The organism is Streptomyces sp. NPDC012794 (assembly GCF_042901085.1).
Classification (GTDB): Bacteria; Actinomycetota; Actinomycetes; order Streptomycetales; family Streptomycetaceae; genus Streptomyces.
The window spans coordinates 1-112,724 of the sequence record NZ_JBIBCI010000006.1; the positions used below are offsets into that span (position 1 = coordinate 1).

The following is a 112,724-nucleotide window of genomic DNA, read 5'->3' on the forward strand; positions in this document are numbered from 1 at the left end:
GGGTCTCGGTCGTGCCCGTGGGGGGGGCGGGGGGGGGGGGCGGGGGGGGGGGGGGGGGCCGCCCCCCCCCCCCCCCCGCTCCGGGGGCGCCGGGTCAGCTGCCGGCCGAGAGGTTGCCGGACAGGACCGGGATGTTCTCCGCGATGTGCGAGAGGGAATCGTCGCCCTTGCCCTGGGTGGAGTTCTCGGCGCACTGCTGGTTCTGCGGGTTGGCCAGGACGTTGATGTCCTGGACGCCGACGTTGACCAGGGCGAGGACCGACTGGACGTTGACCTTCGCCGGCAGGCCGATGCAGAGCTTGTTCAGCGAGCCCTGGACCGCGGAGAGCTGCGGGCTCAGACGGCCGGAGGTCTCCTGGTTGCCGTAGATCTGCGCGGCGTTGTTCCCGTTGACCGTGTTGACCCCGTTGTCGTTGCCGATCGCCATCGCCGGGGAGGCTGCGAGGGCGCCCGCCCCGAGGACGGAGGCGGTGACCGCGGCGGTGGCCATGAACTTCTTGAGCATCGTGTGGATCCTTCTGTCGCATGTGCTGTCCCCGGCGGAACGACCTGATCAACTCCCGCCGGGCCGACGGGTTATCACCCGTCACCCGTGCGGCCCAAAGGATCCACGGGGCCGCCTGGTCAGCCGGTCTTGCGGCGGACCTTCTTGTTCTTGCCGCCAGGCCCACTGCTGGAGCCCTGCACCTTCGCCCGGCTCTGGTGGGACTGCTGGGACTGGGCGTTCGCGGCGTTGCGGTCGAGGGCCTCGCGGAACTTGCGCTTGGCCTCCTCGGCGGGGGACTCCTCCCGCGGGGCGTCGTTGCCGGGGGTGTCCGTTGTGTCGGCCATCTGCCTGCCTCCTGAAGTGATCGGGTCGCCAGTGTGTCAGCCGGACGGCCGGCGGGCCATCGAGGGGGTGTCAGGCCGGTGCGGGCGGTGCCACGGCGCCGCCACCGGCCCGGATCGCGCGCAGCGCGGCCGTGTGGAGGGCGTGGGGGTCGCCGTGGGCCACCGGGCTGCCGGTGAGCGTGTACCACTCGTCCGCGTCCGTGTACTGGACCTCCAGGCGGACCCGCCCGTCCGGCCCGCCGGTGGTGCGCAGCGTGAGCGGGCCCGTGATGACGCCGACCTCATCGGTCATCGCGCCACCGGGGCCCGCGAGGACGTCGTCCTGCCACTGCCGGGGCGCGGTCATGCGGCGCAGGTGTCGATCATGGTGGTGAGCATGGTCCTCTCGGCGTCGGTGACGGTCAGACCGTAATGGGACTTCACGGTGGTCCAGGCCCGCCCGTACTGGCACCAGCTCGACTTGTCCGGCGGCTGCCACAGGTCGGGACTCTGGTCGCCCTTGGAGCGGTTGGACGAGGCCGAGACCGCCAGCAGCTGCGGGCGCGTCAGGTCGTTGGCGAAGGCCTTGCGCTTCGCGGCGTCCCAGCCGGAGGCGCCGGACCGCCAGGCCTCCGCCAGCGGCACCATGTGGTCGATGTCCAGCTTCGCGGCCTCGTTCACGGCGACGCCGTCGTAGAGGCTCTTCCAGCGGCCCGACACGGCCCGGCACTGCGCGTCCTGGGTGACCTCGGTCCCGTCCCGCTTGAGCACGGTCTCGCGGGTGTCGCACGAGCCTCCCTGCTCGGCCCAGTGCGTGAACCTGTCCCGGCTGTACCCGGCCATCGTGCCGGGCCTGCCGGTGGTCAGGGCGGCGAGCCGGGTCCGTGCGACGGCCGCGCTGACCATGCCCGGCAGTACGTCCCCGGAAGCCGGCTTGGCGTCACCGTCGCCGCCGGAGGCGGAGGGCGCGGGGGCCGGGACGGACGGGGAAGCGGAGGCCGGGGCCGGCGCCGCCGCCGAGGGGCTGATGCTCGCCGCCGGTTTCCCGTCTCCGGAACCCCCCGGCCCGCCGCACCCGCTCGCGCCGAGCAGCAAGGCCACGGCCACCGCCGCGCCGCCGGCACCCCTCTGACGACCCATGAGCCCACCCCTACCCCGACGACACCGCGCGCAACCGACCTGGGGAGACTACCCAAAAGCGGACAAGCGTCCACGCACCGGCTCCCCGTCGCCCCGTGGCGCACGGTGGTGACGGTACGTCGGCAGGCGGAGCGACGGCGGTGCCGGCGCCCGGCACGGGACCGCCGCCGCCGGGCCGCCGGGAGCCCGGGTCAGGTCCAGGAGGCGGTCACCAGGGAACGCCGCGCCGCCTCGAGGTGGGTGGCCGCCGCCAGCCAGGCCCGGGCGTAGCCCTCGGACGAGGCTTCGGTGAGCCGGCCGAACACGTCCCGGGGGCGGCGGTCGGCCTCGGCCACCAGGGCCGCCGCCAGGTCGGCCGCCGTCCCGAAGCCGGCCCGGCGCAACGGTGCGCACGCCGCCAGCGGCTCCGGACCCCGGGCGGTCTCCGCGACCGACCGGCGCCCGCCGGCCACCCCCGTCTCCAGCAGCCGGCGTACCCGCCAGAGCGGCGAGGCGGCCAGCGCGTCCGGCCCCGGCTCGCCGGGGAGCACCGGCTCCGGGGCCTCGCCGTCCGGGAAGTGGCCGCCCTGGAGCCGGTCGTAGCCCAGGTCGGCCCGGTCGCGCCACTCCGGCGGCAGCCGCAGCGTGTACGCCTCCCCGGGCACCGGCCCCACCGCGAGCGGGCTGAGCGTCGCGGCCCGGTCCGGGTCGGGCCGGCCCAGGACGCGTACCGCCAGCCCCGGACACCCCGCCAGGCGGCGCAGGTTGGCGGTGTGCGCCAGCTCCGGGTGCGGATGGGCCGGGCGCAGCCGCAGCAGCGGCGCGTCCGCGCGCGGCTCCCGCACCAGCAGGTGCTCCCCGGCCGCGCCGACCACCCGGACGTCGCAGCCCAGCAGGCCCGGTTCGGCGTCCTGCGACAGCAGCTCCCGTACCGCCTCGGCCGCCGGGCGGGCGAAGAGCGACGCCAGCGGCTCCTCGTCCCAGGCCGCGCCGGGCGCCGGCACCGCCCGGACCCCCTTCCCGGCGCCGAGGCGCCCGTCGGCGGAGACCGACGCCCCGGCGATGCGCAGACCCGCGCGCGCCAGCCCCGCGTGGTCGAGGGCGGCTCCGCCCAGGGCCACGGAGGCGGCCCCCGCTCCCCGGGCGCGGGCGAGCCCGCCGGGGCGGACGTCCGACAGCGTGTAGCGGGCGCCGTCCGCGCCCAGCAGGTGGGTGACCACACCGCCGTAGCCGGTGGCGGTCAGCACGGGCTCCCGGCACAGGCCGTGGACGCGCAGACTGCCTCCGGCCCCGTAGGCCCGCCGGCCGCCCCCGGTCAGCCCGGGGCCGCCCGTCCCGGACGCCAGCAGCGCGGCGGTGCGCAGCAGTTCCGAGAAGGCGGCGGCCAGGTCGGTCAGCCGCTGGGCGGCGTGGCGCTCCCGCGCGGCGCGCAGTCCCCGTACCACCCGCAGCGCGGCGGCCTCCGCGCGCGGCAGGCCGGCGAGCCGGGCGGTGTGCGCGGCCCGCAGCAGTTCGGCCTGGACCACCGCGCCCGCCGCGCCGGCCCCGGCGGCGAGCGCCTCCGCCGACACGGCCCACAGCGCGGCGCCGGCCCGTACCTGGGCCTCCGTGGGCCGTTCGCCCGCGCCTCCCGCACCGGGGCCGGCCGGGGATCCGTCCGCCGGGCGCACCTCGCGGGCCGCGGGGCCCGGGGCGGCGGCCTCCTCGTCGCGGCGCCCGTCCGCGGACCCGGCCTCCTCCCCGGCCGGTTCCCCAGCCGGTTCGTCAGCGGGCGGACCGGCCAGCGGGGCGGCCCCCAGGACCGCCGCCCGGTGCAGGCAGCGCGGGGCCAGCAGGCAGCCGCACACGGCCTGGCCGGGCTCCGTGACCGCCCCCGACGGCCCCGGCCGCAGGGTGACCACCGCGTCCTCACCGAAGCGGACGGTGACACTCCCATCGGTCGCGGTGTCCGCGCCCGCCGCGCAGCCCTCGATCGCGGCGTCCAGCTTCTTGCGCAGCCGGGCGCTCAGGTTCTCCACCGCGTCCGCGACCACCTCGGCGGCGACGGGCGGCAACAGCGGGCTGGTCATCGGGGCTCCCCACGGAGTCGGTCGCCCACCCAGCGGGCGAGGGCGAGAGGGCTGAGCGCGGCCACCGGCATCCCGGCCGCGACGAGCTGCCGTGCGACCGGCACCGAATACCGGGACGCGCCCGAGTCGTCGAGCGCGGCGCAGCCCAGCAGATGGGCACCGGAGTCGGCCAGCGCGCGCACCTCGGCGAGCAGACCCCCGAGCGGGGCGCCCTCCTCGAAGTCGCTGACCACGACGACCAGGGTGCGGCTCGGCACCGTGATCAGGCTCCGGGCGTGCGCGAGGCCCGCGGCGATGTGCGTACCGCCGCCGACCCGGACCTCCAGCAGCAGCGAGAGGGGGTCCTCGACGCGGCCGCTGAGGTCGACTACCTGGGTGGAGAAGGCCAGGAAGTGGGTGGACAGGGTCGGGACGCCGCCCAGCACCGCGGCCGTCAGCGCCGACCACACCACGGACGCCTCCATCGACCCGGAGACGTCCACCACCAGGACCAGCCGCCAGTCCGCCTCCTTCGACGCCCGCGTGCTGAACACGGGCCGCTCCGGGACCACCACCACCCGGCCGTCGTCCAGGCGCCGGGTGTGCGCCAGGTTGGCCCGCAGGGTGCGCGCCAGGTCGAGCGGGCCGCCGGGACGGCGGGTCGGACGCGGCGAGGCCAGGCCCGTGAGGGCCGGGCGCAGCCGCGTGGCCAGCTCCTTGGACAACTCGTCGACGAGCCGCCGCACCAGCGGCCGCAGCCGGGCCAGGTGCGCCTCGGACATGCCGCCCGCCAGGGACAGCACCGAGGTCAGCAGCTCCACGGACGGGCGCACCGACGCCGGGTCGAGCTGGGCCAGCACATCGGTGCGGCCCGCCCCTGCCGCGTCGGCCAGCACCTCCTCGCGCACGTCGGCTCCGAAGAGGGACTCCAGCTCCGCCGACCACTCCCGGGCGGTCGGGAAGGAGGCCCCGTCCCCGCCGCCGGAGCCTGGGCGGCCCACGTCCGCGGAACCCTCCCCGCGCCCGGCGCCGTACAGCTCGTCCAGCGCGCGGGCAAAGGGCCGCGCGTCGGCCGGGAGCCGGTCGCGCTGGCGGCCGAGCAGCAGGCGCCACCGGTCTGCGGGCGCCAGCCGCCGCCCGTCCGGCGGCGGGCCGCCGGGCGCGGGCGCGGCCGCGGCGGCCGGCTCCGCGAGGGTCACGGAGGCCGTGCCGGGCCGAACCCCGGGCAGCGCCAGCTCTTTGACCGCGGCCAGCCCGGCGGCGTCGGCGGCCGCCCACAGGGCCAGCAGCGCGGGCGGCGCGTCCAGCGACAGGTCGACCCGGTCACCGAGCCGCTCGGTGACCGTGTCCAGCAGCCGCTCCCGGGCGGCCGGGGTCATCACGTCGAACCCGGCCCGCAGCGCCGGCAGCCGCTCCAGGAACGCACCGTCGGCCAGCGCGTCCACCCGGTCCAGCAGCGGGGTGAGGGCGGCCGGGGAGGCGCCGAGCAGCGGCCCGGCGTCGGTCAGTAGTCCGGCGAGCCGGCGGGCCAGCGCGCGCCGCCCGTCGGCGGTGGCCGCGCCGTCCACCCAGGCGGCGGCGCGGGAGCCGAGCCCGGCGGCCGGATCCAGATCGAGCAGGACCCGTACGGCCAGGGCCGCACCCCGCATCAAGGGACCGGCCCCGGAGGCGAGTTCGGCGAGGGCGGCGTCCATGCGCAGCCCCAGCCGGCGGGCGGCGGCCCGGTCGGCGAGGGCCACCAGGGCGCCCGCGTCGGCGGGGTCGTCGCTGCCGGCGAGGCCGGGCAGGGACCGCAGCGCGGCGTCCAGCAGGTCGCCGACCAGCTCCTCGGCCGTGGCCCGCGCCCCCTCCGGGGCACCGGGCAGGTGGCCGCGGCGCAGCCCCTCCAGCAGGTCGACCGCCTCCAGGAGCTCGGGCACGGTGGCGGTGTCCGGCAGTACGGCCGCCATCTCCTCCAGCCGTACGCCGACCAGTTCGGGCAGGTCGCAGCGCGCGGCGGCGTCGAGCCCGGCCAGCACCTGGGCGGCCGTCGGGCCGCCTTCGACCGCCTGGCGGCGCGCGGTGTCCCGCAGCGTCCCGGCGGCCGCCTGGGCGGCGCTCACGCCGCGGACCCCCGCCAGGTCGAGGCGGGCCGGGACCGACGGGGTCCAGGACAGCCGCCACTTGCTCCCCAGGGCGGTGCCGTCGCCGGTGGCGGCGACCTCCACGGGCTCCCCGTAGGAGGCGCCGCAGACCAGCAGCCGCCGCAGCAGCACTTCGCGGCGGCCGTCGAGCTCGGAGCGCAGCGGGTCCAGGCGGACCTCGCGCGGCTCCGGGTCCTCGGGACACGGCAGCCGCAGCGCGGCCAGTTCCGCCTCCACGGAGGGTCCGAGCCCGGAGCGGGGGGCGTGCGGGGTGGTCCGGCCGCGGCCCGTGCCGACGAACACGGCCTCCAGGGCGCGGGCCAGCACCCGTCCCCGCCCCAGGGGTTCGCCCTGCCCGAGCACCGTGGTGACGGCCTCCAGCAGCTCACCCCGGCCGGGGGCGGGCAGCCCGCGCAGCACCGCCAGGTCGCAGGCCAGGCGCAGCGTCTCGGCGGCCTCCCCGGTGCCCGCGGTGTGCCCGGCGCGGCGCAGCTCCCGGCACAGCCCGGTGACGGCGGCGGCCGCGGCCTCCCGCAGCCGCACGGGGTCCCCGCCCGCTTCGAACACGGCCTGCTGCCACAGCGGGTCCCGGATCCCGGCGGGGTAGCCGGAGCGGGAGTCGAGCAGGTCGTGGGAGTACGCCACGAACGAGGTGACGACGCCGCCGTCGGCGGCGCCGGCGGTGTCCGGACCGGGGACCGCCACCGCCTCCCCGCCCGCACCCGGGACCAGGGCGGGGGCGTGGAAGGCACCGATCACCGCGGCGACCCGGCGGCCGGGGAACCCGGCGAGCACGCCCCGCATGTGGGCCTCCCGCGCCAGGTCCACCGCGGGGACGTCGCCCGCGTCCGTACGCAGCGCCCAGCCGACGCCGAGCGCGGCGCGGCGTACGGCCTCCGCGGAACAGCCCGGAGCCAGGACCTCCACGGCCCGGTCCCACAGGTCGTCGCCCTCGCGTCCGGTGCCCGACGCGGCGAGCGCCCCGGCGTAGGACCGGAGCCCGGACGGGCCGGGGGCCGACGGCAGGGCCTGCGCGGTCCACCCCCGGTCGGACAGCGGCAGGTCGCAGCAGACGACCTCCACGCCCCGGCCGCGCGCCCAGCGGATCGCCGCCAGCTCGGGGGAGAAGTCCGCGAACGGGTAGAAGGCCAGGCGCCCTTCGGCTCCCAGGCCCGCCAGCGCGACCGGCGCGAGGGTCTCCGGGTCGGCCAGGTGCGCCAGCCACGGCTGGAAGTCGGCGGGCAGCTCCACGCAGACCACCTCGGGGTCCGCCGCCTCCAGCAGCGCGGGGACCACCGCGGCCAGCGCGGGACTGTGGTGGCGTACCCCGAGCAGGTACGGCGCGCGGCACGCGGCCAGCTCCTCGACCGCCGCCCGCGGTTCGGCGGTGAGCGTCAACGCAGGCTCCCGCGCAGGTCCCACAGGCGGCGCCACATCGCGGAGCCGTCCTCGGCCCGGCGGCGCACCGGGCCGTCCCAGTAGCCCAGCAGCCGCCCGTGGTCGGCGGGGTCGTCCTTGCGCACCACGCCCAGCAGGTGTCCCGGCAGCAGGTCCAGCACGTCACCGCCCGGCAGGTACGCGGCCGCGACCCCCAGCGAGGCGGCCACCTGCACGGCCTCGGCGGTGGACATGACGGTACCGGGCCGCTCCACGTCCCAGCCCTCGGCGCTGCGCCCCGAGCGCAGGTCCCGGAAGACGGTGACGAGGGCGTCGAGGACGGAGTCGTCCACCCCGAAGGCCGCGCCGGAGCGTTCCACGGCGGCGACGGCCTGCCGCCGGACGAGGGCGGCCTCGGCGTCGGGGTCGGCGATCGGGCCGACGGTCTCGAAGTTGAAGCGCCGCTTGAGGGCGGCGGACATCTCCGAGACGCCGCGGTCGCGCAGGTTGGCGGTGGCGATGACCGTGAAGCCGGGGGCGGCGGAAACCACCGCGTCCTCGGTGGCGGTCAGTTCCGGCACGCTGACCCGGCGGTCGGACAGGATCGACACGAGCGCGTCCTGCACCTCGGGCAGGCAGCGGGTGATCTCCTCGACCCGCGCCACCCGGCCCGTCCGCATCGCGGAGAGCACGGGGGAGTCCACGAGGGCCTGCGGGGTGGGGCCCTGGGCGAGGAGCAGCGCGTAGTTCCACCCGTAGCGGAAGGCGTCCTCGGTGGTGCCGGCGGTGCCCTGCACGGTGAGCTCGCTGGTGCCGCACACGGCGGCCGACAGCAGCTCGGACAGCATCGACTTGGCGGTGCCCGGCTCACCGGTGAGCAGCAGCCCCCGTTCCCCGGCCAGGGTCACCACGCACCGCTCCACGAGGGCGCGTTCCCCGACGAACTTGGGGGCGATCACCCGCTTCGACGGCAGTCCGGCGCGCCGCTTGGGCAGGGCCAGTTCCTCGCCGTCGCTGCCGCACACGAAGGTGACCACCGCGCGGGGGGTGAGGAGCCAGCCGGGCGGGCGGGGGCCGGTGTCCTGGGCGGCGAGGAAGGCGAGTTCGGCGGCGTGGCGCTCCTCGGCGGGCATGGCCTGCCGGGCGGGCGCGGACGGTTCGGTGACGGTCATCGGTGCGGGTCCTCTGGTTCGTGGAAGCGGTCGGGAAGGAAGGGAAGGCAGGAGGAAGGACGAAGGAAGGCAGCGGGAACGAAGGAAGGAAGGGCGAGGGAGGGAAGGGCGAAGGGGTGGTGCGGCCCGGTGGGGGTGCGGCGGCCGTTGCCGCGCACCCCCACCGGATCCGGCCGGACGGGCCCGGTCAGCGCCGGCGGCCGGCGGCGCGCTTCACCTTCAGCTCCTCGAAGCGCGGTACGTCGCCCTCGCGGACCCGCCCCCACGCCCGGCGGTACAGCTCCGCGGCCGGCTCGGCGGGCACCAGCACGCCCAGCACCGGACGACCGCCCGCCGCCACCGCGTACAGGGGCAGCTTCCAGGTCTCCACCGGCAGCACCGGTGCCCCCGGCTCGGTCCAGCCGCCGGGCAGGAACAGGGAGCGCCCGGCGCGGGTGCGGGTGGCCTGCACCACCAGCTCCGTGGCGGCCAGTTCGGCGCGGGCCGCCTTCATCCGGGCCGGCTTCCAGCCAGTCCAGCGAGCCGTGTTGCGGTCCGTGGGGTCGGGCATCGCCAGCAGCGCCAGGTACAGCGCGGCCGCGTCCGCGCCCAGGCCGTACGCCCTGGACACCTCCGCCACCAGCTCCGGCACGCTGCGCGAGGGGTCCTGCGGCCACCAGGTGCCGTCCTTGTCGACGGCGCCCGCGACCGGCGTCCCCGGATCGGCGAGCAGCGCGGCGAACGCCGGGTCCTGGACCAGGCGCAGCGCCGTCTCGGCCGCGGAGGGCTGCTGGTCGGCGTCGCGCAGCAGCGGCAGGTACGGGTCGGACCCGGTCGAGTCCAGCAGGGCGGGCCGCAGCGCGGGCCGGGGCTGCGTGTCGTGCGTGGCGAGCACCACCGCGCCGTACCGCTCGTACCCCTCGCCGGTCTCGGTGGGGGTGCCCGCCGCCTTGCGGAAGTCGGGCAGCCGGATGTAGTGCCCGACGCTGAGCAGCAGTTCGGGGGAGGCGAGGCGCTGGCGCAGCGCGGTCAGCGCCGGCGGCAGGCAGGCGCGTACCGGATGCCCGGCGGGCAGCCGGTGCGCGAGCCAGGCCGTCAGGGCCGCGGCCCCCGTCAGCACGCCCGAGTCGAAGGGCTGGGCCACCGGGGTGCAGGGCTCCACGTGGTCCCCCTTGACCGTCCAGGCGACGTCCTTGCTCAGCACCTCGCAGGCCGCCGCGTCGAGCAGCGCGGGCAGCGCCCGGTGCGGGGCCCAGCCGCCGCCGCGCACCTCCTTGACGGCCTCGGCGAGCAGCCACTCGGGCACGGGGGTACGACGGCCCACGCGCTCGTTCCACACCCGCGCGGCGGCCGCCGCGTCCGGGCCCCGCGTCCACAGCGCCGCCGGGTCGGCGGGCAGCAGCGCCGCGACCAGCTCGCGCCGGACGTCCACGTCCAGCTCCTTGAGCTCGTCACGGGCGTTCACGGCGTCGGTGGCCTTCACCTTGAGGGTCTCGCGCAGCCCGGCGGGCAGGAACCCGCGCTCGTACGAGTCCAGGTGCGGCAGGCCCGCGAGGACCAGCCCGGCCACGGCGGCGCGTACCCCGGTGAGCCTCGCGAACTCCTCGGCGGCCTCCGGGAACCAGGGTGCCGGGCCGCGCTCGGCCGCCTCCTTCAGGAAGGCGGCGGCCCAGTCGGCGCCGCGCCCGCGGTCGCCGACCGGCCCGCCCGCTCCGGCCCCGGTGTAGGGGGCGGGCACGGCGAAGGCGCCGGCCGGGTCGTGCAGCAGCGCGTCGAACTCGCGGCCCCTGGTGTACTCCTGGGTCTGCGCGTCGAGGGCGAGCACGGCGCCGCCGCCGAGCGGCACCACGGCGCGGTGCCGGCTGCCCCGGCCGCGCTCGCGGTCGTCGGCACCCAGCAGGTGTGCGGTGTCGATGCGCACCCGCAGGCGCCGCCAGCGCCCGGCGGACACCTCGGCCGAGGTGAGGCCCAGGGCGTCCGCTTCGCCGAGGACCCGCAGCAGCGCCGCCCGCTCCTCCTCGGTGGTGTCACCGGTGACGACCGCGCGGTAGGCGACCGCCGCCGGCGCGTCCAGGAACAGTCCGGTCCAGGGCAAGGAGGAATGGGCCAGCCTCGGCATGTCCACGTGCAGCCGGCCCGGTACCGCCTCGGCTGCGGTGTCGGGGACGGCCTCGGCCAGCGCGCGCAGGAAGCGGTAGGTCCCGTCGGAGTCCGCGCCGTGGTAGCGGTTATGCGGGTAACCCGTCAGCCCGTGCAGCGCACGGTCGAGCAGCCCGTCGGCCGGGCCCCGGTCCACCAGCGCCTTCGGGCGCGCGTCGGGGGCCGGCCTCAGCGCGGCCGCGATCCTGTCCAGGGCCTGGCGCTGGGTCAGCGCCGAGCGGACGGTGTCGACCACCCCGCCGAGCAGCGCGGGCGCGGTGACGGCGGGCAGGGCCGCGCTGACCAGCGCGGGCAGCTCCGTACGCTTCTCCGCCCGCGCGGCCGCCGCCAGCAGCTCCCCGGCACGACGCCCGTCCAGCGCGCGCAGCGCGGCGGAGCCCTCCGGGTCGCGGGGCCGCAGGCAGTACCAGTAGGCGAGCCGGGGGAGTTCGGCGTGGCCGGTCCAGAAGAGGCCGCCGTTGTGGTCGGAGGTGACCCGGCAGGTGACGGCGCCCTCGGGGTCGGTGAGCGCCAGGGTCCGCCAGTCCTGGGAGACGGCGCGCGGCCGGTCGTCGCCGGGGAAGGCGACGGCCGCGCGCGGAAGGAGGCCGCCCTCGCGGACGGTGACGGAGCGCCCGGTGTTGTCGGAGCCGTGCCAGCCCTCGCCCGGGACGTGCACGACGCGCCAGCCGAGCAGCCCGTCGACGGGCGCACCCATGACGGAGCCCTCGACGGCGGGCGTCGGCCGCAGCCAGTTCTGGCCGACGTGGTCGTTCAGGACGCTGCCGCTCGGGTGGCCCTCCAGGGCGTCGGCGAGGAAGCCCGGCAGGGAGCGCCGCCCCAGCCCGCCCGTGGACGGGTCGTACTCGGCCCAGCCCCAGTCGCCTGCGCGGCCTCCCTGGTCCCACACCCAGTACGAGGTCCCGTCCGTGATGACGGCCCGTTCGGCGGGGAGCCTGCTGTCGCCCGCGTGCAGCGGTGCGGCGCCGCCGGTGGTGCGGCCGCCGCCGGGCAGCGGCAGGCTGACGTGCTCCGACCGCACCGACCAGAAGGAGGCGGAGGAGTCCAGGGTGAGCACGTCGTCGGGCGCGCTCAGCCAGTAGCCCTGGACCGGGCCGTCGTAAGAGGCCCAGAAGACGAGAAGGTCGCCGTCGGTGTAGTGGAAGCCCTGGTTGTACCGGTTGCCCGGCGGGATCCGCAGGTCGTGGGTGAGCACGGTGGAGTCCGCGTCGATGACCCGGACCTGAGTGGAGTTCGCGACGATGACGTACGGCCAGGCGTCCATCACGGTCAGCCGCGTGCGTCCCTGGCCGGGCGCCAGCTCGCTGAGGGCGGTCTCCCAGGCCGGCCAGACCAGTTCCTCGAACAGGCCGCCCCGCAGGGTGCGGGACAGGATCTCGCCCAGGTCGACGGACGCGGCCCGGGACACCTCCTCGGGGGCGAGGGCCAGTGCCTCGGACGGCAGCCAGGTGAGCCGGCGCAGCGCCTCGGGCAGCTCCGGCAGGGCCGCCGCCGAGGACTGGGCGGCGACCCCGCGGACCCACTCGGCGACCAGCGGGGCGCTGCCGGGAGCCCCGGCGAGGTGCCGCAGCGTCTCCCGCCCTGCCGAGACGTGGGTGTTGAAGCGCTCCAGGGTGCGGTGGAACGCCGGACGCATCCGCTCGTCGGCGCAGAGCGCCCGCAGGTCGCGCTGCTCGGCCGAACGGGCCCAGGCGTCCAGGCCCAGCACCTCGTCCGGGCCGGGGCCGGCGAGGGTCAGGCCGAGCGAGAGCAGCAGGTCGAGCAGGTTCACGTCCTGGAGGCCCAGGCGCAGGCCCTGCTCCCGTCCCGGCAGGGCCAGTTCGGCGCGCAGCCGGCCGGCGCAGCGGGTGATCAGGGGCAGCAGGGCGGGGAGCGGTGGCGGGGTGCCCCAGCCGGTGTGGCGGGCGGTGTGGAAGCGCTCCAGCCAGCCGGCCGTGCCGTCGGCGCAGCGTTCCTCGGCGGGTACGTCCGCCCCCGCGAGGCCGGCGGTGGCGCCGGACTCCTCCAGCACCTCCAGCCACAGGGCGGCCAGTTCCCCGGCTTCGCCCCCGCCGGAGGGCATGATGCCGAGCAGGGTTCCCCGTACCGCGGGCACGCGCTGGGCGAGCGCGACGAGCGCCGTGCGGTGGGCCTTCCACCAGCCGGTCGCGGCCCGGAGGGTGGCGGGCAGCGGCAGCAGCTCGGCGAGGTAGTCCTGCTCGGGCTCGTTGCCGGTCAGTCCGGCGGCGCGGGCCAGCCTGCGCAGCTCGACGGAGGCCTGAGCGGACGGCGCGAGCCCGCCCGCGGTGCGGCGTACGCACAGACGGCGGAAGCGCTCGAAGGCCTCGGCGGGGGAGACCCGCTGGGCCAGCTCCTTGCCGTAGCCGGTGAGCACCTTCACGGGCAGGGCTCCGGCCAGGGCGAATTCCAGGAAGACGGCGTCGAGCCGGTCCTCGTCGACGGCCAGGCCGTAGCGGGCCTCGCTCGTGCGGGCCCGCCCGAACAGCTGCGCCGCGTAGGTGGTGTTGTCCACGGCGAGGAAGAGGCGCGCGGCCTGCTCGTAGAAGACGGGCAGGAAGTGCGGGACGGCGGCGGCGAGCCGGTCGGCCAGCTCGGTGCAGGCGTCGAGGGCGGCCTTGGGCTTGGTCTTGGCCTGCCGGGCCAGCCGGTCCAGTTCGGGGACCACGGCCAGCGCGTGGTGCCCGTCCTCGGGGTGGTGCACCAGTACCCACTCGGGGAAGCCGAGTGCCTGGCGCCGGCCGAGGCCGACCACCTGCGGCTCGCCGTCCGGTACGAGGCCCAGGAAGCCCGCGGCGAGGTCCTCGGCGGCACCGAGCTCGGCCGCGGCCAGGCGCACCACGACCCGCTCGTCCCCCAGGGCCGGGTGACGGTACGTCCGCGCGGTGAGGGGGACTGCCGAGGGGCCCGCCCCGGTGGTCCCGGCGGGCAGGACGGCTCCCGCCGCCAGCAGTCCGGCGCTGTCGCGGGGGCCGTTCCCGGCCGTGCCCGTGGTGTCGGTGGTGCTCACGCTACGTCCCCGCCCTCTTCGATCCTGCGCCCGGCGTACAGTGCCGCGGCCATCCGCATGCCCTCGGACCAGGCCACCGGTCCGACCTCGGCCAGGCGCACCGCCCGGCCCTCCTCGTCGTGCCAGTTCAGCGCCCCGGTGGCCGACTCGTCGTCCCAGTAGGGCTCGCCGATCCACACGGCCGCCTCCATCGCCCGGCCGGAGTCGCGCACCTTGCAGGTGGCGTAGCCGCCGGAGACCCGGTAGCCGAGGTTCGTGGCGCGGGCGGCGAGGCTGAACCGGCTGGGGAAGACCCCGCCCGCGTAGTCGTGCACCTCGGTCGCGGCCGGTTCCGGGTCCGCGGGCTTCTCCCAGGTCGCCCGGTGGATCTGCTCGACCCGCTGGGTGATGTCCAGCTCGGCCGCGAACTCCCGTACGTCGTCCAGGTCGGGCAGCAGCACCGGGTGCGGCAGGGTCACCGTGCGCGGGGAGAGGCGTACGGTCTCGCCGTCGAGGTTGACCACCTTCAGCTCACCGGCGGGGGTGGCGTCGCGCAGGAAGCCCACCTCGTCGGGGTCGTTGTCGGGGACGACCGCCAGGTCGCGCAGCGCGGCCTGCCAGGCCTCGTCGGGCCAGACCCGGGCGAGGAGCTCGGTCGGCACCGGCAGGGAGGACACCATCCAGGTGTCCACCTGGGCCGCGCAGGCCGCCTCGTGCCGGCCCAGCCACTCGGCGAGCCGGCGCAGCCGGTCCACCTCGGGGTGGTCGCGCAGCGCCTTCGGCAGCGCCTTCAACTGCCGTCCCCCGGGCCGCCGTACCGCGACCCGCCCCTCCACGAGGGAGATCTCGTACCCCTCGTCCAACGCCAGCCAGCCCATCAGCGCGCGCCCCTCCACCTGTCCGAAAATGGTCTTGCGCAGCCCGGATCGCGGCGCGAGCGCCTGTTGAGCTGCGGTATGCGGGGAGAGTAGCGAGCGCCACTGACAACGCGCGGGGGAGGGGTTCCCCAGCGGTGCTCCCGGACGTGCCGCTGCCCCCGGTCCGCGCGGACCGGGGGCAGCGGAGGGGAGTGTGACGCGGGTCAGGCCGCGTCGGCGGTGTCCGGGACCTTCGCCGGGGCGGGGCTCGGGGCGGCCGTCCGCACCACGCGCGGGCCGTGGCCGGAGCGCAGGCCGAGCCGGCTGATCAGCGCGACCAGGGCGAAGGCGGCGGCCCCGATCCAGAAGGTGAGGGTGAATCCGGACTCGGCCGGAAGCGGCGGGACGCCCTCGGGCAGGTGCTCGACGGTCTGCGACGCCAGGATGGTGGTGACGATGGCGCTGCCGATCGCGCTGCCCGTGGAGCGGGAGATGGAGTTGATGCCGTTGGCGATGCCGCTCTGGTGGTGCGGGACGCTGGACATGATCACGGCGGGCATGGCGGCGTAGCCGAAGCTGACGGCCGCGCCGACGACGAGGCCGGCGCCGATCACCGAGAGGGTGTGGCCGTGGTCGAGCGCCAGCCAGCCGAAGCCGACGGCGCCGAGCGCGGCGGCCACGGTGAGCGCGAGGCGGGGGCCGCGGTGGCGCACCAGCCGGCCGCCGACGGGGGAGGCGAGCAGCGAGACGATCGCGCCGGGCAGCAGGAACTGGACGGAGGCGCGCAGGATGGACGCGTCGAAGCCGTAGCCGGTGAGCCGCTCCGGCATCTGGACGAGGTAGGAGACGCCCAGGAAGTTCGCGAACATGCCGAAGCCGACGAGGATGCCGGCCAGGTTGGCCATCAGTACCGGGCGGTGGACGAACATCTTCATGTCGACGAGCGGCTCGGCGACCTTGCGCTCGACCAGGACCCAGACGGCGGTCATCACGGCCGCCCCGGCGAAGCCGCCCAGGGTGCGGGCGGAGGACCAGCCCCACTCGTGGCCCTGGGAGATGGCCAGCAGGAGCAGCAGCAGGGCGACGCCGAGGGTCAGCGCGCCGAGGAAGTCGGTGCGGCCGCCGGTCTTGTGCCGGGTGGCGGGGACCAGGAACACCACGGCCAGCAGGGCCAGGGCGGCGAACCCGGTGGCCATCCAGAAGGCGTTGCGGTAGTCGGCGTCGTCACCGGAGGTCAGCAGGCCGGTGGCGACCAGGGCCAGGCCGCTGCCGAACGCGAGGGTGCCGCTGACCAGCGCCATGGCGCCCGGCAGCTTCTGCGGCCGGACCTCCTCGCGCAGGACGGACAGGGCCAGCGGGAAGATCGCCGTGGCGGCGCCTTGGAGCACTCGGCCGAGGATCAGCAGGGGCAGGGAGGTCGCCAGGGCGGCCATGACGGAGCCGGCCACCATCACGCCGAGGACGGCCACCAGGGTGGGCTTCTTGCCGTGCTGGTCGCCGAAGCGGCCCAGCAGCGGGGTGAAGACGGCGGCGGAGAGCAGGGTGGCGGTGGTCACCCAGCTGACGCCGGCGGTGGACGTGCCGAGGTCGTCGCGGATCAGGCCCAGGATCGGTACGGGCAGGGTCTGCATCATCGACACGACCATGGCGGCGAGGCTCAGGGCGAAGACGATGACCGTCTCGTTCCTGTTCCCCGCTTCGGCGGGGGCGGATGTGGCGGAGCTCATGAGGGGAGGGACCTTCTTGAAGTGCTTCAGGACGCAGATGTTTTATGTCATCAAGTACTTCGACGAAGGTAGCCAGCGATAGTTAAGGTGGTCAAGTAAAAGGTTGATAATGTCAACTATCTTGGTCGCCGGGTGGGCGCGGGCGGTGGGGCGGCCGGGCCCGGAGGCCGGGCCGGCGGGCCGTCAGTCCCGGGGGGCCGCGCCGGCGGCGTCGACGGATTCCACGGCGGCGTCCAGGGCGGCCGTGAGGCGGCCCAGGCGTTGCTGGAGGTCGCGGATCTCGCCGAGCTCGAACCCGGTCGCCCGCGCGATCCGGCGCGGGACCTCCACGGCCCGCTCGCGCAGGGCGGAGCCCTCCTCGGTCAGTACCGCGTGCACGGAGCGCTCGTCCTCCGCGCTGCGTTCGCGCCGGATCAGACCCGCCGCCTCCAGGCGCTTGAGCAGGGGCGAGAGCGTGCCCGAGTCGAGCCGCAGGTGCTGTCCGAGCTGCTTGACCGGCATCGTGCCGTGCTCCCAGAGCACCAGCATTACCAGGTACTGGGGGTAGGTCAGGCCCAGGTCCTTCAGGACGACCCGGTACAGCCCCCCGAAGGCGCGGTTCGCGGCGCCCAGCGCGAAGCAGATCTGTCCGTCGAGGCGGAGGAAGTCCTGGTCGCGGAGGGGTTCGCGGTGGGTGTCGGCGGGCTGCTCGGTCATGGTCCCCAGTGTACCGGAGGCTGCTTGCGGGCCATTGAGTTGTGCACAACTGAATTGTGTGCTCTAGTTGTGGCCGAGGGTCGCCACCGGCCGCCCCGCCCCTGCGAAAGGACCTCCCGATGGACGCGCTGTACACCGCCGTCGCCACCGCCAACGGCCGCGAGGGCCGCGCCGTCAGCTCCGATGGCCAGATCGACCTTCCGCTCGCCATGCCCCCGGCGCTCGGCGGCAACGGTCAGGGCACCAACCCCGAGCAGCTCTTCGCCGCCGGGTACGCCGCCTGCTTCGCGAGCGCCCTCGGCCTGGTCGGCCGGCAGGCGAAGGTCGACACCGGCGACGTGTCCGTCACCGCGGAGGCCTCCATCGGCCAGGACGCCGGCGGCTTCGGTCTCGCCGTCACCCTGCGCATCGAGCTCCCCGCCCACCTGGAGGGCGAGACCGGCACCCTGCTGGTCAAGCAGGCCCACGAGGTCTGCCCCTACTCCAAGGCCACCCGGGGCAACATCCCCGTCGAGCTCGTCATCGAGTAAAACGAGTAGCCCCGGCAGCCCCGGCGGGCCGTACGGCCCGGCTCCCCGTCAGGCGGTGCGCCGCGCGGCCACCACCGCGCAGGCCACCGCCAGCGGCAGCTCAGCGGCGAGCGCCAGCAGGACCGCCGCGCCCTGCCCGGACGTACCCGCCGAGGTGGCGACGTCCAGCCAGGCGTCCGCCACCAGCAGCGCGGCCGTCGCGGCCGCCACCGGGGACACCCGGGGATCCCCCCTGCGCAGCAGCGTCCCCGTCCCGGTCAGCCCGGCGGCCAGCAGCGCGTCGAAGCCGATCCACGCGGTGGACCAGTTGGACACCTCCGCCGTCCGCGGCAGCGTCCACGCCAGCACCGCCATCCACGGGAGCAGCGCCACCCCGGCCCCGGTGAACACCACCGGGAGGAGCGGGGCGCGCCCGTGCGTTCCTCCCGGGCGGCGGGGTACCCGGAACTGCGGTGCGGCGAGGGCCATGGCTGCGGGTCTCCTTCCGGCCCGGCGGTCCGTCCGCCGGGCACACCACGACCCTGTCGGCCCGCGCGCGGAAGATCAGTAGCCCCACCGTCCCGGTCGGGGGTGGTGCCTGCTACACCCCCGGCCGGATGCCCGGGTGATGGAACCGCCTCGATCGATGCGATTAGCGTATGGACATGGCAACTCGCGGCGCGCTGAGGCGTACCTACACCTGGATCGCGTCGCACACCCCCTGGTCGGCGTGGGCCTGGCGCAACACGGCCTTCAGCACCGCCGCGATCCCGCCCGCCCTGCCCCTCGGCACCGGCCTCGCCCTCCTCGTGGCGGGCCCCGGCCACAGCGCGCTCCCGCTGCTCCTCATCCTTTCCCCGCTCCCGCTGCTGACGCCGCTCCAGCGCAGCCGCTTCCGGTCCCTGCTCGGCCTGGACGTGCCGGCCGTCGTCCACGCCCACCGCTGGACGACCGGACGCGGACTGGCCGAACGGCTGCGTTCCGAGGCGACCTGGCGCCAGTACGGCTACCACCTCGTGGTCAGCCCGCTCGCCGCGGCCGGAGCCGTCGTACTCGTCCTCACCTGGGCCGGCGGCGCCGCCTCGGCCTCCGTCTACGCCTGGTCCTGGCTGCTCCCCACCGACGGCGAACTCCCCGCCCCCGGCTGGACGAACGAGTACGACCTGATCACCGTCCTCGGGGTGCTGGCCCTGCTCGCCGCCCCCTGGATGGCGGCGGCCCTGACCCGGCTCGACGCCACCGCGGCGGCCGCCCTCCTCGGCCCCAACCGGGCCCGCGAACTCCAGCGCCGCGTCGAGGACCTCGCCGAGAGCCGGGCCGGCGTGCTCGACGCCGCCGACCTCGAACGCCGCCGCATCGAAAGGGACCTGCACGACGGCGCCCAGCAGCGGCTGGTCTCCCTCGCCATGAACCTCGGGATCGCCCGCGCCACCCTCACCGACCTGCCGCCCGAGGCCAGGGCCGTCATCGACGAGGCCCACCGCGAGGCGAAGGAGGCCATCGAGGAACTGAGCAGCCTCGTACGGGGCCTGCACCCGGCCGTACTCGAGGACCGGGGCCTGGACGCCGCGCTCTCCGGCATCGCCGCCCGCGCCCCGCTGCCCGTCGAGCTCACCGTGGACCTCGCCGAACGGCCGGGGCCCACCGTCGAGGCCGTCGCCTACTTCGTCGTCTCCGAGGCCCTCGCCAACGTGGCCAAGCACGCCCGCGCCGGACGGTGTTCCGTCCACGTCACCCGTGTCGCGGGCGGACCCCGGGGCGACCTGCTGCGCGTGGTCGTCACCGACGACGGCGCCGGCGGCGCCGATCCGGCCGGGGGCACCGGACTGACCGGCCTGCGCAAGCGCGTGGGGTCGGTCGACGGAACGATACTGATCAACAGCCCCGCCGGGGGCCCGACCGTCGTCACCGTGGAGCTGCCGTGCGGGCTGTGATCGCCGAGGACTCCGTCCTGCTGCGCATAGGTCTTGTCAAAGTACTGGAAATGGCCGGATTCGAAGTGGCCGCCGAAGCCGGCGACGCCGAAGCGCTGCTGGCGGCCGTCGAGGAACACCGGCCCGACCTCGCGCTCGTGGACGTCCGCATGCCGCCCGGATTCTCCGACGAGGGAGTCCGGGCCGCCCTCATGATCCGGGGTCAGTACCCGGGGACGGCGGTGCTGCTGCTCTCCCAGTACGTGGAGGAGCGCTACGCCGCCGATCTGCTGGCCGCCCGGAACGGCGAGGGCATCGGCTACCTGCTCAAGCAGCGGGTCGCCGACGTCGAGGAGTTCATCGACGCGCTGCGCCGCGTCGCGGCCGGCGGCACCGCCCTCGACCCGCAGGTCGTCGCCCAGCTCCTGCTGCGCCGGCGCGGCCCGGACCCGCTCGGGCGGCTCACCCCGCGCGAGCGCGACGTACTGGCCCTCATGGCCGAAGGCCGCTCCAACGCCGCCATCGCCGCCGGACTCGTCGTGAGCGAAAGCGCGGTCGCCAAGCACATCAACAACATCTTCGCCAAGCTCGACCTCCCTCCGGCGGCCGAGGCCCACCGCCGCGTCCTCGCCGTACTGCGCTTCCTGGACGGCACGCCGTGACCCGCCCCGGCGGCGGCCGCGGTCAGCGGCTCGCCTGGTACACCGCCTCCGGCCTCAGCGCCGTCCTGGTGCTGACCGGGGCCGCCTGGCAGGTCCGCGCGGACGCCGGAGCGCACGGCCGCACCCTGGCCGGGGACAGCGGCGGCCGGGCGGTCACCGCCCTGGAGGTCGTGGCGGGCGCGTCCGAGGTGGCCGTGACCCCGCGCGGGGACCGGACCGTCGGCTACCGCGCCGAGCTCACCTGGTCGTCGCGGGAGCCCGTCATCGAGGAGAGCTGGCTCGGCGACACCCTGCGCCTGACCCCGCGCTGCCCCAGCGGTTCCCCCACCGCCGCCACCGGCCCCGGCTGCTCCGTGCGGCTCGCGGTGACCGTGCCCGCCGGGATGCCCGTGAAGCTGTCCGCGGGCTCGGGCCGGATCAGCGTCAGCGGCCTGGCCGGGACGGTCGACGCCGAGACCGGCTCCGGCACGCTGCTCCTGGCCGACCTCCGCGGGCCCCTGCGGGCGGAGGTCGGCTCCGGCACCCTGCGGGCCACCGGCCTCACCGTCCCCCGGGCCGACATCCGCGCGGGATCCGGCCGGGCCGACGTCCGGTTCGCGGCCCCGCCGGAACAGGTCACCGCACGCGCCGGAGCCGGCCGCCTGGAACTCGTCCTGCCCACCGACACCCGCTACCGCGTCACCAGCCGGGCGGGCGCGGGCCGCTGCGAGGTGGAGGACGCCCTCAACGACCCCACCGCCGACCGCACCCTGGACATCGCCGCCGACGCGGGGCACGCCCGCGCGGCCCGGCGGCAGGCCGCGCCCTGACACGGCCGGACGGTGACTTCCGCTATGCCGAGCGCCGCTGGAGCACGCCCCGGACGTAGGCCGCCTGGCCCGCGTGCTGGAGGTCGTCCGCCAGGACGCTCACCAGACGCACGCCCAGGCTGACCGGGGGGTCCCAGCGTTCGTCGACGATCCGCTCGAGATCGGCGGCGGCCAGCCCGCGCACGAACCGCAGGCTCTGCTCGTGCACCTCGTCGTAGTAGCCCAGCAGCAGGCCGGGGGAGTCGACGCGCACCGTGCCGGCCTGGGCGGGGGTGTGTCCGTAGCCGATGCCGTCATCGGGCAGCGGCAGGTTGAAGCGGCCGGCCCAGCCCCCGGCCCGCCACACCTGCTCCAGCCCGGAGGCGTCGGCCACGTGGTCGTCCTGGACCCGGGTCAGGTGCCAGACGAGCCAGGCGATGGAGTTCGCCGCCGGGTCGAGCCGGGCGTTCAGCTCCTCGGCCGAGAGCCCCTCGACCGTCTCGTGGACCACCTCCCGGATGCGTCCGAAGCCGTCCGCCAGTACCTCCGTGGCCTTCATGAGCAGTCCCCAGCCGTGTCTCTCGTCGTGTACGTCGTCGAGCGCTTCGGGGAACACCATGCTCGCCCGCCGCCCGGTCCGGCCGGACGACACTCCGTCAGCGGCGGGAGCGGCGCAGCAGGATCCCGGCGGCCGCGCCGGCGAGGGCGATCCCGGCCACCCCGGCGGTGGTCCACCAGCCGCCGGAGCCACCGGACGGCGCGGGCACCGGTGCCGGGGAGGGGGAAGGGGCGGAGGGGGCGGAAGAGGCGGTCGCCGTGGAGGGGGCCGAAGGGGCCGCGGGGGCCGGAGCGGGGACGACCGGCGGCGACGGGGCCGGGTCCACCACGGGCACCGCGACCTCCTGCCGCGCGTGCCCGAGCGCGGGGAAGCCCGCGTCGACGGTCACCGTCCACGTGCCGGGCGGCAGCGCCTCGGCCGTGATCCAGCCCGCGGCCCGGCCCGTGTCGCGGACCAGCCGCCAAGGGCCCGCCGTACGGCTCCCGTCGGCGCTGACGGCGTTCACGGTGGCGGCCACGGCCTCCTCGACGGCGTCCCCGTCGTTCTCCCAGGTGACGTCGGAGGTGACACGGCCGTCCCGCTGACCGGTGATGACCACCTTCATGGTGTCGCCGTGCGCGCGGGCGGGTCCGGCCGTGCCCACGGCCAGCGCGAGGTACAGCAGGGGGAGGGCCAGTACGGCGAAGGCCAGGGCGGCGGCGGGATTCGGGAGGCGTCGGCGCATCGGCGGGGTGCTCCAGGTGAGGGGATTGACGGGCGAGGGGACGAGGGCCCCGCGGGAGGCGGGGCGAGGTTTCCGCGGCGGCGAGGGTGAGGGGCGGGCGGCCGTAGGGGAGTACGGCCGCCCGCCGGCCCGGGGCCGGTCAGCCGGCCTTGCGGGCCGCCCAGACCTGCGCCGGACGGCCGTCCGCGCGCTGGAGGTCGAGCAGCCAGGTCCCGTAGTAGGGCCGGTCGCTGACCGTGAGGGCGAAGCCGCCGCTCGGGTCGGTGATGGTCACCGCGCCGTCGCGGGAGGTCAGCCGCCACTGCTGGGCGGCGGAGTTCCCGCAGGCCTGCTGCGCGACCCACATGCCCGCGGCGGGAGCGCCGCCCGGCTGGAGGCACTTGCCGGAGGCCGCGGACCGGATGCGCACCGTCCCGCCGCCCGCGTCGTCGAAGTACCACTGCTGCTGGGCGTAGCCGTTGGTCCGGTTCGCGACGAGGACGGTTCCGTCGGCGGTCCGGCCGCCCCACAGCTCGGCGGCCATGCCGCTGCTGCCGTTGCCGAGCACGTAGCGGGTGCCCGGGGTGGTGGCGCCGCCGCCCGCGCCGGCCGTACGGAACGACGCGGCCTTGCCGGGGCCGCTGTCACGGCCGGAGCCGTCGCGGACCGACACCGCGGCCGTGTACGCGGTACCGGGCTTGAGGTTGTAGACGCGCAGCGAGGTGGACTGGACCCAGGTCAGGTGCTTGTCGTTGAGCAGCACCTGGTACCAGACCGCGCCCTCGGTCTTCGGCCAGCTCAGCACCACCGAGTCGGACTGGATCTGACCCGCCGTCACCGCCGGGGCCCCGGAGGGCTTCTTGGTGGGTGAGGGGCTCGGCTTCGCGGTGGGCGAAGGGTTCGGGTCCGGGGTGGTGCCGCCGCCACCGCCCGCGGAGCGCATCAGGAACTGGTTGTCCGCGATGTTCCAGTGGGTGGCCAGGTAGCTGCCGGGCTTCGGGCTGGTGTGGAAGTAGTCGTCGTGGTTGCAGTCCAGGATGTTCTCGGCGGCCTGGTTGCGGCACACGTCGCGCATCTTCGGGTAGTACGGGGTGTCCGAGTAGCACATGACGTCGAACTCGTCCGTGCAGTGCGCGCCACGGCTGGTGTTGGGCGCGCTGTTGTTGACCGCGCCCAGGTTGTGGCCGAGTTCGTGCGCGGCGGTGTGGCCGCCCCAGCAGCCCGAGTCCGTACGCCCGTAGGAGGGGCCGAAGTTGCTCAGGTTGTTCTGGCCGGGCCGCTCGTCGCCGTTGAAGGTGCCGATGCCGCAGTAGACCTGGGAGTCCGCGAAGATCATGTACTTGCGGTCGCGGCGGTCCAGCCCCTTGGCCGCCAGCGCGTTGTTGGTGGCGCTGAACTCCCGGAGCGCGGAGTCGGGGAGCTCGATGTTGAGCACTGACGGGGTGCAGTCGGCGGCCGTCACGTAGCGGATGTGCCGGACGCCGCCGGTCTCCTTGGCGCTCGCCGCGTAGATGAGGTCGGCGTCGGCCGCCCACTTGCGGAACGAGGCCACGTACTCGGCGTACCGGTCGCGGCCGGGCCCGTGTACGTACACGACCTGGACGCGGTTGCCCGTGCTGCCGTCCCCGTCGCACTGGACGGTCTGCCCGGCCGGTCCGGCGGCGACGGCCTGGCCGCCGGAGGCCGGCGGGGCGGGGGCCTTGGCGCTCGCGGCGGCGCCGCGGGCGTCGGCGGCGGGCGCGTCCTGAGGACGCCCGCCGTTCTCGGTGGCGGCCGGGTCGGCGTGGGCCGGGGAGGCGGGGTCGGCCGCCGGGGCCTTCGTACGGACCACGGGCTCCACGTCCCGCTTGATGTCGACGCCCCCGGGGGGAGCGTCGGGCCCGTGGGTGCACAGGCCCGCTGTCGTGCGGTAGACGCCGACGCAGCGGTCGCCCTTCGGGGCCGTCTCCAGCCCGTCGTAGACCATGCCGCGGCTGTCCTCGTTCGCGGGCGCCTTCGCGAGGGGGGCCGGTTCCGCGTCCCGGGCCGGTGCGGCGGCCGGTTCGGCGACGGCGGCGGGTGTCTCCGTCAGCGCGGTGGTGGTCGCCTCGGCGTCGCCGCCGATGCCGGAGTAGGCGATGCCTCCCGCGAGGACCGCCGCCGATGCGATGGCGGCGGTCAGGAGTATCAGCTTCCTGGGTTTGCGGCGGTGGCCGGGCCTGCGGCGGCGGCCGGTCGATCGTGCTGTCATGCGCACCTCAAGTCCTGGTCAGGAGAGTGGGTGCGCGGAAGCTTGCCAGATGAAGGGCTCGTGTAATTCGGACAAACGGGAGAACGGACCAAGAAATCTATCCGTTACCTGGATGCAGGATTTGATGAACCGTCAAGTCTCTTTGGAAAGAGCGTAGTTACGCGCGTTGCGGGTCAAAGGTCCAGGCCTTTTGGGCGTTCTTGTTATCAAATCGAGATATGAGACGGAACCTTGTTGACGGGAATTCAGTCAGCTATTCATGTAAAAACTACCTGCCGAATTCCCCCCGTTACGAGCCGTGAAGCGGACGCGCCCGGGGCGCGTGGGTCGTGGGTGCCCAGGCCGCCCGGAGGGTGCGGCGCCGGCTTGGGCACCCGTACGGCTATCGGGCGGCGTCCCGCTCCCAGAGGTAGAACCGCTGGGCCATCGCGTCCTTCGGGCTCCGCCACGTCTTCGGGTCGTGCGGGCTGACGAAGGCCGAGAGCCGCTCGCTCAGGTCGCGGAACTCCGGGTGCCCGGTGACCTGGGCGATGGCCGGACCGGGGTCCCGGTCGGCCTCGATCAGGTGCATGTACACGTCCCCGAACTGGAAGAGACTGCGGCGGCGGACCCCGACCAGGTGGGGCAGCTCACCCGCGTCCGAGGCGGCGAACAGTCCGGCGATGTCGGGCGCCGAACCGGGCGCCATACGGGCCACGATGAGGGCTTGGTGCATCGGGAGGTGTGCCTTTCGACTGGACGGGACCGAGGGGGGAAGGGCGGGAGGGGCGGGAGGACTCAGCGGCGGCCGGCGACGGGCTTGCGGCCGCCCCGCTCCCGCTGCTCGATCTTGTCCCGGATGAGTTCCATCTGGATCCGGGAGTTGAGGTTGATGCGGTCGGTCATCCCGACGTCGTCGATCGGCGCGTCGGGCTTCATCGCGAAGTCCTGGACCCAGCGCATGCGGGTGCCGCCCGGCACCTCGCCGTACTCCCAGTGGATGTTCATGTGCGCGAACGGGCCGGTCTCCACCCGGCGGGCCTTCACCGTGAGGCCCGCGCGGTCCACCGTCCGCTCCGACACCCAGCTCCACACCACGCCGTTCTCGTCCGGGTGCATGGCGAGCCGGAACCGGGTGGTGTCACCCGCCTTCTCGAGGATCTCGACCGAGGCGTACTCGCTGAACAGCTTCGGCCAGTTCGGCAGGTCGTTCGTCACGTCCCACACGACGTCGACGGGCGCTTTGACCACGATCTCGTTGTCGGTGTGTCCAGGCATGTCAGGCTCCGGTCATGAGGCTGTTGTTGACGAGGTCGACGAACTCGCGCGGGCTCTTGCAGCGGTCCGCGTCCGGGGGCAGCGCGCGGCCCCGCCGGTTCTCCAGCTCACCGACGATGCCGAGCAGACCGAGCGAGTCCAGGCCGTAGTCGTCGAACCGGGAGTCCGGGCGGCTCGCCAGCTCCGAGGGGTCGACGGTGATGCCGGCGCTCTTCATGAGCGCCGCCAGCTCTTCCATGGTCAGTTGGTCGGACATGGTGCCTTCTCTCTTTCCTGCTTCCGGGAACCGGGCCCTTGACCGCGCCCGGCCCTGACGAACGGGGCACCGGTCCCTACGTGCCGGATCCGGGCCCCTTGCGGAGGACGAGTGCCGCGTTCGACCCCATCCGGCCCCGGCTCAGGACGAGCGCGGTCCGCAGGGGGGCGACACGGGCGCTGCCCGTGACCACGTCGAGGTCGTGGCAGACCTCGAAGACGTTCGGGGTGGGCGGGATGACGCCGTGCTCCAGCGCCAGCACGGCGGCGGCGGCGTCGAGGGTGCCGGCCGCGCAGTACGCCCGCCCGGTACCGGTCTTGGGAGCGGTCACCGGCACCTTCGCGCCGTACGCGCCCAGCGCCTCCCGGATCGCCCGAGCCTCGGCCGCGTCCGCCTCGGGGGTGCCCAGGGCGTCGGCGAAGACCACGTCCACCTCCTCGGGGTCCAGCCCCGCCTCCCGCAGGGCGCCGCGGACGGCACGGGCCAGACCCGCGCCCGACTCCTCCGGCCGTCCCGGCCCGGTGAAGGTGGCGGCGTGCCCGGCCAGCAGGGCCCGCACCGGCGCGCCCCGCCGCTCGGCCGCCTCCGCGTCCTCGACGGTGAACATCGCGCCGCCCTCCGCCGGGACGAAGCCGCAGGCCTTCGCGGTGAAGGGCCGGTAGGCGCGCTCCGGGTCCTCCGCGGTGCTGAGCCCCTCGTACCCGAGCTGGCAGACCACCGAGTACGGCGCGAGCGGCGCCTCCGTCGCGCCGACCAGCATCGCCCGGCTGCCCTGGCGGATCGCCCGGGCGGCGTGCGCGAAGGCGTCCAGTCCGCCCGCCTCGTCGCTCGCGACCACCCCGCAGGGGCCCTTGAACCCGCGCCGGATGGAGATCTGGCCGGTGCTGGCCGCGTAGAACCAGGCGATCGACTGGTAGGGGCCGACGTAGCGGGGTCCCTGCCCCCACAGTCGCTGGAGCTCGCGCTGCCCGAACTCGCCGCCGCCCGAACCGGCCGCGGTGACGACGCCGACCGCGTACGGATCGTCCTCGTAGTCCGCCCGGCCCAGCCGGGCGTGCTCCAGCGCCAGGTCCGCCGCCGCCAGCGCGTAGTGGCTGAAGCGGTCGGTCTGGACGAGGAAGCGGTCCTCGACCAGCGCCCCGGGCTCGAAGCCCCGCACCTCGCCGGCGACACGCACCGGAAGGTGCTCGCAGCCCTGCCGGGTCACCCGGTCCAGGACGCTCTCGCCCGCCTGGGTCGCCTTCCAGAAGGCGGCGGCGCCGATCCCGTTGGGTGCGACGACCCCGATGCCCGTGACGGCCACCGGCTTGCCGGTGCTGGGTCTGTTCACGTGCGTACCTCCTTGGGCTGGGTCATGACCACGGCGGACTGGAAGCCGCCGAAGCCGCTGCCTACGGACAGCACGCTGCGCATGGTGTGGTCGCGGGCGGTGCGCGGCACGTAGTCCAGGTCGCATTCGGGGTCGGGCGTCTCGTAGTTCGCGGTCGGCGGCACCACCTGGTGCGTCATGGCCAGCACGCAGGCCGCGAGTTCGATCGCCCCGATGGCGCCGAGCGAGTGCCCCACCATGGACTTGATGGAGGTCATCGGCGTGTCGTAGGCGTGGTCGCCGAGCACCCGCTTGACCGCCGCCGTCTCGTGGCGGTCGTTCTGCTTGGTGCCGGAACCGTGCGCGTTGACGTAGTCGATGTCCCGCGCGTCGATCCTGGCCTGTGCCAGGGCGGTCGATATCGCCCGGGCCATCTCCAGGCCCTCGGTGGTCAGCCCGGTCATGTGGTGGGCGTTGCCGAAGGTGGCGTAGCCGCCGATCTCGCAGTACACGCGGGCCCCGCGGGCCCGGGCGTGCTCCAGCTCCTCCAGGACCAGGACCGCGCCGCCCTCGCCGAGGACGAAACCGTCCCGGTCGGCGTCGAAGGGCCGGGAGGCGTGCGCCGGGTCGTCGTTGTTCGCGGAGGTCGCCTTGATGGCGTCGAAGCAGGCCACGGTGATGGGGGAGACGGGGGAGTCCGACGCGCCGGCCACGCACACGTCGATCCGGCCCTCCTGGATGGAGTGCACGGCGTACCCGACGGCGTCGAGCCCGGACGTGCAGCCGGTCGAGACCGTCTGTACGGGACCGCGCGCCCCCGTCTGCTCCGCCACCGCCGAGGCGAGGGTGGCGGGCGTGAAAGCGCGGTGCAGGAAGGGCGAGGCGAGACGGTGGTCCACGTCCCACCACGCCCCCTGCTGGCTCACCGCGACGTAGTCGTGCTCCAGCCGGGTGGTACCGCCGACCGCCGTGCCCAGGGAGACGCCCGTACGCCAGGCGCGTTCGCCGTCGAGCTCCAGCCCGGCGTCGGCCATCGCCTCGCGGGCGGCGACCAGGGCGAACTGGATGTAGCGGTCGGCCCGGGCCGCCTCGTCCTCGGTGAGGCCGTGCTCACGGGGGGCGAAGTCGACCTCGGCGGCTATCCGGGAGCGGAACCCGGACGGGTCGAAAAGGCTGATGCCCCGGGTCGCCGTACGGCCGTTGGACAGCAGGTCCCAGAAGGCGGCGGTCCCGATGCCGCCCGGGGCCACCACGCCCACCCCGGTGACGGCAACCCGCCGGCGCGTCACGAGACCACCCCGGAGCGCTCCGGCGGACGCTCGGCCCAGGCGGTGGCGTCCGGGTTCGGGGCCTCCTCGGTGTCCACGTGCCCGAGCTCCGGGCGCGGGGCGAGGGGGCCGAGGTGGAAGACCATCCGGGCCTCGGTACCGCCGACGTTGCGGAACCGGTGGCGCACGTTCAGCGGGACCAGCAGTCCCTGGTCGGTGCGCAGCGGGTGGGTCTCGCCGTCGAGGTCGACCTCCAGCGTCCCGGCGACCACGTACACGAACTCCTCGGAGTACGGATGGTAGTGCTCGGCGATCGACTCGCCGGGGGCCATCACCGCCAGGCCCATGAAGCCGCTGGTCGAGCCCACCGAGGTCGGGGTGAGCACGGCGCGCAGATCCCCTCCGCGCCTGCGGTTGGGCTGGGTCTCGCTGAGGTCGACGATGCGCGGCTGATGTCTGGTCATGCTGACTTCCTCCTGGCGGATCGGAGCCTTGGCGTGTGCGCGGGCTGCCGGGTCGTGACGGGGAGCGGGGGCCGGGCCGTTGGCCGGGGCGGCCCCGTACGGATCAGGACTGCGCGGGAGCCCGGCGGTCGGTGATCAGGTCCATGGGGTGGGGGCCGGCCGGAGCGGTACCGGGCGCCCCGGCCAGCAGACGGTGCAGCACCGCCGCCTTGCGGGGTCCCTCGAGGCCGAAGCCGGCCGCGAAGCGTGCGTCGGCCGGGCCCTTGACGTCGAGGAGGCGCACCACCACGTCGTCGCGCTGGAAGATGCTGCTGCTCAGCACGGGGGAGGTGGGGATCTTCGCCGCCGTCTCGTCCTGACGGGCCAGGAAGCGGGCGACGAGGGGGCCGCAGCCCGCCTTCGCCGGGTAGAACAGCGCGTGCCGCGTCACCCGGTCGGGCTGCGGGCCGTGCGCGGCCACGTGGTGGACGGCCGGCAGGGCCGCGCGCATGAAGAACATCCGCGCCGACTCCGGATCGGACAGGTCCCGGTGCTGCTCCAGGTACGGGTTGATGGCGTGCTCGACGGCCCGCACCTCGGGTTGCTCCGACACGTGCCGCAGGGCAGCGGTGAGGTCGCCCTGCACCTCCACGGCACGGACCACCCGGTTGCCGTGCATGAACAGCGAGGTCCGGCAGAGCCGGGTGTGGTCGTCGACCCGGGCGGCCGGGGAGGAGTACGAGGAGAGGATCTCGGCGACCTTCGCCTCGCTGCCCGGCTTCACCGTGAAGGTCAGCGCGTGCCGGACGATGCCCTCGCCCAGCCGGGGAGCGCCCTGCAGCCGGCCGCCGGCGGCGCGCTCGGGGGCCTCGTACCGCTTGCCGGTCTCGCGCAGCACGGTGAAGGTCAGCGGCCGCATCGAGCGGGCGCAGGCTCCCAGCGGCCGGACCTGCTCGGCGTGCTCCTCGCTGTTCACCCACGCGAGGTACTGCGGCGCGCTCTCCCACTCGCTGGTGATCAGCCACTGCGAGGGGTTCGCGAAGGACTGGCAGAGCTGGTCGCCGAGGTGGCCCGGCACCGACGCGATGTCGTGCCGCAATTGCTCGTAGGCGTCGAAGAACCGCTGCTGGGCACCCTCGTGGAGGTCCATCAGCAGGACGACCCGCAGCATGGAGCCGTCGAACGCGGACTGCGACACCCGTTCGGACAGGGTGGTTGTCATCTGCTCACTCCTTCGTGAGGGCCTGGACCGGCGCGTACGCGGCTCGGTGCTTCGCCGGGGCAACCGCCGGGGCGCGGGTCCCGGGGGACCGCGCGGTCGGGGACGGCGGACGGTGTGGCCCAAGTGGGTCCGCCGCTGTCGCTCATCGTCATCCGGCCGGGTACGGATCGCGACATCTCCGGATCAAGCGGGTGACAAGACGCGACTCGCCAAGGCGAGAACCCTGATCGGGGGCATAAGGCGTCCACTGCCCCCACACGAAACAGGAGCCCGCAGCCGATGGAAGAACATGCCGATGTCCGCGTACCGGTCCTCGTCGTGGGCGGTTCCCTCGTAGGCCTCTCCACCTCGCTGTTCCTGAGCCGCCACGGCATCAGGCACATGGTGGTCGAGAAGCACGCCGGGACCTCCGTCCACCCGCGCGGACGGGGCATCAACGCCCGGACGATGGAACTGTTCCGGACGGCGGGCGTCGAGCCCGCCATCCGCAAGGAGGCCTCCGCGCTCGAGGCCAATCAGGGCATCCTGCAGACGCAGGCCCTCATCGGCGGCGAGCACAAGTGGCTCATCAGGGCGGTCGACCCCTCCGGGGCCCTCGCCCGCTTCAGCCCCACCGGCTGGTGCCTGTGCAGCCAGAACAACATCGAGCCGGTCCTGGCCGCGCAGAGCCGCGCCCAGGGCGCCGACGTACGCTTCGCCACCGAACTGATGAGCTTCGACCAGGACGCCACCGGGGTGAACGCCCTCGTCAAGAACCGGGAGACCGGCGAGCACCTCACCGTCCGCGCCGACTTCCTGATCGCCGCGGACGGCCCGCGCAGCCCCGTCCGGGAGGCGCTCGGCATCCGCCAGACCGGCAACGGCGAGCTCTTCCACAACGTGAGCATCGTCTTCCGCTCCGAGCGCCTCGCCGAGGCCCTGGGCGACCTGCGCTTCATCGTCTGCTACCTGATGCGGCCGGGCGCGGACGGGGCGCTGCTGCCCGTCGACAACGAGACCCAGTGGGTTTTCCACGCCCCCTGGCACCCGGAGACGGGCGAGACCCTGGAGGACTTCACCGAGGAACGCTGCATCGCGCAGATCCGCGAGGCCATCGGCCTGCCCGACCTCGACGTGGAGATCGGCGGCAAGGCCCCGTGGCACGCCGCCGAGCGGGTCGCCGAGCAGTACTCGGTCGGCCGGGTCTTCGTGGTGGGCGACGCCGCCCACGAGATGTCCCCGACCGGGGCGTTCGGCTCCAACACCGGCATCCAGGACGCGCACAACCTCGCCTGGAAGATCGCGGCGGTGCTGAACGGATCGGCCGGCCCCCGCCTGCTCGACAGTTACGAGGAGGAACGGCTCCCCGTCGCCCGGGCCACCAGCGAGCGGGCCTCCGCCCGCTCGGCCGAGCACAGCCACCCCGGGTACGTGCCGCCGCCCACCATGGGCGGCGGCCCCGGCAGCGGGGTCCTCACCACGGCCATGGGCTACTGCTACCCGAGCGGCGCCGTCATCGGCGGCGACCCGGCGCGGCCGGTCATCCCCGAGGAGATGCGCCTCAAGGGCGACGTCGGCACCCGGGCACCGCACATGTGGCTCACCCGGGCCGGCGAGCGGATCTCGACGCTGGACCTGTACGAGACCTCGTTCGTGCTGCTGAGCAGCCCGGGCACGCCCTGGCAGGAGGCCGCCGGGCAGGTCGCCCGGGAACTGGGCGCGCACCTGGACGCCTACACGGTCGGCTCCGCGCCGGACGCCGACCTGGTCGAGGCGGAGGGCACCGACTGGGCGCGGCTCCACGAACTGCCCGCCGAAGGCGCCGTCCTGGTACGCCCCGACGGCTTCGTGGCCTGGCGCTGCGAGGGGACCCCGGCGGACCCGCGCGCGGAGCTCGCCGACGCCATGACCCGGGTGCTGCGCCGCTCCTGAACGGCGGCGCCGGCTCAGCGGCAGGCCCAGCACCCCGCCCAGCACCCGTGGCCCCCGGGCCGCGGCGGCGGGCGGTGGTGCGCGGCCCGCACCGGCCGGGCGCCGGTCCGCGCGGCCCGGCCCGCGAGGCAGGCGACCACCACCGTGATGGCGGCGAGTTCCTCGGGCCGGGCGGCGCCCCGGTGGATCCGGAGCAGGCTGGATATGGAGACGTCGCTTCCCATCGGTACGGCCTCTCGTCGGGAGACCCCCCTGCCCCGGTCCGGGGCCCTCTCGGGCCGGTGGACCGGGTGCTGACGACGCTACGAGCACCCCGACGGCGTGTCGTGCGGGGGAGCCCGGTCCGCACCCATCCGGGGGACACGCCCGCGAGCGGCACGGGAGGGGCCCCGCCGCCGCCCTACCGCAGGCCCAGCTTCACCCACTTGGCGGTACTGGGCACCCCGCGCGCGTCGAGCAGGAACAGCATGTAGTACCCGGGCGGGGCGTCCGCCGGCGTCGGCGGGGTCCGCAGGGTGATGCCGTCGCCGCGCACCGCGGTGACCGGCAGTTCCAGGTGCCGCTGGCTGGTGTTCACCGAGTGGGTGACGGTGGTCGGCGCCAGGAGTACGGCCCGCCGGACGGCGGCCGCGGTGGAGCTGCGCACCTCGAAGGCTGCGCCGTGGGCGAGCTCGCCCCGGGGCACCCGGTCCAGTGCCGGCCGGGTGCCGCCCCGGTGGAGGTAGGCGGGCTCGTAGATCTCGATGCTGCCGTCCATCGCGTCGCGGATGTCGGGGTCGTTGGCGATCTGCTGGAGCTCGTCCCCGGTCACCATCACCCGCCCGTCGGGCATCACCAGGGCGTTGGAGTGGTAGCCCCGGGGGAGCCGCTGGGCCGGTCCGAGCCGCCAGTGGCCGGCGGGGTCGCGCAGCTCGGTCCGCCGGTACTTGAGGTCGGCCTTCGGATTGAAGGGGCCGTTCCCGTAGTCGCGGGTGCTCAGGGCTCCGTTGACGGTCAGGAGGGTCGCGTCCGGCAGGATCAGGGTGTCGTCCTGGGTGCGGCCGAAGGCCCGGGGCTCCTCCGTGGTCCACCGGCCGCCCGCCAGCCGGTAGGTGTTGGGGTCGTGCGGGTCCCCGCCGAGCACCAGTACGGAGTCCGGGCCGCGCAGGCCCGCCGGGAGGGGCACGGCGGATCCGTAGCCGCGGAAGTCCGCGGGGCGCCGGGGCAGGTCGCGGCGGGTCTCCTTGACCGGGTCGAAGACCCACTGCTGGTCGGCGTCCCGGCCGAGCCCGTAGATCATGCCGTCCCGCAGCGAGAACAGGTGTGGATAGTCGTTGCGGAAGGGCGCGTCCGCCCGGAACCGGTCGGCCGCGACGTCCAGGGGGATGTCGAACGGGCGCCAGGGCACCGGCAGCCCCTTCGCCGGGAAGCGCTCCACCACCGGGGTCGGGGTGCCCGTACCGCGCTCGGACTGGCCGGACATGATGATCTGGCGGCCGTCGGCCCCGGTGACGGCCGACGGGTACCAGCGGCCCACGGCCATGTCGCGGTTGCGGTACCAGCGCTCGGTCCACGGGTCGAAGACGAAGGAGAGCTTGGCGCCGCTGCCGCCCTTGCCGCCGGTGTTGCCGCCGAAGACCGCGAGCATCCCGTTGGGCAGGAAGGCGTGCCCGGCGCAGAAGAACGGGGCGGGGCGCGGGGCGTACGTACCGTCGGGCATCAGCACCGTCGGCGGCCGGACCTCCTTGAACGCCCGTGCGCCGGTGCCCTTGGACGGGTCCCACAGGAAGGCGCGGCCCGCGTTGGCGGGGCCGGTCCGGTCGGTGGGGCCGGTCTCCTTGGTCGGGTCGACCTCGACCCGTTCGAAGGAGAAGAGCAGCACCTTGCCGGTCGGCAGCTGGGCGAGGTGGACCCCGAAGTCGGGAGAGGGGAAGAACTCCGCGAAGCGGCCGTACTCCGCGGGGTCCATGCCCTTGTTGGCCAGCGCCTGCGACTCGGTGAGCGTGATCAGGCTCGCGGTACGGGTCGCCTGCGGGTAGCCGTCGGTGCCGCGGACCGCGCGGCGCCGCTCGGCGTGGGCCCGTGCGTGCTCCTCGCCGATCAGGGCGGCCTCCGCCGACGTGACCGCGGCGCCGCCGTCCGCGTGGTCGTGGGCGGGCGCGGACGCGGCGGCCGGCCCGGACAGGAGGACGGCCGTGGCCAGCGTGGCGGCGAGGGCAGCGGACCGGTGTGTTCGTCGGGACATGCGACTCCTCCGTGTACGACCGCCGGGACGGGAGGGACGTCATGCTAAAAGATCACGTGGATATCGCCTCATATGACGCGAATCGACTGCCTCGTACGGGTGCCCCCAGCGTCCGCCGTCCGCCCTGGCGCGACGATCGGCGGCGAGCCGGCCACCGCCTCCACGGGAGTGGGTCAGTCCGGTACGCATAAAAAACGCCCCGGACGAATTGACGTCCAGGGCGGGCTTTCGCGTATATTCGATACTTCACGCCTTTGCCCGAATGAAGGGCGTGGCGAAGCTTTACGGGGACATCGTATCGCGCTGGGAGCGAAATTGTCAAACACCGAATTTCAGAGCGAGCAGAAATTCATCACCGAGCTCTACGCGCGCCTCGAAGACCTGCGCGACCAGGCCGAACGGGCCGTTCAGGGCGCCCTGGGGGAGAGCGGCACCGGATTCCAGGCGCGGCTGGAAAGGGACGTCCTGGTTGCCGAGCAGTCCGGTCTGCTTTCCGCTCTGAACTCCGCCGAACACGGCCTCTGTTTCGGCCGGCTCGAGTTCTCCGACGGCCGCGACCACCACATCGGCCGTATCGGCATCAGACAGGACGACGCCGAACGCACCCCGCTCGTCATCGACTGGCGCGCCGAAGTCGCCCGCCCCTTCTACCTCGCCACCGGGCACGTCCCGATGGGCCTGCGCCGCCGTCGCCACATCACCACCGAGGGGCGGCGGGTCACCGCCCTGCACGACGAGATCCTGGACCTCGCCGACACCGAGCGCACCGGCTACGAGGGCGCCGACGCGGACGCCGTCCTGCTCGCCGCGCTCGACACCGCCCGCACCGGCCGCATGCACGACATCGTGCGGACCATCCAGGCCGACCAGGACCGCATCATCCGCTCACCGCACCAGGGCGTGCTGGTCGTGGAGGGCGGCCCCGGCACCGGCAAGACCGCCGTCGCCCTGCACCGCGCCGCCTACCTCCTCTACGCCCACCGCGAGCTGCTCGCCCGGCGCGGCGTACTGATCGTCGGACCCAACCCCGCCTTCCTCGGCTACATCGGAGAGGTGCTGCCCGCCCTCGGCGAGACCGGCGTGCTCCTCGCCTCCCCCGGCGACCTGTACCCCGGAGTGCGCGCCACCGGCACCGACCGGCCCGGCGCCGCCGCCGTCAAGGGCCGCGCCGTCATGGCCGAGGTCCTCGCCCGGGCCGTCGCCGACCGGCAGACGCTCCCCGAGCAGGTACCCGCGGGCAGCGGGGAGGACAGCGCCGTGGTCCCCGAGCCGGCGCTGGAGATCGACCACGACGACTACGGCACCCTCCTGCTCGACCGGACCATGGCCCACGCCGCCCGCGACCGCGCCCGCGCCACCGGCCTGCCGCACAACCCGGCCCGCCCCTACTTCGCGTTCTCCGTCGTCGACGCCCTCACCGGACAGCTCGCCGACCGGCTCGGCGCCGACCCCTACGGCGGCCCCAACCTGCTCGGCCCGGACGACGTCGCACAGCTCGGCAAGGAGATCGCCACCAGCCCGGAGGTACACGCCGCCATCGACACCCTCTGGCCCCGGCTGACCCCCGAGCAGCTCGTCGCCGACTTCCTCGCCGACCCCTCCCACCTCCCCCGGGAGGACGCCGACCTGATCCGCCGGACCTCGGGCGACTGGACCCCGGCCGACGTCCCGCTCCTCGACGAGGCCGCCGAACTCCTCGGCGTCGACGACAGCGCCCTGCGGGCCGCCGCCGAACGCGACCGGCTGGAGCGCATCGCCTACGCGCAGGGCGTCCTCGACCTCTCCCAGGGCTCCGAGTCCTACGAGTTCGAGGACATGGAGAACGAGTACCTCGCCGCCCACGACATCATCGACGCCGAGCGGATGGCCGAACGGCAGGAGGAGGCGGACCACCGCACCACCGCCGAACGCGCCGCCGCCGACCGCACCTGGGCCTTCGGGCACCTCATCGTCGACGAGGCGCAGGAGCTGTCCGAGATGGCCTGGCGGCTGCTGATGCGCCGCTGCCCGACCCGCTCCATGACGCTGGTCGGCGACCCGGCGCAGACCGGCGACGAGGCCGGCTGCGGTTCCTGGAAGCAGATCCTCGACCCGTACGCCGGCGACCGCTGGGAACACGTCCGGCTGGGCGTCAACTACCGTACGCCCGCCGAGATCATGGAGCTGGCCGCCGGAGTGATGCGTGCCCACCGGCCCGGCTTCGAACCGCCCCGCTCGGTGCGCTCCACCGGCGTACCGCCCTGGGTGCGGGCGGCCCGGGACCTCCCCGGCGCGGTCGCCGGAGCCGTCCGCGACGGGGCCCCGGCCGAGGGCCGGCTCGCGGTGATCGCCCCGCGCCCCCTGCACCCGGCCCTGGCCGAGGCGCTGCCCGGCCTACGGGCGGGGGAGGAGCCGGACCTCACCCGGCCGGTGGTGCTGCTGGACCCGCGCCAGGCCAAGGGGCTGGAGTTCGACACGGTGATCGTGGCCGAGCCCGCGGACCTCGAACCGAGCGACCTCTACGTCGCGCTCACCCGCGCCACCCAGCACCTCGGGGTGGTGCACACCGGCCGCCTCCCCGAAGGACTGCGCGGCTGACGGACCGGCCGGCCGCCGGCGAACGGACCGGCCACCGGCGGAACGGACCGGCTGCTTGCTGGGTGCGGAGTGGCCGAATCAGCCCCCCTCCAAGGGGCGTTGACCGTCGTAGGGTGGCCGGATGCCTGTAGTTGACATCAGTTCCGCGGCCGCCGACTTCGACTCCGACCCCCACTCCTTCTACGCGGCGCTGCGCGCCGCCGGACCGGTGCACCGGGTCCGCGGCGTCATGCCCGACGAGGACCCGTACTGGCTCGTCGTCGGCTACGAGGAGGCCCGCCAGGCCCTCACCCACCCGGACCTGCTGAAGGACTGGCGCAGTTCCGGGCTGTATCCGGACATCGAGCCCAGCGCCTCCAACTCCAACATGCTGGAGTCCGACCCGCCCCACCACACCCGGCTGCGCCGCCTGGTGGCCCGGGAGTTCACCGCCCGCCGCGTGGAGGCGATGCGCCCCCGCGTCCAGCAGATCACCGACGAACTGCTGGACGCGATGGCCGCCCGCCCCGCGCGCTCCGCCGACCTCATCGAGGCCCTCGCCTTCCCGCTCCCCATGACGGTGATCTGCGAGCTCCTCGGCGTCCCGGACCTCGACCGGGAACGCTTCCGCCGATGGTCCAACGACATCGTCGCGCCCCGCCCGGAAGCCACGAACGCCGACGCGCACGTCCAGCTCAGCCGCTACCTCGCGGACCTCGTCGCCGAGAAGGCCGAGTCCCCCGGCGACGACCTGCTCAGCGCGCTGATCCGCACCCGCGATGAGGACGGCGACTCGCTCTCCCCCGACGAGCTGATCGGGATGGCCTTCCTGCTGCTCGTCGCCGGCCACGAAACCACCGTCACCCTCATCTCCAACGGCGTCCGCGCCCTGCTGGCGCACCCAGACCAACTCACCGCCCTGCGCGCCGACGTCGATGGGCTGCTGCCCGGGGCCGTTGAGGAAATGCTCCGCTACGACGGCCCCGTGCAGAACTCCACCTACCGCTACGCCGCCAAGGACGTGGAGCTCGGCGGTGCGGTCATCCCCGCAGGGTCGGTCGTGCTCGCCTCGCTGTCCGGCGCCGGCCGGGACCCGGGCCGCTTCACCGAACCCGACGTGTTCGACATCCGACGCGCCCCCGGAGGGCACCTCGCCTTCGGGCACGGGCTGCACTTCTGCCTCGGCGCCCCGCTGGCCCGGATGGAGGGCCGCATCGCGATCCGGGGCCTGTTGGAACGGTTCCCCGGCCTGGAGACCGACCCGGCCGGCGGCCCCCTGGAGTGGATCCCGGGGAGCCTGATGCACGGGGTGAGCCGACTGCCGGTGCGCTGGTAGCGGGACGCCTCCGCCGGGCGGCACACCACCGGTGGCCCGCCCGGTGGAGGCGCGTACCGGCTGCCGGTACGGGTTTTGGACTGGTGCCCGATCCTCAATACGATCCGGCGATGATCATAAGAAAACGACTGGCGGCAGGGGCCTGCGGCCTGTTCGTCGCCTTGACCGCGGGACTCCTCCCGTCGACCGCGGCCGCCGCCGACGGACCGGCGAAGGAGCCCCCGAAGGTCGAGCTCGTGCTCGACGTCAGCGGCTCGATGCGCGCGACCGATATCGACGGCCAGTCCCGCATGGCCGCCGCGAAGCAGGCCTTCAACGAGGTGCTCGACGCGGTCCCCGACGAAGTCCGCCTGGGCATAAGGACCCTGGGCGCCACCTACCCCGGTGACGACAGGGCGCTCGGCTGCAAGGACACCAAGCAGCTCTACCCCGTCGGCACGGTCAACCGCACGGAGGCGAAGACCGCCGTCGCCACCCTCGCGCCCACGGGCTGGACCCCCATCGGACCGGCCCTTCAGGCCGCCGCCCAGGACCTGGAAGGCGGCAACGCCACCCGCCGGATCGTCCTCATCACCGACGGCGAGGACACCTGCGCCCCGCTCGACCCCTGCGAGGTGGCCCGCGAGATCGCGGCCAAGGGCATCCACCTCGTCGTGGACACGCTCGGACTCGTCCCCGACGCCAAGACCCGCGCCCAGCTCACGTGCATCGCGGAGGCGACCGGCGGCACGTACACCGCGGTGACCCACACCGCCGAACTCTCGAGCCGCGTCCGGCAGTTGGTCGACCGCGCCGCCGACCCGGCGGCCACACCGGTGGCCACCGAGGGCGCCAAGCGGTGCGAGGACGCCCCACTGCTGAAGGCGGGCCTCTACAGCGACCGCGAGACCTTCGGCGAGCACCGCTGGTACCGGGTCGACGTACGCCCCGGCCAGGAACTGCGCGCCTCGGTCAGCATCGGTGCCGACCGGGCCGTCAACAACGACTACGGCGTGCTGCTGCGCGCGACCACCGTCCACGGGCGGGAGATCGTCCGCGGCTCCGAGGCCGGGGACGGCCGTACCGACGTGATCTCCACCGGCCTGCGCTACCCGAAGGCCGAACGCGACGGGGCCGGCGGGGACGCCGCCGAGGCCCCGGAGACCGTCTGCCTCCAGGTCAGCAACTCCTTCGCCGCCGGCCCGGCCGTCAAGACCAGCCCCGGCATGCCCGTCGAGCTGACCATCGACCTGGTCGACGGCCCCGACGAGGGCTCCGACGTCGCCTCCTTCGGCCTCGGCCGCGGCTGGTGGCTGCTCGGCCTGCTGGTGCTCACCGGCCTGCTCGCCGGTCTGGTCTGGGGCTGGCTCTCGCGCTGGCGCGTCACCGTCTGGAGGACCAACTGATGCGTACCGTACGCACCCTGACCGCCGCACTGCTGGCGGGAACCGCGCTCCTCGCCCCGGTGACGGCCGCCGCCGCGGCCCCGAGCCCCGCCCCCACCCCGAGCGCGGGCCAGGGCACCGGGAAGGACGGCCGTGCCCCGACCGAGGCCGGGACGGGCTTCCGCACCGCGGCGCTCTTCCGGCCCGGGCAGAAGGCCACGGCCGCCGGGTCCACCGGTGACTACCTCTACTGGGCGTTCCCCGCCGACACCGGCCAACGGGCCACCGTACGCGCCTCCGTGACGCTCCCCGAGCCGGCCGCCCGGCACGGCGCGCAGACGTGGCGGCTCGACGTGTACGACGGCCTGCGACGCCGGCAGCCCTGCGCGTACGGGCACCAGAGCGCGGCGGCGGACAGGGCGGCCGTCTCCGTGGAACTCTCCTGTACCCTGCGCACCGTCCGCTCCGGGGCCGAGGCCTGGTCCAACGACCCGCTCCCGGGCAGCTACTACGTCCGCCTGACGGTCGTCGGGGCGCACGAGGAGGACCTCGGGCTGCCCGTGAAGGCGCAGGTCGAGGCCGAGGTGAAGGAGACGGGCGGGGCCCGGGCGGTGGACGCGGTCCTGTCCGAGCCCCTGGTCGCGGGGGTGGCGGCCGCCTCGGAGCGGCAGCGGGAGGCCCGCGCCCCGGAGGGCGGCTGGTCCGGCGGCCGGTGGTCCGACCGCTGGCTGTGGACGGCCGCCGGCGGGGTGCTCGCAGCCCTCGCGGGCGTCTACGGGTACTCCCTGACCCGCGGCTCCGGCCGCCCCTCCCGGCCCCGGGCCTGACCGGGTGCCGCCGTCCCCGCGGGGTACGGCGGCTCCCGTTCCGGAGGATCATCCGGCCACGGAGCGTGGGCTATGTTGGGGGGAGAGTGACGTGAGAAGGAGGCCGCCGGTGTCATCGGGGCAGCAGGCACGCGCGCAGGCGGCCGCGATCACGCCCGGCGGGACCCCGCCCGGGCAGGAGAAACCGCCGGCCGAGCGGCTCCTCGCGCTCTTCGACGGCCACCGGCTCTCCCCGGGCCAGCGCCGGATCGCCCAGTACCTGATCGATCACCTCACCGAGGCGGCCTTCCTGTCGATCACCGAGCTCGCGGAGCGCGTCGGCGTCAGCCAGCCGTCCGTGACCCGGTTCGCGTCCTCCCTCGGCTTCAGCGGCTACCCGGCCCTGCGCGACGTGCTCCAGCCCATCGCGCTGTCGGCGGTGGCCGCGACCCCGGACAGCCGTGAACAGATCCGCCGGAACGAACTCCAGGCCGCCGTCGACGCCGAGATCGAGAACCTGGAGAACGTGCGTCGCCTCCTCGCCGACACCAACCAGGTGCTGGACATCGGCCGCGAGCTGGCCCGCTCCGTCCCGCTGACCGTGGTGGGCCTGCGGATCTCGGCCTCCCTGGCGGAGTACTTCGCCTACGCGGCCCGCCGCATCCACCCCGACGTGCGGCTGGTGACCCGGGGCGGCAGCGTGGCCTACGACGCCCTGCTCCAGTGCCGGGCGGCCGGCGGGAGCTGGGTGCTGGCCTTCGCCATGCCCCGGCACGCCAACGAGACCCTCGCCGCGCTGCGCGCGGCCCGCAGCACGGGGCTGAAGGTCGTCCTGATCACGGACCCGACCGTCGGACCGCTGGTGGAGGCGGCCGACGTGGTGCTGACCGCCGCCACCGGTTCGCGGCTGGTGTTCGATTCGTACGCGGCCCCCGGGATGCTCTCCGCCGCCCTGCTCCAGGCGATGGCCGACGCGGACCCCGAGCGGACCCAGGCGCGGCTCGAACAGTACGAGCAGGTCGCTGACCAGCACGGTTTCTTCATGTAGCGGCAGATCTCGCCGCCGTACACCCGCCAGACACCCCCGGTACACCCGTCGTGCACGCGCCCGCCGTCCGGGGATATTCAGTGCCCGGACATGCATGAAATTTTTCATACTCTTGATTACTCGACGGTATATATGTTTACTGACGGCGGCGCTTCGGATCCCTCAGACGCCAAAGGCGGACGTTCCCCTCGTCCGCCTCGAACGGCCCCGGTACGCCGAACCTCCTCACGGCGGGACCGGACGCCGCGTCAAGGCTTGTGGATCCCCCGGAGGAGCGCCCCCGGCGGCCTCGGTCAACCCCTGGACCGAGGCCGCCCACCAGCAGTGTCTCGATCAGAGTTCGACACCACTCGGAAGTGACGAGAATGCCCCAGACGGCCACCCTCACGCGCAGCCCGGACTGGCCCCTCCAGGTCAAGGCCCCCGGGACGCACGACTGGGAACGCAGCGCCACCCGCTGGCTGCGGGACCTCCTCCCGGCCCGCTACGGCAGCTACCTGACGCTGACCCGTCACCACGCCCTGCTCGCCCGCCACGTGCAGCTCCAGCTGCAGCACGAGATGCGCGCGGTCCGCGTCGCCCTGCACACCAGCCGGGCCGAGCTGCCGACGATGGGCATCGCCGAGTCGGTCATAGAGAACACGATCAGGATGTACGCCATCGAGCTCGAACAGCTCGGCCGCCTCTCGCGGGGAGCCCGCCTCGTTTCGGAGGCGCTCCTGCTGGCGGCCGCCCCGGGCCAGCGCAGGCGCTGACCCGGAGCGGGGCGGAGCCGGCCGTCAGGCCTGGCAGACGCCGCGCGCGTAGTCGTACGTCGCGGTCGCCTGGGAGTACGTCCACTGCCGGCGGGCCGGTGACGGCCTTCCGGCAGCCGGGGCTTCAGAGCCAGGGGATCTCGTGGGCGCCGTGGCGGTAGGCGCGGAAGACCGAGTTCTGGGCGCCGCGCGAGGACTCCAGCCCCGTGCCCCGGCTGAACGACCCGAATTCCGGGACGACGAACTCCCACACCACGTCCCCCTCCGGCGTCACCTCGAAGAGGCGCCCGAAGGAGCCCTCCGCGACGAAGGTGTTCCCGTTCGGCAGGCGCTGGGCGCTGGACATGTACGGGCTGAAGAAGTTCTGCGGCGGGTTGTCCTCGTACGACCACACCTCCTCGCCGGTGACCGGATCGAGCTCCACCACCCGCCCGGCCAGGGCGAGCGCCTCGTCGATGTCGTGCGTCACGAACAGCACGGTCGTCCCGCTGCGCTGCCACAGCTCCCGCAGCAGGTCCTGCATCCGGGACCGGGTCAGCCCGTCCAGCGCCCCGAACGGCTCGTCCATCAGCAGCACTTCCGGCCGCGCCGCCAGCGCCACACGCTGCTGCATCCCGCCGGACAGCTGCGCCGGGTACTTGTGCGCCCCGTCCGCGAGGCCGACCTCCGCCAGCCCGGCCATCGCCCGTTCGCGTCGCTCCCGGCGCGGCAGGCCGAGCCGCTTGAGGGCGAACTCGACGTTGCCCCGGGCCGTGCGCCACGGGAAGAGCGCGTAGTGCTGGAAGACCACGCCCCGGTCCGGGCCCGGCCCCTCCACCGGCACGGCCCCGGCCGTCACCCGGCCTGCCGCGGGCCGGACGAAGCCGGCCACCGTGTTCAGCACCGTGGACTTGCCGCAGCCGCTGGGCCCCAGCAGCGCCGTGAACGACCCCGCCGGGAACGTCAGGTCCGTCCGCTCCAGCACGGGCGCGCCGCCGTAGCCACCGTCAGCCCATCCAGCCGTACGTCGAGGCTTATGACGCGCCCCAGTGCACGAAGCGGCGTCCGGCGGCGGCCAGGAGGAGGTCCGCCGTCACGCCCAGCGTCCCGAGGACGAGCAGCCCCGCGAACATCCGGTCTACCCGCAGGAACTGGCCGTCCACCTGGAGCCGGTACGCCAGCCCGCTGTCGGCGCCGCCCAGCTCGGCGGCGACCAGGGCCAGCAGCGCCACCGAGGCCCCGTACCGCAGCGCCGCCAGCAGCGCCGGTGCGGCGGCGGGCAGCAGCACCTCGGTGAACCGGCGGTGCAGCGGCGCCCCCAGCGAGCGCGCCGCCCGCAGGTGCGAGACCGGCACCCGCGAGACCCCGTCGTGCACGTACAGCCAGACCGCGAGGAGCACGGCGTACGCGATGAGCAGGCGTTTGGCGCTCTCGCCGATGCCGAACCAGGCCGTCGCCAGCGGCACCAGCGCGATGGCGGGGATGGGCCGCAGGAAGGAGACCAGGGGTGACGGCGGCGGACAGCCGCGGCAGGTACCCCGTCGCGAAGCCGAGCGCGCCGCCACCGGCCGCTCCGAGGGCGAAGCCCTGCCCCGCACGGGCCAGGCTCGCGGCGAGGTCGTCGGCCAGGACGCCGCTGCGGGCGCTGACGGCCAGCGCGGAGAGCGTTCCGGCCGGCGTGGGCAGCAGGCCCGGGGCCACCGCACCCGACCGGGCGAGCAGGGCCCAGAGTCCGAGCACGGCGGCGGCCGCACCGAGCGGCGGGCCGAACCGGCCGAGGGCCCGGCCCGCCGGGGAGGGGGTGGTGGGGTGCACGTGAGCACTCCTCATCTCGTGATCTCGTGATCGGGTGGGAATTCGTCGAGCGCATCGGCGGCGACCTTGCCGACCTGGCGTTCATAACTGCGGTCAATAATTGACCAGGCTTATGAGCGGTGTGTTGCGGCCGTGCGAAACCTCCCGGGCCCGCCCGGCCCCCGAAGGCGATGAGGTATGTTCACGAGCGTGTGTGCTGGCCGCCCGGTCAGGCCTCTCGCAGCCCTTCCTCAGCCAGTTGGAACGCGGACTGGCCACACCCAGCCTCAGCTCGATCTACCGGATCGCCGAAGCGCTCGACGTGGCACCCGGGACCTGCCTGCGGCCGCCGGGCCGGCCGGGACCGGTCGGCCACGAGAGCGACCCGCAGGTGATCCGCGTCAGCGAGGGCGCCGGGCAGGTGGCCCAGGTGCTCATCCCGGGCGGGCGCAGCACCCTGATGGAGGCCTACGAGCACCACTTCGAGCCCGGTCAGGGCGAGCGCGGGTGGTTCGAGCACCGGGGGGAGGACTTCCTGTACGTACTGGAAGGGGAGGTCGTCCTCGAAGTGCGGGGCGAGGAACCCCTCCTGCTGAAGGCCGGCCAGAGCGCCCATCACCAGGGCGGCCTGCCGCACCGCTGCGTACTGGCCGGCGGGGGCGCGGCGGCCCGTACCCTGCTCGTCGTCGCGAGCCCGTAACTCCCCTACCGGGGCGCCGCGTAGCAGCGCACGGCGACCACCCTCTCCGGCCCCCACCGTTGCTCGACGGCCGCCAGCAGGCTCCAGCCGAGACGCTCGTACAGCGCGACGGCCACGGTGTCGGAGGCCACCACGTCCAGTACCGGATGCAGCCCGAGATCCCGAGCCTCCCGTACGGCCCGCGCCATCAGCAGGGCGCCGGTTCCGCGGCCACGCGCGGCGGGTGCGACGAACAGCCGGCTGACGACGGCGGCCCCCTCCGCGGGCACCCCCGTCCGCAGGCTCCACAGCCCCGGCGCCGCATCGCCCGGTCCGCCGCGGCACAGGGCGATGTGGCCGGCCACCCGCCCGTCCCGTTCCGCGACCCAGCTGCCGAGCAGCGCGGGCGGCGACAGCCACTCCCGCGGCCGTTCGGGCCAGTCCACCGGGTAGCCGTCACCGTGGTGGACCTCGGCGAGTGCGCGCACGCACGCGCCGAGGTCGTCGGGTCCGCGCCGTCGGATGTCCATCCGGTCATGCAACCACGGCGTGCTCCGCCTCAGGACAGACGGGTGACCCTGGCCCCGAACGAGGGCTCCGCCAGGTCCCTCCCGACCGCGACCGGCACGCTCTTCGCCCCACTGCCCTCGCCCACCGTCAGCACTCCGACCTCGGTCCCGGCCTCGGCCTCGTGCGGCAGCGGCTTGGTGCCCGCGCCGAGGGCGAGCCGCAGCCGCTGACCCGGTACGCCGATGACGGTGAGGTCCTTCGCCGCCACGAGCGGGGTCGAACCGCCCAGCCCGTCGGAGACGTGGCCCACCAGCTGCCCCTTGCGGATGACGGTGACCGGGCCGAGCGCGGCGCGGACCGCCTCGATGACCTTCCGGCTGTTCTCCTTCACCAGCTTCAGGCTGTTCGCGGCGTTGGGGTCCGGGCCGTCCACGCGCTGGTCCATCATCGTGCCGAGGATCAGCGGGGTCTCACCGCCGACCGTCTTGTACGCGGCCCACATCAGGGTGCCGCCGGCGGGGGTGCTCGACCCGGTCTTGATGCCCTTGATGCTCAGACCGGGTGCGAGCAGGAGGTTGTCGTTGTTGTTGTTGATCGGCTTGGGCAGCCCGTCGATGGTGGCGCTGGGCATCGCCACGACCGAGCGGAACGCCTCGTCCTTCATCACCGCCTCGGCGAGCTTGAGCTGGTCGACGGCGGTGCTGACGGTGCCCGCGTCCAGGCCGCTGGGATCCGTGTACGTGGTGTCCTTCATGCCGAGTTCCCTGGCCGCCGCGTTCATCTTCGCCACGAAGGCGGCCTCGTCGGCACTGCCGGTGTCCCAGCGGGCCAGCAGCCGGGCCACGTTGTTGCCGGACGGGATCATCAGCATCTTGATCATGTCCAGCTGGCTGAACTTCTGCCCGGTGGTGAGCCCCTCGATCCGGGACTCGTCCTCCGAGGTGCCGTCGGCCACCGCCTTGGCGTCGACCTCGATCTTCGGGCCCGGGTCGTTCTTGCGGAGCGGGTGCCCCTTGAGGACCACGTACGCCGTCATCACCTTCGCCACGCTGGCGGTCGGCACCGGCTTCTGCTCGCCGAACGTGCCGATGTCACCGGATCCCGCCACGCGTACGGCCGCTTGTCCCTTGGCCGGCCAGGGGACGGGGGTCGAACCGTCGAGGGTGTACGAGGTCTGGGCGGGCACGAACCGCGGGGCCGGGAGCGGGCGCAGCATCTGCCCGCCCGCTACGGCGGCGCCGAGCAGCAGCACGACCGGCGCCCACACCTTGACGCGGCGGGTGAGGGTGCGGCGCGGAGTCTGCGGCGGGGGAGCGGTGTTGGTCAGTTCGGCCAGCAGCTCCAGCGGTGCCACCGGGGCCTGTCGGGCGGGCTCGGGCACGGGCCGGGGAACCGGCCGCGGGACGGTCCCGGGCCGGGGGGCCGCGGGGTCCCCGAGCGCGGCGAACTCGCGGGTCCGCTCCGGGTCGTGCGGCCGTGTCCACCGGGCGGGGGAGCCGTCCACGGCCCCGCCCTGCGTCCGTCCGCCCGCTGCCGGACCGTGGCCCCGCGCGCCGGGCGGGGGTGTGCGGGGGTCCGGGGCTCCCTTGCCGGGAGCGGCGGCTTCCTTCGCGGGCCGTGCCGGTTCCGCGTCGGCCGTGCCCGTGGCGGGGGCCTGCTCCCGGGCGCCGGGCGTGGGCTGGTCATCGTCCAGCGCCCAGGCCGGGCGGGGTCGGGCCGTTCCGGTCCGGGCCGCCTCGTCGCCGGTCCCCTCGGGCACGGGTGCGGCGGCTTCGCCCGCCCGGTCCCGCGCGGGGGACTCGGCCTTGGCCCAGGAGGGGCGGGGCCGGTCCGTCCCGCGCCGCGCCGACGTCCCGTCAGCCGCGTCGGCGGTGCCCTTGCCTCCGGCGGTGGTGTCGTCCGCCGGCTCGGGGCCGGCGCCGCCCGGCCGCTTCCCGGCCGTGGTGTCGGCGTCGGCGTCGGTGACGGAACCGGCCTGATCCGGCGCGCCTTCCGCCGGGACGGCGGCGGTGGTTTCGTCCGCCGACTCGGCGTCGCCCTCGACGTCGGTGTCCTTGGTGGTGCGGGGATCGGTCTGCTGCACGGGCTGGGCGTCATTCGCCGGCTCCGCGCTTTCGGCTTCGGTGTCGGTGTCCGTGTTGCCGGCGGGGGTGCCGGGGGCGGTCCGCTGCGTGGGCCGGGCGTCGTCCGCCGGCTCCGCGTCGCCCTGGGCTCGGGCACCGGTATCCGCGCTGGCGGTGGGGGTGTCATCCGCCGGCTCGCCTTCACCTTCGGTGTCGGCGTCGGTGTCCTCGCCCCCGGCAAGGGCGTTGGCGTCGGCCTGCTGGCCGGGGAGGGCGTCGGATCCCGGTTCCGTGTCGGTTCCGGCGGCTATCCGCCCGGCGAGGGCAGGGGTGCCGCCGTCGGATTCCCTTGCGCCCTCGCCAGAGGTGTGGGCGTCGGTCTGCTGGCCGGGGAGGGTGTCGGATGCCGGTTCCGCGTCAGCCCCGGCGGATATCCGCCCGGTCTCGGCGGGGGCGTCGCTGTCGGGTTCCCGCCCGGCGAGGGCGGGGGCGTTGCCGTCGGGTTCCCGCCCGGCCAGGGCAAGGGTGTCGCCGTCCCGTTCCCGCCCCGCGAGGGCGGGGGCGTTGCCGTCCGGTTCCCGCCCCGCGAGGGCAGGGGCCTCGCCTTCGGGTTCCCGCCCGGCCAGGGCAAGGGTGTCGCCGTCCCGTTCCCGCCCGGCCAGGGCACCGGCATCCGTTCCGCCGCCCGCCACCGTTTCCGCCTTCATGCGCGCCCCACCTTGCTGTTCCCACCCGGCTCCGCCGGTACTCGCCGTCACGTCGGCGCGGCCGTCACCGGCCCGCCGATCACCTAGATGGCGGACCCGGCCTCCGCGTTCCCACCTCGGCGGGCTGTGACGGTTCGGTCATACTCCGCCGGTTTGACGAGCCCTCACCGCACCTGCACTATTCCACTAACGTGTTAGTGGAATAAGGGGGTGGGATGGAGTTCCGAATCGACCGGCGCAGCGGTGTCGCCACCTACCTGCAGCTCGTCACGCAGGTCAAACAGGCCCTGCGGCTGGGGGTGCTGGAGCCGGGCGACCGGTTGCCGACGGCCCGGGAGGTGGTTGCGGCCACCGCCATCAACCCGAACACCGTCCTCAAGGCGTACCGGGAGCTCGAGCGCGAAGGGCTCGTCGAACCCCGCCCCGGCGCGGGCACGTTCGTGCGCCGCTCCCTCTCGCACCCCGGCGCGGCCGCCGATTCGCCGCTGCGCCTGGCCCTGGCGGCCTGGATGGCACAGGCCCGCGAGGCGGGACTGGACCGCGAGGACATCACGGCGCTCATCGCGGCCGCCGTGGACGAAAGCTTCAACCCCGGGCCCGGGCGGCCCGGGCGATCGAGAGAGGAAACGGCGTGAGCGATCCGCACCACGCGCCGGCACTACGGGCCACCGGGCTCGGGCGGGAGTTCGGCGGCCGCCGGGCCCTGCACGCGTGCGACGTCGAGCTGCCCGCGGGCGGCGTCACGGCCCTCGTCGGCCCCAACGGCGCCGGCAAGAGCACCCTGCTCCAGCTCGCGGCCGGTCTGCTGCGCCCCAGCAGCGGAGGGATACGCGTCTTCGGCGAGGCCCCCGGCACCGCCGGGGCCCGTCGGCGCACCGCGTTCCTGGCCCAGGACAAGCCCCTGCACGCGGGCTTCACCGTCGCCGACACCCTGCGCCTGGGCCGCGAACTCAACCGCGGCCAGTGGGACCAGGACGCCGCCGAACAACTGCTCACCGGCTCCGGCATCCGCCGCGCGGCCCGGGTCGGATCGCTGTCCGGCGGCAACCGGACCCGGCTCGCGCTGGCCCTCGTACTCGGCAAGCGCGCCGACCTGCTGCTCCTGGACGAGCCGCTGGCCGACCTCGACCCGGTCGCCCGGCACGACGTCACGGCCCTGCTCATGACCGAGGCCGCCGAGCGCGGCACCGCCATCGTGATGTCCTCGCACGTCCTGGCCGAGCTGGAGGACGTCTGCGACCACGTCGTGCTCCTCAAGGACGGGGCCGCCCGGCTCTGCGGCGACGTCCAGGAGCTCTGCGCGGCGCACACGTGGATCACCGGCCGGGCCGACCCCGTGGAGGGCGACGGGCTGCCGCGCTCCTTCGACCGCGGCAGCGTCGTGCACTCCGCCGTCGGCGGCCGTCAGGTCACCGCGCTCGTCCGTACGCCGCCCGGCGCCCCTCCGTCCCCGGACGGCGCGGCGGACGGCCGCTGGATCACCGAAACCCCCACCCTGGAGTCCCTGTTGCTCGCCCACCTGCGCGCCCCGGGCCGCACCGCCGAGAAGGAGGCCGCCGTATGAAGGGCGTGCTGTGGCTGGCCTGGCGCCAGCAGCGCCTGATGATCCTGTCCGCGCTGGCCCTGCTGGCGGTCTGCGCGGCGTGCGTGGCGCACTGGCGCTCCGAGATGACGGAGCTGATCGCCGCCACCGGGTGGGAGCCCTGTCCGGGCTGGAACGGAGGCTGTGAGAGCCCCGTCACCTTCCAGATCATGGACTGGAACTCCGCCGGCATCCGCGCCCTCGGCGGTCTCGGCCTCGCGGTACCGGCGCTGATCGGCGTGTTCTGGGGCGCCCCGCTCATCGGCAGGGAGCTGGAGACGGGCACGTTCAGACTGGCCCTCACCCAGGGCGTGGGGCCGCGCCGCTGGTTCGCGGCCCGCTTCGGCCTGGCGGCGCTGGTCGCCGTGCTGGTGGCGGTGGTCATCGGGGGGCTCGTCGCCTGGTGGTGGCTGCCCATCGCCAACACCCTCGACGGCCCCTACTGGCACGACGCCCCGGTCTACAACGCGACCGGCCCGGCCCCGGTGGCCTGCGCCCTGTTCGGCCTCGCCGCCGGTACGCTCGCGGGCCTGCTCGTCCGCCGCGTACTGCCCGCCATGGGCGTGGCGCTGGCCGCGATCTTCACGGTGATGGTGTGCGTGACGTACTTCCGCACCTCCTGGACGGCCCCCGAGACCCGGATAACGCCCGGTATGACCCCGAAGCGGCCCGTCGGCAGTGCCTGGTCCACCGGGCGGTTCGGGTACCTCACGCCCGACGGCCGCGAGCACTCCATAGACGGTGTCTGCCAGCTCTCCGGCGAGGAACTGCGGGCCTGCATGGCCGAACACGGGTTCGTCGCCCGCTACCACAAGGTCTACCCCAGCGGCGACTTCTGGACCTTCCAGTGGATCGACACCGCCCTGTACCTCGGTGCGGCCGCCACGCTCGTGGCCCTGACCCTCCTCGTCCTGCGCCGACGCACCGCCTGACGGCTCCGGCCGCACCGGGCGCACACCTCCCGGCCGCCGGGCGCCCCCGCCCGGGCGGCCGCACCGCACACGGCCCGACCACCGCACCCTGACCGTCCGCACCTCAAGGGGACTCCTCATGGCCACCCAGAAGAACCTCACCGCCGACCGCACCGGCCTCGGCCACAAGGTCCGCTACGCGCTGGGCCATCCGACCCGCATCGCCCCGTACGTACGCCGTGCCGCACGCGACCGCTGGCTGCGCCTCAAGCACCCCGACCACGTGGCCTACTACCGCGCCGTCATGGCGTCCGACACCGGCCGCAACCCGGAGGCCGCCGTCGGGAGCCAGACCCACGACCGCTGGCTGGCCCTCGGCAAGATGCAGTTCGACTACCTCGTGCGGCACGGTCTCACCCCGCGCCACCGCATGCTCGACATCGGCTGCGGCAACCTGCGCGCCGGCTGGCGCTTCATCGAGCACCTGGAGACGGGCCACTACTACGGCATCGACATCTCGCCCGACATCCTCATCGAGGCCAAGCGGACGCTGACCGGCCGGGGACTCCAGCACAAGCTGCCGCACCTGACGATCACCCAGGACCTCACCCTGGACTTCCTCCCCGACCGGCACTTCGACGTGGTGCACGCGCACAGCGTGTTCTCCCACTCGCCGATCGGGATCATCGACGAGTGCCTCGCGCACGTGGAGCGCGTCCTGGCGCCCGGCGGCTGGTTCGACTTCACCTTCGACCGCACCGAGGGCACCGAACACCACGTGCTGCGCGAGGACTTCTACTACCGCACCGAGACCCTCGTCGACCTCGCCGCCCGGCACGGGCTGAAGGCGCGCTTCATGGAGGACTGGGAGGAACTCGGCCACGGCCAGTCCAAGATCCGCGTCACCGCCGCCTGACGGCATCCGGCCCGGGGGCGAAGCCTGCTCGAAGGCTTCCCCCCCGGGCCTCTTCGTGCGCAAAAGTGCGTGGTACCGGACTACTTCGAGCAGGTTCCTTCAAATCGCCCACCCGAGTCCGCTATCTTGCCGGGTGCATGCCAAGGCGGGTGTATCCGCGATCCGGACCGCACGAGGAGCTGCCCCATGAGTCCGACGAGACTGTCCCTGAGGCGCGACCGGCACGATCCCCCACCCCGGCACCACCGCACCGGCCGCCCCGGCCGCCACCGCACCCGCCTCGCCGCCCTGCTCGCCGCCGCGCTCGCGGCCGCCGGCCTCGCCGCGGCCGGCCCGGCCACCGCCCGCGCGGCGGCCGCCGCCCCGGCCGCCACGGCGGGGACGGTCACCGGCATCTCCCAGTCGGGCGCCACCTTCACCGTGAGCACCTCCAGCGGGGCCAAGGCCCGCGTGGTCGTCGCCCGCGCCGACATCTTCCGCCTCTGGCTCTCCCCCGACGGGGCCTTCACCAACGACCCGGCCGGCTCCGACCTCGCCCCCACCACCGACTTCGGCCCGGTGAATGCCCGGTACACCGACGCGGGCGGCCACTTCCGGATCACCACCGGAGCCCTCTCCATCCGGGTCAACAAATCGCCCCTGCGGTTCTCCGTCTACCGCGCCGACGACTCCACCCCCGTCTGGCAGGAGACCCAGCCCACCAGCTGGGGCGGCGGCAGGACCACCCAGTACCTGGCGCGCGGCGCCGACGAGCAGTTCTACGGCACCGGCCTGCGCCTCGGCGAATGGGCCCTGCGCGGCAAGACGGTGCCGGTCGCCGTCGACAACAAGTGGCGCGAGAACGACAACGCCAGCCCGGCCCCCTTCTACATGTCCACCAACGCCTACGGCGTCATGCGCAACACCTGGGCCCCGGGCTCGTACGCCTTCAACGCGCCCACCACCCTCACCCACGACGAGACTCGCTTCGACGCCTGGTACTTCACGGGCGACTCCCTCAAATCCGTCCTCGACGCCTACACCGACGTCAGCGGCAAACCCTTCATGGCACCCATGTGGGGCCTGGAACTCGGCAACGCCGACTGCTTCAACGCCTCCAACCCCGACTACCAGGGCGACCACGACCGCCCGCGCCACCAGACCACCCCCGACGTGACCGGCTACGCCGCCGATGCCCGCGCCGCCGACATGCCCTCGGGCTGGTTCCTGCCCAACGACGGCTACGGCTGCGGCTACACCGCACCCCTGAAGTCCACCGTCGACGCCCTGAAGGCCAAGGGCTTCCAGACCGGCCTGTGGACCTCCACCGGTCTCGGCTCCATCGCCGACGAGGTGGGCACCGCGGGCAGCCGGGGCGTCAAGACCGACGTGGCCTGGATCGGCAGCGGCTACAAGTACGCCTTCCAGGGCGTCCAGCAGGCCGTCGACGGCATCGAGAAGAACTCCGACGCCCGCCGCTTCGTCTGGACCGTCGACGGCTGGGCCGGCACCCAGCGCAACGCCGTCGTCTGGACCGGGGACACCTACGGCACCTGGGACGACATGCGCTGGCACGTCCCCGCCATCACCGGCGCGGGCCTGTCCGCCCTGAACTACGCCGCCGGCGACGTCGACGGCATCTTCGGCGGCAGCCCCAAGACGTACGCCCGCGACCTCCAGTGGAAGGCCTTCACCCCCGCCTTCATGACCATGTCCGGCTGGGGCGCCACCAACCCGTCGGCCGGCTACCAGGACAAGCAGCCCTGGCGCTTCGCCGAGCCCTACCTCTCCATCAACCGCAAGTACCTCCAGCTGAAGATGCGGCTGATGCCCTACCTGTACACGATGAGCCGCACCGCCCACGAGAGCGGCGTCCCGAGCACCCGCGCCATGGTCCTGGAGTACCCCGACGACCCGGTGGCCCGGGGGAACCTCACCAGCGGCCAGTTCATGGCCGGAGACTCCTTCCTCGTCGCGCCGGTCGTCTCCGACACCTCCGTCCGCGACGGCATCTACCTGCCCGCCGGGACCTGGACGGACTACTGGACCGGGAAGACGTACGCCGGCCCGGGCTGGCTGAACGGCTACCGGGCACCCCTCGACACCCTGCCGCTGTTCGTCAAGGGCGGGGCGATCGTGCCGATGTGGCCGCAGATGAACTACACCGGCGAGAAGCCCGTCGACACCCTCACCTACGACATCCACCCGCGCGGGACCTCCTCCTTCAGCCTGTACGAGGACGACGGCCGCACCCGCGCCCACCAGAGCGGCGCCTTCGCCCGCCAGCGCGTGGACGTCAGCGCACCGGCGGCCGGCCCCGGCACGGTGACCGTCTCCGTGGGCGCCCCCACCGGCGGCTACGCCGGACAGCGGGCGGCCCGCGGCTACGAACTCACCCTCCACGTGGCCTCAGCCCCCACCGCCCTCACGGTGGACGGCGCGGCGCTGCCCCGCCTCGCCGACAAGGGCGCGTACGACACGGCCGCCACCGGATGGTTCTTCGACCCGGCCGACCGCGCCGGCGTCCTGTGGGTCAAGACCGGTACGAAGCAGGGCGCGTTCGGCGTCACCGCCACCGGCACCTCCGTCCCGGCGGCCGACCCGGTCCCCGTCACCTCCACGCCCGTCCCGCAGACCGCCTGGAAGCTGCTCTCCGCCGACAGCCAGGAGACCGCCGCAGAGAACGGCGCCGCCGTCAACGCCTTCGACGGGGACCCCGCCACCCTGTGGCACACCGCCTGGTCCACCGGCAAGGCGGCCGCCCTGCCGCACGAGATCAGCATCGACCTGGGCGCCCGCTACCGCGTCGACGGTCTCGGCCACCTGCCGCGCCAGGACGGCGGGGTCAACGGCCGGATCGGCGGCTACGAGGTCTACGTGTCCGACACCACCACCGACTGGGGCACCCCGGTCGCCACGGGAACCTTCGCCGACACCCCGACGGCCAAATCCGTCACCCTCGCCCCCAGGACCGGCCGCTACCTGAGACTGCGCGCCCTGACCGAGGCGGGCGGCCGCGGCCCCTGGACCAGCGCCGCCGAACTCACCCTCACCGGCCGCCCCGCACCGCTCCCCGCCGACGCCACCCTCGTCAACGCGGCCTCCGCGCGCTGCCTGGACCTGCCGCACGGCGACACCACCCCGGGCACCGCACCCACCCTCTACTCCTGCCACGGCGGCCCCAACCAGCGCTGGACCCTCCACGACGACGGCCGCCTCACCGGCCTGAACGGAGTCTGCCTCGACGCCGCGGACCCCGCCCGGATCACCGTACGGACCTGCGCGGCCGGCCCCGCGCAGACCTGGCAGCCGGGCCCGGACGGCAGCCTGCGCAGCGCCGGCCAGTGCCTCACCCCGGCCGGCTCCGGCACCGCCGACGGCACCGGCCTCACCCGCGCCCCCTGCACCGGCAGCGCCGCCCAGCGCTGGACCTTCACCCCCTGACCCCCCGACCGGGTCCGGCCCGGCCCCCCACGCCGGGCCGGACCCGCCTACGGGTGGGCCTGCCGCCCACGCCCGCGCCCGCCTCCGCCAGGGGGCGGGAGCGCCCCGGCAGCAGCCAGGCCGCCACCAGGCCCAGGCCGGCCAGCGCCGCCAGGGCCGTCAGCGGCCCGCCCGCCCTACCGGCCCCCGAGGCACCGGCCCCGGCGCCCGCCGCGACCGCGATGCCCAGGCTCGGGCCCACGTTCATCGCCGTCTGCTTGAGCCCGCCCACCACACCCGCGTACCCGGCGGGGGCGTCGCCGACCACCGTCCCGGTGGCGGTGACCATCACCGCCGCGAACCCGGCCCCCAGCACCCCGAAGGCCACCCCGCCGCCCACGTCCAGCCCCGCCGTGCCCAGCACCGTCAACGCCGTTCCCGCGACCGCCGTCCGCCGTGCCCCGTACCGGCGCAGCGCGGCCGCCGCGACCGGCGCCCCGGCAACCATCAGCGCCGTCAGCGGCAGCGCCCGCACCCCGGTGGCCAAGGGGCTGAGCCCCCGTACGTCCTGGAGCAGGAACGTCGCCGTGAACAGTGCCCCGAACATGCCGGCCGACACCGTCAGCAGCAGCGCCATCGAAGCCGCCACCGGCCCCGACCGCGCCACCGGGGCGGGGACCAGCGGCAGTTCCGCGCGCCGCTCTCCCCGCACGAACAGCGCCCCGAGCGCCGCGGCCGCCCCGAGGCCCAGCAGCGTCGGCCCGTCCCTCCATCCGTGCTCCGGCACACCGGCCAGTGCGTGCACCGCCACCCCAGGGTGGCCGCGAGCAGCACCGGAGCGGCGGGGCCCAGCCGCCCCGGCTCCCGCCGCTCCGGCGCGGGCACCCGTACGGCGAGGGCGAGGGCGGCGATCAGCAGCGCGGCCGGCACGTTGACCAGGAACACCGCCCGCCAGCCCAGCAGTGCGACCAGCACCCCGCCCAGCAGCGGCCCCGCCGCCGCGGCCACCCCGATCGCGCCGGTCCGCACCGCGACCGCCCGGCCCAGCCGCTCCGGCGGGTACGCCAGCCGCAGCAGGGCCAGCGTCGCGGGCTGCAGCAGCGCCCCGAACACCCCCTGCACGGCGCGCAGCGCGATCACCCAGCCGACGCCGGGCGCCAGGGCGATCCCCGCCGAGGCGGCGGCGAAGCCGAGCACGCCCGTCAGCAGCAGCCGGGAGTGCCCGTAGCGGTCCCCGAGGCGCCCGGCGACGACGAGGAAGGCGGCGACGGCGAGCAGGTAGGCGGTGCTCGTCCACTGCACTTCGGCCACCCCCGCCCCCAGATCGCGGCGCAGGGCCGGCTGCACCACGACGAGCACCGTGCCGTCGAGGGCGACGAGCATCGCCCCGGCCACGCTCACCAGGAGGGCGAGCCGGGGCCTCACGCCCCCTCCGCCCCGAGGTGCGCGTCGACCACGGCGTCCACCACCGCGTCCAGGAGCGGGCGGCCGTCCGCGGCCGCACCGGCCCCGTCCGCGTCCGCCCCGGCCGGGTGGACGCCCAGCACCAGCGGCAGACCGCCGTAGTCCCACAGCTGGGCCGCCCCGTGCAGTCCCGCCCACAGGGCGGCCGCCGTCACCCCGGGCCGATCCGCCCCGCACCCGGCGACCAGCCGGGTCAGCAGCGCGAACAGGGGCAGGGTCCGCTCCCGCAGCCGCGGGGCGGCGGAGGGCTCCTGGCCGGTGCTGTCCAGCAGGTCGTGCCGGAACATCAGCTCGAACATCCCGCGCTGCTCCAGCGCGTAGCCCACGTAGACCCGTCCCAGTGCCCGCACGTGCTCCCGGGGCGCGGGCTCCCCGGCGCCGGCCGCGCCGAACCGGGCCCCGAGATCGGCGAAACCGCGCCCGGCGATGGCCGACAGCAGTGACTGGTGCGTGGGGAAGTACCGCCGGGGCGCCCCGTGGGACACCCCGGCGCGGCGGGCGATCTCCCGCAGCCCGAGCGAGCCGGTCCCCTCGCTGGTGACCAGCTCCACCCCGACGTCGATCAGCCGCTCACGCAGCGGCGCGTCCGATTCCATGGGCCCTGTCCAACACGGCGAGTGGACAGTGTCTACTCGCTCCTGCCCGCCGGTTCCCCCCGCGCCCGGCGGGTAGGCGCCGGGGAGCAGCGACCGCACACCGGGAGGCCGTCATGGGAAGCGGAATCTGGGGATACGCGAGCGGATCGGGCCACGCGCCCGGCACGGACCTCATCGGCTACGAGGTCGAGGCGGCCGACGGGTCCATCGGCAAGGTCGACCGGCACACGGACGACGTGAGCCGCTCCTACCTCGTCGTCGACACCGGCCCCTGGATCTTCGGCCGCAAGGTCGTCATCCCGGCCGGCGTCGTCTCCCGCGTCGACACCGAGGAGAAGACGGTGCACCTCGGCTGCACCCGCGACCAGGTCAAGGACTCGCCCGACTACGAGAAGAACGGACGGCACGAGGACGAGCCCGCCTTCGTCCGGCTCATCGAGACCCACTACTCCGGCCCGCACATGTGAGGAGGAGCCGGGACGGCCGCCGCCGAGGACGAATCCGGCCCGCGCGGCGAAATCCCCTGGTGGACGGCCACCCCGCAGGTGATCATCGCCGGATGACCACAGACACGATCACCGCTTCGGCCTCGGGCACCTGGACCCTCGGCGACCTCCAGGTCAACCGCGTCGGGTTCGGCACCATGCGCCTGCCGCAGAACGGCCCCGCGCTCCGGGCCGATGCCGTCTCCGGCGACCGCGACCGGGCGATCGCCGTCCTGCGCCGCGCGGTGGAACTCGGCGTGAACCACATCGACACCGCCGCCTTCTACTTCTCCCCGCTCCGCTCCGCCAACGAGCTGATCAACAGCGCCTTCGGCGGCTCCTACCCCGACGACCTCGTCATCGCCACCAAGGTCGGCCCCGCCCGCGACGCCTCGGGGGAGTGGGCCGACCACGCCGGCCCCGGGCAGCTGCGCGGCCAGGTCGAGGAGAACCTGCGCCAGCTGGGCCGCGACCACCTCGACGTGGTCAACCTCCGCGTCCTGCCCACCCAGCCCCACTTCGCCGAACGCTTCGCAGCCCTCGCGGAACTCCGCGAGGCCGGGCTCATCCGCCACCTCGGCGTCTCCAACGTCACCCCCGAACAGCTCGCTCAGGCGCAGGCCATCGCACCGGTCGTCTGCGTGCAGAACATGTACGGCATCGGCGTACGCCCCGAGTACGACGACTTCGTACGCTCCTGCGGGGAGCAGGGCATCGCCTTCGTGCCCTTCTACGCGATAGCCGCCGCCGGCCGCGAGACCGGCGCGGCCGGCTGCGCCGAGAGCGAGGAACTGCGGTCCGTCGCCCGCGCCCACGGTGCGACCCCCGCCCAGGTCCGCATCGCCTGGACCCTCCGGCAGGGACCCCACGTCCTGGCCATCCCCGGCACCGGCAACCCCGACCACCTGGCCGAGAACGTCGCCGCCGGCGCCCTGCGCCTCACCGAGAAGGACCTCGCCCTGCTGGACGGCCTCCACCGCACGGCGGCGCCGTAGCGGACCGGCCGGCCGGGGCCGCACCGCCGCCCCGGCCGCGTCCGGCACAATCGGCGGATGAGCGAAGAGACCCCCGCCGGCTCCGGCGGCCCGCACGACCAGGACCCCTACCTCTGGCTGGAGGACGTGGAGGGCGAGGAAGCGCTCTCCTGGGTCCGGGAACGCAACGCGGAGACCGTCGCCGCGCTGACTACCCGCCCCGCGTTCAAGGAGCTGGAGCGCGAGGTCCGCGAGGTCCTCGACGACGACGGGCGCATCCCCTACGTCGTCCGGCGCGGCCGCCACCTCTACAACTTCTGGCAGGACGCCTCCCGGCTGCGCGGCGTCTGGCGGCGCACCACCCTCGAGGAGTACCGCACCGGGCAGCCGGCCTGGGAGACCCTCCTGGACCTCGACGCGCTCGCCGAGGCCGAGGGGGAGAAGTGGGCCTGGGCCGGCAGCACCGTGCTGGGCCCCGACCACCACCACGCCCTGGTCATGCTCTCCCGCGACGGCGCCGACGCCTGCGTGGTACGCGAATTCGACCTGCGGACACTGGAGTTCGTCCAGGACGGCTTCACCGTCGAGGAGGCCAAGACCCGGGTGGACTGGATCGACGCCGACCACATCTGGATCGGCACCGACTTCGGCCCCGGCTCCATGTCCCCCTCCGGCTACCCCCTCCAGGTCCGCCGCTGGCGCCGCGGCACCCCCCTCGCGGAAGCCGAGAAGGTCTACGAGGGCCACCCCGACGACCTGTCCGCCACCGGCTGGCACGACGACACCCCCGGCTTCGAACGGGACTTCCTGTCCCGGCAGATCGACTTCTGGAACGGCCGGCTCTTCCTGCTCCCCGAAGACCCCGCCGGGCCGCCCGAGGAGATCGACGTACCGGACGACGCCGTCGCGGGGGTCCACCGCCAGTGGCTGGTCGTCCAGCCGCGCTCCCCGTGGCTCGGCCACCCCGCCGGCAGCCTGCTCGCCTTCGGCTTCGACGACTTCCGGGCCGGCGGGCGCGAGGCCGCGGTCCTGTTCACCCCGGACGAGCGCACCGCCCTCGCCGGCTACAGCTGGACCCGCAACCACCTCCTGCTGCGCACCCGGGCCGACGTCTCCTCCCGCCTGGAACTGCTCACCCCCGGCCCGGACGGCTGGAGCCGCGCCCCGCTGGACGCCGTACCGCCGCTGTCCACGGCCTCGGTGGTGTGCACCGACCCCGACGAGAGCGACGAGTACTTCCTCGACGTCACCGGCTTCCTCCAGCCCTCCACCCTCTTCCGCGGCGAGGCCGGAACCGCGGGCGCGGAGGTCCTCAAGCAGGCGCCCGCCCTCTTCGACACCTCCGGGCTGCGGGTGAGCCAGTACTTCGCCACCTCCCCCGACGGCACCCGCGTCCCGTACTTCGTCATCGGCCCCGAGGACCGGCCCGGCCCGGGCCCCACCCTGCTCTACGGCTACGGCGGCTTCGAGATCTCGATGGTCCCGCACTACAGCGCGGTCACCGGCCGGACCTGGCTCGCGCGCGGGGGCACCTACGTCGTCGCCGGCATCCGGGGCGGCCGCGAGTACGGGCCCGCCTGGCACCAGGCCGCCCTCGGCGCCAACCGCGTCCGGGCCTTCGAGGACTTCGCCGCCGTCGCCCGGGACCTCACCGCGCGCGGCATCACCACCCCCGCCCAGCTCGGCATCGAGGGCGGCAGCAACGGCGGCCTCCTGATGGGCGCGATGCTCACCCGCGACCCCGGGCTCTTCGGCGCCGCCGTCGCCCACGTACCGCTGCTGGACATGCTCCGCTTCCACAAGCTCCTCGCCGGAGCCAGCTGGACCGCCGAGTACGGCAACCCCGACGACCCCGCCGACCGGCCCCACCTGGAGCGGATCTCCCCCTACCACCGGATGCGGGCCGACGGCCCCGCGTACCCGCCCCTGCTCCTGCTCACCTCCACCCGGGACGACCGCGTCCACCCCGGCCATGCCCGCAAGGCCGCCGCCCGGCTGCGCGAACTGGGCCACCCCGTCCTCTTCCACGAGCACATCGGCGGCGGTCACTCCGGCGCCACCGACCACCAGCAGACGGCCTTCAACGAGGCCCTCGTCGCCACCTTCCTCTGGGAGCGCCTCACCCCGCCGAGGTGACGGCCGGCGTGCTCATGCGAGGGCGCGGGCGATCAGGAGGGCGACGTCGTCGTGCGTGTCGGGCCGGCGCAGCGCCGACAGCAGCAGGTCGCAGGTCTCCTCGAGGGGGCGGTGGGGGCCGGCCAGGAGGTCGGTCAGGGTCAGCAGCCGGGCGTCGATGTCCTGGTCGCGGGTCTCGACCAGCCCGTCGGTGTAGAGCACCAGCTCGTCGCCCTCCCCGAGCGCCACGGCCGTGTTGCCGAAGGGCACGCCGCCCACGCCCAGGGGCACCGCCGTCGGCAGCCGCAGCAGCCGGGGAGGGCGGCCGCTGCGCAGGTGGACGGGCGGCAGGTGGCCGGCGGTGGAGATGTGGCACAGCCGGCTGTGCGGGTCGTAGACGGCGTATACGCAGGTGGCCATGGCGTCGCCGAGGTCGCCGGTCGCGGCGTCGAGGTGGGTCAGCACCGTGGCCGGGTCGAGGCCGAGACGGCCCAGGGCGCGGGCCGTGGCGCGCAGCTGGCCCATGGTCGCCGCCGCGTTGATGCCGCTGCCCATCACGTCGCCGACCACCAGCGCCGTCCGGTCCCCGGTGAGCGGGATGACGTCGAACCAGTCGCCGCCGGTCTCGTCGGCCGCCCCGGCGGGCTGGTACCGGTAGGCGATGTCCAGCCCGGGGGCCGCCGGCGGGTGCTGGGGCAGCAGGTGCCGCTGGAGGGCGAGGGCGGCGTGGCGCTGGCGCTGGTACCAGCGGGCATTGTCGATGGACACGGCCGCGTGGGCGGCGAGTTCCGAGGCGAGCAGCACGTCGTCGGGGCCGAACGGCACGGGGTTGCGGGCGCGCTTGAGGTCGAGGGTCCCGAGGACCTGGCCGCGTGCGATCAGCGGCACCGCGAGGTACGAGTGCACCCCCGCCTCGGCCAGCAGCCGGGCGGCGTCCTCGTCGCGGGCGATGCGGGGCAGGTCCTCGGGCCGGACGTGCGGGAGGAGCTCGGGCCGGGCGGTGCGGGCGCAGCGCGCCACCAGCCGCTCGGGGCGGTACGACGCCACGTCGCCGACGGGATCGGCCGCCGCCTCGGCAGGGGTGTGGTAGGCCGCCTTCACCGCGAGCGCGCGGAACCGTACGCCCCGGTCTTCGGCGGCCTCGCCGGGCCGGGGGCCCGTCAGGATGGTGTCGAGGACGTCCACGGCGGCGATGTCGGCGATCTCCGGGACGGCGACGTCGGCCAGCTCCCTGGCGGTGATGTCCAGGTCGAGGGTGGTCCCGATGCGCACCGAGGCGTCCGCGATCAGGGCCAGGCGCCGGCGGGCGTGCGCGGCGGACACGGCGGCCCGGTGCTGGTCGGTCACGTCGACCACCGACACCGCCACGCCGATCACCCGGGCCGCCTGGTCCTCCAGCCGGTAGATCGACACCAGCCACGCCCGCTCCCCGGACTCCCCGGAGACCCGGCCGGTGGTGAACTGGTCCAGCACCGGCACGCCGGTCGCCATCACCTCCCGCATCCGTGCCTCGACGGCCTCCGCGTCCAGGAAGGGCAGGACGTCGGAGACCCGCTGCCCGAGGTGCCGCTCGGCGGACACCCCGTTGATGCGCTCCAGCGCCGGGTTCACCAGGACGTACCGCAATGCGGGGTCGAGGACGGCCAGCCCGATGGGGGACTGGTCGACCATGCGCAGCGACAGGGCCAGATCCCGTTCGACGCGGCGCAGCGTCGCCTGCTCGGAGGCCAGGCCCAGCGCGTAGAGCCTGCCGTTGGAGGCCTGGAGGCGCATGTTGCGGAACTCGACGAGCACGCTGTGGCCGTCCCGGTGGCGTACGGGGAAGGAGCCCGCCCACGCGCCCTTGCCCGACATCACCCGGGCGAACAGCTCCAGGACCTCCTCGCGGTGCCCCTCCTCCACCAGCAGCACGGCGGCGTACTGGCCGAGCGCCTCCTCGGCCGGGTACCCGAAGAGGGTTTCGGCCTGCGGGCTCCACAGGCTGATCCGGCCCTCGGAGTCCAGGACCACGGCGGCCACGCCGAGCACGTCGAGCAGACCGCCCGGCGCCGGAGATCCCGCTCCGGGGCCGCCGGCCGGCGGTTCGGGCTGCGCATCGGCCATCGCCGGCCTCCTCACCCGGGCGCGGACTCCCCACCATGCTGATGCCCCGGCCCGGTCCCGGCGACCCGGTCGCGGCTATCGGTGGTGGCCTGCCCGCCGGGGGAGTCCGGACGGGGTGGGGTGAGCGGCGCCGGAGGCGGGTGGCGGGGCCCCGCCGTCCGGTGCGGACGGCGGGGCCCCGTTGGTGGGCCGGTTCCGGTCAGTGGAAGAGCATGGACGCGCCGCCGGCCGCGGTGGTCACGGATCCCGGACACAGGAAGCTGCCCGAGACCTTGGTGGCGGTGAAGGCCTGGTTGACGTACTTCCCGGTCGCCGCGTCGAGGCCCCACAGGATGTTCGTGGCCTTGTAGCGGCAGGACACGAAGCTCTGCTGCCCGGTGATGTCGATCAGGTCGGTGCGGGCGGTGGTCCCGGCGGCGTCGAAGGTGAAGGCCGGGTTGTTGTTCAGGGTGGCGGTGATGCCGCCGTCGCAGGTGAGGTTTCCGCCGGGCCTGTTGATGGTGGTGCGGTCGACGGTCAGGGCGCTGGGGGGATTGGCGCTGGTGCGGGCGTTGGTCCAGGTGCATGTGTTGCCCGCGACGACGATGACGCCGTCGACCTTCTGCTCGGCGGTGGGGCCGAAGGCGGCGGCGCTCGTAACACTGCCGGCCGTGGCCGCGAGGGCCAGTGCGGCGACGGCGAGTTTCGCACGGTGCATCATGTCGCTCCTCTGTGACACGTCCTTGTGGGGGTGTGGTGCGAGGGCGGTGCGGAGTGCGCCACGGAATGTGTCACAGCGGCCTTGAAATGTCATGTGCACTTCATGAATTGGCCGGAATGTGGCCCCGGCCAGGGGTGATCCGGGAGGGATGATCCGGGTAGGGGCGGGCGAGGGGAGCGTCAGGGGACGTCCGTGTCCGTCGGCTCGGCCTCGTAGACGTGCGGGGCGTCCCCCTGCCACTCGATCAGCGAGGGCGCGCCGCCGAGCACCACCTCGTCGGGGTCCGGGACCTCCGCGCGGCGCAGGAACTCGATCACGTCGGCGTCGGTGTGGGCGGTGCCCAGGGGCGCGTCGCGGTCCTGGACGCGCAGGGTGACCCGGCGGCCGCCCGAGGGGGAGATCCGGTGGACGACGATCGGCGCGTGCTCCATGCCTCCACCCTGGAGCCGGTCCGCCACCGGCGCATCCGGACGCGGACGCGGCGGGGCGTCCGCGCCGGGGCGGCGCGTGGCAGGCTGGGGGACATGTGCGGCCGATACGTCTCCACCCGCAGCCCCGAGGACCTGTCGGGCCTCTTCCATGTCCCCGCGCCCCCCTCGGAGCATGAGCTGCCGCCCAGCTGGAACGTCGCCCCGACGGACGCGGTGTGGGCGGTGCTGGAGCGCGCCGACCGGGAGAGCGGGATCCTCGAACGGCAGCTGAGGGCGCTGCGGTGGGGGCTGGTGCCGTCCTGGTCGAAGGATCCGGGCGGCGCGGCCAAGATGATCAACGCCCGGGTGGAGACGGTCGCCGACAAGCCGGCCTACCGCCGGGCCTTCGCCAAGCGCCGCTGCCTGCTGCCCGCCGACGGCTTCTACGAATGGCGGTCCGTCCCGGCCGCCGGGTCCGCGAAGGCGTACAAGCAGCCGTACTTCATCAGCCCGCAGGACGGCACGGTGATGGCGATGGCCGGTCTGTACGAGTTCTGGCGCGACCCGTCCGTCACCGACCGGGACGACCCGGCCGCGTGGTGGGCGACCTGCACCGTCATCACCACCGAGGCCACCGACGCCGCGGGCCGCGTCCACCCCCGGATGCCCCTGGTTTTGGCCCCCGCCGACTACGACGCCTGGCTCGATCCCGCGCACGAGGACCCCGACACCCTGCGCGCCCTCCTCGCCACCCCCGCCGAAGGGCGCCTGGAGGTCCGCGCGGTGTCCACGGCGGTCAACAACGTGCGCAACAACGGCCCCGAACTCCTCGAGGACGCCCCGGTGTCCTGAACCCGCGGCGCCCTCACCGCCGCAGGCGGGTCACCGGACCGTGCCCGGTCCGGCGACGGAGCCCCCGGAGGCAGGTCCGAGTACCCGGCGCAGCGCGGCCGGGGAGGTGAAGCGGTGGCCCCGCATGCCGAGGGCGAGGGCGGCGTCGACGTTCTCCTGCCGGTCGTCGACGAACAGGATCCGGCCCGGGGCCGCGTCCAGCGCCCGCAGGCACCAGGCGTACGCGCCGGCCGCCGGTTTGGCGTGGCCGATCCGGCAGGACAGGCCGAGCGCCTCGAAGTGGGAGAGCCAGGGGTGGTGGCGCTCGTAGTGGACGGCGAGTTCCTCCGGGATGTTCGACAGGAGCGCGATCCGCCGCCCGGCGGCGGCCAGTTCCCCGATCAGGTCCACCATTTCCGCGTCCACGGCGCTCCAGCTCGCGATGTCGGCCTCCACGAGCGCGGTGACCCGCTCCGGGCCGAAGCGGGTGCCGAGGGCTTCGGCCACCAGGTGCCAGTACCGCGGTCCGTTCACCCCTCCGCTGTCGTAGGGCGGCCGCAGTGCCCAGTAGGCCTCCCAGAACGCGTCGCCGGAGACACCTGCCGTCCCGGCCAGGCGTTCCCTGCCGGCCGGTGACTGGTGACGGGCGATGACGCCGAACATGTCGAACAGCAGGATCTCGTCCAAGGCCCTCACACCTTCCGTACGGTGACGCCCGCCGCGGCCAGCGCGTCGGTCTCGTCCTGCGGCGCCCCCTGGTCGGTGACCACGGCGTGCAGCGCGGAGGCGGGCAGCACGTGTGCCAGGGCGGTGCGCGAGAGCTTCGCCGACTCGGTGACGGCGATCACGCGGCGCGCGGAGCCGATCGCGGCGCGCTTGACGGCGGCATCCGCCAGGTCGTAGGCGGTCAGGCCGTGTTCCGCGCTCAGGCCGCAGCAGCCGATGACGGCGGTGTCGAAGCGCAGGGCGGCGAGGGAGGCCTCGGTCAGCGGCCCGGTGAGGGCGAGCTCGCCCTTGCGCGGTGCCCCGCCCGGCAGCAGCAGCGTCATACGGGGCGCGTCGGCGAGGGCGTTGGCGGCGTGCAGGGACAGCGGCATGACGGTCAGCCGGCGGTGGTGCAGGGCGCGGGCCACCTCCAGACAGGTGGTACCGCTGTCCAGGACGACCGACTCCCCGTCCGCGAGCAGGGCCGAGACCTCGGCGGCGATGCGCCGCTTGGCCTCCAGCCCGTCCCGGGCGCGCAGCGTGAAGGGCGGCTCCTCCCCGCGCAGCAGCAGGCTCCGCGCCCCGCCCCGGTAGCGCTCCAGCAGCCCTTGGCCGGCGAGGACCTCCAGGTCGCGGCGGATGGTCATCTCGGAGGCGCCGGTGAGCTCCGCGAGCTCCGTGACGCTGCGGCTGCCGCTCGCGCGGACGGCGTCGGTGATCTGTCTCAGACGGTCGACACTCATACCCGAATTGAACAATGCGAATGTTCGAAAGGCAAGTTCCGAACATGATTGATGTTTGTTACGTTCGATCGCATGCAGCGACTCACACGGCCTCGGGCTCTCCGGGACCCCCACGCTCCGCCCCCGTCCGTACGCCTGCGGAAGGCCCGGCGGGTCACCTTCGCCTACTTCGCCCTCAACGGCTTCGTCATGGGCATGTGGATCGTGCACATCCCGGTGGTGCAGCGGCGCACCGGCGTCGACCACGCCCTCCTGGGCTGGCTCCTGCTCCTCCTCGGGGCGGGTGCCTTCGCCGGCATGCGGCTGGCCGGGCCGCTCGCCGACCGCTTCGGGGCCCTTACGGCCGTCCCCGCCGGCGCGGCCCTGTGCGCCGCCGCACTGGTGCCGCCCGCGCTGGCCGGCGACGCCTGGACCCTGGGCGCGGCGCTGTTGCTGCTCGGCTTCGGCAACGGCTGCCTCGACGTCGGCATGAACGCCCACGCCGTCCAGGTCGAACGCGGCTACGGACGCCCCGTCATGGCGGCCTTCCACGCCGTCTTCTCCGTCGGCGGAGCCCTCGCCGCCCTGGCCGGCGCCCTCGCCCTGGGCCTCGGACTGCCGGCCGCCGCCACCCTCGGTGCCACGGCCCTCCTCGGCGTCGTCCTCGCTTTCCTGGCCGCCCCCGCCCTGCTGGGACGCGACTCCGGGCGGGCCGGGAGTCCGGAGCGGCGGCCCGCCGGCCGGACCTCCCCGCGCGTGCGGATGCTCGCCGTGCTCGCCTTCCTGCTGATGCTCTGTGAGGGCGTCGCCAACGACTGGAGCGCCCTCCACCTCGAGGACTCCCTCGGCGCGTCCCCCGCCACCGCCGCGCTGGCCTACGGGGCCTTCGCCACCGCCATGACCACCGGGCGGTTCCTCGCCGACCGCCTGACGGCCCGCACCGGCCCCGTCGCGGTCCTGCGCTACGGGGCCGCCCTCGCCGGCGCCGGACTGGCCCTGGCCGTCGTCGCGCCCGGCGTCCCGGCGGCCCTGGCCGGATGGACCCTCTTCGGCGCCGGCCTCTCGGGCTGCGTCCCGCAGCTCTTCAGCGCCGCGGGCCGCGCCGACCCGGAGGCGGCCGGGGTCAACGTCTCCCGCGTCGCGGGCCTCGGCTACCTGGGCATGCTCGCCGGCCCCGCGGTGATCGGTCCGCTGACCCGGCTCGTACCGCTCGGGCCGGCCCTGCTGCTGCCGGTGGCCTGCTGCGCCTTCGCCGCCCTCGCCGCCGGCGCCCTCCGGCCGGAAGGTCAGGGGGCGGGCGGGTAGTGCTCGCCGAGCACCGCGGCGAAGAGCGTCGACACGTCGCGGGCGCTCATGCCCTGCTCGCGCGCCTCGCGCATCCACTCTCCGAGACCGGTGCGCAGCGGGGACTCCGGTGCCGTCTGCGGGGTGGCCAGCGAGCGGGTGATGAAGGTGCCGGAGCCCTGGCGCACCTCGACCAGACCGGACCGCTCCAGCTCGCGGTAGGCCTTGAGCGTGGTGTTGGGGTTGACCTTCGTGGAGGCCGCGACCTGGGCCGCCGTCGGCAGCTTGTCGCCCTCGGTCAGCGCCCCCATCCGCAGGGCCTGCTCCACCTGCTGCACGATCTGGAGGTAGGCGGGCAGGCCGCTGCGGCGTTCGATGCGAAACACGACCACCGTGCCCGCCTCCTTGCTGCTTCTCGATCCTTCACGGGTGACGTTCCAGCCTAGGCCGTCTCTTCCGGATCTTGCTCCCCCAGCTACCGCTGGGAGGTGCCCCCAGACCCGCGACGCCTGGCACGGCACCTCGCCGCGTTGTCGGCACAGCCGAGTGCGCCCAGTACGCGCGCTGTGCCTCCGCCTTGCGAGGCGCCGCACCAGACGCCGCGGGCTTGACCGGCAAGATCCGAAAGAGACGACCTAGGGGGTGTCCGGCGGGGACGGCCGCGTCAGAGCGCCGAGTGCCGGGCCCGGCGCAGGAACGCGCCCACGAGGAGGGCGCTCAGCCCCAGGAAGATCCCGGCCGCGGTCCACTGCATGCCTGCCATCTGGTCGGTACCGAAGTACTCCCAGACCGAGTTGACGATGCCGAGGGAGGCCCGGCAGCCCTCGGGCGAGCTGTCGTGCACGCACGTGCCCCAGCCGTAGAGCCTGCCGGAGGCGGTGCCGATCCACTGGTCCACCTGTACGACGTGGTCGAGCGCGGCCGGCTGGGTGGAGCCCAGCGGATAGGCGAGCGTACGCGGCGTGGCGAGCCGCTCCCTGAGCAGCCCCGCCGCGAACAGGGCGGCGGACGCGGTGAAGAAGGTCGCCACCATGGCCGGCAGGGACCGGCGGGCCATGGCCCCGATCGTGATGCCGAGCGAGGTGCAGAACAGGGCCGCGGACACCAGGACGGGCCCGGTGGCGCCGAACACCGGCCCGTTCAGCCAGTCCTCGGGGGCGAGGGGCCCGGCGGAGTGCCACCACCACCGGTAGAGGAGGCTCAGGATCCCCGTCGGGACCGCCGCCAGCACCAGGGCCGAGCACAGCTTCCACAGCAGCCAGCGGCTGCGCGGGACGGACTGGGTGGCGACCAGCCGCGCCGTCCCGTGCTCCCGGTCGGCGGAGATCAGCGGGGCGCCCAGGAGGACGCCGAACAGCACGGGCAGGAATCCGAGCGTGCCGCCGAAGGAGTCGAGTTCGTTGGCGGCCCGGTTGTGGACGGCACTGTCGAGGGCGTGGGGGGACGTGACCGGCCAGCCGGTGGCGTGCAGGGTGTCCAGCATGGCCGCGCGCTGGTACAGGATCCAGGCCGAGCCGAGGACCGTCAGGGCGGCGCAGGTGATCAGGGCGGTGCGGTGCTGGCGCGCCAGCAGCCAGGCGAGCCCGCGCAGCCGTCGGGGGCGGGCGGGCGCGGTGTCCGGACGGGTGAGGCCCTCGGCGGGGGCGCTCATGCCGCGGACTCCTCTCGGTGCAGGGGGGCGGCCGTGGGGGAGAGCAGCGCGGGGGCCCCGGGCGAGCGGAGGTAGGCGAGCAGCACTTCCTCCATGCTCGGCTCCGCCCGCTGCCACGCGTCGTCCAGCGGGCCCTCGCGCCGTACCAGCGCGGTGAAGTGGCGCCCGGAGGTGCGTGCTTCGATGACGGTGTGGTCGTTCAGGGAGGCGGGCAGCCCGACGTCCGTGCTCACGCCGGTGACCAGGGTGTGCATGGGGACCAGTTCGTCGGTCTCCCCGGCCATCCGGACGCGGCCGTCGGCGAGTACGAGTACGTAGTCGCACATCGGCTCGATCTCGCTCAGCAGGTGGGATGACATCAGTACGGTGGTCCCGTGCTCGGCCGCCTCCGACAGCAGCAGGGCGGCCATCTCGTCCCGGGCCACCGGATCCAGATCGGCCATCGGCTCGTCCAGCAGCAGGACCTCGGGCCGCTTGCCGAAGGCGAGTGCGAAGGCGACCCGGGTGCGCTGACCGCCCGACAGGTCCCCCACCCGGGCGTCGGGCGGGACCATTCCCGCGCGGACGATCCGCTCGGCCAGCGCCTGGTCCCAGGCCGGATTGAGCTCCTGGCCCAGCCGCAGGGTCTGTGCCACCGTGAACCGCTTGAACAGCGGCTTGTCCTGCGCGAGATAGGCCCACAGGGGCATGGACCCGGGGGAGCCCGCGGGCCTTCCGAAGATCCTCAGGTCACCGGCCGACGGCTGCGCCAGGCCGGCCGCGAGGTTCAGCAGGGTGCTCTTGCCGGCGCCGTTGGGGCCCACCAGAGCCGTGATGCGGCCCGCGGGTATCCGGAAGGAGCAGTCCCGCAGCGCCCAGCCCCGCCGGTACTTCTTGCCCAGCCCGCGCGCCTCCATGGCCCATCGGCCGTCGGCCGCGCCGGAAGTGGTCGTGCTCCGCACGGGCTCCCCCTTTTCACTGAATCCACTAGATAAATAATGGAATCATGGAGTGGGGGTGGGGCCCTGTCAAACGGTGGCCGCGCCGATCAGGGGGAAGCCGGCCCCGGAGCCGTCGGCGCCGACACCTGATGAAGGCGCAGGGCCAGTTGCAGCTCCAGGCAGCGGTCGGGGGACTGCCAGTCCGGGCCGAGGAGGCGGCGGATCCGCTCCAGGCGCTGCACCACGGTGTTCACGTGGACGTGCAGGGCCTCCTTCGCCCGCGCCTGGCTCATACCCGCCGCGAAATAGACCCGCAGGGTGTGCACGAGCTCGCTGCCGCGCTGGGCGTCGTAGTCCAGGACCGGCCCCAGCACGGTCCGCACGAAGCCCGACAGGTCCGGACGGTCACCCAGCAGCACACCCAGGAACCCCAGGTCGGCCAGGGTGCTCCCGTCCCCGGCACGCCCCAGCGCGCGCAACGTCGACAGACAGCGCAGCGCCTCCGCGTGCGCGGCGGGCAGCCCCGCCGGACCGCCGTCCGCCCGCGCCGCACCCACCGTGACGGGCGCGCCCACGCTCCGGCCGAGGGCCGCTGCGAGCCCGGCGGCGTCCGCCCCGGTGGCCTCCGACGGGGCCAGCAATACGGCGTGGTCGTGGTGGACCCCGGCCAGGCCCCGGCGTTCGCGGGCGTGGTGCGCGGCGGCCGTGAGCAGACGGGGCCGGGGAGCGGTCTCGCTGTGCAGGACGAAGAGGGCGTGCGGCCGGGCCAGTTCCACGCCCAGACGGCGGGCGCGCACCGCAAGGCCGGCCGGATCGGCCGAGGGGCTCAGCAGGTCCCCGAGCAGCTCGCCGCGTATCCGGTCCTCGGTCTGCGCCACCGACCGGCTCAGGAGCAGCAGCAGGGCCGTGACCGTCGCCGCCCGCTCGAACAGGCGCCGTCCGGCCTCGTCGAGGCCGGGCCGGCCGGTCAGGGTGATGCTGCCCAGGAGTTCGGGCCCCGCCAGCACGGCGCACACCCAGGTACCGCCCTCCGCGACGGCCCTGCCGCCCGACCGGGAGGCGGCCACGGCCCCGCCCGGCGGGGGACAGGGCCCGGTCCCCGCGCGGGCAAGCTCCGTGCCGTCGGCGTCGTGGACCAGGGTGCCGCCCTCCAGCAGCACGCCGATCGCGGCCGCCACCTCGGCGACGTCACCGCCGCGCAGGACCAGACCGGTGAGCCGGTCGTGCGCCCGCTCGGCCCGGCGCAGGGCGTCACTGTTCTCCTGGATGGTGCGGGACGCAGCGCCCAGTTCGGCCAGGGCCCGGCGCGTCTCCTCCAGCAGCCGCGCCCCGTCGATGGCGACGGCGGCGTGGTCGGCGAGCGAGGACAGCAGCGCCACCTCGCGCGGACTGAACTCGCGCGGGCTGCGGTCGGCGGCGAAGAGCACTCCGATCACCGTCGGGCCCAGGCGCAGCGGGACACCGAGGATGGCGTGCAGGTCCTCCTCGCCGACGGCGCTGTCGATGGGCCCGGTGTGCTGGAAGCGCGGGTCGCGCTGGTAGTCCCCGGTGGCGTACGGGCGGGCCGTCTGGGCGACGAGACCGCCGAGCCCCTCACCCATGCCGAGGCGCAGCTGCTGGAACGCCGCCGACACCGAACCGTCCGTCACCCGCATGAAGGTGTCGCCCGCCGCCTCGTCGATCAGCGACAGGTACGTGACGTCCGTGTGCAGCAACTGCTTGGCCCGGTGCGTGATCGCCCGCAGCACCGCGTCCAGGTCGCGCAGCGCGGCCAGGTCCCCGGCGGTGTCGAACAGCGCGGTCAGCTCCGCCTCCCGGGTGCGGTGCCGGCCCAGGGTCCGGTGGACCTCCAGCGCCACCTCCGTCGCCTCGTCGAGGGCGGCCAGTTCCGCCTCGGAGGCGCCGGCGGCCCGCGCCGCGGCCGAGGGCCGCGCGAACTCCTCCGCCGGAGCCCCTTGGGCCAGCAGACCGAGCAGCTCCCGTATGCCTTCCGTCACGGTGGTGAGCATACGGGCGCCCGCCCCGTCAGCCCTTGACGGGGACGGGCGGGGCCGTTCCTGCGGGCCGGTCAAGGCTGCGGCCGCGGGTCTCGCGGGCGGCCGGCGCGGTCTCCCCCGTCCGCACGTACGTCCTGGCGGCGGGCCTGCTGTTCACCCCCGCCGACCTGCGTACGGGAGCGCAGGTCCTGTACTGCGGCGGCGATCTGGTCGAAGCGGCCGTAGCCGCCGTCGTGGCTGCTTCCTGGTACCGGGCCACCGGCCGGGCCCGGCAGCGCCGACGACCGGACCCGGGCCCGGCATCGCACACCGTGGAAGCCCTGACCGGGCCGCAGGCCGCCATCGCCCGTGCCCGCAGGCCGGGCCAGGAGATCGACTGGGAAAAGACGGGCGGCAGCCGGACAGGAGTGCCGCCGCGATGATCAACGGATCCAGACGTTTGGAAACCTCAACACGGTGCAGACGGACTGACACCAGCTTGTTCATCGAGGTAGGAGAAGCGCATGGGCATCATCGCCTGGATCTTGATCGGACTGCTCGCGGGCTTCATCGCAAAGGCACTGATGCCGGGCAAGGACCCGGGCGGCATCATCATCACCATGCTGATCGGTATCGCGGGCGGCCTGCTCGGCGGCTGGCTCGGCAAGGTCATCTTCGGCGTCGACTCCATAGACGGCTTTTTCGACCTCTCCACCTGGATCGCCGCCATCATCGGCTCCGTCATCCTCCTCGCCGTCTACCGACTGGTCACCGGCAACAAGCGCCACCACCGCCACGCCTGAGCGACCCTGTCCCACACGGGCACAACGGCTCCGCCTTCTCCTGAGGGCGGAGCCGTTCCCTTGCCGGTCATCGGGCCTGGCACATCGGAGCGGGGCCGGAGTGATCGGCGGAAAGCCCCGCGACAATCGGCGTCCCATTTGCCCGCATATCTTCCGATGGTGGGGTAGGCGCGGGTCATCAACCCTCTCTGGAGGTCACCATGGCGTCAACCCACCGCGCATCCATCGAAGAGCACCCCGACCTGATGGAACTGCGCGCCCGGCACGACCGCGCGGCAGCCACCCCGCGCGCCCAGATGGTCGAGGCTCTGGCCCTGCTCACGGGTCTCTACCTCGCCGCTTCTCCCTGGATCGTCGGCTTCAACGGCTTCACCACCCTGGCGGTCACCAACCTCATCGCCGGTATCGCCTACATGCTCCTCCTCGGTGGCCTGGGCAACTCCTACGAGCGCACCCACTCCATGGCCTGGGCCGCGGCCGCCATCGGAATCTGGACCTGCGTCGCCCCCTGGGTCGTCGCCGGCGACGTCGCCCACACCCGCTCGATCACGAGCAACCTCATCACCGGTGTCATCGCCACCCTTCTCGCCCTCGCCGCGGCCTCCGCCGCCCGCGACAACGACACCAGCCGCCACGGCCCCGGGACACGCATGCCGGGAACCCGCTGACGACGCCAACCCGGGGGCGGGCAGCCCCTGGGTGCGATGTGCCCAGGGGCTCCCCATGACATAGGGCAAGACCCTGCGCGGTGCTCGTCTCGCCCACGAGCGGTTCACGGGGGCCCCACCGGGCACCCGGTGACCGAGTGCCCCTTCAGCTAGAGCCGGTTCCTTCGGAAAGGCACGTAGTGAACAGTGACAGCACGCCCCCCACCCACCGCCTCGGCGCGTCTGCCCATGTGTCCGGCGCTCCGGGGGACGCCCTTGAGCGGTCCCGAATCCACACGCGCCTGACCGGGCTGATCCAGGGTTATGGCGGTGGGGAGGAGGCCAAACTGCCCGGCTACGCGGGGTCGATGGCGGTCTTCGGGCTGTACGCCACCGCGTGGACGGCCGTACTGCGCCGACACGGTCGCAGCGTGCCGGACGCACTCCGTGCCGGCGACCTGGCCCTCACGGCGGTGGCGACCTTCCGCCTCAGCAGGCTCCTCAGCAAGGGCGTGGTGACGAGCCCGCTACGTGCGCCGTTCGCCCGGTTCAAGGAGGCGGCCGGGCCCTCCGAGGTCACGGAGGAGCCCCGGACCGACTCCGGGCTGGGTGGCGCAGTGGGCGCCCTCGCCACCTGCCCGTTCTGCGTCGCGGTCTGGGTGGTGACCACCTTGACCGGCGCTCAGATACTGTGGCCGCGCCAGGTGCGGATCGTCACCGGCGCGCTCACGGCGCTCGCCGGGGCGGACGCCCTGCAGCTGGCCTACAGCGCCCTGCAGCAGAAGGCCGAGGAGTAGGACGCCGGCCTGTTCGCAGGCGGCGCGGTCAGTCCCGGTGGTCAGCGGCAGTGTGCGGTGCCCGCCTGTGGGCGAGGCGTCGCCTCATGATCCAGTGCCGACGTCGTGGCGCTCCGGACGACCGAGAAGACGACGGCCCAGCTGCGCGGGGCCGCACCCGGCTTCTGCCCTCTTTCCGCCTCGTCCGACTCCTGGGTCCATGACCGGTCCCTCAGCAGCCCTCCGTGCTCGTTGCCCGTCGTCCTGACTGGGCCGTCCATGCCCACCCGGCCGCGCACGAGCAGGCGCACGCTCCTCACGCCCCTCACCCGGGCCGTTTCCTCTCCGGCTCCTCCCGGCTGGTCGCTCAGTCGGGCGGGGGGATGCCGGCATGTCCCGCGTGAGGGAGCCGGTCCGTTTGGCGGGCCGGAACCGGGTAGGGGCTGAGGAGGAACGCGACCGAGAGTCCGGCTGTGGCTGTTCTGGCCCAGGCCGCGTGGAAGGAGATGAGAGCGATGCGTCATCGTCTGCTGATTCCGGCGGCCGTCATGACCGCCGTGAGCGGGGTCTGCGCCCCGGCGACGTTCGCCGCTGCGCCCGCCGGAGACCAGGACACCGCCTTCGTCCGGGCCGCGCACCAAAGCAACCTGGCCGAGATAGCCGCAGGCCAGGATGCGCAGAAGAACGCCATGACCTCCTGCGTCAAGGACGTCGGCGCGAAGCTGGTCACCGATCACCACAAGCTGGACGCGGACCTGAAGGCGCTCGCCGGCAAGATCAACGTGACGCTGCCGACCGCGCCGACGGCCGAGCAGCAGCAGAAGACGAAGGCGGTCCAGGAGAAGGCAGGGACGGCCGGGTACGACGCCGCCTGGCTCGCCGACCAGGAAGCCGGCCACACCAAGACCCTCGCGCTGATCGACCAGCAGATCAAATCGGGCAGCGAGGTGGCCGTTACCAGTGCGGCCGAGAAGGCCCGCCCGGTCGTCGCCATGCACCTCGACATGGTCCGCGGCGGCACCTGCCACACCATGTAGCACCTGGTGGATGGACCTTCGGTACCTGTAGGCCGGCCGTCTGCGCATTCGGCGATGCGGCCGGCCTGTTCACCGGGACCGGCGCGGACTCCCTGCTCGCTGGTAAACGGGCCGCGTGAGAGCACTGGGCACGGAGAAGAGCGGGACCCCGCTTCAGCACATCCGACGCAACCGAATGAAGGTGATCTCGTGAAAGCACTGACCTGGCACGGCAAGCGCGACGTACGGGTCGACACGGTCCCGGATCCGAGCATCCAGGACCCGACCGACGTGATCGTCAGGGTGACGACGACCGGCCTGTGCGGCTCGGACCTGCACCTGTACGAGGTCCTCGGCCCCTTCCTCGAATCCGGTGACATCCTGGGACATGAGCCGATGGGGATCGTGGAGGAAGTCGGCCCCGAGGTGACGGCCCTGCGGCCCGGAGACCGCGTCGTCATCCCCTTCAACGTCTCCTGCGGCACCTGTTTCATGTGCGGACAGGGGCTTCACTCGCAGTGCGAGACGACCCAGGTCCGCGAGCACGGCAACGGGGCGTCCCTCTTCGGCTACACCAAGCTGTACGGTCACGTCCCCGGCGGGCAAGCGGAATTCATGCGCGTGCCGTTCGGCAACACCCTGCCCATCGTGGTCCCGCCGGGACCGTCGGACGAGCGGTTCGTCTACCTGTCCGACGTGCTGCCCACCGCATGGCAGGCCGTGGACTACGCCGCCGTACCGCCCGGAGGCAGCGTCGCCGTACTCGGCCTCGGCCCGATCGGTGACATGTCCACCCGCATCGCCGCCCACCGGGGAGCGGGCACGGTGATCGGTATCGACCTCGTACCGGAACGCCTGCGTCGCGTCCAGGCCCGCGGGGTCCGCACATTCGACCTGAACGAGTACGGCGACGACATCACGAAGGCCGTCCAGGAGATCACCGGCGGCCGTGGCCCCGACTCCGTCATCGACGCCGTCGGCATGGAAGCCCATGGCGCCGCCCTGGCCAAGGGCATGCAAAAAGCGACCACCCTGCTGCCGGACGCACTGGCCGCGAAGATGATGCAGCGCGCTGGAGTGGACCGCCTCTCCGCCCTCTACCTGGCCATCGACCTCGTCCGGCGGGGCGGCACCATCTCCTTGTCGGGCGTCTACGGCGGCATGGCCGATCCCCTCCCGCTGCTGACCATGTTCGACAAGCAGGTGCAGCTCCGCATGGGCCAGGCCAACGTCTGGCGCTGGGTGGACGATCTCCTCCCGCTCCTGACGGATACCGACCCTCTCGGCGTGGAGGATTTCGCCACGCACCGCCTGCCCCTGGCCGAGGCTCCGGCGGCGTACGAGATGTTCCAGAAGAAGCAGGACGGCGCTGTCAAAGTCCTCTTCACTCCCTGACCCGACCCGGGTGTTTCTGCCCACGTGGTGGCAACCGAGCAGCGTCCCTGTCTCATCCGCTCGCGACGTCGCCTTCGGCTGCGCCGCGACGATCCCGCTGGAGCACCGCCCCGCCGACCACATCCGCGAAGCCTCGGATCATGGCCGCTGCCCGATGCGCAGGCCCCTGCGGACCGCCGCTGCCCGGCAGGAGGCGGGCACCGCTCACCGCTCCGGCCCGGGCCGTGTAGGCGTCGGCCGGGCGGGCAGACGCCCGGCATGACCAGCTGCGGTCGGCGTGCCCATCCGGGTGGCCCGGGGCCCTTGGAGGGCCGCGTCGCCGTCGTCACGGGCGCCGCGCGCGGCCTCGGCCAGGGGCTTGCGTACGCGTTGTCCCGTCACGGCGCCCGGGTGGCGCTGGTGGGCCTGGAAGGCGAGCGCCTCGCCCGCCTCGCCGCGGACCTGCCCGGCGCTGCCCACTGGACCGTGGACGTGACCCATGCCGACGAGCTCGCCGTCACCGCCGAAGCCGTACGCCTGACCCTCGGCAGGCCGTCCGTGGTCGTCGCCAACGCGGGCGTGGCCATCGGCGGGCCCCTGCTGGACTGCGACTCCGACGCCTGGCGACGGGTGATCGAGGTCAACGTCGTCGGCAGCGCCCTGACGGCCCGTTGCTTCCTGCCCGACCTGTTGCGCACCCGCGGCTACTACCTGCAGGTCGCCTCCATGGCGGCGCTCGCGCCCGCCCCTCTGCTCACCGCGTACTGCGCTTCGAAGGCCGGCGCCGAGGCGTTCGCGCACGCCCTGCGCGCCGAGGTCCTTCACCGCGGCGTCGGTGTCGGCGTCGCTTACCTGAACTGGGCCGACACCGCCCTGATCCGTGAAGCCGACGAGACAGTCGTCTTCCGCGAACTGCGGACGCACCTGCCCTGGCCGGCCTCCGTCATCCACGACCCCGCCCCCTATGTCCGGGCCATGGTCCGCGGCATCGAACGCCGGTCCGCGCACATCTACGCCCCGCCGTGGCTACGCGGGGTGTATGCGGCGCGGACCCTCCTGCCACCCGTCGTCGCGCTCCGCTCCCGGCAGGTCCTCGCGGGCCGCGGGGATGCGCCCCTGCCGCCCACCGGCCTCCTCGGTCCCGGCGGCGCTGCCGCGGGCCCCGTCCGGGCCGGCGGGCCGAACCCCGATCCGTACCTCCACCCTGAGGAGTAACCATGGCCGTACGACACCGACTGATCCACGCCGCCCCGCACTACGTCTGGGCGGTACTCGCCGACGGCTCGCGCTACGCCGACTGGGTGGTCGGCACCAGCGATTCGCGTGTTGCCCGCGGCCGGTGGCCCGAGCTGGACTCGGCCATCGAGTACACCGTCCGGATCGGACCGTGGACCGGCTCTGGTACCACGGTCGTGCGGCGGGTCGACGTCCCCGCCGAGCTGGAGCTGGAAGTCGACAGCGGCCCCGTCGGCACGGCGCGGGTGGCGATCGAGGTCCGCCCGTGGGGCGAGGAGTCCCTGGTCATCGTGGACGAGCACCCGCTGCGGGGAATCGTCGGCGCCCTGCACAACGCCGCGTTCGACGCCCTGATCCAGCTGCGCCATCGCGACATGCTCAGACGGCTCGCCAACGTCGTCGAGGAATACGCCGGAGCCCGCACGCACGAACGCGCCTGACGACGAGGGAGACGCGATGCCCGACGCGATCGTGATCGGAGCCGGCCCCAACGGCCTGGTCGCCGCGAACCTGCTCGCCGACGCCGGCTGGAGCGTGGAGGTGTTCGAGGCGCAGCCCGAACCCGGAGGTGCCGTGCGCAGCGACCGCGGGGTGCACCCCGACTACGTCAGCGACCTGTTCAGCGCCTTTTACCCGCTGGCCGCCGCCTCGCCCGTCATCGCCTCCCTCGGCCTGGACCGCGAAGGCCTCGCCTGGAGCCACGCGCCGTGCGTGCTCGCCCACCCTCTGGCGGACGGCCGGTGCGCTGTGCTGGACCGGCTACCCGGCGACACCGCCGCGGGACTGGAGGAGTTCGCGCCCGGTGACGGTGGCGCGTGGACGGACCTGTGCGAGATCTGGGAACGGCTCGGCCCCGACATCGTCCGAGGCCTGTTCACTCCCTTCCCGCCCCTGGTTCCCGCGGCCCGGCTCCTGGACGGCGTCCGCCGCAGCGGCGGACTGGCGCTCGTACGGCGGCTGCTGCTGCCGGTGCGCCGGCTGGGGGAGGAGGAGTTCCGGGCCGAAGCGGGAGCCCTCCTCCTCGCGGGCAACGCCCTGCACGCCGACCTGCCCCCCGAGGCGGCCGGCAGCGGCGGCTACGGATGGCTCATGTCGATGCTCGGCCAGCACCACGGCTTCCCCGTCCCCGCCGGCGGCGCCGGCGAGTTCACGGCCGCCCTGGTACGACGGCTGGAGCGCCGGGGCGGCGCGGTCCGCTGCGGCACGCCGGTCGTCGAGGTCGTCGTACGGGGCGGCCGTGCCGTCGGCGTGCGCACGGCCACGGGTGAACGTGTGCCGGCCAGGAGGGCGGTCCTCGCCGACGTGTCGGCCCCCGCGCTGTACGGGTCCCTGGTCGGCGAGGAGCACCTGCCCGGCAGCGTCATGAAGGACCTGCGGCGCTTCCAGTGGGACTTCGCCACGTTCAAGGTGGACTGGGCACTGGACTCCCGCGTGCCCTGGGCGGCCCCGCGGGCGGCGACAGCGGGCACCGTGCACCTCGCCGACGGCATCGACGGCCTCACCGCCTTCGCCGCCCGCATCGCCATGGGCCTCGTGCCCGAGGAGCCCTTCCTCATCTTCGGCCAGATGACGGCGGCCGACCCGACGCGCTCACCGGCGGGCACGGAATCCGCCTGGGCCTACACGCACCTGCCGCACCGGATCAAGGGCGACGCGGGCGGGCAGGGCCTGACCGGGCGCTGGGAGGGCAGCGAGAGCGAAGCCATGGCCGACCGCATGGAGGAGGTCGTCGAGCGCTACGCCCCCGGCTTCCGCTCGCGCATCCTACGGCGACGGATCCTGGCCCCTCCCACCATGGAGGCGATGGACGCCAACCTGCGCGGCGGCGCCCTCAACGGCGGAACGGCCGCCCTGCACCAGCAGCTCGTCTTCCGGCCCGTGCCCGGCAACGGACGCCCCGAAACGCCGGTCAAAGGCCTCTTCCTCGCCTCCGCGTCCGCGCACCCGGGCGGCGGTGTGCACGGCGCGCCGGGCGCCAACGCGGCCCGAGCGGCCCTGCGGCGCCACCTGCCGACGGTCCTGACCGTGCGCCGTCGACGGCTCTCGCGGTCCGTCTAGGTCGTCTCTTCCGGATCTTGCCGGTCAAGCCCGCGGCGTCTGGTGCGGTGCCTCGCGAGGCGGAGGCACCGCGCGCGTACTGGACGTACTCGGCTGTGCCGACGACGCGGCGAGGTGCCGTGCCAGGCGTGGCGGGTCTGGGGGCACCTCCCAGCGGTAGCTGGGGGAGCAAGATCCGGAAGAGACGGCCTAGCGCCGGGCACCCCTACGGGCGGCGCCCGCCGAGGCCCTCGCGGCTGGGCGCCCCACGGCAAGACGCACGAGGCTCCTGCCGTGCCCGGCCGGCCAGACGCGCAACTGGTCGGCGGCCTGGTCGGGCCGCTGCTCGGGCACGGTACGAATCGGAACAGCAGGTCGGCGCCGGCTTCCGCCGGAATGAGGCTGGGTGCGGGTGCGTCGGTTCGGCCCGGCCGTCAGCCCGGCCGTCAGGCGCGCGACGCGAACCCACTCCGCCGGCTCGTCCTGGTGCCCTGCACGGGCACGGCATCCGACGCGGCGGCGGTCTCCCGAACGCTCATGTGCGGTGGCCGCCGCGTCCGCGTGTCTCTGGGTCCCGGCCGCCGCGACGTCCACCGCCTGTGCGCCGGGCTTCGGCGGTCGGCCCGTAGACGGACGCGGTGCGACCTTCCACGAGAGCGAACATCTGGTCGAGAACACCCTTGAGGTCCTGCCACGGGTTCGCGTGCTCATCGCGCGGGTCGCACGCCATGCCGCGACGATTACTCGGCTGTCTCCGCTCCATGGGTGCCCACCGTTCCTTCACTGCTCCTGCCTCGTGCCGGGCCGGAGGTGGTCAGCGGGCGTCTTCCCCCGTACCGGCCGTTCATGCGCAGGTCAGCCGGTCGGGGGCGGGGCTCCGTCGGCACACGTTCGCTGGTCCTCGCCGGGGTCGATGACCGCCGGCATGCGTCATGGAGCCGGTGTCCGAGGTGCGGCCGGGACGGGCATGCCGGTTGGGCCGAAGCCGAGTCATCCCGCCGGATCGCCCCCGGCGAGGTCGGTCGACTGCCGCACTTTCAGCATCACGCCACCCGAAGCGCCAGATGTGACAGGAAGAACTGCTGTGTTCGGACGCAGCGGCCGCGCCGCTTCCCACACCGCCGAAAAGTATGTTTTTGCGTCCCTGATGTTACGGGCGAGGCGCATGCGGTCGGATGTCCGCGAAAGGGGCGGCGGGCGGAGCCGTGCTGCGGCGCGCGGAGCCACGCGAGCGCCGTGGGCGCACCGCCTGCGAACCGGAAGCGCCCTGTGATGATCCGCTCGTCCTACGTAGCGTGGTGAAAGCGGAATAGCCGATCTCCGTATCGGAAACCGCCGCATGCGCATGCAGACCGCTCGTCCCCACAGCGAAAAGGAGTTCGACCATGACGTATGAGCGCCCCACCCTCACCAAGGCCGGCAGCTTCCGCAAGGTGACCGGGATCAAGAACACGGGGCCCAAGGACGTCCTCGGCGGCAAGCAGCTCCTCTGACATGAGGGACCGGCCGCGCCGCTGAACCGGGCGGTGGCGGCCGGGCCCGCGGGTGGCGGCACTCAGCCGCCACCCGGCCATCAGGCCACCCGCCACCCGGCCACCCGCTTCCCGCACATCGCCGACCGAAGGCCGCAGTCGTGGAAGAGTCCCTGTCACTCCAGGCCCTGCCCGCCTGGTTCGCCGTCCTGCCCGACACCGACGCGGCCGCCACCGTCGCCGCCCACGCGCTCGCCCACGCCGACCAGGCCCTGCGCCACCCATCTGGACGCCCCTGGCTCGTGGGCCGCTGGACACCCTCCAACATGGTGGTGGGCGAGTGCGGAGGAACCCGCATCGCCGTGCTCGGCGAACACTCCGTCACCGCGGAAGCGGCCCGGCGCGCCGCCGCGGCCGTCGAAGGCACGTCCCTGTCGACGCTCGACCGCATCAGCGCCACCTGGGCCGGCAGCCTCCACCTCGTGGCCAGCCGCGACCGACGGGTCCGGGTCCAGGGCGGCGTCGTCGGCATCAGGCGGGTGTTCTTCACCGATGCCGCTCTCCCGGCAGCCGGTGGCGTCAGCCTGGCCTCCGACCGGGCGGACGTACTCGCCGAACTGGTCGGCGCCCCGCTCGACGAACGCAGGCTCGCTCTCGAACTGCTCACCCTGGGCGTGCCGCACCCGCTCTCGGGCTCCCCGATGTGGAAGGGCGTACACGCCCAGCCCGGCGGCCACTACCTGACGCTCGACCCCGACGGACGGGCACAGGAGACCCGCTGGTGGTCGCCGCCCGAGCCGCACCTGTCCCTGGCCGAAGGCGCCGTGCGCTTCCGGGAGGCGCTGACCGCCGCCGTCGCCACGCGCACACGCGGGCGCGAGCTGGTGACGGCGGACCTGGGCGGCCTCGACTCCACCGCCGTGTGCTGCGCCGCCGCCCTCGGGGACGCGAAGGTCACGGCGTACACCGCCGCCATCCACGACGAACTCGGCGACGACGTGTACTGGGCGCGCCGCACCACCCAAGCCCTGGGAACGGTCGAGCACCACGTCGTCCCGGCGGCCGAACTGGCCATGACCTTCGACGGGATCGACGTACTCGACGACCTCCTGGACACCCCCAGCATCCTCACGGTCGACCGCAACCGCCGCATGCACATCGTCGCCCTGGCGGCAGCCCGCGGATCGAGCCTGCACCTGACCGGCCTGGGCGGCGACGAACTCCTCGCCGGAGCGCCCGCCCGCCTGCACGCGCTGATGGGTACGCATCCCCTCACCGCGCTGCGGGACCTGCGCGGATACACCGCGAAGTACCAGTGGTCCCGATGGCGCGTGCTGCGCCAGCTGCTGGACCGCCGCTCCTACCGGGCCTGGCTCGGCCGGGTCGCCCGCGACCTGGACGCTCCCCCGGCCCCGGCGGACGAACCGCTGCTCGACTGGTCGGCACCGCCCCGCATGCCCGGCTGGGCCACGCCCGAGGCCGTGGAAGCGGTGCGCGAGCTGCTCCGCACCCACCTCCCGGACGCCGAGCCCCGTGGCCGCGGCCACGGCGAGCACCGGGAGCTGGCCGCGATGGACGGCATCTCCCAATGGACCCGGCACATCGGCCAGATGGCCGCCCCGCTGGGCATCACGGTCGCGGCCCCCTACTACGACGACCGGGTGATCGAGGCAGCCCTCGCCGTCCGGCCGCAGGAGCGGATCACTCCGTGGCGGTACAAGCCGCTGATCGTCGAGGCCATGCGCGGCATCGTCCCCGAGGCCAGCCGCACCCGCGGCACCAAGGCCAACGCCACCTTCGAGGAAGAGGCGGGACTGCGCCGCCACCGTGCCCGCCTGCTGGCCCTGTGCGAGGAGTCGCGCCTCGCCCGGCTGGGTCTCGTCGACGCGAAGGCACTGCGCGAGTGGTGCCGCCGCGCCCTTTCGGCCGAGAGCGAGAGCTACCTGCTGCACCCGACGGTGGCCTGCGAAGTATGGCTGCGCTCCCGGGAGATGACGCCGTCCCCGAGGCGGCGCCCGCTGACGGAACGGGAAAGGTGATCCGATGTGCACGCTGAAGCCCGGGGTCCTGCTGACGGAGACCGAGTACGGCATGGCCCTGCTCGACCAGAAGAGCGCCGAGTACTGGACCCTCAACCCCACGGCGGCCCTCGTGCTCCGCGAGCTCCTGGACGGCCACGGCGCCGAACGGGCCGCGGCGGCCCTCGTCGAGCGGTACGAGGGCGTGGACGCCGACGTGGCCGCACGGGACGTCATGAGCATCGTCGAAGAATTCCGCTCCGCAGGGCTCATCACGCCGTAGCCGGCCACGGCCGCCGGGCCGTGGACCGCACCACCGGTTACCGGCCGCCCCCGCTGAAGGGACACGCACAGATGTCGACCCCGGAAGCCGTTCCCTACCGCCCCCGCTCCGTCCCCCTGGCCCGCCGCCTCGGGGCGCGCCTCGTGATCGGCTGCGCCCACCTGCTGGCCACCCTGCCGCCCCGCCGGATCCGGGCCGTGCTGGCCCTGCTACGCCGCGGATCCCGGCCCGCCACGCTGGCCGAGGCGGAAGCGGCCCGGGAGACGGTGCTCGCCGTGAGCCTGGCCGCGGGCGGGCACAAGGGCTGCCTGCCGCGGTCCCTGGCCACGGTGCTGCTGTGCCGCTGCCGCGGCCAGTGGCCCACCTGGTGCGTGGGGGTACGCACCCGCCCGCCGTTCGCCGCGCACGCCTGGGTGGAAGCCGAGGGCGAAGCGGTCGGCGAGGGCACGCCGGCCGGATACTTCCAGCGCTTCTTCGCGGTGGAGTGAGCCCGTGCCCCCCGCGATGCTCGCCCTCATCGGGCACCTCCGACCTCAGCGCGGCCGCATGGGCGCGGGTGTCCTGCTGGGTCTGCTCGGGAGCGTGATGGGCCTGGCCCAGCCCCTGGCGGCCAAGCAGGTGATGGACGACATGGGCCGCGGGGGTCCGGCGTACGGCCCCGTGGTCGTCCTCAGCGTGCTGGTGGCGGCGGGCGGAATCCTGGCCGGCCTCGGACACTACGTGCTGGACCGGTCCGCGGAGTCCATCGTCTGCACCGCCCGGCGCCGCCTGACGGACCGTCTGCTGGCCCTGCGCGTACCGGTGGTGGAGCGCACCGAACCGGGGGACCTGATCTCCCGCGTCACCTCCGACACGGCGCTCCTGCGGCAAAGCGCCCCCCGGGCGGTTTCGGCCGCGGTCACCGGCACCCTGATCACCCTCGCGACGGTGGTCATGATGGGCCTGCTCGATCCCGTGCTGCTCGGAGTCACGCTCGGTGTGATCGCCTTCGTCGGCGTCGTCGTCGCTGTCGTGTCCCCCCGGATCGGCCGGGCGACCCGGCATACGCAGGAGGCGGTCGGCCGTATGGGCGCCGCGCTGGAACGAGCCCTGGGCGCCTTCCGCACGATCAAGGCATCGGGTGCCGAACAGCGGGAGGCGCAAGCGCTGTACCGGGCGGCCGAGCACGCCCGGCGCACCGGTGTCCGCGCCGCCGCCTGGGAAGCGGTGTCCGCGACCCTCTCGGCGGTCGTGGTCCAGGTCTGCTTCCTGGTCGTGCTGGGGGTCGGGGGCGCGCGCGTCACCTCCGGCGCCATCGGGGTCTCCACCCTGGTCGCGTTCCTCCTCTACCTCTTCGCACTCGCCCCCCGGATCGGCCAACTCGTGGAAGGCGTCGTCCAGTTGCAGATCGGATCGGCCGCCGCCGCGCGGATCCTGGAGGTCGAGAGCCTGGCGGTGGAGAACCTGGAGGTCGAGAACCCGGAGCCCCGGGCGGCGTCGCACCGTGGAAGGGGAGGGGACACGGGCCGGCCGCAGGGCGATCCGCTGCCCGCCCGCGTGGCCTTCCGCGAGGTCCGCTTCGCCTACCGCCCCGGGCTGCCCCTGGTACACCACCGTGTCTCCTTCACCGTTCCAGGCGGAGGCCTGACCGCGTTCGTCGGCCCGTCCGGCACGGGCAAGACCACGGTCTTCTCCCTCATAGAACGCTTCTACGAGCCGGACGACGGGCACGTACTGCTGGACGGGAAGGACGTGCGGCAGTGGCCCCTGGCCGAACTGCGCGCCGCCATCGGATACGTGGAACAGGACGCGCCCGTCCTCGCCGGCACCCTGCGCGAGAACCTGACGCTGGGTGCGGTCGACGCCACGGAGGAAGAACTCCGCCACGCCCTGCGCCTCGTCCGCCTCGACGCGGTGACGGACCGCCTGCCCCATGGCCTCGATACCGACGTCGGCCACCGCGGCAGCAGACTCTCGGGCGGGGAGCGCCAGCGCGTCGCGATCGCCAGGGCCCTGCTGCGCCGCCCGCGACTGCTGCTGCTCGACGAAGCCACTTCGCAGCTCGACGCGGCCAACGAGGCGGCACTGCGCGACACCATCACCGACATCGCCGGCCGCATCACCGTCCTCGTCGTCGCCCACCGCCTGTCCACGGTCACCACGGCCGACCGCATCGTCGTGATGGAGGCGGGCCGCGTACGAGCGGTGGGCACCCACGCCGAACTCCTCACGGCGGACACCCTCTACCGCGAACTGGCCACCACGCAGCTCCTGAACGGCCGGTGAGCGCCGCCTGCGCCCAGCGCCCGGGTCATCGGTGTGCAGCCTTTCCTTCGGTACGGGCACGGTGAGGGCCGGCGGGGCGCCCGGAGCCCTCCCCGGTAGAGGCTGGGGGAGTGGGGTCGGGCCCGGCCGGCTCCTGGTCCGTGCGATGAGGAACATCAGCTCTGGGAGAGTGCCTTCAGCGCGGTGTTGAGTTCGAGGACGTTGACGCGGGGCTCTCCCATGAAGCCGAGGGTGCGGCCGGTGGTGTGTTCGGCGACGAGCTTCTCGACCTGCGTGACCTTGAGCCCGTTGCGCTCGGCGACGCGGTGGATCTGGAGCCGCGCGTAAGCGGGGGAGATGTGCGGGTCGAGGCCGGAGCCGGAGGAGGTGACGGCGTCGGCGGGGACGTCCTGGGGCTTGACCTGGTGATCGGCGGTGGAGTTGTCGGCGATGACGGCTTCCTTGGTGGAGACGACCTGGGCGCAGAGGGTGCCTTCCTCGGCGTCCTGGGTGCAGGTGCCGTTGACGGCGCCGTTGTCGGCGGATCGGTTGGTGGCGCCGGAGAGGATCAGCGCGTACTGCGTGTTGACGCTGTTGCTGCCCAGGCCGTTGGAGGGGCGAGGCTGGAACCACTTCAGGTCGGGCCGGGCGGCTTCCTGGGCGTCGTTCGGATCGTTCTTCGGCAGGTCGTAGGTCTGGCCGATGAGGGAGGATCCGACGGTCTGACCGTTCTTGTCCTTGATCTCGGAGCCGTTGGCCTTGTCGTTGAACAGGGTTTGGGCGATCCCGGTGACGGCGAGCGGGTAGACGATCCCGCAGATCACGGTCAGGACGAGCAGGGCCCGCAGTCCCGCGCCGAGCAACCGTGCCGCGTTTACTGCAGAGTTGTTCATGGGGTCAGCCGATTCGGGGGATGAGGGAGATGAGCAGGTCGATGAGCTTGATGCCGATGAACGGGGCGATCAGGCCGCCCAGTCCGTAGAGGCCGAGGTTGCGGCGGAGCATCTTGTCGGCGCTGGTCGGCTTGTACTGGACGCCCTTGAGGGCGAGCGGCACGAGGGCGATGATGATCAGCGCGTTGAAGATGACGGCCGAGAGGATCGCCGACTCGGGGGAGGCCAGGCCCATGATGTCGAGCTTGTCCAGGCCCGGGTAGACCACGGCGAACATGGCCGGGATGATCGCGAAGTACTTCGCCACGTCGTTGGCGATGGAGAACGTCGTCAGCGCGCCCCGGGTGATCAGGAGCTGCTTGCCGATCTCGACGATCTCGATGAGCTTGGTGGGGTCGGAGTCCAGGTCCACCATGTTCCCGGCCTCTTTGGCGGCCGAGGTGCCGGTGTTCATCGCCACCCCGACATCGGCCTGCGCGAGGGCGGGGGCGTCGTTGGTGCCGTCGCCGGTCATCGCGACGAGCTTGCCGCCGGCCTGCTCCCGCTTGATGAGGGCCATCTTGTCCTCGGGCGTCGCCTCGGCGAGGTAGTCGTCCACGCCCGCCTCTTCGGCGATGGCCTTCGCGGTCAGCGGGTTGTCACCGGTGATCATGACCGTCTTGATGCCCATGCGCCGCAGCTCCTCGAACCGCTCGCGCATGCCCTCCTTGACCACGTCCTTGAGGTGGATGACTCCCAGGACACGGGCACCCTCGGCGTCCTCGACGGCGACCAGCAGCGGCGTACCGCCGGCTTCGGAGATCCGGTCGGTCAGTGTCCGCGTGTCCTCGGAGACGCCACCGCCCTGCTCCTTCACCCAGGCCACGACCGAACCGGTCGCACCCTTGCGGATCTTCCTGCCGTCGACGTCGACGCCCGACATGCGGGTCTGGGCGGTGAAGGCGATCCACTCGGCGTGGGCGAGCTCGCCCTCGTGGCGTTCGCGCAGTCCGTGCTTCTCCTTCGCGAGGACGACGATGGAGCGCCCCTCGGGGGTCTCGTCGGCGAGGGACGACAGCTGGGCGGCACCGGCCAGCTCGGCCTCCGTGATGCCCTTGACCGGGACGAATTCGCAGGCCTGGCGGTTGCCGAGGGTGATGGTGCCGGTCTTGTCGAGCAGCAGCGTGGAGACGTCGCCGGCGGCCTCCACCGCGCGGCCGGACATGGCGAGCACGTTGCGCTGGACCAGGCGGTCCATGCCGGCGATGCCGATCGCGGACAGCAGCGCACCGATCGTGGTGGGGATCAGGCAGACCAGCAGGGCCGTGAGCACGATCATCGACTGCTCGGCGCCCGCGTAGATCGCGAACGGCTGCAGGGTCACGACCGCGAGCAGGAAGACGATCGTGAGGGACGCGAGCAGGATGTTCAGCGCGATCTCATTGGGTGTCTTCTGCCGGGCCGCGCCCTCCACGAGGGCGATCATCCGGTCGATGAAGGTCTCACCGGGCTTCGTCGTGATCTTGATGACGATCCGGTCGGACAGCACCTTCGTCCCGCCCGTGACGGCCGAGCGGTCGCCGCCCGACTCCCGGATCACCGGCGCGGACTCGCCGGTGATGGCCGACTCGTCCACGGAGGCGACGCCCTCGACGACGTCACCGTCGCCGGGGATGACGTCCCCGGCCTCGCACACCACCAGGTCGCCGATACGCAGATCCGCACCCGGGACCTGCTCCTCGCCCCGTCCGTCCTGCTTCAGACGTCGCGCGACGGAGTCGGTCTTGGCCTTGCGCAGGGTGTCCGCCTGCGCCTTGCCCCGGCCCTCCGCCACGGCCTCCGCGAGGTTCGCGAAGATCGTGGTCAGCCACAGCCACGCCGTGATCGCCCAGCCGAACCAGTCCCCCGGATCCTTCAGCGCCAGCACGGTGGTGACCACCGAGCCGACCAGGACCACGAACATGACCGGGGACTTGATCATGACGCGGGGGTCGAGCTTGCGGACTGCGTCGGGGAAGGACTTCAGCAACTGCTGGGGGTCGAAAAGGCCCCCGCCCACGCGTTCACCACCCGGCTTGTGGCCGGTGGGCACGTCCTGGTGCGGAGCCCTGGTGGGAGTGGCGGTGCTCATGATGCGAGCCCTTCGGCGAGCGGACCCAGTGCGAGGGCCGGGAAATAGGTCAGACCGGTGATGATGAGGATGGTTCCGACGAGCAGGCCGGCGTAGAGCGGCGTGTCGGTGCGCAGGGTGCCCGCGGTCTCGGGGACGGGCTTCTGCTCGGCGAGCGAGCCGGCCAGCGCGAGGACGAAGACCATGGGCAGGAAACGGCCCAGCAGCATGGCGATGCCGATGGTGCTGTTGAACCACTGCGTGTCGGCGTTCAGGCCCGCGAAGGCCGAGCCGTTGTTGTTGGCGCCCGAGGTGTAGGCGTAGAGGATCTCCGAGAAGCCGTGGGCGCCCGTGTTCGTCATCGAGTTCACCGGGGTGTCCAGGGCCATCGCCGCAGCGGTGAAGCCCAGGACCAGGGCCGGGGTGATCAGGATGTAGCAGGCCGCGAACTTGATCTCGCGGGTGCCGATCTTCTTGCCCAGGTACTCGGGGGTGCGGCCGACCATCAGACCGGCGATGAACACCGCGATGATCGCCATGATCAGCATGCCGTACAGGCCGGAACCCACCCCGCCGGGCGCGATCTCGCCCAACTGCATGCCCAGCAGCTGGATACCGCCGCCCAGACCCGTGTAGGAGGAGTGGAAGGAGTTCACCGCACCGGTCGAGGTCAAAGTGGTCGCCACCGAGAAGATCGCGGAAGCACCGATCCCGTAGCGGGTCTCCTTGCCCTCCATTGCCCCGCCCGCGATCTCGAAGGCCGGGCCGTGGTGGGCGAATTCGGTCCCCAGCATCAGCGCGGTGAAGGTGATCCAGATGATGCCCGTCGTCGCGAGGATCGCGTAGCCCTGGCGCAGGTTCCCGACCATCCGGCCGAAGGTGCGGGTCAGGGAGAACGGGATGACCAGGATCAGGAAGATCTCGAAGAGGTTCGAGAACGGGGTCGGGTTCTCGAAGGGGTGCGCGGAGTTGGCGTTGAAGTAGCCGCCGCCGTTCGTCCCCAGCTCCTTGATGACCTCCTGCGAGGCCACCGCCCCGCCGTTCCACTGCTGGGTGCCGCCCATGAACTGGCCGACCTCGCGGATCCCGGCGAAGTTCTGGATCACACCGCACGCGACCAGGACGACCGCGCCGACGACCGCCAGGGGCAGCAGGATCCGTACGGTGCCGCGCACCAGGTCCGCCCAGAAGTTGCCCAGCTCACCGGTGCGGGAGCGCGCGAAGCCCCGTACGAGCGCCACCGCGACGGCCATGCCGACCGCGGCCGACACGAAGTTCTGCACCGCCAGGCCGCCGGTCTGCACGACGTGGCCCATGGCCTGCTCACCGGCGTACGACTGCCAGTTGGTGTTCGCCACGAACGATGCGGCGGTGTTGAACGCCTGGTCCGGGTCGATCGGGGCGAAGCCGAGCGAGCCGGGCAGGATGCCCTGCAAGCGCTGCAGGGCGTAGAGGAAGAGGACGCTCACGGCGGAGAAGGCCAGGACGCCGCGCAGGTAGGCGGGCCGGCGCATCTCGGCGGCGGGGTCGGCGCCGATGGCCTTGTAGATCCACTTCTCCGGGCGGTAGTGCTTCTCGGAGGAGTAGACCCGCGCCATGTAGTCGCCCAGCGGGCGGTAAACGAGGGCGAGTGCGGCGATCAGCGCGAGGAGCTGGAGCACGCCGGCGGTTTGGGGACTCATCTGCTCAGAACCTCTCCGGGTACACGAGGGCGAGGACGAGGTAACCGAGCAGGGAGACGGCGACCAGCAGGCCGACGATGTTCTCGACCGTCACAGCCTGGTCACCCCCCGGGCGATGAGGGCCACCAGTGCGAAGACCGCGACCGTGGTGACGACGAAGGCCGGATCGGCCATCGTGAGCTCCTGGATGAAGAGGGAAGTGGTGAATCGGCCAGATGGCCGATGACGAGATAACCGTGTCTTCATCCCGGCGTTAAGACGCCTTGACGGTCTCCATACGCAGGGCGGGGAACTCTTGACGGCGTCCTGACGCGCGCGAGCCCGCGAACGCTCACTGACCTGCGTTGACGCGCCCTTTACGGCCCCCAGCGCATCCCGTGCACCGCCGTCAAGAAGGCGGCAATCCCTCGGCTCGCATGCGGAGCCGACCGCGATCGGGCAGTAGCCTCCTGCCTGTTGCGCCGCCGGGGACCTCGATCACTCACATGACGGCCGAGGGGGTCCACGCGAGGCAGTCCCCGGCGGCGACACCTCCAGTAGTGCGCGACACCGTACCGGGGTGGTGGCGTGTCCGGTGGGCCGGTTCGCCCCGTGACGGCTCGGGGCGTCCGGAGACTCAGCTCCGATTCACGGCCTTAGGGGAGGTCCTCGGGGTGGGGGCCTGTGGCGTACGGGTTCGGCTCGCCCTCGGCGAGCACGGCTACGAAGGGCTCGCCCTCGCCGGCGAAGGTGTAGGCGCCGTTCTCGATGCGGCCGATCAGTCCGCGGGTCCAGGCCGCTTCGCTGTCGGCGGAGTGGAGCCACATGTTCATGATCTCGCCGATGTGGCCGAGCTGGCCGGGCCCGTTCTCCGGCGTGTAGTACTCGGTGACCGAGGACCGCCACTGCTGAAGCCGCTCGATCCTCTCCCTGAGGAGCGCGACGGCCTCGTCCCGCGGCAGGTCGACGATGAACCCGACGCCGGCGGAGAGCACGTCCATCTTCTGGTCGTACGAGGTCAGGGCCTGGCGCAGCTGCGTGAGGTACTCCTCCGTTCCCTGCTCGGTGATCTCGTACTCGACCCGGGGCGGACCGCCGACGGTGCTCGGTGCGACCTCGTGCGCCAGGAGGAGTCCCTCCTTCGCCATCTGCTTGAGCGCGTGGTAGATCGAGCCCGGCTTGGCGTTGGACCATTCGTGGGCGCCCCAGTACTCCAGGTCGTTGCGCACCTGGTAGCCGTGTGCCCGTCCGTGCTGGCGGACCGCGCCGAGGACCAGCAGCCGGATCGCTGACATGGGCGTCTCCCTTCAAGACAACTTTGACTAGCCTATCGGTAGACAAGTTTGACCAGCCTGTTGCCGGTGCATCTTCCCGGGTAATCAAGTTTGACTAAGCGCCCGCGGGTCCGTACTGTTCGGCAAGTAGTCAAGTTTGACGAGAAGGGGAGGGTGCATTGTCCGACCGCGATCCGGCGATCATCGTCGAAGGCCTGCGGAAGAGGTTCGGGGACAAGCAGGCCCTCGACGGCCTCGATCTCACCGTCGATGCCGGGACGGTCCAGGGGATCCTCGGCCCGAACGGCGCCGGCAAGACCACCGCGGTGCGCATCATGTCCACGCTGCTGCGCCCTGACGAAGGACGCGTGGAGGTGGCGGGAGCCGACGTACGGACCCGGGCCCGCGAGGTGCGCTCGCGGATCGGGATGCTCGGCCAGAACGCCGCGGTGGACGAGGAACTCGGCGGCCGGCAGAACCTGGAGATGTTCGGCAGGCTCCACCGCCTCGGCGCGCGCCGCGCGGGCACCCGGGCCGATGAACTGCTCGGCCGGTTCGGGCTCGCGGACACCGACGGCAAGGCCGTCAGGCACTACAGCGGCGGTATGAGGCGCCGGCTGGACCTCGCGGCGTCGCTGATCTCCCGGCCGCAGGTGCTCTTCCTGGACGAGCCCACGACCGGACTCGACCCCCGCGGCCGCACGGAGGTGTGGAACGCGGTCCGCTCGCTGGTGGACGGCGGTACGACCGTCCTGCTGACGACGCAGTACCTGGAGGAGGCCGACCAGCTGGCCGACCGCATCGCGGTGATCGACCACGGCAGGGTCATCGCGCAGGGCACGGCGGAGGAGCTGAAGTCCATGACGGGCGGCGACCGCATCGACGTGGTGCTGCACGACGCGGCGCAACTGGCACGCGCGTCGTCCCTCCTGCCCGGCGAGGCGGTGGTGGACGAGGATCGCAGGCTGGTCAGCACCTCGGTCACCGACCGGATGCGGGCCCTGACCGAGACGGTGCGGGCCCTGGAGGCCGCCGGCATCGAGGCGCAGGACATCGCGGTACGCCGGCCGACGCTCGACGAAGTCTTCATCCACCTGACCAAGGAGGAGGCCGCATGAGTGCGACGCTCACCGTGGGTACGGCGCACGGCAGCACCGGTTCGAAGCTGCGCTGGGCGGCCGCCGACTCCTGGACGATGACCAGGCGCGAGCTGGCCCACTGGGCGCGCCGGCCCGCTCAGGTGGTGGTCGGGCTCGTCTTCCCGGTGATGATGCTGATGATGTTCGGCTATCTGATCGGGGGCGGACGGGGCGTCGACGGTGACTTCACCTCCTACCTGGTGCCCGGCATGTTCGCCATGACCATGGCCTTCGGCCTCGACGCGACGATGCTCGCGGTCACCCAGGACCTGGGCAAGGGGGTCATCGACCGGTTCCGGGCCATGCCGATGTACTCCGGCGCGGTGCTGGTCGGACGGAGCGTCGCCGACATGCTCCAGTCGGCGGTCGGCCTCAGCGTGATGATCGCGGTCGGATACGCGCTCGGATGGCGCTGGCACCACGGATTCGCCTCGTTCCTGGCGGCGGTGGGACTGCTGTTGCTGCTCCGGTTCGCGATGCTCTGGATCGGCATCCACCTGGCGCTGGTCGCGGGCAAGCCGGAACTGGTGCAGGCCGTACAGATCCTGGTCTGGCCCGTCACCTTCCTGTCCAACGCCATCGCCGCACCGCAGTCGATGCCTGCCTGGCTGGGCGCGATCGTGGAATGGAACCCGCTGTCGGCGACGTGCACCGCCGTACGCGGCCTGTTCGGCAACCCCGATGCCGGCGGCGGCTCCTGGGCCGCCACCCACGCGGAACTGCTCGCCGTCGCCTGGCCGGCGGCCCTGATCGCGGTGTTCTTCCCCCTGGCGGTCAAGCGCTTCCGGGACCTGAGCCGATGACCCGCCCTTCGAACCGCCCCCAAACGTCCACCGCTTCGTCCACCGCTTCGTCCACCGCCTCATCCACTGCTTCGTCCACGAACCGAGGGAGTACCGTGCCCAACTCCACGCCCACCCCTGTGACCGGCTCCGCTTCCGGTGACGTCGTAGCCCCTCTTCCGCCGCTCGCCGTCCAGGCCGAGCACCTGATCGAGCTCGGCGTACCCGAGATCGCCGGGATCTCCGCCGCCGAGGTACGGGCCTTCGCCGCCGCCGGCGGCGAGGACGTCCTGCTCGCCGTCCACCCGGACCGGGCCCCCGCGTCCGCCCTCGCTCCGCTGCTGCGCCGCCAGGACAAGCCCGGCTTCGTCGTCACCGACATGCATGACGTCGACCGGTTCGCGCCCCACGAGGTGGAGCTGCCCGACGCACCCCTCTACCTCGTCGCCGCGCCCGACCGGGGCGACCGCATGTCCAACTGGAGCCCGGAGGAGGCACTGCCCGCCCTCACCGCGGAGGGCCGCAGCCCGCTGCTGCTGACCGAGGGCATCCACTGGGTGCTCCAGCAGCCGCAGGCCCTGGAGCGCAACCGCTGCTTCATGACCATCGGCTCCCGCCTGCGCAAGGACAACGGCGCTCTGGACGCCCGCACCCCGGCGGTCTGGATCAGCAACGGCACCGGACGGGACGGCCGCGAGCGGCGCGGCGCCCCCAAGGTCGGCTGGTGCTGGTGGAACAACCGCCACACCTGGCTCGGCTTCGCCTCCACGACGGGCCGCCGCCCCTGACCGGGCACGCTCCCCGCCCTGCCGCGCCCCGGCCCGGCCAGGACGGCCCGGACCCGACCGGACCGGCCTGGCTCGGCGGCGCGGTGGCCGCACGGCCGAGCCGCCGAGGACGACGGGGTCGAGACCATCCTCTCGGTGGCTCCTTTCCCCGCAGCGCCGCAGGATCGTGGCGCGCCGGAGGTACTGGCCGATCGGCGGGGCTGGCCGACCGGCGGGGCTGTGAAAATCGCTGTCCGATCACCGGAGCGCGGTGATAGAGATCCGGCGTGGACAAGAATCTTGAGTTCGCCGACCTGCTGCGCCTGGTCGATGAGCGGTCGACCGCCTTCCGCACCGCGGTCGCCGCCGCGCCCAGTCTCGACGCACCGGTGCCGAGCTGCCCCGGGTGGACGCTGTTCGATCTGGTGAAGCACCTGGGTGGAGGAGACCGTTACTGGGCCGCCATCGTCGGCGCCGGGCCGGCCGACGCTCCTCCCGCCGAGGCCATAGCCGCGCGCGCCGCTCTGGAAGTACCGCGGGAGCGCGAGGCCCTGCTGGCCTGGCTGGCCGCGTCGACGCAGCTTCTGCTGAGCACGCTGCGCGGGGCCGGACCGGACGCCGGCTGCTGGGCGTGGTGGAGCACCCTGCAGACGCCGCGGACCGCCGGCGGAGTCGCCCGGCACCGGGTCCAGGAGAGCGCGGTGCACACCTACGACGCCCAGCTCGCCGCGGGCGCCCCGCAGCCGCTGCCGGCCGGGGTCGCACTCGACGGTGTCGAGGAGTTCCTGTTCACCTGCGTCGCGACGCCCAGTGCCTGGCCGCACAAGCCGACGACCTTCGACTTCCACACCGCCGAGGGCCGCACCTGGCGCCTCACGGTCGACGGCGACGGCGCGCGCTCCACCCGCATCCCCGCGCCCACGGCCGCGACGGACGAGGATGCGGACGCGGCCGGCGCCTCCGTCCACGGCACGGCCAGTGAGTTGGTCCTCTACCTGTACGACCGAATCCCCGCCGAGTCCTTGCACGTTGACGGCGACGCAGGGCTGTTCGACCTGCTCCGCGCCTGGGAGCCGGAGGAGTAGGACGGGCCCGAACCCGCTGCCGGCCCCGAAGCGGGGCTACAGGTCGAGTGCGCGGGCGAGCACCCATGCGGCGCTGCGGTTGGTGCATGGGGCAGGTGCATCCGGCGCCGGAGGGGGACCCAGACCGTTCGGAGATCACCGAGAGCAATCTGGGGGTGCGCATCACGCGGGTCTTGCTCACCGCTTCCGGCGCCACCACCCGCGAGCGGCTGGTCGGCCGGGAACTCGGTTCGGAGCTGGAGCAGGAGCTGAGGGGCAGCGCACGCACGGCGCGGCTTCTGGACGAGCGGGCCTGCGCGGGGACCGTGCGGGTGGTAACGGACGGGCGGCCTGTCGTGGACATCGCGCGCGAGGTGGTGGCCGCCACCGGCTGGGCCGGGCGCAATGCCGCCCGCCGCCGACCCGCTGACCTGCTGACCCGCTGTCGTGCGGGCGCCAGGGCGGCCGGCTACGGCGGGTTCTCCTCGCGGTCCGGGGCCTCGGGCGCGGGGCGGTCTTCTTCGCGCCGGGCCGCCGACCGGTCCTCGTAGCGGTCCTCCTCCCGCTCCGCGGAGTGGCCCGCGTGCCCGGCCGCGTCCCGGTCCGCGTTGCCGTCCGCGCCCGGGGCCGGCCGTCCCGCCCGGTCCTGACCGGTGGGGGCGGGGTCCCGTACCGCGTCCGAATCTTCGTCCGCGCCGGCCCGGATGTGGCCGACGACCGTGTGGATGACGGCGACCAGCGGGACCGCGATGACCGCCCCGCCGATGCCGGCGATCAGCCCGCCCGAGGCGACCGCCAGGACCACGGCCAGGGGGTGCACCCGGACGGCGCGGCCCAGGATGAACGGCTGGAGGACGTGGCCCTCGATCTGCTGGACGATCAGTACCACCATCAGGGTCATCACCGCGGTGAACAGTCCCTGGGTGACCAGGGCGACGATCACGGCGAGCGCGCCCGAGGCGACCGCTCCGACCAGCGGCACGAACGAGGCCAGGAAGATCACGACGGCGATGGGCACGGCCAGCGGCACCCCGAGGAAGTAGATGCCGACACCGATGAAGACCGCGTCGATCATGGCGACGATCATCGTTCCGCGCACGTACGCGGTCAGGGTGCGCCAGGCCGGCGGGCCCGCGCCGGCCATCGCGGGCCGGGCCGCGGCCGGTACGAGGCGCAGGGTCCACTCCCAGATGCGCCTGCCGTCGTACAGCAGGAACAGCGTGCAGAAGATGGTCAGGAGCACCCCGGTGATCAGCTCGACCAGGATGGTCACGCCCTGGAGGCCGGTCGAGGCGATGTTGTCGGCGCCCGTGCCGATCGCGTCGCTCAGCCGGCTCGCGATGTCGTTGATCTGCTCCTCGGTCACGTGGAGCGGGCTGTTCACGAGCCAGCGCTTCAGCTCCTCGATGCCTTCCTGGAGGCGGCTGGACAGACTGCCGAGGTTGTTGAGTACCTGCCATACGACGAACCAGCCTGCCAGACCGAGGACGATGAACCCGCAGACCGCCGTGACCGCGGTGGCCGGCCCCCGGGACAGGCCCCACCGTTGCAGGCGGGTGACCGTCGGCTGGAGCAGCGCGGTGACCAGCAGTGCCGCCACGAACGCCAGCGCGGCCAGCCGGACGGACCCGATCACCCGCATCAAGATCCACAGGGCGGCGGCGATCACCACGAAGCGCCAGCCCACCTCCGCCGCGACCCGTATGCCCCAGGGCACCGCTTGCGCGGGGGCCGCGGAACTCGGGCGGGCCCGCTGTCCGGCGCGCGCCTCCCGGACCCGTTCGGCTTCGGCTTGCGCCTCGTGACGTGCCAGAGCCCGCGCCCTGCGCTCACCGAACGCGGCGGCGCCGCCCTTGAGGCGCTCGGTCCAGCTGCGGATGACGGGCACGACGCACCACCTCCCTACGGCCACCACCTGCCCGTCTGCCCCGGCTGCGCGTGATCAGGCGGGGCAGGCCGGCCGGACGCGGGGCGGGACGTCCGGCATGCCACGCGAACCCGTGGGGAATCCGGCGCGCCGGTCGGGCATCTGCCGCAACCCCGGGCCCGGTTGGGTGTCGCCCCCCGCCCCCTGTCGCTCCATGAATCAGGATCATCACTCCATGTAAGGGTGGGGGGCGCGGCCGCGCCCCCCACCCGAGGTGGCACATGCGACTGACCGGAACGAGAGGGCGCGGGCCGACGACCGCCCTGCCGATGAGACTGCTCGCCCTGCTGGCGGCCCTGGCTGCCTGGGCGCTGCCCGCCACCCCACCGGCTGCCGCCGAGGTGCCGCGCGTCGAGTCCTGGGGCCACGACTCCTTCGCGGAGCTCGGCGACGGCACCACCTTCGAGCGGCACACGCCGGTCACCGTGGCCGGACTGACCGCCGCCAACACCACGAGCCCCGCCGCGGGCGGAGGTCATGGCCTGGCCCTGCTGTCCAGCGGCGCACTCAGGGCCTGGGGCGACAACAGCGTGGGCCGGCTCGGCAACGGCAGCACCACCAACAGCGGCACTCCCCTCGCCGTCCGCACCGGGATCCCCGCCATCACCCTCGTCTCCGCGGGCGGTTTGTTCAGCCTGGCCGCCTGAATCCCCCTGGCAGCCCGACCGGGCCGGGGCCGCCTACCGCGCGGCGGGCCGTGCGGTAGGCGGTGGCGGGGGTGCCAGGTAGGCGCGGTAACCGGGGCGCCCCGGCAGGCCGGGCAGGGGACGGGGGCGCCAGTCCAGGGCCCACCGGGGCGGTGGGGAGTCACCCGACACCAGTACGGCCGTCGGCCGCGTACGCGCGAGCGAGACGAGCTCGCGCGCGGTGATGCTGCCGTCATGTCCCCCGTACACCTGACGGGCGGCGCATCCGGTGGCGAAGGCGGCCCGGACCGCCTCGACCCCGCTGAGGGTGCACGGGGGGCGTACGCCCAGACGGCGCAGCTCTCCGGCGACCTCGGTGAAAGCCGCCCGGTCGGCACGGCTGCGGGCCGCCGCGGCACCCGCGATGGTGAACTGCAGGGCCAGATGGGCCACCAGAGCGGCGCACAGCACGCTCAGCGCGAGCGGGCGGGCCCGGCACGCGGCGAACAGCCGGTCCAGGCACAGCGCGACCGGGATCGCGAGCAGGGCGTAGGCGGGCAGCAGGAAGCGAGGAGCCGCATAGCCGATCATCAGCAGGTAGGGCACGGCGAGGAACAGCGCGACCACAGTGGCCAGGGCGACCCGCTTCCCCGTTCCGCCGCGGTGTGCGGCGAGGAGCCCGCCCGCGGTCAGCGGTGGCAGGGCCAGCCACCACAGGCCCGTGACGGGCCGCGACCACGGCACATCGCAGGGACGGCACAGCGTCCGCCCGCCGAGTGAGCGCAGCTGGTCGGCGAAGGCCGGGTTCCAGCCCAGGCCGCCCTGGATCTCGCTCGCCCTCCGGAGCCTGGGCAGGACTCCGCCGTGGCGGAGGTGGGCCTCGACGAGCCATTCCGCGCAGCCCACCCCGAGTCCGGCCACCAGGGCCGCCGCGAGAACGGCCCGCGGCCGAGGGGGAACCGCCCACGCCGCGCAGAGCAGGGGGAGGACCAGCCATACCGCGTCACCGGGACGCATCAGCGCGGCGAACGCCACCCCCGCGGCGGCACCCGCCGCCGCGAGGCGGTCCCGGGGATCGCGGGCCGCCCTCAGGAAACACCCGACGGTGAAGAGCGAGCCGAGGGCCACCCAGAGGTTGGGCATGGCCTGGGGCCCGTAGAACAGGGTGATCCACAGTCCCGCGAACAGGCCGCCCGCCAGGGCGAGTACGCGGGTCGGGAGCAGCCCGCGCCACACCCACAGGGAGAGCAGCAGCCCCGCCGCTGCCAGCACGGCCAGGTAGACCCGTAGCACCGGCACGGACGAGCTGAGCGCGGTGACCGGGGCGACCAGGTAGGTGATGCCGCGGGCGCGCGGGGCGCTGAAGAACGCGGCCGGGGCCTCAGCGGCCACCTGGCTCACGTACACCGTCTCGTCCCACCCCAGCCCGGTACCCGGTACGACGAGGAGCAGCTGGACGACGCCGTACGCGCCGGCGACCGACCCAAGCCGGACCAGGTCCTCCCGACGGCCGCGGGCCGTGACGGAGCCGGCCCGGGCGGTCGGGGGATCCGGCACCGTGATGACCTCCTGCGGCATCGCCGTCGTACCTCCGGTGCGAGGGGGGCGGGTGCACCACCCTGCCCCGCACGGGCCGCCCCCGCATTCCGGGCGCGGCGGTGAGGAACCGCCCTACGGCGTCGGCGGCGGTCGGGCGAGCGGGAGGGGGCCGGATGCGCCGACACGCCCGCCGTCCGTTTTCCGGGAGGGTGGTGTGCCGCGGCCGGGCAGGGGCAGGGGCGGCTGGAGGGAAGGCATTACGAGTCTTCTCCGTCCGCCCCGCCCGAACGGGGCGGGCGGCCGCCCACGCAAGGAACGAGGATCGGTCATGTCGCAGGTCAGGGAATCCATCGAGGTCAACGTCCCGATCACCACCGCCTACAACCAGTGGACGCAGTTCGAGTCGTTCCCCGAGTTCATGGACGGGGTCGAGCACATCGAGCAGCGCACCGACACGCTCACCCACTGGGTGACGAAGGTCGGCGGCGTGCAGCGTGAGTTCGACGCGGAGATCACCGAGCAGGTCCCCGACAGCAAGGTCGCCTGGGTCACCGTGGGAGGCGAGACGGAGCAGTCGGGTCTGGTCACCTTCCGCCCGATCGACCCGGCCCATACGGAGGTCACCCTGATGATGGACTTCGATCCCGAGGGGATGGCCGAGAACATCGGCGACAAGCTCGGCTTCGTCGACCGTCAGGTCAAGGGTGACCTCAAGCGGTTCAAGCACTTCATCGAGGAGCGCGGCCGCGAAACCGGCGCCTGGCGCGGCAACGTCTGACCGCAGCACCCCCGACGCCCCGCACCAGGTCCCAGTCCGTTTCCACGGACGGGGTTTGAGCAACCGGATCGGGGACATGCGGCCAGTGGCGGCGGCACGTCTCACCGGTCCGGCGGGACCCCGGCGGCCGATGACCGCAAGCGGCACCCTTCTCCCCGGTGCCGCTTGCGGGCCGCCTGGGACGTAGCCGCCTCCGCAGCCGTCGCTGAGCCTGCCCCCATGCGTACATCCGGGGGGACGACAGCAGCGGGCCGGCCGCCGCCAGGTCCCGAAGCTGGCGGCGGCCGGTGTGGCGGGCGGGCTCGCCCTCACCACCTCCGCGTGCGACAAGGGCAACGGCGACCTGCTGTGGCACGCCGATGCCGCGCTCGTGGAGGGGCGCGACGGCCTCGCGTACGCAAACCCGCCGGGCGGGAGCCCGACCGCGTACGACCCGCGCACCGGCGTCGTCCGCTGGACCGCACCGGCGGCGCACGCCTCGGTGCCCGTGGCGCACGGCGACGCCGTCCACCTCAGCGCGCCCGACGCTGCGCTCCCATGACGCGCGCACGTCGCGAACGCCGGCGGAGGGAGCCCCGGGAGGCCCCTCTGACACCCCGCCCGCGGGCCACGCGCCACGACGCCGAGCACGCTCCGCGCACGCAGCGCGCACGCACCGCGCCGTCACCCGGACGTGGCGTCGCTCAGGTGTGGAAGCCGTCCTCGTGGGCCCGTTGGGCCAGTTCGATCTTCGTATGGGCCGGACGGCCCGCCTGGCGGTACTTCTCCTTGACCTGATCCAAGTAGTACTTCGCGGTGTTGACGCTGATCCCGGCGCGCCGGGCGGTCGCCTTCAGGGTCAGTCCGGACGCGTAGTCGCGCAGGACCTGCCGCTCGCGCGGAGCAAGGCGCGGCCGCGCCGGACCGGTGTCGCTGAACCAGGCGAAGGCGAGTTCCGGGGAGTGCACCGTGCCGCCCGCGGCCACGGTCTCGACGGCCTCGACCAGGGTGTCCAGCGCGTGGTCCTTGGTCAGGTAGCCGTCGGCTCCGGCCGCCACGGCCGCCACGACCCTGGCACGGTCCGCCACCGTGCTGATCACCAGGACCCTGCTTCCCGCCTCGCGCACCCGCCGCACGTTCGCCTCGGGAACCGATCCGTCGCGCAGCACCAGGTCCAGCAGCACCACCTCGGCGGCCGCCGCGGGCCCGGCCAGCAGTTCCTCCACCGTGGCGGCGGTCCCCAGGAGCCGCAGTTTCCGCTGCCCGGACAACCAGGAGCACAACCCGTCGAGCAGCATGCGGTCGTCGTCCACCACGGCCACGTCGATCACGCGGGCCACCGCAGCTCCACGACGGTCCCCTCACCGGGGAGGCTGTCGACCGAGGCCGCACCCCCGACGGAAGCCATCCTTCCGTACACCGAACGCCGCAGCCCGGTACCGGCCCCGCGGTGCGCGTCGTCGGAGGCGTCGAACCCGGCCCCGCGGTCGGCCACGGTCACCACCACACCCCCCTCGCTCCCCACCACGGTGCAGTAGGCCGAGGAGGTCCCGGCATGCCTGCGTACGTTGTTCAGCGCCTCCCGTACGGCGGCGGCGAGCGCCTCGGCGACGTGCGGCGGCACCTCCGGTACCGCGTGGTACTGGGCGCTGACCACCAGCCCCAGCCCCTCCGCGGAGCGCACCACCTCCTCCAAGGAGGCACCGACCCCCACCACCCCCTCGGACGGGGGACCGGAGCGGCGGTGCGGGCCCTCCTCGAACTGGACCAGCCGCCGCAGGTAGGCCGCTTCGCGCGCGCACCGGTCCCGGACCGCCGGCGCGTTGGCGTCCACCCGCCCGGCGGCGATCGTGGACAGCGTGGCGAGCACCGTGTCGTGCAGCGCCGCGTGGTGGGCCGCCCGCTCGGCCTGGCGCGCCCGGGCCACCTCGGCGACGACGGCCCGTTCCTGCGCGGCGTCCAGCAGCGTCCCCTGCCGGCGCAGGTACCACCAGCAGGCTCCGGCCAGCACCACGCACTCGAGGAGCGCGGCGACGTGCCGCAGGAGGTCCCGCGAGCCGGAGCCCGGCACCACCCCGTACAGCGCCAGCGACGTGACCAGCAGCAGCGCGACCGCCCCGGCGAGGCCGCGCCAGTCGAGCACGACGACGACGGCCGTGGCCGCCGACAGGGCCTGCACCATCAGCCAGCCGTGGGGCGTCACCGCCGGACCCGCCCCCAGGACGGCGAGGGCGGCCCACGGCAGCGCACAGCCCGTCACCAGCACGTCGGCCCACACCCACGCGGGGCGCAGCCGGCCCCGTACGAGGGCCGGTCCGTACACGGCGGCGCTGACGGCACAGACGACGGCGAAGACCCCCACCGCCCCCGTGTCGACCCCGCCCCCGCCCACCACACTGCCCGCGAAGAGCAGGTGCGCCACCCGAAAGAGCCCGGCCACCGTGACGGCCACGGCGCGCGCACGCCCAAGCCCCACTCCCCACCCCCCCCGCATACGATCCCCCGCCGCGCCACCCCCCTGAACTGGCGGGTGCCGCGCGTTCAGTGGATCTCGATACGTTTCCCGGCGTCAAGACGGTCCCCGGACAGGAGACCGTCACCGCCGCAAGGAGGAGTTCCCGTTGAACCGATCGTCCCTGTCAGGCCGGCTGCGCCCGGCCGCCGTGGCCGTGGCCGCCGCGACCTGCCTCATCGCGGGTGCCACCGGCGCCCAGGCGGCCACCGCTTCGGCCGGCCCCGTGCAACTGCGCTACACCGGTTTCGGAGGCGGGCCGCTGAACATCGCCCAGCGCGCCGCCCTGGAAGCGGCCCTCGCGAAGGCCGCCGCCACGGGTTTCAGCAGCAGCCAGTGCCGCATCACCAACGGCACGGACTTCCAGCAGGTAGGCGGGTACTGGACCTCCACCCGCGAGGTCACCTGCGTGGGCGAGCCGGCGGTCAGCGCCGCCCAGCTGTCCCTGGACCGCTACTTGAAGCCCGGCAAGGACCACCTCAGCAGCGTCTGGCACGTCCCCGACGGCTACAACCGCGAGGGCTCCCTGGGCCGTCTGCTCACGAGCGCCGCCCCGGGCACCAGCCCCCTCTACCTGTGCGTGGTGCGGGGAGACAACTTCCTCTCCCGCGACGTCAACTGCGAGGGACAGCAGTACGTGACGCGCCTCGGCTGGATCCACGACGGCCCGCCCGCCGGGGTGGCGGGCGCCCCCGTGTACCGCTGCCTGGTCAACCAGTCACGGGAACTGTCCGAGTCGAACGACCCGAACTGCGAGGGCCAGATCGTCGGCGGCCCGCTGGGCCACACCGTCACCGGCTGAGCCCGCGGACCGACGACCGACGACCGACGAACCACAGGGGGACCGGATCTCATGGCACTACGGAAGAGCATGCGCGCGGCGGTCACGGCGGCCGTGGCCGCCGCACTGACGGCGCTGGCGTCGGGGGCCGAGGCAGTAGCCGTCGAGTGGCGGCCGCGGCCGGGCATGGTGTACCTGTCCGACATGCCGAAGGACGGCACGACCTGGTACGGCGCGCCGGCCGTCCGGGGCTGGAACAACTTCACCGCCTGCTTCGGCTTCTGGCCGGACAACCAGGCGCCCGAGGTGAACGTGTGGAGCCGTGAGGTCGCCACGTCCGAGACGGCCGCGGGCAGGCAGAACACCGTGGTCTTCGAAACCGAAGCCGAGGCCGCCGCTTTCGCGGTCCGCGCCCGGCAGGCCTACGCGGACTGCCCGCGGCTCTACGAAGGGCCCCACACCGTGGTGACCGGATACGACTACGGGGCGGTGGACGTGGAAGAGGGCGTCACCGTCCAGGGCATGCGCCTGACGTACACCTTCGACAGCAGCCTCTACCACAACCACCTGTTCGGAGTGGGCCGTGACGGTGACACCGTCACCCTCCTCGAATGGGAGAGCAACTGGAGCGCTCCGCCGGTGGACTACTTCAAGAACACCACCATGCGCAACGTCGTCAACCGCCTCTACTGACGCCGCCGCTCGGGCCTGTGTTCAGGCCCGGCCGCTCCTCCTGGCCCGCGCGTCTGCGACGGCGTACGGCAGTCCGGGCAGCAGCAGGACCGGCGCCGCCCACAAGGGCAGCTCGAACAGCACCCCGTCACCGGCGAGCCGGTCCGTGAGGAGCGCCGCGGGCAGGGCGGCGGCGCAGGCGACCGCCCAGCTCCGGCGTATGCCGAGGTTGCCGCGCCGCAGCTCCCAGACGACGGTGACGGTGCCCAGCACCGCCCAGAAGGCGAGGTATCCGGGGGTCACGTCCAGGCTGGTGGTCCACCGGGGCGCGTACGAGAGGAGCAGGACCACGCCGATGGCGAAGCACCCCAGGGACGCGGTGCGCAGCACCCGGCGCGGGAGCGGGGCGCGTGCCCGCGCCCATGCGGCGGCGAAGGCACGGACGTTGTCGCCGACGACGTCCTGTGGTGTGCGGCCGGCCGCCTCCGCGTCCTCCAGGTGTGCGGAGAGCTCGTCGAGCATCTCCCTCACCGACGCGTCGTCGATGCCCCGGTACTCCCAGTTGCTGCGGCAGGCGGCGAGGATCTGCGTGTTCGTCATGGCGTGGTTCCCCCCGTTGGTTCCGTCGTGGTCAGGACGCGGCCCACCTGCCCGGCGAAGGCGAGCCAGTCGGCGCGGCCGCCGCTCAGCTCGGCGTGCCCCGCCCCGGTCAGGCGGTAGTACTTGCGCGGGGCACCGCCGCTCGGGGACGGAGCACGGTACGAGGAGACGAGCCCTGCCCGCTCCATCCGTGCGAGCAGTGGATAGATGCTGCCGTCACTGACCAGCTCCAGCCCGCCGGCGGCGAGCGCCTCGGCGAACTCGAAGCCGTACCGGGGTCGTTCGGCGATCAGCGAGAGCAGGCACAGGTCGAGCACGCCGCGCAGGAGCTGACTGCGCCGCTGGTCACCGGCCGCGGACAGGTCCTTTGTCATGCGGTACAAGATAGTCGGCGGGTATCTTGCACCGCAAGAAACCTGGCCTGCCAAGACCCGGCCGGAGCCCGGCCGGGCCGTGTCAGAAGTGGAAGACGCCGAGGTGCCGGACCGTGTCGGCCAGCGCGCGGATGAGGTCGTTCTCGGCTTCGGTCCGCCAGACCAGGGCGAAGGTCAGGTTCCCGATCTCGGGGATGGGCAGCCACCGGATGTGGGACATGCCCCAGTACTTGGTGACATGGCTGGGGAAGGTGTGGATGATCTCGCCCATGCCGATCAGGCTGACCAGCTCGTCGGAGTTGTCCGCCAGCTTGAGGCGCTCGATCCGCCGGCCCCGTGGAGTGTGGAAGGGCAGGTAGCTGTCCTCCCAGTAGTCCGGGACGTCGAGGGAGGTGGCGTGCGGGAACTCGGCGAGCAGCTCCAGGGGCACGGACTCCCGCCCGGCGAACGGGTGTTCGGCGCGCACGCCGAGGACCCGGGAGTCGGTGCAGAAGGCCGGGCCGACGGTGAGGTCCGGCTCCTCGACCGGCAGCCAGGTGACCAGTACGTCGGTGCTGCCGGAGCGGAGCCGGCCGAAGACGTCGTTGAAGGTCTCCAGGCGGATCTGGAGTTCGCACTGCGGGTGGCGTGCGCGGAAGGCCTTCCAGTAGGGGTGCAGTTCGGGCATGTTGAACGGCATCAGGCTGACGCGCAGCTGTGCGGTGATGCCGCGGGCCGCCAGCCGGGCCCGTTCCAGGGAGTCGTGCAGGCCCGCGTAGACCGGTTGCAGGTCGTCGCGGAACTGCCGGCCGATCTCGGTCAGGCGTACGGTGCGGCTGGTGCGGGTGAACAGCTCGGCGCCGATGCGCCGTTCCTGCTTCTTGATGGCCTGGCTGACGCGGGCCTGGGAGACGTGCAGCCGCTGTGCCGTCCGGCCGAAATGCAGTTCTTCGGCCAGCACCAGGAAGATCTCGATGTCCCGCAGCTCCACCGGCTCCCCAGCCCCCTCAGACGATGACCCGGCGGTAATCGAACCGGGCGCAAGTTTACCTTCATCATGATCGCGCCCGGTCGCCCGCTTCGGCCACTGGCAGCCGGAGTTCGAGAGCTCGCTCGCGTTCGCCGTGACCGAGGCGGCCCCCGGCGGCGAAGGGCGTCATCGAGTGGGGTTGCCCGGACGAGGAACGCTCAACGAACGACCTGCGCGGCGCGGGCGGTCCACCCAGGGGGCGGGGTCAGTCGGCCGGGCGGCCGAGCAGGACGCCGCGACCGGCGTAGTAGCGGCGCATCACCGGCCAGGGGACGTCGGCGAACTCCTGCGAGGTGCCGTGCCGGCCCGACGGGTTGTGGATCGCGACGGCGTTCCGGTCCGCCCCCACGGCCAGCACCAGGTGTCCGCCGCGGTGGGGCGGCTCGGTGTCCCCGTCGCGGACGCCCGGGTGGACGGAGAGGACGACGAGGCGGCCGGCGTGCAGCTGGTACGCGACCTCGTGCAGCGGGAGGCTGGGGCGGGATTCGGCGTAGAGGCCGAAGCGGTCCCGGGTGTGGCGGGCGAAGGGCTCGTAGATCAGCCCGTGCAGGCCGCCCTCCTTCGGTGCGTACGCGCCCGCTTCGAGGTACTCCTTGCCGAGGGTGACGCTCGGGGGCGCGTCGAGGCCCCAGTGGGTCAGCGCCATCCGCAGGCAGGCCATACCGCACACCCGCCACGACCAGAAGGCGTACTCCTCGGGAGAGTCGGCGCCGGAGGCCCGCCAGCGGGGGTCGTCGGCGGCGTCCAGGCGGCCCATGACGATCTCCGAGACCAGCTCGGGCGACTCCCACTGCGCGAAGTACGGCACCTGGTGGCGGACGGGCCGGTACGAGGAGAGGGGCGGAAAGGGGTCCGTCATACGAGACTCCTCCGTGGTCGGGGGCGGCTTGGGGTGTCGTTTCCCGCTCGTTCGGTGAGCTGCCGCACGTCTCTTCCGCAGGCGGCGGCATGCCGCGGGGCAGCGCGGGCGCCGGAAAGCGGGAAGCCCCGGCCCCGCCACGGAGCTTAAGCGGGGCCGGGGGCCCGGGGGGCCGGGGGCCGGGGGCCGGCGACGAACGCGTCGACCGTCGGGATGTGTGGTGGTCAGGCGCGGCGTACGCCGCCGGTCCCGGTACCGGTCGCCGTACGGGTCCCGGTCGCGGCGGTCACGCCTGGTTCTTGGCGTCGATCTCGGCGATCAGGCCCTCGACGAGGCCCTTGATCTCGTCGCGGATGGGGCGGACGGCCTCGACGCCCTGGCCGGCGGGGTCCTCGAGCTGCCAGTCGAGGTACGTCTTGCCGGGGAAGTACGGGCAGGCGTCGCCGCAGCCCATGGTGATGATGTAGTCGGAGGCCTGAGCGGCCTCGGGGGTGAGCACCTTCGGCTTCTGGTCGGAGATGTCGATGCCCAGCTCGGCCATGGCGGCCACCGCGGAGGGGTTGACCTGGTCACCGGGGACCGAGCCGGCGGAGCGGACCTCGACGCGGTCGCCCGCGAGGTGGCGGAGGAACCCGGCCGCCATCTGGGAGCGGCCCGCGTTGTGGATGCAGACGAAGAGGACGGAGGCGGCTGCGGGTACTTCCCGGGCGCCGGGCTGGGGGAGAGCGGAGGACATCTGTTCTTCCTTGGGGTGGTGGCCACGGGGTTCAGGGCGCGAGCCGCGTGAGCGGTTCGGTGACGTCGGCGTCCATGGCGTCGCGGGTCTCGTGCACCACGGCGTTCGGGCTCCGCCGGGTGGAGCCGATCAGGTCAGCTCAGAGTGGTGTCAGGCCCGGCTGATGTGACAGTATCAGCACATGATGACGTCAGTCGACACTGATCTGATTCGGGTGCTGGCCGACCCGCTCAGGCTCCGGATCGTGACCCTGCTCGCGCGCGAGACCCTCTGCACCACCCACCTCGTGGAGGAGACGGGCGCCAAGCAGACGAACCTCTCCAACCACCTGAAGGTGCTGCGCGAGGCCGGGGTCGTGGAGACGGAGCCCTGCGGCCGGTACATCTACTACCGGCTGCGCCCGGAAGTCATCGAAGCCCTCGCCGGTCAGTTCGCGGACCTCGCCCGGACCGCGCGTGCCACCGCCGAAGCGAACCTCAAGCGGTCCTGCCCGTAGCCCGCTGTCCGCCTCACCTGCCCGAGGAGAACCCGCCTTGACCGCCACCGAGCGCGTCGCCGCCGCCCCCGCAGCGGAGTCCGTCATAGCCGCCGACCCGCCCCGGCCCGCCCCCGGCGCGACCCCGCCCCGCGCTCCACTGGTCGCCCGTGCCGCCGCCGAGATGGTCGGCACCGCCGCCCTGGTGGCGGTCGTCGTCGGCTCCGGCATCCAGGCCACCGAGCTCACCGACGACCTGGCGCTCCAGCTCCTGGCCAACTCCACCGCCACGGTCTTCGGCCTCGGCGTCCTGATCACCCTCCTCGGCCCGGTCTCCGGCGCCCACTTCAACCCGGCCGTGACGCTGGCCGAGTGGTGGACCGCCCGCCGCGGCGGTGCCGGGGTCACCGCACGCGAGCTGGCCGTGTACGTGCCTTCGCAGATCGTCGGTGCGATCGCGGGCGCCATCATGGCGGACGCGATGTTCGGCGAGCCGCTGGTGAAGTGGTCCACCCACGACCGCTCCGCCGGCAACCTCCTCCTGGGCGAAGTCGTCGCCACCGCCGGACTCATCCTGCTGGTCTTCGGCCTGGCCCGCACCGACCGGCTGCGCTTCGCCCCCGTCGCGGTCGCCTCGTACATCGGCGCCGCGTACTGGTTCACCTCCTCCACCTCCTTCGCCAACCCGGCGGTGACCGTCGGCCGCGCCTTCACGGACACCTTCGCCGGTATCGCCCCCGCCTCCGTGGCCGGCTTCATCGGCATGCAGCTGATCGGTGCGGTGGTGGGCCTGGCTCTGGTAGCGGTCATCTTCGTGCGCGGCAGGGCGGGCACCGGGACGCCCGCCGCATGAGCATGCGCACGGACGTGGTGGTGATCGGCGGCGGCCAGTCCGGGCTCGCCGCCGGATACCACCTGCGCCGCCTGGGCGTCGACTCCGTCATCCTCGACGCCCAGGCGACGCCGGGCGGGGCCTGGCAGCACGCCTGGGACTCCCTGCGCCTGTTCTCCCCGGCCGCCTACTCCTCCCTGCCCGGCCGGCTCATGCCACCCCAGTCCGGGCAGACGTACCCGGACGCCGCGCACGTGGTGGAGTACCTCGCGGACTACGAGAAGCGGTACGAACTCCCGGTCCGGCGCGGCGTCCGCGTCTCCGCGGTCCACCGCGACGGCGCCTTCCTGCGCGTCGGGACCGATTGCGGCGACTGGCGGGCCCGCGCCGTCATCAGCGCCACCGGGACCTGGACCCGTCCCTTCCTGCCCGCCGTCCCAGGCCGGCGCGAGTACACCGGCCGCCAGCTGCACACCGTCGAGTACGAGAGTCCTGCCGCATTCGCCGGACAGCGCGTGATCGTCGTGGGCGGCGGGAACTCCGGCGCGCAGATCGCCGCCGACCTGGCCGGGCACGCGGACCTGACGTGGGTCACCCGGCGCCCGCCCCGCTACCTCGCCGACGACATCGACGGCCGCGCCCTCTTCGACGCCGCCACCGCCCGCCGGCGGGCCCTCGACGAAGGCCGCGCCGACACCGGAGGCGTCGCGTCCCTCGGCGACATCGTCGCCGTACCGCCCGTACGCGCGGCCCGTGACGCCGGACTCCTGCACGCGCGGCCGATGTTCAGCCGTCTCACCGCCGCCGGAGCCGAATGGGCCGACGGCACCCGGTCCGTCGCCGACGCGGTCATCTGGTGCACTGGGTTCCGCCCTGCCCTGGCCCACTTCGCCGCACTGCGGCTGCGCGGCGCCCGCGGCCGCATCGCCACCGACGGAACCCGCGCCGTCGACGAGCCCCGCCTGCACCTGATTGGCTACGGCGACTGGACCGGCCCCGCCTCCGCCACCCTCATCGGCGTCGGCCGCCCCGCCCGCGACGCGGCCCGGGAGGTCGCGGCTCTGCTCGGTTGACGATCGGTGGGGCCGTCACCGGGGCAAGGTCTGGGTGACGCGCCCCATGTCCCCGGGCAGCCGCACGGAGCTGTCGAGGCCGGTGGGGCTGAAGTCGGTGGGCGTACGGTGACGCCCTCGCGCGCGAAGTGGAGCGCGTCGCGGCCGCGGCCGGCCCCCAGCTCCAGTACGTCCTTCGCGCCGGCGGTCCGGAAGACCGCGGCCCCCTGGGCCGTGCGGTTCCTTCGCGAGGGGCACGACGCCCGACGAGGAGACCGGAATCCAAGGTTTTGTGGATTCAGGATAGTATGTACTGTCGTAGCGTGCTCACCGTCGCCCCTGACATCGAGGTGCTGGCCCGCTTCGGCCGCGCGCTCGCCGACCCGATCCGCTGCCGCATCCTCCTCGCCCTGCGCGAGGCGCCGGCCTACCCGTCCGACCTCGCCGACAGCCTCGGGGTCTCCCGGACCCGCCTGTCAAACCACCTGACGTGCCTGCGGGACTGCGGCCTCGTCGTCACCGTCCCGGACGGGCGCCGGACCCGTTACGAGCTCGCCGACCGCCGCCTCGGCCTCGCACTGGGCGACCTGCGCTCCGCCGTCCTCGCGGTCGAGAACGACAAGACCTGCGCCGATGCGGAGACGGAGGGCTGCTGCTGATGGTCATGTCCCTCGGGCCCTCCCCGGCCCGTCGCGACGCCCTCGCCCAGCGCATACGCCTCCTGGTCGCCGCGACCATCACCTACAACGTCATCGAGGCGGCCGGCGCGCTCACCGCGGGCACCCTCGCCTCCTCCACCGCACTGATCGGCTTCGGCCTCGATTCCGTCATCGAGGTCTCCTCCGCCACCGCCGTCGCCTGGCAGTTCTCCGCCCGCGACCACGCGAGGCGCGAAGCCCGCGAGAAGACCACCCTGCGGATCATCGCCGTCTCCTTCTTCGCCCTCGCCGCCTACGTCACCTTCGACGCGATCGGCGCCCTGACCGGCACCGGTGAGGCGGAGGTTTCCGTCCCCGGCATCGTCATCGCCGCGCTCTCGCTGGCGGTCATGCCGTTCCTGTCCGCCGCCCAGCGTCGCGCGGGGCGTGAACTCGGCTCCGCCAGTGCGGTCGCGGACTCCAAGCAGACCCTGCTCTGCACGTACCTCTCCGCAGTCCTCCTCGCCGGTCTGGTCCTCAACGCCACCCTCGGCTGGTCCTGGGCCGACCCCATCGCCGCCCTCGTCATCGCCGCCGTCGCGGTCAAGGAAGGCCGCGACGCCTGGCAGGGCAAGGGCTGCTGCGCGGCTCCGTCGACCGCGGCGGCCACCGCGCCGGACGGGGATGCGGACCGGGATGCGGGCGGGAACGCGTGCGCGTGCAAGCCCGGCTGTGCCTGTTGTCCGTGAACATCGCATTGCGGGCCGGCCGCCCCGGGGAGGGGCGGGCTGATACTGGCCCCACGATCTCGGGGCGGGGGCAGCGGTGGACTGGTGGCTCGTTCTGGGAGCGCCGGCCGCCGGGCTGCTGATCGCCGCCGTCACCGCACCGGTCGGGGTGTCGGGGGCGGTGTTCCTGCTCCCGGTCCAGCTCAGCGTCTTCAGCGTGCCGACCCCCCGCGGTCACGCCGGCCAACCTGCTCTTCAACGTCGTCGCCGGCCCCGGAGCCCTGTGGCGCTACGGCCGGACCGGCGCCCTGCGCGGCTCGCTCACCCTCCGTCTGGTGGTCGGCAGCCTTCCCGGGGTGTGCGCGGGCGCCGTCATCCGGGTCTTCGCCCTGCCGGGCCCGACCGTCTTCCGGCTCCTCATCGCCGTCCTCCTGCTGCCGTTGGGCTTGTGGCTGTGTGCCCGTACGCTCCGCCCTCCACATGAGCGGCCCGCCGCCGAACCGTCCGCCCGTACGGTCACCGGCCTCGCCTTGGCCGTCGGAGTGGTGGGCGGCGTCTACGGGATCGGCGGCGGGTCCCTCCTCGGCCCGATCCTCGTCGGCCGGGGCGTGCCCGTCGCCCGTGTCGCCCCGGCCGCCCTGGCCTCGACCTTCGCGACGTCCCTCGTCGGCGCCGCGACCTTCGCGCTGCTGTCCCTGGCCGGCAGCGGACGAGTGGCCCCCGACTGGCCCCTGGGCCTGGCCTGCGGTGCGGGCGGCCTGATCGGCGGCTACCTCGGCGCCCGCCTGCAGCCCCACCTCCCCGGGACCGCACTGCGGCTCCTGCTCGGCGCGCTGGCCGCCGCCCTCGGCGTCCTCTACGCGGCCCAGACCGTCATCTGACGCGCTCACGCCGGCCGGACCCGCCCGCCAGGGGAGGCGACCGCCCAATTTTGATAGATGTCTATGTTGACGCCCGTCGAAGCAGGTGGGATGCTGATCGGGCAAGACATCGACAAGCGTCAAACCAAAGGGGAACCTCGTGAACGCCAGCGCAACCACCGCCAACGGCCACCTGCCCGTCGTGGTCATCGGGGCAGGCCCGGCCGGTTTGGCCGCCGCCGCGCACCTCGTCGCGCGTGGCCTCACGCCCCTGGTCCTGGAAGCCGGACCGGCCGCCGGCAGCGCGGTGCGCGAGTGGGGTCACGTGCGGTTGTTCTCCACCTGGTCCGAGATCGTCGATCCGGCCGCCGAGAAGCTCCTGGCCCCCACCGGCTGGACCGCCCCCGACGGTGCGACGTACCCCTCCGGCGCGGACTGGGCCGAGAAGTACCTCCAGCCGCTCGCCGACGTCCTCGGGGACCGGGTCCGCTACGGCGCGACGGTGACCGGCGTCTCCCGG

Annotated in this window: 104 protein-coding genes and 3 pseudogenes (1 of these 107 running past the window's edge); 54 read left to right on the plus strand and 53 right to left on the minus strand. The window is 73.9% G+C overall.

Annotated features, from left to right (window positions below):
* Positions 1-94: 94 nt before the first annotated feature.
* From ACFY7H_RS13335 to ACFY7H_RS13385, 11 genes are all read right to left on the minus strand, one after another.
* Positions 95-505 carry a rodlin gene (locus tag ACFY7H_RS13335; protein ID WP_388937516.1) on the minus strand — a complete coding sequence of 137 codons (411 nt, stop codon included), beginning with the start codon at positions 503-505 and terminating at the stop codon, positions 95-97.
* A 119-nt stretch (positions 506-624) separates the two neighbouring features.
* Positions 625-831 carry a DUF5302 domain-containing protein gene (locus tag ACFY7H_RS13340; RefSeq protein WP_388937517.1) on the minus strand — a complete coding sequence of 69 codons (207 nt, stop codon included), beginning with the start codon at positions 829-831 and terminating at the stop codon, positions 625-627.
* Positions 832-901: 70 nt separating this feature from the next.
* Positions 902-1,177, minus strand: a complete 276-nt coding sequence (locus ACFY7H_RS13345; protein WP_388937519.1) for a hypothetical protein — start codon at positions 1,175-1,177, stop codon at positions 902-904.
* Positions 1,174-1,950, minus strand: a complete 777-nt coding sequence (locus ACFY7H_RS13350) for an HNH endonuclease family protein (protein WP_388937520.1) — start codon at positions 1,948-1,950, stop codon at positions 1,174-1,176. The genes ACFY7H_RS13345 and ACFY7H_RS13350 overlap by 4 nt, the downstream gene beginning before the upstream one ends.
* 191 nt (positions 1,951-2,141) lie before the next feature.
* The gene (locus tag ACFY7H_RS13355) at positions 2,142-3,998 is read right to left on the minus strand and encodes a hypothetical protein (RefSeq protein WP_388937521.1); all 1,857 of its coding nucleotides are present in this window, start codon (positions 3,996-3,998) and stop codon (positions 2,142-2,144) included.
* The gene (locus tag ACFY7H_RS13360; protein WP_388937522.1) at positions 3,995-7,498 is read right to left on the minus strand and encodes a DUF5682 family protein; all 3,504 of its coding nucleotides are present in this window, start codon (positions 7,496-7,498) and stop codon (positions 3,995-3,997) included. The genes ACFY7H_RS13355 and ACFY7H_RS13360 overlap by 4 nt, the downstream gene beginning before the upstream one ends.
* Positions 7,495-8,649 carry an AAA family ATPase gene (locus tag ACFY7H_RS13365; protein WP_388937523.1) on the minus strand — a complete coding sequence of 385 codons (1,155 nt, stop codon included), beginning with the start codon at positions 8,647-8,649 and terminating at the stop codon, positions 7,495-7,497. The genes ACFY7H_RS13360 and ACFY7H_RS13365 overlap by 4 nt, the downstream gene beginning before the upstream one ends.
* Before the next feature lie 187 nt (positions 8,650-8,836).
* On the minus strand, positions 8,837-13,795 hold the full coding sequence (locus ACFY7H_RS13370; RefSeq protein ID WP_388937524.1) for a DNA-binding protein: 4,959 nt from the start codon (positions 13,793-13,795) through the stop codon (positions 8,837-8,839).
* Positions 13,792-14,652: a DUF4132 domain-containing protein gene (locus ACFY7H_RS13375; protein WP_388938112.1), complete on the minus strand. Its 861-nt coding sequence runs from the start codon at positions 14,650-14,652 to the stop codon at positions 13,792-13,794. The genes ACFY7H_RS13370 and ACFY7H_RS13375 overlap by 4 nt, the downstream gene beginning before the upstream one ends.
* A gap of 203 nt (positions 14,653-14,855) precedes the next feature.
* Complete coding sequence (locus ACFY7H_RS13380; RefSeq protein WP_388937525.1) at positions 14,856-16,358, minus strand: MFS transporter; 1,503 nt, start codon at positions 16,356-16,358, stop codon at positions 14,856-14,858.
* A gap of 183 nt (positions 16,359-16,541) precedes the next feature.
* Positions 16,542-17,054 carry a MarR family winged helix-turn-helix transcriptional regulator gene (locus ACFY7H_RS13385; RefSeq protein ID WP_388937527.1) on the minus strand — a complete coding sequence of 171 codons (513 nt, stop codon included), beginning with the start codon at positions 17,052-17,054 and terminating at the stop codon, positions 16,542-16,544.
* 119 nt (positions 17,055-17,173) lie between these two features.
* Between ACFY7H_RS13385 and ACFY7H_RS13390 the strand changes: the two genes are divergently transcribed.
* On the plus strand, positions 17,174-17,584 hold the full coding sequence (locus tag ACFY7H_RS13390; RefSeq protein ID WP_125602995.1) for an organic hydroperoxide resistance protein: 411 nt from the start codon (positions 17,174-17,176) through the stop codon (positions 17,582-17,584).
* 48 nt (positions 17,585-17,632) lie between these two features.
* Here the strand turns inward: ACFY7H_RS13390 and ACFY7H_RS13395 are convergent, their stop codons facing one another.
* The gene (locus tag ACFY7H_RS13395) at positions 17,633-18,052 is read right to left on the minus strand and encodes a hypothetical protein (protein WP_388937528.1); all 420 of its coding nucleotides are present in this window, start codon (positions 18,050-18,052) and stop codon (positions 17,633-17,635) included.
* A gap of 176 nt (positions 18,053-18,228) precedes the next feature.
* On the opposite strand from ACFY7H_RS13395, the gene ACFY7H_RS13400 reads away from it, so the two are divergent.
* Genes ACFY7H_RS13400 through ACFY7H_RS13410 form a run of 3 tightly spaced genes read left to right on the plus strand, consistent with a single transcriptional unit; the run spans position 18,229 to position 20,947 of the window.
* A complete protein-coding gene (locus ACFY7H_RS13400) occupies positions 18,229-19,497 on the plus strand; it encodes a histidine kinase (RefSeq protein WP_388937530.1) in 1,269 nt (422 codons plus the stop codon).
* On the plus strand, positions 19,485-20,138 hold the full coding sequence (locus ACFY7H_RS13405; RefSeq protein WP_388937531.1) for a response regulator: 654 nt from the start codon (positions 19,485-19,487) through the stop codon (positions 20,136-20,138). Before ACFY7H_RS13400 ends, ACFY7H_RS13405 begins: the two co-directional genes overlap by 13 nt.
* Positions 20,135-20,947: a hypothetical protein gene (locus ACFY7H_RS13410; protein WP_388937533.1), complete on the plus strand. Its 813-nt coding sequence runs from the start codon at positions 20,135-20,137 to the stop codon at positions 20,945-20,947. The genes ACFY7H_RS13405 and ACFY7H_RS13410 overlap by 4 nt, the downstream gene beginning before the upstream one ends.
* A gap of 22 nt (positions 20,948-20,969) precedes the next feature.
* On the opposite strand, the gene ACFY7H_RS13415 is transcribed toward ACFY7H_RS13410, so the two are convergent.
* From ACFY7H_RS13415 to ACFY7H_RS13460, 10 genes are all read right to left on the minus strand, one after another.
* The gene (locus tag ACFY7H_RS13415; protein WP_388938113.1) at positions 20,970-21,485 is read right to left on the minus strand and encodes a DUF664 domain-containing protein; all 516 of its coding nucleotides are present in this window, start codon (positions 21,483-21,485) and stop codon (positions 20,970-20,972) included.
* A 97-nt stretch (positions 21,486-21,582) separates the two neighbouring features.
* A complete protein-coding gene (locus ACFY7H_RS13420; protein ID WP_388937534.1) occupies positions 21,583-22,209 on the minus strand; it encodes a hypothetical protein in 627 nt (208 codons plus the stop codon).
* Positions 22,210-22,348: 139 nt separating this feature from the next.
* Positions 22,349-24,418 carry an RICIN domain-containing protein gene (locus ACFY7H_RS13425; RefSeq protein ID WP_388937536.1) on the minus strand — a complete coding sequence of 690 codons (2,070 nt, stop codon included), beginning with the start codon at positions 24,416-24,418 and terminating at the stop codon, positions 22,349-22,351.
* Between the two features lie 382 nt (positions 24,419-24,800).
* Complete coding sequence (locus ACFY7H_RS13430) at positions 24,801-25,133, minus strand: TcmI family type II polyketide cyclase (protein ID WP_388937537.1); 333 nt, start codon at positions 25,131-25,133, stop codon at positions 24,801-24,803.
* Between the two features lie 62 nt (positions 25,134-25,195).
* A complete protein-coding gene (locus tag ACFY7H_RS13435; RefSeq protein WP_388937539.1) occupies positions 25,196-25,675 on the minus strand; it encodes an SRPBCC family protein in 480 nt (159 codons plus the stop codon).
* Between the two features lies 1 nt (position 25,676).
* Positions 25,677-25,931, minus strand: a complete 255-nt coding sequence (locus ACFY7H_RS13440; RefSeq protein ID WP_388937540.1) for an acyl carrier protein — start codon at positions 25,929-25,931, stop codon at positions 25,677-25,679.
* Positions 25,932-26,007: 76 nt separating this feature from the next.
* Positions 26,008-27,261, minus strand: a complete 1,254-nt coding sequence (locus tag ACFY7H_RS13445) for a beta-ketoacyl synthase N-terminal-like domain-containing protein (protein ID WP_388937541.1) — start codon at positions 27,259-27,261, stop codon at positions 26,008-26,010.
* The gene (locus ACFY7H_RS13450; protein ID WP_388937542.1) at positions 27,258-28,529 is read right to left on the minus strand and encodes a beta-ketoacyl-[acyl-carrier-protein] synthase family protein; all 1,272 of its coding nucleotides are present in this window, start codon (positions 28,527-28,529) and stop codon (positions 27,258-27,260) included. The genes ACFY7H_RS13445 and ACFY7H_RS13450 overlap by 4 nt, the downstream gene beginning before the upstream one ends.
* Positions 28,526-28,972 (minus strand): cupin domain-containing protein, encoded by a 447-nt coding sequence (locus ACFY7H_RS13455; protein ID WP_388937544.1) that lies wholly within the window; start codon positions 28,970-28,972, stop codon positions 28,526-28,528. Before ACFY7H_RS13455 ends, ACFY7H_RS13450 begins: the two co-directional genes overlap by 4 nt.
* 103 nt (positions 28,973-29,075) lie before the next feature.
* The gene (locus ACFY7H_RS13460; RefSeq protein WP_388937546.1) at positions 29,076-30,173 is read right to left on the minus strand and encodes a SchA/CurD-like domain-containing protein; all 1,098 of its coding nucleotides are present in this window, start codon (positions 30,171-30,173) and stop codon (positions 29,076-29,078) included.
* 279 nt (positions 30,174-30,452) lie between these two features.
* Here ACFY7H_RS13460 and ACFY7H_RS13465 point away from each other — a divergent pair, with 279 nt between their 5' ends.
* On the plus strand, positions 30,453-32,084 hold the full coding sequence (locus ACFY7H_RS13465; RefSeq protein ID WP_388937547.1) for an FAD-dependent oxidoreductase: 1,632 nt from the start codon (positions 30,453-30,455) through the stop codon (positions 32,082-32,084).
* Between the two features lie 14 nt (positions 32,085-32,098).
* On the opposite strand, the gene ACFY7H_RS13470 is transcribed toward ACFY7H_RS13465, so the two are convergent.
* Both ACFY7H_RS13470 and ACFY7H_RS13475 read right to left on the minus strand, forming a co-directional pair.
* Complete coding sequence (locus ACFY7H_RS13470) at positions 32,099-32,308, minus strand: acyl-CoA carboxylase subunit epsilon (protein WP_388937549.1); 210 nt, start codon at positions 32,306-32,308, stop codon at positions 32,099-32,101.
* Between the two features lie 176 nt (positions 32,309-32,484).
* The gene (locus ACFY7H_RS13475; RefSeq protein ID WP_388937550.1) at positions 32,485-34,308 is read right to left on the minus strand and encodes a galactose oxidase-like domain-containing protein; all 1,824 of its coding nucleotides are present in this window, start codon (positions 34,306-34,308) and stop codon (positions 32,485-32,487) included.
* 315 nt (positions 34,309-34,623) lie between these two features.
* Between ACFY7H_RS13475 and ACFY7H_RS13480 the strand changes: the two genes are divergently transcribed.
* The 6 genes from ACFY7H_RS13480 to ACFY7H_RS13505 all read left to right on the plus strand — a co-directional run bounded on the left by ACFY7H_RS13480 (position 34,624) and on the right by ACFY7H_RS13505 (position 42,173).
* Positions 34,624-36,885 (plus strand): HelD family protein, encoded by a 2,262-nt coding sequence (locus ACFY7H_RS13480; protein WP_388937551.1) that lies wholly within the window; start codon positions 34,624-34,626, stop codon positions 36,883-36,885.
* A gap of 121 nt (positions 36,886-37,006) precedes the next feature.
* Positions 37,007-38,200 carry a cytochrome P450 gene (locus ACFY7H_RS13485; protein WP_388937552.1) on the plus strand — a complete coding sequence of 398 codons (1,194 nt, stop codon included), beginning with the start codon at positions 37,007-37,009 and terminating at the stop codon, positions 38,198-38,200.
* A 110-nt stretch (positions 38,201-38,310) separates the two neighbouring features.
* Positions 38,311-39,585, plus strand: a complete 1,275-nt coding sequence (locus ACFY7H_RS13490; RefSeq protein WP_388937553.1) for a VWA domain-containing protein — start codon at positions 38,311-38,313, stop codon at positions 39,583-39,585.
* Positions 39,585-40,391, plus strand: coding sequence for a hypothetical protein (locus ACFY7H_RS13495; RefSeq protein ID WP_388937555.1), 807 nt, complete (start codon positions 39,585-39,587; stop codon positions 40,389-40,391). Before ACFY7H_RS13490 ends, ACFY7H_RS13495 begins: the two co-directional genes overlap by 1 nt.
* Before the next feature lie 109 nt (positions 40,392-40,500).
* Complete coding sequence (locus tag ACFY7H_RS13500) at positions 40,501-41,418, plus strand: MurR/RpiR family transcriptional regulator (RefSeq protein WP_388937556.1); 918 nt, start codon at positions 40,501-40,503, stop codon at positions 41,416-41,418.
* Positions 41,419-41,783: 365 nt separating this feature from the next.
* Positions 41,784-42,173 (plus strand): hypothetical protein, encoded by a 390-nt coding sequence (locus ACFY7H_RS13505; RefSeq protein ID WP_388938114.1) that lies wholly within the window; start codon positions 41,784-41,786, stop codon positions 42,171-42,173.
* Positions 42,174-42,297: 124 nt separating this feature from the next.
* Here ACFY7H_RS13505 and ACFY7H_RS13510 read toward each other — a convergent pair whose 3' ends face one another.
* Both ACFY7H_RS13510 and ACFY7H_RS13515 read right to left on the minus strand, forming a co-directional pair.
* The gene (locus tag ACFY7H_RS13510) at positions 42,298-43,137 is read right to left on the minus strand and encodes an ATP-binding cassette domain-containing protein (RefSeq protein WP_388937558.1); all 840 of its coding nucleotides are present in this window, start codon (positions 43,135-43,137) and stop codon (positions 42,298-42,300) included.
* A 49-nt stretch (positions 43,138-43,186) separates the two neighbouring features.
* Positions 43,187-43,618 carry an ABC transporter permease gene (locus tag ACFY7H_RS13515; protein WP_388937560.1) on the minus strand — a complete coding sequence of 144 codons (432 nt, stop codon included), beginning with the start codon at positions 43,616-43,618 and terminating at the stop codon, positions 43,187-43,189.
* On the opposite strand from ACFY7H_RS13515, the gene ACFY7H_RS13520 reads away from it, so the two are divergent.
* Both ACFY7H_RS13520 and ACFY7H_RS13525 read left to right on the plus strand, forming a co-directional pair.
* Positions 43,590-43,997, plus strand: coding sequence for a hypothetical protein (locus tag ACFY7H_RS13520; RefSeq protein ID WP_388937562.1), 408 nt, complete (start codon positions 43,590-43,592; stop codon positions 43,995-43,997). The genes ACFY7H_RS13515 and ACFY7H_RS13520 overlap by 29 nt on opposite strands.
* A gap of 82 nt (positions 43,998-44,079) precedes the next feature.
* A complete protein-coding gene (locus ACFY7H_RS13525; protein WP_388937564.1) occupies positions 44,080-44,646 on the plus strand; it encodes a helix-turn-helix domain-containing protein in 567 nt (188 codons plus the stop codon).
* Positions 44,647-44,651: 5 nt separating this feature from the next.
* Here ACFY7H_RS13525 and ACFY7H_RS13530 read toward each other — a convergent pair whose 3' ends face one another.
* Positions 44,652-45,155, minus strand: a complete 504-nt coding sequence (locus ACFY7H_RS13530; RefSeq protein ID WP_388937567.1) for a GNAT family N-acetyltransferase — start codon at positions 45,153-45,155, stop codon at positions 44,652-44,654.
* Between the two features lie 29 nt (positions 45,156-45,184).
* A complete protein-coding gene (locus tag ACFY7H_RS13535) occupies positions 45,185-47,905 on the minus strand; it encodes a serine hydrolase (RefSeq protein ID WP_388937569.1) in 2,721 nt (906 codons plus the stop codon).
* Between the two features lie 215 nt (positions 47,906-48,120).
* Between ACFY7H_RS13535 and ACFY7H_RS13540 the strand changes: the two genes are divergently transcribed.
* The 5 genes from ACFY7H_RS13540 (at position 48,121) to ACFY7H_RS13560 (ending at position 54,737) form a co-directional block, all read left to right on the plus strand.
* The gene (locus ACFY7H_RS13540) at positions 48,121-48,540 is read left to right on the plus strand and encodes a GntR family transcriptional regulator (RefSeq protein WP_388937571.1); all 420 of its coding nucleotides are present in this window, start codon (positions 48,121-48,123) and stop codon (positions 48,538-48,540) included.
* A complete protein-coding gene (locus tag ACFY7H_RS13545) occupies positions 48,537-49,469 on the plus strand; it encodes an ABC transporter ATP-binding protein (protein WP_388937573.1) in 933 nt (310 codons plus the stop codon). The genes ACFY7H_RS13540 and ACFY7H_RS13545 overlap by 4 nt, the downstream gene beginning before the upstream one ends.
* A complete protein-coding gene (locus tag ACFY7H_RS13550) occupies positions 49,466-50,419 on the plus strand; it encodes a transporter (protein ID WP_388937575.1) in 954 nt (317 codons plus the stop codon). Before ACFY7H_RS13545 ends, ACFY7H_RS13550 begins: the two co-directional genes overlap by 4 nt.
* 118 nt (positions 50,420-50,537) lie before the next feature.
* A complete protein-coding gene (locus tag ACFY7H_RS13555; RefSeq protein ID WP_388937577.1) occupies positions 50,538-51,314 on the plus strand; it encodes a class I SAM-dependent DNA methyltransferase in 777 nt (258 codons plus the stop codon).
* A 186-nt stretch (positions 51,315-51,500) separates the two neighbouring features.
* Positions 51,501-54,737: a TIM-barrel domain-containing protein gene (locus tag ACFY7H_RS13560; protein ID WP_388937579.1), complete on the plus strand. Its 3,237-nt coding sequence runs from the start codon at positions 51,501-51,503 to the stop codon at positions 54,735-54,737.
* Here the strand turns inward: ACFY7H_RS13560 and ACFY7H_RS13565 are convergent.
* Positions 54,727-56,099: pseudogene (locus ACFY7H_RS13565) on the minus strand (MFS transporter). The gene ACFY7H_RS13560 and the pseudogene ACFY7H_RS13565 sit on opposite strands and share 11 nt — an antisense overlap.
* 38 nt (positions 56,100-56,137) lie before the next feature.
* Positions 56,138-56,776, minus strand: a complete 639-nt coding sequence (locus ACFY7H_RS13570) for a TetR/AcrR family transcriptional regulator (protein WP_388937581.1) — start codon at positions 56,774-56,776, stop codon at positions 56,138-56,140.
* 113 nt (positions 56,777-56,889) lie between these two features.
* On the opposite strand from ACFY7H_RS13570, the gene ACFY7H_RS13575 reads away from it, so the two are divergent.
* The 3 genes from ACFY7H_RS13575 (at position 56,890) to ACFY7H_RS13585 (ending at position 60,371) form a co-directional block, all read left to right on the plus strand.
* On the plus strand, positions 56,890-57,243 hold the full coding sequence (locus tag ACFY7H_RS13575; protein WP_388937583.1) for a PRC-barrel domain-containing protein: 354 nt from the start codon (positions 56,890-56,892) through the stop codon (positions 57,241-57,243).
* Positions 57,244-57,335: 92 nt separating this feature from the next.
* Positions 57,336-58,256: an aldo/keto reductase gene (locus tag ACFY7H_RS13580; RefSeq protein ID WP_388937585.1), complete on the plus strand. Its 921-nt coding sequence runs from the start codon at positions 57,336-57,338 to the stop codon at positions 58,254-58,256.
* 57 nt (positions 58,257-58,313) lie between these two features.
* Positions 58,314-60,371 carry a prolyl oligopeptidase family protein gene (locus tag ACFY7H_RS13585; RefSeq protein ID WP_388937586.1) on the plus strand — a complete coding sequence of 686 codons (2,058 nt, stop codon included), beginning with the start codon at positions 58,314-58,316 and terminating at the stop codon, positions 60,369-60,371.
* 12 nt (positions 60,372-60,383) lie between these two features.
* Here the strand turns inward: ACFY7H_RS13585 and ACFY7H_RS13590 are convergent, their stop codons facing one another.
* The 3 genes from ACFY7H_RS13590 to ACFY7H_RS13600 form a co-directional block, all read right to left on the minus strand.
* The gene (locus tag ACFY7H_RS13590) at positions 60,384-62,453 is read right to left on the minus strand and encodes a SpoIIE family protein phosphatase (RefSeq protein ID WP_388937588.1); all 2,070 of its coding nucleotides are present in this window, start codon (positions 62,451-62,453) and stop codon (positions 60,384-60,386) included.
* A 199-nt stretch (positions 62,454-62,652) separates the two neighbouring features.
* Positions 62,653-63,153: a hypothetical protein gene (locus tag ACFY7H_RS13595; protein ID WP_388937590.1), complete on the minus strand. Its 501-nt coding sequence runs from the start codon at positions 63,151-63,153 to the stop codon at positions 62,653-62,655.
* A 179-nt stretch (positions 63,154-63,332) separates the two neighbouring features.
* Positions 63,333-63,584 (minus strand): hypothetical protein, encoded by a 252-nt coding sequence (locus ACFY7H_RS13600; RefSeq protein WP_388937592.1) that lies wholly within the window; start codon positions 63,582-63,584, stop codon positions 63,333-63,335.
* 93 nt (positions 63,585-63,677) lie between these two features.
* Here ACFY7H_RS13600 and ACFY7H_RS13605 point away from each other — a divergent pair, with 93 nt between their 5' ends.
* A complete protein-coding gene (locus ACFY7H_RS13605; RefSeq protein WP_388938116.1) occupies positions 63,678-64,415 on the plus strand; it encodes an SOS response-associated peptidase in 738 nt (245 codons plus the stop codon).
* A gap of 30 nt (positions 64,416-64,445) precedes the next feature.
* Here the strand turns inward: ACFY7H_RS13605 and ACFY7H_RS13610 are convergent, their stop codons facing one another.
* Positions 64,446-65,081 carry an HAD family hydrolase gene (locus tag ACFY7H_RS13610; protein ID WP_388937594.1) on the minus strand — a complete coding sequence of 212 codons (636 nt, stop codon included), beginning with the start codon at positions 65,079-65,081 and terminating at the stop codon, positions 64,446-64,448.
* Between the two features lie 5 nt (positions 65,082-65,086).
* Positions 65,087-65,842, minus strand: a complete 756-nt coding sequence (locus ACFY7H_RS13615) for a DeoR/GlpR family DNA-binding transcription regulator (RefSeq protein ID WP_388937596.1) — start codon at positions 65,840-65,842, stop codon at positions 65,087-65,089.
* A 72-nt stretch (positions 65,843-65,914) separates the two neighbouring features.
* Here ACFY7H_RS13615 and ACFY7H_RS13620 point away from each other — a divergent pair, with 72 nt between their 5' ends.
* On the plus strand, positions 65,915-67,126 hold the full coding sequence (locus tag ACFY7H_RS13620) for an MFS transporter (protein WP_388937598.1): 1,212 nt from the start codon (positions 65,915-65,917) through the stop codon (positions 67,124-67,126).
* On the opposite strand, the gene ACFY7H_RS13625 is transcribed toward ACFY7H_RS13620, so the two are convergent.
* From ACFY7H_RS13625 to ACFY7H_RS13640, 4 genes are all read right to left on the minus strand, one after another.
* A complete protein-coding gene (locus ACFY7H_RS13625) occupies positions 67,108-67,497 on the minus strand; it encodes a GntR family transcriptional regulator (protein WP_388937600.1) in 390 nt (129 codons plus the stop codon). The genes ACFY7H_RS13620 and ACFY7H_RS13625 overlap by 19 nt on opposite strands.
* 272 nt (positions 67,498-67,769) lie before the next feature.
* Positions 67,770-68,756 carry an ABC transporter permease gene (locus ACFY7H_RS13630; RefSeq protein ID WP_388937602.1) on the minus strand — a complete coding sequence of 329 codons (987 nt, stop codon included), beginning with the start codon at positions 68,754-68,756 and terminating at the stop codon, positions 67,770-67,772.
* Positions 68,753-69,697 carry an ABC transporter ATP-binding protein gene (locus ACFY7H_RS13635; RefSeq protein WP_388937604.1) on the minus strand — a complete coding sequence of 315 codons (945 nt, stop codon included), beginning with the start codon at positions 69,695-69,697 and terminating at the stop codon, positions 68,753-68,755. Before ACFY7H_RS13635 ends, ACFY7H_RS13630 begins: the two co-directional genes overlap by 4 nt.
* Positions 69,698-69,783: 86 nt before the next feature.
* Positions 69,784-71,685 (minus strand): helix-turn-helix domain-containing protein, encoded by a 1,902-nt coding sequence (locus ACFY7H_RS13640; protein ID WP_388937606.1) that lies wholly within the window; start codon positions 71,683-71,685, stop codon positions 69,784-69,786.
* Between the two features lie 23 nt (positions 71,686-71,708).
* Here ACFY7H_RS13640 and ACFY7H_RS13645 point away from each other — a divergent pair, with 23 nt between their 5' ends.
* The 14 genes from ACFY7H_RS13645 (at position 71,709) to ACFY7H_RS13710 (ending at position 85,579) form a co-directional block, all read left to right on the plus strand.
* Entirely contained in the window at positions 71,709-72,095 is a 387-nt protein-coding gene (locus ACFY7H_RS13645; protein ID WP_388937608.1) for a hypothetical protein, read from the plus strand.
* An 81-nt stretch (positions 72,096-72,176) separates the two neighbouring features.
* Entirely contained in the window at positions 72,177-72,455 is a 279-nt protein-coding gene (locus ACFY7H_RS13650; RefSeq protein ID WP_388937610.1) for a GlsB/YeaQ/YmgE family stress response membrane protein, read from the plus strand.
* 200 nt (positions 72,456-72,655) lie between these two features.
* Positions 72,656-73,123, plus strand: a complete 468-nt coding sequence (locus ACFY7H_RS13655; RefSeq protein ID WP_388937612.1) for an SPW repeat protein — start codon at positions 72,656-72,658, stop codon at positions 73,121-73,123.
* A 179-nt stretch (positions 73,124-73,302) separates the two neighbouring features.
* On the plus strand, positions 73,303-73,899 hold the full coding sequence (locus ACFY7H_RS13660; protein ID WP_388937614.1) for a DUF1360 domain-containing protein: 597 nt from the start codon (positions 73,303-73,305) through the stop codon (positions 73,897-73,899).
* 494 nt (positions 73,900-74,393) lie between these two features.
* Entirely contained in the window at positions 74,394-74,915 is a 522-nt protein-coding gene (locus ACFY7H_RS13665) for a DUF4142 domain-containing protein (protein WP_388937616.1), read from the plus strand.
* Positions 74,916-75,104: 189 nt separating this feature from the next.
* Entirely contained in the window at positions 75,105-76,289 is a 1,185-nt protein-coding gene (locus tag ACFY7H_RS13670) for a zinc-dependent alcohol dehydrogenase (RefSeq protein ID WP_388937618.1), read from the plus strand.
* A gap of 258 nt (positions 76,290-76,547) precedes the next feature.
* Positions 76,548-77,483 (plus strand): SDR family oxidoreductase, encoded by a 936-nt coding sequence (locus ACFY7H_RS13675; protein ID WP_388937620.1) that lies wholly within the window; start codon positions 76,548-76,550, stop codon positions 77,481-77,483.
* Between the two features lie 2 nt (positions 77,484-77,485).
* The gene (locus ACFY7H_RS13680) at positions 77,486-77,944 is read left to right on the plus strand and encodes an SRPBCC family protein (RefSeq protein ID WP_388937622.1); all 459 of its coding nucleotides are present in this window, start codon (positions 77,486-77,488) and stop codon (positions 77,942-77,944) included.
* Between the two features lie 16 nt (positions 77,945-77,960).
* Entirely contained in the window at positions 77,961-79,562 is a 1,602-nt protein-coding gene (locus tag ACFY7H_RS13685) for a phytoene desaturase family protein (protein ID WP_388937624.1), read from the plus strand.
* A gap of 1,364 nt (positions 79,563-80,926) precedes the next feature.
* Positions 80,927-81,034 carry a keywimysin-related RiPP gene (locus ACFY7H_RS13690; RefSeq protein WP_158688462.1) on the plus strand — a complete coding sequence of 36 codons (108 nt, stop codon included), beginning with the start codon at positions 80,927-80,929 and terminating at the stop codon, positions 81,032-81,034.
* 140 nt (positions 81,035-81,174) lie between these two features.
* Positions 81,175-83,052, plus strand: coding sequence for a lasso peptide isopeptide bond-forming cyclase (locus ACFY7H_RS13695; protein WP_388937625.1), 1,878 nt, complete (start codon positions 81,175-81,177; stop codon positions 83,050-83,052).
* A gap of 4 nt (positions 83,053-83,056) precedes the next feature.
* Positions 83,057-83,314: a lasso peptide biosynthesis PqqD family chaperone gene (locus ACFY7H_RS13700; protein ID WP_388937626.1), complete on the plus strand. Its 258-nt coding sequence runs from the start codon at positions 83,057-83,059 to the stop codon at positions 83,312-83,314.
* A gap of 71 nt (positions 83,315-83,385) precedes the next feature.
* Entirely contained in the window at positions 83,386-83,802 is a 417-nt protein-coding gene (locus ACFY7H_RS13705) for a lasso peptide biosynthesis B2 protein (RefSeq protein ID WP_388937628.1), read from the plus strand.
* 16 nt (positions 83,803-83,818) lie between these two features.
* Positions 83,819-85,579, plus strand: coding sequence for an ABC transporter ATP-binding protein (locus ACFY7H_RS13710; RefSeq protein WP_388938118.1), 1,761 nt, complete (start codon positions 83,819-83,821; stop codon positions 85,577-85,579).
* Between the two features lie 155 nt (positions 85,580-85,734).
* On the opposite strand, the gene ACFY7H_RS13715 is transcribed toward ACFY7H_RS13710, so the two are convergent.
* From ACFY7H_RS13715 to ACFY7H_RS13735, 5 genes are all read right to left on the minus strand, one after another.
* Positions 85,735-86,451 (minus strand): potassium-transporting ATPase subunit C, encoded by a 717-nt coding sequence (locus ACFY7H_RS13715; protein WP_388937629.1) that lies wholly within the window; start codon positions 86,449-86,451, stop codon positions 85,735-85,737.
* A 4-nt stretch (positions 86,452-86,455) separates the two neighbouring features.
* Entirely contained in the window at positions 86,456-88,561 is a 2,106-nt protein-coding gene (kdpB, locus tag ACFY7H_RS13720; protein WP_388937631.1) for a potassium-transporting ATPase subunit KdpB, read from the minus strand.
* On the minus strand, positions 88,558-90,222 hold the full coding sequence (kdpA, locus tag ACFY7H_RS13725) for a potassium-transporting ATPase subunit KdpA (protein WP_388937634.1): 1,665 nt from the start codon (positions 90,220-90,222) through the stop codon (positions 88,558-88,560). The genes kdpB and kdpA overlap by 4 nt, the downstream gene beginning before the upstream one ends.
* Positions 90,223-90,226: 4 nt before the next feature.
* Positions 90,227-90,316 carry a K(+)-transporting ATPase subunit F gene (gene kdpF, locus ACFY7H_RS13730; RefSeq protein WP_037633766.1) on the minus strand — a complete coding sequence of 30 codons (90 nt, stop codon included), beginning with the start codon at positions 90,314-90,316 and terminating at the stop codon, positions 90,227-90,229.
* Positions 90,317-90,857: 541 nt separating this feature from the next.
* Complete coding sequence (locus tag ACFY7H_RS13735; RefSeq protein ID WP_388937637.1) at positions 90,858-91,496, minus strand: PadR family transcriptional regulator; 639 nt, start codon at positions 91,494-91,496, stop codon at positions 90,858-90,860.
* Positions 91,497-91,654: 158 nt separating this feature from the next.
* Between ACFY7H_RS13735 and ACFY7H_RS13740 the strand changes: the two genes are divergently transcribed.
* The 5 genes and pseudogenes from ACFY7H_RS13740 to ACFY7H_RS13760 all read left to right on the plus strand — a co-directional run.
* Positions 91,655-92,593, plus strand: a complete 939-nt coding sequence (locus ACFY7H_RS13740; protein ID WP_388937638.1) for an ATP-binding cassette domain-containing protein — start codon at positions 91,655-91,657, stop codon at positions 92,591-92,593.
* Positions 92,590-93,417 (plus strand): ABC transporter permease, encoded by an 828-nt coding sequence (locus tag ACFY7H_RS13745; RefSeq protein ID WP_388937640.1) that lies wholly within the window; start codon positions 92,590-92,592, stop codon positions 93,415-93,417. Before ACFY7H_RS13740 ends, ACFY7H_RS13745 begins: the two co-directional genes overlap by 4 nt.
* Before the next feature lie 95 nt (positions 93,418-93,512).
* Positions 93,513-94,184, plus strand: a complete 672-nt coding sequence (locus ACFY7H_RS13750; protein ID WP_388937642.1) for a DUF5701 family protein — start codon at positions 93,513-93,515, stop codon at positions 94,182-94,184.
* 266 nt (positions 94,185-94,450) lie between these two features.
* On the plus strand, positions 94,451-95,248 hold the full coding sequence (locus tag ACFY7H_RS13755; protein ID WP_388937644.1) for a maleylpyruvate isomerase family mycothiol-dependent enzyme: 798 nt from the start codon (positions 94,451-94,453) through the stop codon (positions 95,246-95,248).
* Positions 95,230-95,628: pseudogene (locus tag ACFY7H_RS13760) on the plus strand (hypothetical protein); the annotation flags it as partial. The gene ACFY7H_RS13755 and the pseudogene ACFY7H_RS13760, both read left to right, overlap by 19 nt.
* Before the next feature lie 68 nt (positions 95,629-95,696).
* Here ACFY7H_RS13760 and ACFY7H_RS13765 read toward each other — a convergent pair.
* Entirely contained in the window at positions 95,697-97,115 is a 1,419-nt protein-coding gene (locus tag ACFY7H_RS13765) for an AI-2E family transporter (protein WP_388937646.1), read from the minus strand.
* A 308-nt stretch (positions 97,116-97,423) separates the two neighbouring features.
* On the opposite strand from ACFY7H_RS13765, the gene ACFY7H_RS13770 reads away from it, so the two are divergent.
* Positions 97,424-97,801 carry a hypothetical protein gene (locus ACFY7H_RS13770; protein WP_388937648.1) on the plus strand — a complete coding sequence of 126 codons (378 nt, stop codon included), beginning with the start codon at positions 97,424-97,426 and terminating at the stop codon, positions 97,799-97,801.
* 33 nt (positions 97,802-97,834) lie between these two features.
* Here ACFY7H_RS13770 and ACFY7H_RS13775 read toward each other — a convergent pair whose 3' ends face one another.
* Complete coding sequence (locus ACFY7H_RS13775) at positions 97,835-99,358, minus strand: hypothetical protein (protein WP_388937650.1); 1,524 nt, start codon at positions 99,356-99,358, stop codon at positions 97,835-97,837.
* 289 nt (positions 99,359-99,647) lie between these two features.
* Between ACFY7H_RS13775 and ACFY7H_RS13780 the strand changes: the two genes are divergently transcribed.
* Together ACFY7H_RS13780 and ACFY7H_RS13785 are read left to right on the plus strand one after the other, a co-directional pair.
* Positions 99,648-100,097: an SRPBCC family protein gene (locus ACFY7H_RS13780; protein ID WP_388937652.1), complete on the plus strand. Its 450-nt coding sequence runs from the start codon at positions 99,648-99,650 to the stop codon at positions 100,095-100,097.
* Between the two features lie 289 nt (positions 100,098-100,386).
* Positions 100,387-100,638, plus strand: a complete 252-nt coding sequence (locus ACFY7H_RS13785; RefSeq protein WP_388937654.1) for a hypothetical protein — start codon at positions 100,387-100,389, stop codon at positions 100,636-100,638.
* A 142-nt stretch (positions 100,639-100,780) separates the two neighbouring features.
* On the opposite strand, the gene ACFY7H_RS13790 is transcribed toward ACFY7H_RS13785, so the two are convergent.
* Together ACFY7H_RS13790 and ACFY7H_RS13795 are read right to left on the minus strand one after the other, a co-directional pair.
* On the minus strand, positions 100,781-101,416 hold the full coding sequence (locus tag ACFY7H_RS13790; protein WP_388937656.1) for a response regulator: 636 nt from the start codon (positions 101,414-101,416) through the stop codon (positions 100,781-100,783).
* Positions 101,404-102,552 (minus strand): sensor histidine kinase, encoded by a 1,149-nt coding sequence (locus tag ACFY7H_RS13795; protein WP_388937658.1) that lies wholly within the window; start codon positions 102,550-102,552, stop codon positions 101,404-101,406. Before ACFY7H_RS13795 ends, ACFY7H_RS13790 begins: the two co-directional genes overlap by 13 nt.
* A 145-nt stretch (positions 102,553-102,697) precedes the next feature.
* On the opposite strand from ACFY7H_RS13795, the gene ACFY7H_RS13800 reads away from it, so the two are divergent.
* Positions 102,698-103,390, plus strand: coding sequence for a hypothetical protein (locus ACFY7H_RS13800; RefSeq protein ID WP_388937659.1), 693 nt, complete (start codon positions 102,698-102,700; stop codon positions 103,388-103,390).
* 51 nt (positions 103,391-103,441) lie between these two features.
* Positions 103,442-104,062 (plus strand): hypothetical protein, encoded by a 621-nt coding sequence (locus ACFY7H_RS13805; RefSeq protein WP_388937660.1) that lies wholly within the window; start codon positions 103,442-103,444, stop codon positions 104,060-104,062.
* A gap of 21 nt (positions 104,063-104,083) precedes the next feature.
* On the opposite strand, the gene ACFY7H_RS13810 is transcribed toward ACFY7H_RS13805, so the two are convergent.
* From ACFY7H_RS13810 to ACFY7H_RS13830, 5 genes are all read right to left on the minus strand, one after another.
* Positions 104,084-104,641 (minus strand): hypothetical protein, encoded by a 558-nt coding sequence (locus tag ACFY7H_RS13810; protein WP_388937661.1) that lies wholly within the window; start codon positions 104,639-104,641, stop codon positions 104,084-104,086.
* The gene (locus ACFY7H_RS13815) at positions 104,638-105,015 is read right to left on the minus strand and encodes a PadR family transcriptional regulator (RefSeq protein WP_388937663.1); all 378 of its coding nucleotides are present in this window, start codon (positions 105,013-105,015) and stop codon (positions 104,638-104,640) included. Before ACFY7H_RS13815 ends, ACFY7H_RS13810 begins: the two co-directional genes overlap by 4 nt.
* An 82-nt stretch (positions 105,016-105,097) precedes the next feature.
* The gene (locus tag ACFY7H_RS13820; protein WP_388937665.1) at positions 105,098-105,985 is read right to left on the minus strand and encodes a LysR substrate-binding domain-containing protein; all 888 of its coding nucleotides are present in this window, start codon (positions 105,983-105,985) and stop codon (positions 105,098-105,100) included.
* A gap of 244 nt (positions 105,986-106,229) precedes the next feature.
* Positions 106,230-106,883 carry a C39 family peptidase gene (locus ACFY7H_RS13825; protein ID WP_388937667.1) on the minus strand — a complete coding sequence of 218 codons (654 nt, stop codon included), beginning with the start codon at positions 106,881-106,883 and terminating at the stop codon, positions 106,230-106,232.
* 286 nt (positions 106,884-107,169) lie between these two features.
* On the minus strand, positions 107,170-107,619 hold the full coding sequence (locus ACFY7H_RS13830) for an arsenate reductase ArsC (protein WP_388937669.1): 450 nt from the start codon (positions 107,617-107,619) through the stop codon (positions 107,170-107,172).
* A gap of 181 nt (positions 107,620-107,800) precedes the next feature.
* On the opposite strand from ACFY7H_RS13830, the gene ACFY7H_RS13835 reads away from it, so the two are divergent.
* From ACFY7H_RS13835 to ACFY7H_RS13865, 7 genes and pseudogenes are all read left to right on the plus strand, one after another.
* Entirely contained in the window at positions 107,801-108,115 is a 315-nt protein-coding gene (locus ACFY7H_RS13835; protein WP_388937671.1) for an ArsR/SmtB family transcription factor, read from the plus strand.
* A 37-nt stretch (positions 108,116-108,152) separates the two neighbouring features.
* Positions 108,153-108,947: an aquaporin gene (locus ACFY7H_RS13840; RefSeq protein WP_388937673.1), complete on the plus strand. Its 795-nt coding sequence runs from the start codon at positions 108,153-108,155 to the stop codon at positions 108,945-108,947.
* Positions 108,944-109,999 carry an ArsO family NAD(P)H-dependent flavin-containing monooxygenase gene (locus ACFY7H_RS13845; protein ID WP_388937675.1) on the plus strand — a complete coding sequence of 352 codons (1,056 nt, stop codon included), beginning with the start codon at positions 108,944-108,946 and terminating at the stop codon, positions 109,997-109,999. Before ACFY7H_RS13840 ends, ACFY7H_RS13845 begins: the two co-directional genes overlap by 4 nt.
* Before the next feature lie 302 nt (positions 110,000-110,301).
* Complete coding sequence (locus ACFY7H_RS13850; protein WP_388938120.1) at positions 110,302-110,637, plus strand: ArsR/SmtB family transcription factor; 336 nt, start codon at positions 110,302-110,304, stop codon at positions 110,635-110,637.
* Between the two features lie 5 nt (positions 110,638-110,642).
* Positions 110,643-111,365 (plus strand): cation transporter, encoded by a 723-nt coding sequence (locus ACFY7H_RS13855; RefSeq protein ID WP_388938122.1) that lies wholly within the window; start codon positions 110,643-110,645, stop codon positions 111,363-111,365.
* Positions 111,366-111,441: 76 nt separating this feature from the next.
* Positions 111,442-112,225 (plus strand): annotated as a pseudogene (locus ACFY7H_RS13860) (sulfite exporter TauE/SafE family protein).
* A gap of 139 nt (positions 112,226-112,364) precedes the next feature.
* Positions 112,365-112,724, plus strand: partial view of an NAD(P)-binding domain-containing protein gene (locus ACFY7H_RS13865; RefSeq protein ID WP_388937677.1) — the 5' portion only. The gene runs 1,017 nt beyond the window's last position; only the first 360 of its 1,377 coding nucleotides appear in the window; the start codon lies at positions 112,365-112,367; its stop codon lies off the right edge, out of view.

Bases quoted from the DNA above. Each gene is read 5' to 3' on its own strand.
- ACFY7H_RS13710 (WP_388938118.1), top strand. From the start codon at position 83,819: ATGCTCGCCCTCATCGGGCACCTCCGACCTCAGCGCGGCCGCATGGGC.
- ACFY7H_RS13830 (WP_388937669.1), bottom strand. From the start codon at position 107,619: ATGTCCTCCGCTCTCCCCCAGCCCGGCGCCCGGGAAGTACCCGCAGCC.
- ACFY7H_RS13470 (WP_388937549.1), bottom strand. From the start codon at position 32,308: ATGGGAAGCGACGTCTCCATATCCAGCCTGCTCCGGATCCACCGGGGC.
- ACFY7H_RS13455 (WP_388937544.1), bottom strand. From the start codon at position 28,972: ATGACCAGACATCAGCCGCGCATCGTCGACCTCAGCGAGACCCAGCCC.
- ACFY7H_RS13705 (WP_388937628.1), top strand. From the start codon at position 83,386: ATGTCGACCCCGGAAGCCGTTCCCTACCGCCCCCGCTCCGTCCCCCTG.
- ACFY7H_RS13845 (WP_388937675.1), top strand. From the start codon at position 108,944: ATGAGCATGCGCACGGACGTGGTGGTGATCGGCGGCGGCCAGTCCGGG.
- ACFY7H_RS13390 (WP_125602995.1), top strand. From the start codon at position 17,174: ATGGACGCGCTGTACACCGCCGTCGCCACCGCCAACGGCCGCGAGGGC.
- ACFY7H_RS13615 (WP_388937596.1), bottom strand. From the start codon at position 65,842: ATGAGTGTCGACCGTCTGAGACAGATCACCGACGCCGTCCGCGCGAGC.
- ACFY7H_RS13775 (WP_388937650.1), bottom strand. From the start codon at position 99,358: ATGCCGCAGGAGGTCATCACGGTGCCGGATCCCCCGACCGCCCGGGCC.
- ACFY7H_RS13700 (WP_388937626.1), top strand. From the start codon at position 83,057: ATGTGCACGCTGAAGCCCGGGGTCCTGCTGACGGAGACCGAGTACGGC.
- ACFY7H_RS13530 (WP_388937567.1), bottom strand. From the start codon at position 45,155: ATGGACATCCGACGGCGCGGACCCGACGACCTCGGCGCGTGCGTGCGC.
- ACFY7H_RS13385 (WP_388937527.1), bottom strand. From the start codon at position 17,054: ATGACCGAGCAGCCCGCCGACACCCACCGCGAACCCCTCCGCGACCAG.
- ACFY7H_RS13505 (WP_388938114.1), top strand. From the start codon at position 41,784: ATGCCCCAGACGGCCACCCTCACGCGCAGCCCGGACTGGCCCCTCCAG.
- ACFY7H_RS13380 (WP_388937525.1), bottom strand. From the start codon at position 16,358: ATGAGCTCCGCCACATCCGCCCCCGCCGAAGCGGGGAACAGGAACGAG.
- ACFY7H_RS13440 (WP_388937540.1), bottom strand. From the start codon at position 25,931: ATGTCCGACCAACTGACCATGGAAGAGCTGGCGGCGCTCATGAAGAGC.
- ACFY7H_RS13855 (WP_388938122.1), top strand. From the start codon at position 110,643: ATGTCCCTCGGGCCCTCCCCGGCCCGTCGCGACGCCCTCGCCCAGCGC.
- ACFY7H_RS13780 (WP_388937652.1), top strand. From the start codon at position 99,648: ATGTCGCAGGTCAGGGAATCCATCGAGGTCAACGTCCCGATCACCACC.
- ACFY7H_RS13590 (WP_388937588.1), bottom strand. From the start codon at position 62,453: ATGGCCGATGCGCAGCCCGAACCGCCGGCCGGCGGCCCCGGAGCGGGA.
- ACFY7H_RS13400 (WP_388937530.1), top strand. From the start codon at position 18,229: ATGGCAACTCGCGGCGCGCTGAGGCGTACCTACACCTGGATCGCGTCG.
- ACFY7H_RS13535 (WP_388937569.1), bottom strand. From the start codon at position 47,905: ATGAAGGCGGAAACGGTGGCGGGCGGCGGAACGGATGCCGGTGCCCTG.
- ACFY7H_RS13600 (WP_388937592.1), bottom strand. From the start codon at position 63,584: ATGGAGCACGCGCCGATCGTCGTCCACCGGATCTCCCCCTCGGGCGGC.
- ACFY7H_RS13460 (WP_388937546.1), bottom strand. From the start codon at position 30,173: ATGACAACCACCCTGTCCGAACGGGTGTCGCAGTCCGCGTTCGACGGC.
- ACFY7H_RS13580 (WP_388937585.1), top strand. From the start codon at position 57,336: ATGACCACAGACACGATCACCGCTTCGGCCTCGGGCACCTGGACCCTC.
- kdpB (WP_388937631.1), bottom strand. From the start codon at position 88,561: ATGAGCACCGCCACTCCCACCAGGGCTCCGCACCAGGACGTGCCCACC.
- ACFY7H_RS13340 (WP_388937517.1), bottom strand. From the start codon at position 831: ATGGCCGACACAACGGACACCCCCGGCAACGACGCCCCGCGGGAGGAG.
- ACFY7H_RS13640 (WP_388937606.1), bottom strand. From the start codon at position 71,685: ATGCTCACCACCGTGACGGAAGGCATACGGGAGCTGCTCGGTCTGCTG.
- ACFY7H_RS13605 (WP_388938116.1), top strand. From the start codon at position 63,678: ATGTGCGGCCGATACGTCTCCACCCGCAGCCCCGAGGACCTGTCGGGC.
- ACFY7H_RS13685 (WP_388937624.1), top strand. From the start codon at position 77,961: ATGCCCGACGCGATCGTGATCGGAGCCGGCCCCAACGGCCTGGTCGCC.
- ACFY7H_RS13770 (WP_388937648.1), top strand. From the start codon at position 97,424: ATGAGACTGCTCGCCCTGCTGGCGGCCCTGGCTGCCTGGGCGCTGCCC.
- ACFY7H_RS13475 (WP_388937550.1), bottom strand. From the start codon at position 34,308: ATGTCCCGACGAACACACCGGTCCGCTGCCCTCGCCGCCACGCTGGCC.
- ACFY7H_RS13345 (WP_388937519.1), bottom strand. From the start codon at position 1,177: ATGACCGCGCCCCGGCAGTGGCAGGACGACGTCCTCGCGGGCCCCGGT.
- ACFY7H_RS13735 (WP_388937637.1), bottom strand. From the start codon at position 91,496: ATGTCAGCGATCCGGCTGCTGGTCCTCGGCGCGGTCCGCCAGCACGGA.
- ACFY7H_RS13570 (WP_388937581.1), bottom strand. From the start codon at position 56,776: ATGGAATCGGACGCGCCGCTGCGTGAGCGGCTGATCGACGTCGGGGTG.
- ACFY7H_RS13540 (WP_388937571.1), top strand. From the start codon at position 48,121: ATGGAGTTCCGAATCGACCGGCGCAGCGGTGTCGCCACCTACCTGCAG.
- ACFY7H_RS13620 (WP_388937598.1), top strand. From the start codon at position 65,915: ATGCAGCGACTCACACGGCCTCGGGCTCTCCGGGACCCCCACGCTCCG.
- ACFY7H_RS13630 (WP_388937602.1), bottom strand. From the start codon at position 68,756: ATGAGCGCCCCCGCCGAGGGCCTCACCCGTCCGGACACCGCGCCCGCC.
- ACFY7H_RS13350 (WP_388937520.1), bottom strand. From the start codon at position 1,950: ATGGGTCGTCAGAGGGGTGCCGGCGGCGCGGCGGTGGCCGTGGCCTTG.
- ACFY7H_RS13425 (WP_388937536.1), bottom strand. From the start codon at position 24,418: ATGACAGCACGATCGACCGGCCGCCGCCGCAGGCCCGGCCACCGCCGC.
- ACFY7H_RS13490 (WP_388937553.1), top strand. From the start codon at position 38,311: ATGATCATAAGAAAACGACTGGCGGCAGGGGCCTGCGGCCTGTTCGTC.
- ACFY7H_RS13560 (WP_388937579.1), top strand. From the start codon at position 51,501: ATGAGTCCGACGAGACTGTCCCTGAGGCGCGACCGGCACGATCCCCCA.
- ACFY7H_RS13825 (WP_388937667.1), bottom strand. From the start codon at position 106,883: ATGACGGACCCCTTTCCGCCCCTCTCCTCGTACCGGCCCGTCCGCCAC.
- ACFY7H_RS13495 (WP_388937555.1), top strand. From the start codon at position 39,585: ATGCGTACCGTACGCACCCTGACCGCCGCACTGCTGGCGGGAACCGCG.
- ACFY7H_RS13680 (WP_388937622.1), top strand. From the start codon at position 77,486: ATGGCCGTACGACACCGACTGATCCACGCCGCCCCGCACTACGTCTGG.
- ACFY7H_RS13805 (WP_388937660.1), top strand. From the start codon at position 103,442: ATGGCACTACGGAAGAGCATGCGCGCGGCGGTCACGGCGGCCGTGGCC.
- ACFY7H_RS13375 (WP_388938112.1), bottom strand. From the start codon at position 14,652: ATGGGCTGGCTGGCGTTGGACGAGGGGTACGAGATCTCCCTCGTGGAG.
- ACFY7H_RS13665 (WP_388937616.1), top strand. From the start codon at position 74,394: ATGCGTCATCGTCTGCTGATTCCGGCGGCCGTCATGACCGCCGTGAGC.
- ACFY7H_RS13655 (WP_388937612.1), top strand. From the start codon at position 72,656: ATGGCGTCAACCCACCGCGCATCCATCGAAGAGCACCCCGACCTGATG.
- ACFY7H_RS13355 (WP_388937521.1), bottom strand. From the start codon at position 3,998: ATGACCAGCCCGCTGTTGCCGCCCGTCGCCGCCGAGGTGGTCGCGGAC.
- ACFY7H_RS13675 (WP_388937620.1), top strand. From the start codon at position 76,548: ATGACCAGCTGCGGTCGGCGTGCCCATCCGGGTGGCCCGGGGCCCTTG.
- ACFY7H_RS13525 (WP_388937564.1), top strand. From the start codon at position 44,080: ATGAGCGGTGTGTTGCGGCCGTGCGAAACCTCCCGGGCCCGCCCGGCC.
- ACFY7H_RS13485 (WP_388937552.1), top strand. From the start codon at position 37,007: ATGCCTGTAGTTGACATCAGTTCCGCGGCCGCCGACTTCGACTCCGAC.
- ACFY7H_RS13575 (WP_388937583.1), top strand. From the start codon at position 56,890: ATGGGAAGCGGAATCTGGGGATACGCGAGCGGATCGGGCCACGCGCCC.
- ACFY7H_RS13595 (WP_388937590.1), bottom strand. From the start codon at position 63,153: ATGATGCACCGTGCGAAACTCGCCGTCGCCGCACTGGCCCTCGCGGCC.
- kdpA (WP_388937634.1), bottom strand. From the start codon at position 90,222: ATGAGTCCCCAAACCGCCGGCGTGCTCCAGCTCCTCGCGCTGATCGCC.
- ACFY7H_RS13745 (WP_388937640.1), top strand. From the start codon at position 92,590: ATGAGTGCGACGCTCACCGTGGGTACGGCGCACGGCAGCACCGGTTCG.
- ACFY7H_RS13420 (WP_388937534.1), bottom strand. From the start codon at position 22,209: ATGCGCCGACGCCTCCCGAATCCCGCCGCCGCCCTGGCCTTCGCCGTA.
- ACFY7H_RS13335 (WP_388937516.1), bottom strand. From the start codon at position 505: ATGCTCAAGAAGTTCATGGCCACCGCCGCGGTCACCGCCTCCGTCCTC.
- ACFY7H_RS13465 (WP_388937547.1), top strand. From the start codon at position 30,453: ATGGAAGAACATGCCGATGTCCGCGTACCGGTCCTCGTCGTGGGCGGT.
- ACFY7H_RS13690 (WP_158688462.1), top strand. From the start codon at position 80,927: ATGACGTATGAGCGCCCCACCCTCACCAAGGCCGGCAGCTTCCGCAAG.
- ACFY7H_RS13810 (WP_388937661.1), bottom strand. From the start codon at position 104,641: ATGACGAACACGCAGATCCTCGCCGCCTGCCGCAGCAACTGGGAGTAC.
- ACFY7H_RS13650 (WP_388937610.1), top strand. From the start codon at position 72,177: ATGGGCATCATCGCCTGGATCTTGATCGGACTGCTCGCGGGCTTCATC.
- ACFY7H_RS13365 (WP_388937523.1), bottom strand. From the start codon at position 8,649: ATGACCGTCACCGAACCGTCCGCGCCCGCCCGGCAGGCCATGCCCGCC.
- ACFY7H_RS13520 (WP_388937562.1), top strand. From the start codon at position 43,590: ATGCCGAACCAGGCCGTCGCCAGCGGCACCAGCGCGATGGCGGGGATG.
- ACFY7H_RS13715 (WP_388937629.1), bottom strand. From the start codon at position 86,451: ATGAACAACTCTGCAGTAAACGCGGCACGGTTGCTCGGCGCGGGACTG.
- ACFY7H_RS13415 (WP_388938113.1), bottom strand. From the start codon at position 21,485: ATGAAGGCCACGGAGGTACTGGCGGACGGCTTCGGACGCATCCGGGAG.
- ACFY7H_RS13550 (WP_388937575.1), top strand. From the start codon at position 49,466: ATGAAGGGCGTGCTGTGGCTGGCCTGGCGCCAGCAGCGCCTGATGATC.
- ACFY7H_RS13585 (WP_388937586.1), top strand. From the start codon at position 58,314: ATGAGCGAAGAGACCCCCGCCGGCTCCGGCGGCCCGCACGACCAGGAC.
- ACFY7H_RS13555 (WP_388937577.1), top strand. From the start codon at position 50,538: ATGGCCACCCAGAAGAACCTCACCGCCGACCGCACCGGCCTCGGCCAC.
- ACFY7H_RS13815 (WP_388937663.1), bottom strand. From the start codon at position 105,015: ATGACAAAGGACCTGTCCGCGGCCGGTGACCAGCGGCGCAGTCAGCTC.
- ACFY7H_RS13430 (WP_388937537.1), bottom strand. From the start codon at position 25,133: ATGCACCAAGCCCTCATCGTGGCCCGTATGGCGCCCGGTTCGGCGCCC.
- ACFY7H_RS13835 (WP_388937671.1), top strand. From the start codon at position 107,801: ATGATGACGTCAGTCGACACTGATCTGATTCGGGTGCTGGCCGACCCG.
- ACFY7H_RS13395 (WP_388937528.1), bottom strand. From the start codon at position 18,052: ATGGCCCTCGCCGCACCGCAGTTCCGGGTACCCCGCCGCCCGGGAGGA.
- ACFY7H_RS13435 (WP_388937539.1), bottom strand. From the start codon at position 25,675: ATGCCTGGACACACCGACAACGAGATCGTGGTCAAAGCGCCCGTCGAC.